General features: G+C 71.0%; 103 protein-coding genes, 5 tRNA genes, 3 pseudogenes and 1 riboswitch (2 of these 112 cut by a window edge). Of the genes and pseudogenes, 78 read left to right on the top strand and 33 right to left on the bottom strand.

Annotated elements, in window-relative coordinates; genetic code table 11:
- From ACIBBH_RS14515 to ACIBBH_RS14505, 3 genes are all read left to right on the top strand, one after another.
- Nucleotides 1-255: the 3' portion of a hypothetical protein gene (locus ACIBBH_RS14515; protein ID WP_399404567.1), read on the top strand. 1092 nt of this gene lie to the left of the window's left edge; only the last 255 of its 1347 coding nucleotides appear in the window; its start codon lies off the left edge, out of view; its stop codon occupies nt 253-255.
- Between the two features lie 371 nt (nt 256-626).
- Nucleotides 627-995 carry a hypothetical protein gene (locus ACIBBH_RS14510; protein WP_399404566.1) on the top strand — a complete coding sequence of 123 codons (369 nt, stop codon included), beginning with the start codon at nt 627-629 and terminating at the stop codon, nt 993-995.
- A 10-nt stretch (nt 996-1005) separates the two neighbouring features.
- Nucleotides 1006-1458: an ATP-binding protein gene (locus tag ACIBBH_RS14505; protein WP_399404565.1), complete on the top strand. Its 453-nt coding sequence runs from the start codon at nt 1006-1008 to the stop codon at nt 1456-1458.
- A 1586-nt stretch (nt 1459-3044) separates the two neighbouring features.
- Here the strand turns inward: ACIBBH_RS14505 and ACIBBH_RS14500 are convergent.
- Complete coding sequence (locus tag ACIBBH_RS14500) at nt 3045-3662, bottom strand: YceI family protein (RefSeq protein ID WP_399404564.1); 618 nt, start codon at nt 3660-3662, stop codon at nt 3045-3047.
- Between the two features lie 212 nt (nt 3663-3874).
- Between ACIBBH_RS14500 and ACIBBH_RS14495 the strand changes: the two genes are divergently transcribed.
- The 3 genes from ACIBBH_RS14495 to ACIBBH_RS14485 all read left to right on the top strand — a co-directional run bounded on the left by ACIBBH_RS14495 (nt 3875) and on the right by ACIBBH_RS14485 (nt 8228).
- Nucleotides 3875-6220: a polysaccharide lyase 8 family protein gene (locus tag ACIBBH_RS14495; protein ID WP_399404563.1), complete on the top strand. Its 2346-nt coding sequence runs from the start codon at nt 3875-3877 to the stop codon at nt 6218-6220.
- A gap of 154 nt (nt 6221-6374) precedes the next feature.
- On the top strand, nt 6375-7982 hold the full coding sequence (locus ACIBBH_RS14490) for an acyl-CoA carboxylase subunit beta (protein WP_399404562.1): 1608 nt from the start codon (nt 6375-6377) through the stop codon (nt 7980-7982).
- A 57-nt stretch (nt 7983-8039) separates the two neighbouring features.
- On the top strand, nt 8040-8228 hold the full coding sequence (locus ACIBBH_RS14485) for an acyl-CoA carboxylase subunit epsilon (RefSeq protein WP_399404561.1): 189 nt from the start codon (nt 8040-8042) through the stop codon (nt 8226-8228).
- A 251-nt stretch (nt 8229-8479) separates the two neighbouring features.
- On the opposite strand, the gene ACIBBH_RS14480 is transcribed toward ACIBBH_RS14485, so the two are convergent.
- The 8 genes from ACIBBH_RS14480 to ACIBBH_RS14445 form a co-directional block, all read right to left on the bottom strand.
- A complete protein-coding gene (locus ACIBBH_RS14480) occupies nt 8480-9061 on the bottom strand; it encodes an ATP/GTP-binding protein (RefSeq protein WP_029183992.1) in 582 nt (193 codons plus the stop codon).
- Nucleotides 9042-9611, bottom strand: a complete 570-nt coding sequence (locus ACIBBH_RS14475) for a DUF742 domain-containing protein (protein WP_399404560.1) — start codon at nt 9609-9611, stop codon at nt 9042-9044. Before ACIBBH_RS14475 ends, ACIBBH_RS14480 begins: the two co-directional genes overlap by 20 nt.
- Nucleotides 9612-9705: 94 nt before the next feature.
- Entirely contained in the window at nt 9706-10119 is a 414-nt protein-coding gene (locus ACIBBH_RS14470; RefSeq protein ID WP_004983065.1) for a roadblock/LC7 domain-containing protein, read from the bottom strand.
- A gap of 10 nt (nt 10120-10129) precedes the next feature.
- Entirely contained in the window at nt 10130-13390 is a 3261-nt protein-coding gene (locus tag ACIBBH_RS14465; protein WP_399404559.1) for a nitrate- and nitrite sensing domain-containing protein, read from the bottom strand.
- A 379-nt stretch (nt 13391-13769) separates the two neighbouring features.
- Complete coding sequence (locus tag ACIBBH_RS14460; RefSeq protein ID WP_030793795.1) at nt 13770-14345, bottom strand: ATP/GTP-binding protein; 576 nt, start codon at nt 14343-14345, stop codon at nt 13770-13772.
- On the bottom strand, nt 14326-14724 hold the full coding sequence (locus ACIBBH_RS14455; RefSeq protein WP_019058642.1) for a DUF742 domain-containing protein: 399 nt from the start codon (nt 14722-14724) through the stop codon (nt 14326-14328). The genes ACIBBH_RS14460 and ACIBBH_RS14455 overlap by 20 nt, the downstream gene beginning before the upstream one ends.
- Nucleotides 14725-14835: 111 nt before the next feature.
- The gene (locus ACIBBH_RS14450; RefSeq protein WP_058928156.1) at nt 14836-15249 is read right to left on the bottom strand and encodes a roadblock/LC7 domain-containing protein; all 414 of its coding nucleotides are present in this window, start codon (nt 15247-15249) and stop codon (nt 14836-14838) included.
- Nucleotides 15250-15258: 9 nt separating this feature from the next.
- The gene (locus ACIBBH_RS14445; RefSeq protein WP_399404558.1) at nt 15259-19092 is read right to left on the bottom strand and encodes a nitrate- and nitrite sensing domain-containing protein; all 3834 of its coding nucleotides are present in this window, start codon (nt 19090-19092) and stop codon (nt 15259-15261) included.
- A 563-nt stretch (nt 19093-19655) separates the two neighbouring features.
- Here ACIBBH_RS14445 and ACIBBH_RS14440 point away from each other — a divergent pair.
- The 9 genes from ACIBBH_RS14440 to ACIBBH_RS14400 all read left to right on the top strand — a co-directional run bounded on the left by ACIBBH_RS14440 (nt 19656) and on the right by ACIBBH_RS14400 (nt 23701).
- Nucleotides 19656-19844, top strand: a complete 189-nt coding sequence (locus tag ACIBBH_RS14440) for a hypothetical protein (protein WP_399404557.1) — start codon at nt 19656-19658, stop codon at nt 19842-19844.
- Nucleotides 19845-20010: 166 nt separating this feature from the next.
- Nucleotides 20011-20796 (top strand): fumarylacetoacetate hydrolase family protein, encoded by a 786-nt coding sequence (locus tag ACIBBH_RS14435; RefSeq protein ID WP_399404556.1) that lies wholly within the window; start codon nt 20011-20013, stop codon nt 20794-20796.
- Nucleotides 20789-22312, top strand: coding sequence for a glutamate--tRNA ligase (gene gltX, locus ACIBBH_RS14430; RefSeq protein ID WP_399404555.1), 1524 nt, complete (start codon nt 20789-20791; stop codon nt 22310-22312). The genes ACIBBH_RS14435 and gltX overlap by 8 nt, the downstream gene beginning before the upstream one ends.
- A 102-nt stretch (nt 22313-22414) precedes the next feature.
- On the top strand, nt 22415-23149 hold the full coding sequence (locus ACIBBH_RS14425) for an HAD family hydrolase (protein WP_399404554.1): 735 nt from the start codon (nt 22415-22417) through the stop codon (nt 23147-23149).
- Between the two features lie 91 nt (nt 23150-23240).
- Nucleotides 23241-23312, top strand: a tRNA-Gln gene (locus ACIBBH_RS14420).
- A gap of 21 nt (nt 23313-23333) precedes the next feature.
- Nucleotides 23334-23406, top strand: a tRNA-Glu gene (locus ACIBBH_RS14415).
- A gap of 29 nt (nt 23407-23435) precedes the next feature.
- A tRNA-Glu gene (locus ACIBBH_RS14410) sits at nt 23436-23508 on the top strand.
- Between the two features lie 20 nt (nt 23509-23528).
- Nucleotides 23529-23600: transfer RNA gene (locus ACIBBH_RS14405), tRNA-Gln, on the top strand.
- Between the two features lie 28 nt (nt 23601-23628).
- A tRNA-Glu gene (locus ACIBBH_RS14400) sits at nt 23629-23701 on the top strand.
- A gap of 43 nt (nt 23702-23744) precedes the next feature.
- On the opposite strand, the gene ACIBBH_RS14395 is transcribed toward ACIBBH_RS14400, so the two are convergent.
- Nucleotides 23745-24389 (bottom strand): MerR family transcriptional regulator, encoded by a 645-nt coding sequence (locus tag ACIBBH_RS14395; RefSeq protein WP_399404553.1) that lies wholly within the window; start codon nt 24387-24389, stop codon nt 23745-23747.
- An 84-nt stretch (nt 24390-24473) separates the two neighbouring features.
- On the opposite strand from ACIBBH_RS14395, the gene ACIBBH_RS14390 reads away from it, so the two are divergent.
- A complete protein-coding gene (locus tag ACIBBH_RS14390; RefSeq protein ID WP_399404552.1) occupies nt 24474-25022 on the top strand; it encodes a DUF4188 domain-containing protein in 549 nt (182 codons plus the stop codon).
- Between the two features lie 82 nt (nt 25023-25104).
- Here ACIBBH_RS14390 and ndgR read toward each other — a convergent pair whose 3' ends face one another.
- Entirely contained in the window at nt 25105-25821 is a 717-nt protein-coding gene (ndgR, locus tag ACIBBH_RS14385; RefSeq protein ID WP_399404551.1) for an IclR family transcriptional regulator NdgR, read from the bottom strand.
- 187 nt (nt 25822-26008) lie between these two features.
- Here ndgR and leuC point away from each other — a divergent pair, with 187 nt between their 5' ends.
- From leuC to ACIBBH_RS14365, 4 genes are all read left to right on the top strand, one after another.
- Nucleotides 26009-27439, top strand: coding sequence for a 3-isopropylmalate dehydratase large subunit (gene leuC, locus ACIBBH_RS14380; protein ID WP_399404550.1), 1431 nt, complete (start codon nt 26009-26011; stop codon nt 27437-27439).
- Nucleotides 27440-27445: 6 nt separating this feature from the next.
- Nucleotides 27446-28039, top strand: coding sequence for a 3-isopropylmalate dehydratase small subunit (leuD, locus tag ACIBBH_RS14375; protein ID WP_399404549.1), 594 nt, complete (start codon nt 27446-27448; stop codon nt 28037-28039).
- A 284-nt stretch (nt 28040-28323) separates the two neighbouring features.
- The gene (locus ACIBBH_RS14370) at nt 28324-28554 is read left to right on the top strand and encodes a hypothetical protein (RefSeq protein ID WP_399404548.1); all 231 of its coding nucleotides are present in this window, start codon (nt 28324-28326) and stop codon (nt 28552-28554) included.
- A gap of 138 nt (nt 28555-28692) precedes the next feature.
- Entirely contained in the window at nt 28693-29343 is a 651-nt protein-coding gene (locus ACIBBH_RS14365) for an HU family DNA-binding protein (RefSeq protein WP_399404547.1), read from the top strand.
- Nucleotides 29344-29419: 76 nt separating this feature from the next.
- On the opposite strand, the gene ACIBBH_RS14360 is transcribed toward ACIBBH_RS14365, so the two are convergent.
- On the bottom strand, nt 29420-29644 hold the full coding sequence (locus ACIBBH_RS14360) for a hypothetical protein (protein WP_399404546.1): 225 nt from the start codon (nt 29642-29644) through the stop codon (nt 29420-29422).
- Nucleotides 29645-29653: 9 nt separating this feature from the next.
- Nucleotides 29654-30292 carry a 2-phospho-L-lactate guanylyltransferase gene (cofC, locus tag ACIBBH_RS14355; RefSeq protein WP_399404545.1) on the bottom strand — a complete coding sequence of 213 codons (639 nt, stop codon included), beginning with the start codon at nt 30290-30292 and terminating at the stop codon, nt 29654-29656.
- 162 nt (nt 30293-30454) lie between these two features.
- Here cofC and ACIBBH_RS14350 point away from each other — a divergent pair, with 162 nt between their 5' ends.
- The 3 genes from ACIBBH_RS14350 to ACIBBH_RS14340 all read left to right on the top strand — a co-directional run bounded on the left by ACIBBH_RS14350 (nt 30455) and on the right by ACIBBH_RS14340 (nt 33454).
- Nucleotides 30455-31219 carry a lysophospholipid acyltransferase family protein gene (locus ACIBBH_RS14350; RefSeq protein WP_399404544.1) on the top strand — a complete coding sequence of 255 codons (765 nt, stop codon included), beginning with the start codon at nt 30455-30457 and terminating at the stop codon, nt 31217-31219.
- Complete coding sequence (locus tag ACIBBH_RS14345; RefSeq protein ID WP_399404543.1) at nt 31216-32226, top strand: NAD(P)H-dependent glycerol-3-phosphate dehydrogenase; 1011 nt, start codon at nt 31216-31218, stop codon at nt 32224-32226. The genes ACIBBH_RS14350 and ACIBBH_RS14345 overlap by 4 nt, the downstream gene beginning before the upstream one ends.
- Nucleotides 32227-32296: 70 nt before the next feature.
- Nucleotides 32297-33454, top strand: a complete 1158-nt coding sequence (locus ACIBBH_RS14340) for a D-alanine--D-alanine ligase family protein (protein ID WP_399404542.1) — start codon at nt 32297-32299, stop codon at nt 33452-33454.
- 17 nt (nt 33455-33471) lie between these two features.
- Here ACIBBH_RS14340 and ACIBBH_RS14335 read toward each other — a convergent pair whose 3' ends face one another.
- Both ACIBBH_RS14335 and ACIBBH_RS14330 read right to left on the bottom strand, forming a co-directional pair.
- A complete protein-coding gene (locus ACIBBH_RS14335) occupies nt 33472-33999 on the bottom strand; it encodes a DUF3515 domain-containing protein (RefSeq protein WP_399404541.1) in 528 nt (175 codons plus the stop codon).
- 20 nt (nt 34000-34019) lie between these two features.
- Nucleotides 34020-34253: an Lrp/AsnC family transcriptional regulator gene (locus ACIBBH_RS14330; RefSeq protein ID WP_003997603.1), complete on the bottom strand. Its 234-nt coding sequence runs from the start codon at nt 34251-34253 to the stop codon at nt 34020-34022.
- A 218-nt stretch (nt 34254-34471) separates the two neighbouring features.
- On the opposite strand from ACIBBH_RS14330, the gene ACIBBH_RS14325 reads away from it, so the two are divergent.
- Complete coding sequence (locus ACIBBH_RS14325) at nt 34472-35437, top strand: thiamine-phosphate kinase (RefSeq protein WP_399404540.1); 966 nt, start codon at nt 34472-34474, stop codon at nt 35435-35437.
- Nucleotides 35434-36219 (top strand): bifunctional hydroxymethylpyrimidine kinase/phosphomethylpyrimidine kinase, encoded by a 786-nt coding sequence (gene thiD, locus ACIBBH_RS14320; protein WP_399404539.1) that lies wholly within the window; start codon nt 35434-35436, stop codon nt 36217-36219. Before ACIBBH_RS14325 ends, thiD begins: the two co-directional genes overlap by 4 nt.
- An 88-nt stretch (nt 36220-36307) precedes the next feature.
- Here the strand turns inward: thiD and rpmB are convergent, their stop codons facing one another.
- Nucleotides 36308-36493 (bottom strand): 50S ribosomal protein L28, encoded by a 186-nt coding sequence (rpmB, locus tag ACIBBH_RS14315; protein WP_009190838.1) that lies wholly within the window; start codon nt 36491-36493, stop codon nt 36308-36310.
- A gap of 257 nt (nt 36494-36750) precedes the next feature.
- Between rpmB and ACIBBH_RS14310 the strand changes: the two genes are divergently transcribed.
- Entirely contained in the window at nt 36751-38448 is a 1698-nt protein-coding gene (locus ACIBBH_RS14310; protein WP_399404538.1) for a DAK2 domain-containing protein, read from the top strand.
- A 5-nt stretch (nt 38449-38453) separates the two neighbouring features.
- Here ACIBBH_RS14310 and ACIBBH_RS14305 read toward each other — a convergent pair whose 3' ends face one another.
- Nucleotides 38454-41393 (bottom strand): tetratricopeptide repeat protein, encoded by a 2940-nt coding sequence (locus ACIBBH_RS14305; protein ID WP_399404537.1) that lies wholly within the window; start codon nt 41391-41393, stop codon nt 38454-38456.
- Nucleotides 41390-43242, bottom strand: a pseudogene (locus ACIBBH_RS14300) (HSP90 family protein). The gene ACIBBH_RS14305 and the pseudogene ACIBBH_RS14300 overlap by 4 nt, the downstream one beginning before the upstream one ends.
- 166 nt (nt 43243-43408) lie before the next feature.
- Between ACIBBH_RS14300 and recG the strand changes: the two are divergent.
- From recG to mutM, 8 genes are all read left to right on the top strand, one after another.
- Complete coding sequence (gene recG / locus ACIBBH_RS14295; protein ID WP_399404536.1) at nt 43409-45628, top strand: ATP-dependent DNA helicase RecG; 2220 nt, start codon at nt 43409-43411, stop codon at nt 45626-45628.
- 46 nt (nt 45629-45674) lie between these two features.
- Nucleotides 45675-46262 carry a 16S rRNA (guanine(966)-N(2))-methyltransferase RsmD gene (gene rsmD, locus ACIBBH_RS14290; protein ID WP_399404535.1) on the top strand — a complete coding sequence of 196 codons (588 nt, stop codon included), beginning with the start codon at nt 45675-45677 and terminating at the stop codon, nt 46260-46262.
- A gap of 26 nt (nt 46263-46288) precedes the next feature.
- Entirely contained in the window at nt 46289-46768 is a 480-nt protein-coding gene (gene coaD / locus ACIBBH_RS14285; protein ID WP_399404664.1) for a pantetheine-phosphate adenylyltransferase, read from the top strand.
- 95 nt (nt 46769-46863) lie between these two features.
- Nucleotides 46864-47919 (top strand): ATP synthase F0 subunit B, encoded by a 1056-nt coding sequence (locus ACIBBH_RS14280; RefSeq protein ID WP_399404663.1) that lies wholly within the window; start codon nt 46864-46866, stop codon nt 47917-47919.
- Nucleotides 47920-48091: 172 nt separating this feature from the next.
- The gene (locus tag ACIBBH_RS14275; protein WP_399404534.1) at nt 48092-48736 is read left to right on the top strand and encodes a YceD family protein; all 645 of its coding nucleotides are present in this window, start codon (nt 48092-48094) and stop codon (nt 48734-48736) included.
- A gap of 2 nt (nt 48737-48738) precedes the next feature.
- The gene (gene rpmF, locus ACIBBH_RS14270; RefSeq protein ID WP_003951102.1) at nt 48739-48912 is read left to right on the top strand and encodes a 50S ribosomal protein L32; all 174 of its coding nucleotides are present in this window, start codon (nt 48739-48741) and stop codon (nt 48910-48912) included.
- A 7-nt stretch (nt 48913-48919) separates the two neighbouring features.
- Nucleotides 48920-49798 carry a ribonuclease III gene (rnc, locus tag ACIBBH_RS14265; protein WP_399404533.1) on the top strand — a complete coding sequence of 293 codons (879 nt, stop codon included), beginning with the start codon at nt 48920-48922 and terminating at the stop codon, nt 49796-49798.
- Between the two features lie 80 nt (nt 49799-49878).
- Nucleotides 49879-50739, top strand: a complete 861-nt coding sequence (gene mutM / locus ACIBBH_RS14260) for a bifunctional DNA-formamidopyrimidine glycosylase/DNA-(apurinic or apyrimidinic site) lyase (RefSeq protein WP_399404532.1) — start codon at nt 49879-49881, stop codon at nt 50737-50739.
- Here mutM and ACIBBH_RS14255 read toward each other — a convergent pair.
- Nucleotides 50712-51113, bottom strand: a complete 402-nt coding sequence (locus ACIBBH_RS14255; RefSeq protein WP_399404531.1) for a winged helix-turn-helix transcriptional regulator — start codon at nt 51111-51113, stop codon at nt 50712-50714. The two genes, mutM and ACIBBH_RS14255, sit on opposite strands and share 28 nt — an antisense overlap.
- Nucleotides 51114-51221: 108 nt before the next feature.
- Between ACIBBH_RS14255 and ACIBBH_RS14250 the strand changes: the two genes are divergently transcribed.
- Nucleotides 51222-51806 carry a flavodoxin family protein gene (locus ACIBBH_RS14250; RefSeq protein WP_399404530.1) on the top strand — a complete coding sequence of 195 codons (585 nt, stop codon included), beginning with the start codon at nt 51222-51224 and terminating at the stop codon, nt 51804-51806.
- 21 nt (nt 51807-51827) lie between these two features.
- Here ACIBBH_RS14250 and ACIBBH_RS14245 read toward each other — a convergent pair whose 3' ends face one another.
- Nucleotides 51828-52955 carry a CAP domain-containing protein gene (locus ACIBBH_RS14245; protein ID WP_399404529.1) on the bottom strand — a complete coding sequence of 376 codons (1128 nt, stop codon included), beginning with the start codon at nt 52953-52955 and terminating at the stop codon, nt 51828-51830.
- A 170-nt stretch (nt 52956-53125) separates the two neighbouring features.
- Between ACIBBH_RS14245 and ACIBBH_RS14240 the strand changes: the two genes are divergently transcribed.
- The 4 genes from ACIBBH_RS14240 (at nt 53126) to ACIBBH_RS14225 (ending at nt 60016) form a co-directional block, all read left to right on the top strand.
- Entirely contained in the window at nt 53126-53407 is a 282-nt protein-coding gene (locus tag ACIBBH_RS14240) for an acylphosphatase (protein WP_399404528.1), read from the top strand.
- Nucleotides 53408-53789: 382 nt separating this feature from the next.
- Nucleotides 53790-53993: a hypothetical protein gene (locus ACIBBH_RS14235; protein ID WP_055623302.1), complete on the top strand. Its 204-nt coding sequence runs from the start codon at nt 53790-53792 to the stop codon at nt 53991-53993.
- Nucleotides 53994-54235: 242 nt separating this feature from the next.
- Nucleotides 54236-58405: an AAA family ATPase gene (locus ACIBBH_RS14230; RefSeq protein ID WP_399404527.1), complete on the top strand. Its 4170-nt coding sequence runs from the start codon at nt 54236-54238 to the stop codon at nt 58403-58405.
- A 192-nt stretch (nt 58406-58597) separates the two neighbouring features.
- The gene (locus ACIBBH_RS14225; protein ID WP_399404526.1) at nt 58598-60016 is read left to right on the top strand and encodes a sugar porter family MFS transporter; all 1419 of its coding nucleotides are present in this window, start codon (nt 58598-58600) and stop codon (nt 60014-60016) included.
- 131 nt (nt 60017-60147) lie between these two features.
- Here ACIBBH_RS14225 and ACIBBH_RS14220 read toward each other — a convergent pair whose 3' ends face one another.
- Nucleotides 60148-61119, bottom strand: a complete 972-nt coding sequence (locus tag ACIBBH_RS14220; protein ID WP_399404525.1) for an LLM class flavin-dependent oxidoreductase — start codon at nt 61117-61119, stop codon at nt 60148-60150.
- Between the two features lie 104 nt (nt 61120-61223).
- On the opposite strand from ACIBBH_RS14220, the gene ACIBBH_RS14215 reads away from it, so the two are divergent.
- Complete coding sequence (locus tag ACIBBH_RS14215) at nt 61224-61433, top strand: hypothetical protein (protein WP_399404524.1); 210 nt, start codon at nt 61224-61226, stop codon at nt 61431-61433.
- A gap of 31 nt (nt 61434-61464) precedes the next feature.
- Entirely contained in the window at nt 61465-62667 is a 1203-nt protein-coding gene (gene ftsY / locus ACIBBH_RS14210) for a signal recognition particle-docking protein FtsY (protein ID WP_399404523.1), read from the top strand.
- A 72-nt stretch (nt 62668-62739) separates the two neighbouring features.
- Here the strand turns inward: ftsY and ACIBBH_RS14205 are convergent, their stop codons facing one another.
- Nucleotides 62740-63396: a bifunctional DNA primase/polymerase gene (locus ACIBBH_RS14205; RefSeq protein ID WP_399404522.1), complete on the bottom strand. Its 657-nt coding sequence runs from the start codon at nt 63394-63396 to the stop codon at nt 62740-62742.
- Between the two features lie 458 nt (nt 63397-63854).
- On the opposite strand from ACIBBH_RS14205, the gene ACIBBH_RS14200 reads away from it, so the two are divergent.
- From ACIBBH_RS14200 to ffh, 5 genes are all read left to right on the top strand, one after another.
- Nucleotides 63855-65333 (top strand): hypothetical protein, encoded by a 1479-nt coding sequence (locus ACIBBH_RS14200; RefSeq protein ID WP_399404521.1) that lies wholly within the window; start codon nt 63855-63857, stop codon nt 65331-65333.
- Between the two features lie 324 nt (nt 65334-65657).
- On the top strand, nt 65658-66998 hold the full coding sequence (locus ACIBBH_RS14195) for an ammonium transporter (protein ID WP_399404520.1): 1341 nt from the start codon (nt 65658-65660) through the stop codon (nt 66996-66998).
- A complete protein-coding gene (locus ACIBBH_RS14190; RefSeq protein WP_030990174.1) occupies nt 66995-67333 on the top strand; it encodes a P-II family nitrogen regulator in 339 nt (112 codons plus the stop codon). Before ACIBBH_RS14195 ends, ACIBBH_RS14190 begins: the two co-directional genes overlap by 4 nt.
- A gap of 35 nt (nt 67334-67368) precedes the next feature.
- Nucleotides 67369-69816, top strand: a complete 2448-nt coding sequence (locus ACIBBH_RS14185; protein ID WP_399404519.1) for a [protein-PII] uridylyltransferase — start codon at nt 67369-67371, stop codon at nt 69814-69816.
- A gap of 154 nt (nt 69817-69970) precedes the next feature.
- Complete coding sequence (ffh, locus tag ACIBBH_RS14180) at nt 69971-71521, top strand: signal recognition particle protein (RefSeq protein WP_399404518.1); 1551 nt, start codon at nt 69971-69973, stop codon at nt 71519-71521.
- A gap of 102 nt (nt 71522-71623) precedes the next feature.
- On the opposite strand, the gene ACIBBH_RS14175 is transcribed toward ffh, so the two are convergent.
- Nucleotides 71624-72457, bottom strand: coding sequence for a class I SAM-dependent methyltransferase (locus ACIBBH_RS14175; RefSeq protein ID WP_399404517.1), 834 nt, complete (start codon nt 72455-72457; stop codon nt 71624-71626).
- A 198-nt stretch (nt 72458-72655) separates the two neighbouring features.
- On the opposite strand from ACIBBH_RS14175, the pseudogene proS reads away from it, so the two are divergent.
- From proS to ACIBBH_RS14085, 18 genes and pseudogenes are all read left to right on the top strand, one after another.
- A pseudogene (gene proS, locus ACIBBH_RS14170) lies at nt 72656-74070 on the top strand (proline--tRNA ligase).
- A 260-nt stretch (nt 74071-74330) separates the two neighbouring features.
- A complete protein-coding gene (locus tag ACIBBH_RS14165) occupies nt 74331-74933 on the top strand; it encodes a hypothetical protein (protein WP_399404516.1) in 603 nt (200 codons plus the stop codon).
- Between the two features lie 281 nt (nt 74934-75214).
- Nucleotides 75215-75634 (top strand): 30S ribosomal protein S16, encoded by a 420-nt coding sequence (gene rpsP, locus ACIBBH_RS14160; protein ID WP_061925778.1) that lies wholly within the window; start codon nt 75215-75217, stop codon nt 75632-75634.
- A gap of 5 nt (nt 75635-75639) precedes the next feature.
- On the top strand, nt 75640-75879 hold the full coding sequence (locus tag ACIBBH_RS14155) for an RNA-binding protein (RefSeq protein WP_003973401.1): 240 nt from the start codon (nt 75640-75642) through the stop codon (nt 75877-75879).
- Between the two features lie 81 nt (nt 75880-75960).
- The gene (rimM, locus tag ACIBBH_RS14150; protein WP_399404515.1) at nt 75961-76512 is read left to right on the top strand and encodes a ribosome maturation factor RimM; all 552 of its coding nucleotides are present in this window, start codon (nt 75961-75963) and stop codon (nt 76510-76512) included.
- Nucleotides 76512-77345, top strand: a complete 834-nt coding sequence (trmD, locus tag ACIBBH_RS14145) for a tRNA (guanosine(37)-N1)-methyltransferase TrmD (protein WP_399404514.1) — start codon at nt 76512-76514, stop codon at nt 77343-77345. The genes rimM and trmD overlap by 1 nt, the downstream gene beginning before the upstream one ends.
- Before the next feature lie 134 nt (nt 77346-77479).
- Nucleotides 77480-77830 carry a 50S ribosomal protein L19 gene (rplS, locus tag ACIBBH_RS14140; RefSeq protein ID WP_061925786.1) on the top strand — a complete coding sequence of 117 codons (351 nt, stop codon included), beginning with the start codon at nt 77480-77482 and terminating at the stop codon, nt 77828-77830.
- 45 nt (nt 77831-77875) lie between these two features.
- A complete protein-coding gene (gene lepB, locus ACIBBH_RS14135) occupies nt 77876-78577 on the top strand; it encodes a signal peptidase I (protein ID WP_399404513.1) in 702 nt (233 codons plus the stop codon).
- Nucleotides 78570-79658, top strand: a complete 1089-nt coding sequence (gene lepB / locus ACIBBH_RS14130; RefSeq protein ID WP_399404512.1) for a signal peptidase I — start codon at nt 78570-78572, stop codon at nt 79656-79658. The genes lepB (ACIBBH_RS14135) and lepB (ACIBBH_RS14130) overlap by 8 nt, the downstream gene beginning before the upstream one ends.
- Entirely contained in the window at nt 79549-80517 is a 969-nt protein-coding gene (lepB, locus tag ACIBBH_RS14125; RefSeq protein WP_399404511.1) for a signal peptidase I, read from the top strand. Before lepB (ACIBBH_RS14130) ends, lepB (ACIBBH_RS14125) begins: the two co-directional genes overlap by 110 nt.
- A gap of 60 nt (nt 80518-80577) precedes the next feature.
- Complete coding sequence (gene lepB / locus ACIBBH_RS14120; RefSeq protein ID WP_399404510.1) at nt 80578-81360, top strand: signal peptidase I; 783 nt, start codon at nt 80578-80580, stop codon at nt 81358-81360.
- Complete coding sequence (locus ACIBBH_RS14115) at nt 81350-81874, top strand: NUDIX hydrolase (protein ID WP_399404509.1); 525 nt, start codon at nt 81350-81352, stop codon at nt 81872-81874. Before lepB (ACIBBH_RS14120) ends, ACIBBH_RS14115 begins: the two co-directional genes overlap by 11 nt.
- Before the next feature lie 56 nt (nt 81875-81930).
- Complete coding sequence (locus tag ACIBBH_RS14110) at nt 81931-82239, top strand: DUF2469 domain-containing protein (RefSeq protein WP_003965949.1); 309 nt, start codon at nt 81931-81933, stop codon at nt 82237-82239.
- 58 nt (nt 82240-82297) lie between these two features.
- A complete protein-coding gene (locus ACIBBH_RS14105) occupies nt 82298-82702 on the top strand; it encodes a YraN family protein (RefSeq protein ID WP_399404508.1) in 405 nt (134 codons plus the stop codon).
- A gap of 1 nt (nt 82703) precedes the next feature.
- A complete protein-coding gene (locus ACIBBH_RS14100; RefSeq protein WP_399404507.1) occupies nt 82704-84329 on the top strand; it encodes a YifB family Mg chelatase-like AAA ATPase in 1626 nt (541 codons plus the stop codon).
- Nucleotides 84326-85486: a DNA-processing protein DprA gene (dprA, locus tag ACIBBH_RS14095; RefSeq protein ID WP_399404506.1), complete on the top strand. Its 1161-nt coding sequence runs from the start codon at nt 84326-84328 to the stop codon at nt 85484-85486. The genes ACIBBH_RS14100 and dprA overlap by 4 nt, the downstream gene beginning before the upstream one ends.
- Nucleotides 85487-85808: 322 nt before the next feature.
- Entirely contained in the window at nt 85809-86651 is an 843-nt protein-coding gene (gene whiG / locus ACIBBH_RS14090) for an RNA polymerase sigma factor WhiG (RefSeq protein WP_399404505.1), read from the top strand.
- An 88-nt stretch (nt 86652-86739) separates the two neighbouring features.
- Nucleotides 86740-87297, top strand: a complete 558-nt coding sequence (locus tag ACIBBH_RS14085; protein WP_399404662.1) for a TetR/AcrR family transcriptional regulator — start codon at nt 86740-86742, stop codon at nt 87295-87297.
- Between the two features lie 105 nt (nt 87298-87402).
- Here ACIBBH_RS14085 and ACIBBH_RS14080 read toward each other — a convergent pair whose 3' ends face one another.
- The gene (locus tag ACIBBH_RS14080) at nt 87403-87972 is read right to left on the bottom strand and encodes a peptidoglycan DD-metalloendopeptidase family protein (RefSeq protein WP_399404504.1); all 570 of its coding nucleotides are present in this window, start codon (nt 87970-87972) and stop codon (nt 87403-87405) included.
- A gap of 283 nt (nt 87973-88255) precedes the next feature.
- Between ACIBBH_RS14080 and rpsB the strand changes: the two genes are divergently transcribed.
- The 6 genes from rpsB to ACIBBH_RS14050 all read left to right on the top strand — a co-directional run bounded on the left by rpsB (nt 88256) and on the right by ACIBBH_RS14050 (nt 93716).
- Complete coding sequence (gene rpsB / locus ACIBBH_RS14075) at nt 88256-89161, top strand: 30S ribosomal protein S2 (protein ID WP_399404503.1); 906 nt, start codon at nt 88256-88258, stop codon at nt 89159-89161.
- Between the two features lie 156 nt (nt 89162-89317).
- Complete coding sequence (tsf, locus tag ACIBBH_RS14070) at nt 89318-90154, top strand: translation elongation factor Ts (RefSeq protein WP_399404502.1); 837 nt, start codon at nt 89318-89320, stop codon at nt 90152-90154.
- A gap of 192 nt (nt 90155-90346) precedes the next feature.
- The gene (gene pyrH, locus ACIBBH_RS14065) at nt 90347-91105 is read left to right on the top strand and encodes a UMP kinase (protein WP_399404501.1); all 759 of its coding nucleotides are present in this window, start codon (nt 90347-90349) and stop codon (nt 91103-91105) included.
- A 140-nt stretch (nt 91106-91245) separates the two neighbouring features.
- Nucleotides 91246-91803, top strand: a complete 558-nt coding sequence (gene frr / locus ACIBBH_RS14060; protein ID WP_014675285.1) for a ribosome recycling factor — start codon at nt 91246-91248, stop codon at nt 91801-91803.
- On the top strand, nt 91803-92972 hold the full coding sequence (locus ACIBBH_RS14055; protein ID WP_399404500.1) for a phosphatidate cytidylyltransferase: 1170 nt from the start codon (nt 91803-91805) through the stop codon (nt 92970-92972). The genes frr and ACIBBH_RS14055 overlap by 1 nt, the downstream gene beginning before the upstream one ends.
- A 270-nt stretch (nt 92973-93242) precedes the next feature.
- The gene (locus ACIBBH_RS14050; protein WP_399404499.1) at nt 93243-93716 is read left to right on the top strand and encodes a hypothetical protein; all 474 of its coding nucleotides are present in this window, start codon (nt 93243-93245) and stop codon (nt 93714-93716) included.
- Between the two features lie 431 nt (nt 93717-94147).
- On the opposite strand, the gene ACIBBH_RS14045 is transcribed toward ACIBBH_RS14050, so the two are convergent.
- Nucleotides 94148-94333, bottom strand: coding sequence for a hypothetical protein (locus ACIBBH_RS14045; protein ID WP_399404498.1), 186 nt, complete (start codon nt 94331-94333; stop codon nt 94148-94150).
- A 207-nt stretch (nt 94334-94540) separates the two neighbouring features.
- On the opposite strand from ACIBBH_RS14045, the gene rlmN reads away from it, so the two are divergent.
- The 4 genes from rlmN to ACIBBH_RS14025 all read left to right on the top strand — a co-directional run bounded on the left by rlmN (nt 94541) and on the right by ACIBBH_RS14025 (nt 99640).
- Nucleotides 94541-95647 (top strand): 23S rRNA (adenine(2503)-C(2))-methyltransferase RlmN, encoded by a 1107-nt coding sequence (gene rlmN, locus ACIBBH_RS14040; RefSeq protein WP_399404497.1) that lies wholly within the window; start codon nt 94541-94543, stop codon nt 95645-95647.
- A gap of 42 nt (nt 95648-95689) precedes the next feature.
- Nucleotides 95690-95797: riboswitch (TPP riboswitch) on the top strand.
- Between the two features lie 80 nt (nt 95798-95877).
- Nucleotides 95878-96960 (top strand): thiamine ABC transporter substrate binding subunit, encoded by a 1083-nt coding sequence (locus ACIBBH_RS14035; protein ID WP_399404496.1) that lies wholly within the window; start codon nt 95878-95880, stop codon nt 96958-96960.
- 56 nt (nt 96961-97016) lie between these two features.
- Nucleotides 97017-98618: an ABC transporter permease gene (locus ACIBBH_RS14030; RefSeq protein WP_399404495.1), complete on the top strand. Its 1602-nt coding sequence runs from the start codon at nt 97017-97019 to the stop codon at nt 98616-98618.
- Nucleotides 98618-99640, top strand: coding sequence for an ABC transporter ATP-binding protein (locus tag ACIBBH_RS14025; RefSeq protein WP_399404494.1), 1023 nt, complete (start codon nt 98618-98620; stop codon nt 99638-99640). Before ACIBBH_RS14030 ends, ACIBBH_RS14025 begins: the two co-directional genes overlap by 1 nt.
- A 74-nt stretch (nt 99641-99714) precedes the next feature.
- On the opposite strand, the gene ACIBBH_RS14020 is transcribed toward ACIBBH_RS14025, so the two are convergent.
- From ACIBBH_RS14020 to ACIBBH_RS13990, 7 genes are all read right to left on the bottom strand, one after another.
- On the bottom strand, nt 99715-100422 hold the full coding sequence (locus ACIBBH_RS14020; protein WP_399404493.1) for an LAETG motif-containing sortase-dependent surface protein: 708 nt from the start codon (nt 100420-100422) through the stop codon (nt 99715-99717).
- Nucleotides 100423-100538: 116 nt separating this feature from the next.
- Nucleotides 100539-101663, bottom strand: coding sequence for an LOG family protein (locus ACIBBH_RS14015; RefSeq protein WP_399404492.1), 1125 nt, complete (start codon nt 101661-101663; stop codon nt 100539-100541).
- Between the two features lie 36 nt (nt 101664-101699).
- The gene (locus tag ACIBBH_RS14010) at nt 101700-102107 is read right to left on the bottom strand and encodes a VOC family protein (protein ID WP_399404491.1); all 408 of its coding nucleotides are present in this window, start codon (nt 102105-102107) and stop codon (nt 101700-101702) included.
- Between the two features lie 90 nt (nt 102108-102197).
- Nucleotides 102198-103613 carry a hypothetical protein gene (locus ACIBBH_RS14005; protein ID WP_399404490.1) on the bottom strand — a complete coding sequence of 472 codons (1416 nt, stop codon included), beginning with the start codon at nt 103611-103613 and terminating at the stop codon, nt 102198-102200.
- A complete protein-coding gene (locus tag ACIBBH_RS14000; RefSeq protein ID WP_399404489.1) occupies nt 103595-104335 on the bottom strand; it encodes an ABC transporter ATP-binding protein in 741 nt (246 codons plus the stop codon). The genes ACIBBH_RS14005 and ACIBBH_RS14000 overlap by 19 nt, the downstream gene beginning before the upstream one ends.
- 307 nt (nt 104336-104642) lie before the next feature.
- Nucleotides 104643-106025, bottom strand: coding sequence for an aspartate aminotransferase family protein (locus tag ACIBBH_RS13995; protein ID WP_399404488.1), 1383 nt, complete (start codon nt 106023-106025; stop codon nt 104643-104645).
- Nucleotides 106010-106525, bottom strand: a complete 516-nt coding sequence (locus ACIBBH_RS13990) for an Lrp/AsnC family transcriptional regulator (protein WP_399404487.1) — start codon at nt 106523-106525, stop codon at nt 106010-106012. The genes ACIBBH_RS13995 and ACIBBH_RS13990 overlap by 16 nt, the downstream gene beginning before the upstream one ends.
- Before the next feature lie 165 nt (nt 106526-106690).
- Here ACIBBH_RS13990 and ACIBBH_RS13985 point away from each other — a divergent pair, with 165 nt between their 5' ends.
- The 4 genes and pseudogenes from ACIBBH_RS13985 (at nt 106691) to ACIBBH_RS13970 (ending at nt 112875) form a co-directional block, all read left to right on the top strand.
- Entirely contained in the window at nt 106691-108130 is a 1440-nt protein-coding gene (locus ACIBBH_RS13985; RefSeq protein WP_399404486.1) for a gamma-aminobutyraldehyde dehydrogenase, read from the top strand.
- Between the two features lie 156 nt (nt 108131-108286).
- Nucleotides 108287-109475 (top strand): annotated as a pseudogene (locus ACIBBH_RS13980) (spermidine/putrescine ABC transporter substrate-binding protein).
- Between the two features lie 95 nt (nt 109476-109570).
- Nucleotides 109571-110662, top strand: coding sequence for a trypsin-like peptidase domain-containing protein (locus ACIBBH_RS13975; protein ID WP_399404485.1), 1092 nt, complete (start codon nt 109571-109573; stop codon nt 110660-110662).
- 446 nt (nt 110663-111108) lie between these two features.
- On the top strand, nt 111109-112875 hold the full coding sequence (locus ACIBBH_RS13970) for an aKG-HExxH-type peptide beta-hydroxylase (protein WP_399404484.1): 1767 nt from the start codon (nt 111109-111111) through the stop codon (nt 112873-112875).
- Between the two features lie 51 nt (nt 112876-112926).
- Here ACIBBH_RS13970 and fxsT read toward each other — a convergent pair whose 3' ends face one another.
- Nucleotides 112927-115343 carry the 3' portion of an FxSxx-COOH system tetratricopeptide repeat protein gene (gene fxsT, locus ACIBBH_RS13965; RefSeq protein ID WP_399404483.1) on the bottom strand. 1483 nt of this gene lie beyond the right edge of the window, so 2417 of the gene's 3900 nt are visible here — the last part of the coding sequence; the start codon falls outside the window, past its right edge — the gene reads right to left on this strand; the stop codon is at nt 112927-112929.

Raw genomic sequence — 115343 nt, 5'->3', positions numbered from 1 at the left:
TACGGCCCCTGGGCGGGCGGCTACTTCGGCGGCGGCATCCTGCCCGGCCTGCTCATCGGCACGCTCCTGGGAAGCGCGATGGCGGGCCCCGCGTACGCGGCGGACTACGGGTCCGGTTACGGGGACTTCGGCGGCGGATACGAGGGCGGTGACGTGTCGGGGCCGGACTTCGACACCGGGGACTTCGGGGGCGGGTTCGGCGACGGCGGGGGAGGGGACTTCGGCGGGGGCGGCGGGGACTTCGGGAGCTTCTGAGCAGCGGTCGGCGGCTGTCGGCGGCTGTCGGAGGAGGACCGGTCGCCGCTGTCCTCGGGTGGCTCGTACGGCAGACCGGCCAGCCGCTCCAGCAGCGCGCCCGCCAGTACGAGCACCCCGCGCTCGGTCTCGCTGAGGGACGCCAGCGCCCCGTCCAGCCAGGCATCGCACCGGCCCATGTCCCGCTCCAGGGCCCGCCGCCCCTCCACCGTGAGCGACAACACGGACTGCCGCCGGTCGAGGGTGCCCGCTTCCCGCACGATCAGTGCGTCCTCCTCCAGCTCGGCGAAAACCCGGGTGAGCGACTGCGGCCGCTGCCGCTCGGCCGCCGCGATCTGTGGCTGGAGGATGCCGCCGGACTCCACACCGACGTGCTGGTCCCCGCGGTCGCCCTGACTCTGACCCTGTTCTCCACCCAGCGCACCGCGGACACGCGCCGCAGGCTCACGGCGCTGCCCCTGCTGCCGGCGACGGCGGGCGTGGCGCCGCTGCTCGGCCGGCTCATCGCCACGCACTACGCCACCGGAGCGGCCGTCTACACGGCCGGGATCTCCCTGGCCATCTGGATCCGCCGCTACGGCCAAGCCGCCATGAAGGCGGGCACCCTGATAACCCTCCCCAGCAGCACCATGGGCCCGTCGAGGCAGGAGTGCGGCGTCCGGTCCATCGGCATAGATGATCTGCATGCTCATGTGGACGGCTCGGTGTACTCCAGGATCCACTGTAGTGACGGACAGTGACACTGGCCTCATGGACGCGGAACCCCAAAACCCCCACACCCGCGGGGCGTTCTACCGCCGGGACCGCAGATCGGTGCGCCTGGCGAGGGGCTTTGCGCGTACGACGCTGGCGGACTGGCGGATCACACCGTGCACGGACGACGTACTGCTCTGCGTAAGCGAGTTGGCGACCAACGCGCTCCTGCACCGTGTCCCACCCGGCCGTGACTTCACCCTCCGCCTGACCCTCCACCCCGACGGCACCCTAGGCATCGAAGTCCACGACAGCGGAGGCGGTGAGGTCCACGTCCCCGAGCCGTCCCCGGAGTCGGAACACGGCCGGGGTCTGGTGCTGGTGGCGGCGCTGTCGGACAAGCGGGGCGTGGGTGAACGGCACCCGGGCAAGATGGTGTGGGCGGAGTTCGAAAGTGACCGTGGGGCCGCCCGCTTCTCGTCGATTGTCGTGCTTGCGCGAGCCGAGTAAAGGGCGCTTCCGCTCCGCTGCGCTGCGCTCTCGCGTCGCCTTCGGCGATGGCCCTGCGGGCCACCCTTGACTCGGCTCGCTCCAGCACGGGGGAGAAGCGTGCGGGCGGCCCGGGGAGAGCGGGGGGCCGAGGTGGGCCTTCCCTTGGGTGGGCTGCGTCGCGGGCCGGGGTGTGGGGGCGCGGTCGCGTCTCGCCTGCACGCCGGGTGGGTTTGGCGGCGATCGGTGAGTGGGGGGTGGGGGTGGGGTGCGCGCTGGGTGGGTGGGGGTATGCCGGGCGGGCTTAGCGGCTGACGGCCGGTGGTGAGTGGTGAGCGAGTGGTGAGTGGGTGAGTGGGTGAGTGGGTGAGTGCGTGGGGCGGTGGGGGCGGGGGCGTCACGCCAGCCTCGCCTCACGACCCTCGCCAGTCACGGTCGGCGAGGAAGTTGGAGGATTTGGGCCAGGGGCGGGCGGCAAAGGGCAGGTCGGCGAGCTCGGGAGTGGCCCACATTCTCCAATTGCGGCCGCCAGCCCCACCACGCACCCTCCCGCCCGGCCCGATGACGGTGAGTGGAGAGTTCGTCCCGGCGGCCGGACGCAAAATCCCAGGCCACGGACGGCCGGGATGGGGCAAGCCTCCCACTCACCGTCATCGGGCCGGGTTTGCCCGGGATTGGCGCACCGGACCGCCCGTCCGTCGCGGAGGCGCCCCGAATGCAAGCCGCCGCCCCCACCTGGCGTCGGCCCCCGCCCGCTGCGCCCCGCCCGCCGGTCGTAAGCCGCTAAGCCGCCCCGGCGTGCCCCGTCCGCCGGACGCGCACCGCCACCGGCACCCCCCTTCACCGTTCGCCGCCATCCCGCCCGGCGTGCGGGCGAGGCGCGACGGCGCCCCGCCCGCCGTTCGTAAGCCCACCCCCCTTCACCGTTCGCCGCCATCCCGCCCGGCGTGCGGGCGAGACGCGACGGCGTCCCACCCGTCGGTCGTAAGCCGCTAAGCCGCCCCGGTGTTCCCCCACCCACGCAGCGCGCACCCCACCCCCACCCCCACTCACCGTTCACCGCCAAACCCGCCCGGCGTGCGGGCGAGGCGCGACCGCGCCCCACCCGCCGGCCGTAAGCCGCTAAGCCGTCCCGGCGTCCCCCCACCCACGCAGCGCGCACTCCACCCCCACCCCCACTCACCGATCGCCGCCAAACCCACCCGGCGTGCAGACGAGGCGCGACCGCGTCCCCGCACCCTGGCCGGGGACGCAGCCCACGGAAGGGGTGCCTGCCCCGGCCCCCGCTTTTCCTGGGCCGCTCGCTCGCTTCTTCCCCGTGCTGGAGCGGCCCGGGTCAAGGGTCGGCCGTAGGCCGATCGCCGAAGGCGACGCGGAGTGGAGCGAAGCGGAACGCAGCGCCCTTGAGGCGGGCCGTGGAAGCACGACAATGACCAGGAAGCGAGTGGCCCCCACGCCCACTTGGAACGCCGTCGAGGTCAGTGGGCCCAAGGCCGGGACCCGGAAGGGGTCCACCATTCGAGCCCCGGGCACCCCGGGTCAGGCTGGGAGGGCGGGCGCGTTCCGGGGGCGTGAGTTCTCGGCGGCGCGGTCGGCAGGCCGTACGCTCACGCGTTCTTGATCGCCGAGATGTCGAAGTTCAGCTTGATCTTGTCGGAGACGAGGACGCCGCCGGTCTCCAGCGCCGCGTTCCAGGTGAGGCCCCACTCGGAGCGCAGGATCTCGGCCGTGCCCTCGAAGCCGACGCGCTCGTTACCGAAGGGGTCCTTCGCGGCGCCGTTGAACTCGAGGTCGATGGTGAGCGGCTTGGTGACGCCGAGGATGGAGAGGTCGCCGGTGATGCGGTAGTCGTCGCCGCCGAGGGCCTCCGCCCTGGTGGAGCGGAAGGTCATCGTCGGGAACTCGTCGGTCTTGAAGAAGTCCGACGACTTCAGGTGGCCGTCGCGGTCGGCGTTGCCCGTGTCGATGCTGTCCATCTTGATGTCGATCGAGGCGGTTGAGCCGGCCGGGTCGGTGCCGTCCAGGTGCAGGGTGCCGGTGAAATCGAGGAACTTGCCCTTGACGTTGGTGACCATGGCGTGCCGGGCCACGAAGCCGATCGTGGTGTGGGCCGGGTCGATCGTGTAGTCGCCGGTCAGCGCGGCCGGCTCGGGGTTGACGGCGGCCGGCGTCGACGGGGTGGCGGTCTCGGCGTCGGCGGTGTTCTTGCGGCCGAAGATGCTCATGGCGTGCTCCTGCTCCCTGGGGACGGATCGGCGGTCATTCGCCGATGATGTTGAAGATTCAACTGATACCAAAACGACCGTAGACCTATTCCGTTCAAGGTTCAACTTCATCCGCCGGTCTGTCGCGCCCGCTACCGCACGCTCTCACCCGCTACCGGCGTCATCGCCCGCTTGCTTCCGTTGCCGCGGTGGAAGGAGTACACGCCAGGGGTATGCCCTCCACGCGCCGTACTTTCCTCACCGCCGCCGTGCTCGGCACGGCCCTCACCGCCACGACGGCCACCGGCACCGCCCGCGCCGCCGCCGGCGACCCCGCCCCCGACCCGTACGGCACTCTCCGCCACCGCTGGCTCGCCATCGCCCTCGGTACCGGCTACGACCCCACCGCCCAGCCCTACGCCTCCCGCCTCGCCCGGACCGGCGAACTCGCCCGCGCCTTACAAGCCGCCATGGCCCCGGCGCCCACCTCCCTCTGGCCGGGCTACCCCTTCGACCCGCCCTCCGGCATCACTCAGAGCTACAGCCGTCTGTGGACCATGACCCAGGCCTGCCTCCAGGACGGCACCGGCTCCACCGGCGACGCCACCCTCCTCGCGGACGTCCTGCGCGGCCTCGATCACCTCTCCGCCACCGTCTACAACCCCGCCACCACCCGCTACGGCAACTGGTGGGAATGGCAGATCGGGAGTCCCCGGCTCCTGACGGACATCACCGCCGCCCTGTACGACCACCTCGGCGATGCCCGGGTCAGCGCAGCCTGCGCCGCCGTCGACCACTTCATCCCCGACAGCATGCTCACCGACTACTCCGGCACCTCCACCGGCGCCAACCGCGTCGACCTGTGCCGCAGCGTCGCCCTGCGCGGCGTCCTCGGCCGGGCCGCCGACCGGATCGCGCTCGCCCGGGACGCCCTCTCGCCGGTCTTCCCCTACGTCACGAAAGGCGACGGGCTGTACACCGACGGCTCGTTCGTCCAGCACACCTGGGTCGCCTACTCCGGGACGTACGGTCAGGTCATGCTCGACGGACTCGGGCGGCTGTTCACCCTGCTCGCCGGATCGGAGTGGGAGGTCACCGACCCGGAGCGGCAGAACGTCCTCGACAGCGTCGAGCACGCCTACGCGCCCCTCATCCACGACGGGTTGGTCATGGACTGCGTCAACGGGCGTGCCATCAGCCGGGGCTACCTGAAGAGCGACGATCTGCATGTCATGCGCAGCGACCACTTCCACGGGCAGCAGCTCATCGCCGCCATGGCGCTGCTGGCGGGCGGCGCCGGGCAGGAGGAGCGGGAGCGGTGGCACGGCCGTATCAAGGGGTGGATCCAAAGGGACACTGTCACCCCCGTCCTGACGGCTCCTCAGTTAGGCGTCGCCGACCTCGCCCGGCTGCACGCCGTTGCCGATTCGCCCGTGGCTGCCGCGCCCGAGCCCACCGGCCACCACCTCTTCGCGGCCATGGACCGCGCCGTGCACCGCCGGCCCGGCTTCGTCGCCGCTCTGTCCATGTCCAGCGACCGCATCGCCTCGTACGAGTGCGGCAACGGCGAGAACCCGCGCGGCTGGCACACGGGCGCCGGGATGCTCTACTGGTGGGCCGCCGACCGGAGTGGCCGGTCCGATCAGTACACGGACTGGTTCTGGCCCACGGTGAACTGGTACCGGCTGCCCGGCACCACCGTCTCCACCAAGCCCCTCGCCGACCGGGCCGGCGGCGAGTGGGGCGCGCCCAAGCCGGACGTGCGCTGGGCCGGCGGGACGACGGACGGCGAGTACGCGGCGATCGGCCAGCACGTGAAGGGCCTGGACAGCACGCTCCAGGCCCGCAAGTCCTGGTACTGCGTCGCGGACGCGGTGATCTGCCTCGGTGCCGGCATCACCTGCGCCGACGGCGTCCCCGTCGAGACGATCGTGGACAACCGGAATCTGGGCGGGGGCGGCACGCAGACCTTCGTGCGGGGCCGGGGCTGGGCGCACCTCGAGGGTCACGGCGGCTGGATCCTGCCGTACGGCGACGGCGATCTGCGCACCCTCCGCGAGGACCGTACCGGCGCCTGGTCCGACATCAACGACGGCGGTACGACGGAGCGGCGCACCCGGCGCTGGCAGACCCTCTGGCTGGACCACGGCACCGACCCCGCGGACGCCGCCTACGTCTACGTCCTCCTCCCCGGTTCCTCCCGCTACCAGGTCGCAGCCCGCGCCGCCGACCGCAACTGGCTGTGGGTCCTTGCCAATGACGCCCGCCGGCAGGCGGTCGCCGTGCCCTCCCTCGGTCTGACCGCCGCCACCTTCTGGCAGGCCGCCACGGCCGGACCGCTGACCGCCTCCGCGGGTGCGAGCGTGCTGCTCCGGCGCCGGGGGCGGACGGCTAGGCTGTGTGTCAGCGAGCCGCCGCGCACCGGTGAGCCGCTGGAGATTGTCTGGGATCATCCGGTGCGCTCGGTGCTGCGGGCGGACGATTCGGTGGAGGTCCTTTCGGCGGGCCGCCGTTTGAGGGTCCGTGTCACTCCGGGGATGGCATGTGCCACGCACGAATGTGAAGTGGCTCTCCGGTGACGGCTTTGTGGCGTACCTACAACGCGCACGCCCTCTGAGCAGTCGGAACGGCTGCATCCCGTGGTGGTTCTGTTCACTGCTACCAGGAAAACGGGCCGGAGACTGTACGGAGTCGACGGCTCGCTTTCCTTGGTGTCCTTCGTAAGGTCACTACATGACCGTTTTGGAAGAGACGACGGGTGAGCCGACGGACGTGCCGAGCACCGAGCCGACGGACGCGCGCGGGCGGGTCGCCGAGCTGCACGAGATCCGTGCGCAGGCCGTGGCGGGCCCCAGCGAGAAGGCGACCGAGGCCCAGCACGCGAAGGGCAAGCTGACGGCCCGGGAGCGGATCGAGCTGCTTGTCGACCCGGGTTCCTTCCAGGAGGTCGAGCAGCTGCGCCGGCACCGGGCGACGGGGTTCGGGCTGGAGGCGAAGAAGCCGTACACCGACGGTGTCATCACCGGCTGGGGCACGGTCGAGGGCCGTACGGTCTTCGTCTACGCCCACGACTTCCGGATCTTCGGCGGTGCGCTGGGCGAGGCCCACGCCACGAAGATCCACAAGATCATGGACATGGCCATCGCGGCCGGCGCGCCGCTGGTGTCGCTCAACGACGGTGCGGGCGCCCGTATCCAGGAGGGCGTCTCGGCGCTCGCCGGGTACGGCGGCATCTTCCAGCGCAACACCAAGGCCTCCGGCGTCATCCCGCAGATCAGCGTCATGCTGGGCCCGTGTGCGGGGGGTGCGGCCTACTCGCCCGCCCTGACGGACTTCGTGTTCATGGTGCGGGACACCTCGCAGATGTTCATCACCGGCCCCGACGTGGTCAAGGCGGTGACGGGCGAGGAGATCACCCAGAACGGCCTGGGCGGCGCCGACGTCCACGCGGAGACCTCCGGCGTGTGCCACTTCGCATACGACGACGAGGAGACCTGCATCGCCGAGGTGCGCTATCTCCTCTCGCTGCTGCCCCAGAACAACCGCGAGAACCCGCCCCGGGCGGAGTCCACCGACCCGGTGGACCGCCGCTCGGACGTCCTGCTGGACCTGGTCCCGGCGGACGGCAACCGGCCGTACGACATGGTCAAGGTCATCGAGGAGATCGTCGACGACGGCGAGTACCTCGAGGTCCACGAGCGCTGGGCCCGCAACATCATCTGCGCGCTGGCCCGTCTGGACGGCCAGGTGGTCGGCATCATCGCCAACCAGCCGCAGGTGCTCGCGGGTGTCCTGGACATCGAGGCGAGTGAAAAAGCTGCGCGCTTTGTTCAGATGTGTGACGCTTTCAATGTCCCGATCGTCACCTTCCTGGACGTTCCGGGGTTCCTGCCCGGTGTCGACCAGGAGCACGGCGGGATCATCCGGCACGGCGCGAAGCTGCTGTACGCCTACTGCAACGCGACCGTGCCGAGGATCTCGCTGATCCTGCGCAAGGCGTACGGAGGTGCGTACATCGTCATGGACAGCCAGTCCATCGGTGCCGACCTGACGTTCGCCTGGCCGACGAACGAGATCGCCGTGATGGGTGCGGAAGGCGCGGCCAACGTGATCTTCCGACGGCAGATCGCGGACGCCGAGGACCCCGAGGCCATGCGGCAGAAGATGGTCAAGGAGTACAAGGCCGAGCTGATGCACCCGTACTACGCGGCCGAGCGCGGTCTGGTCGACGACGTCATCGACCCGGCCGAGACCCGCGAGGTGCTCATCAGGTCCCTGGCGATGCTGCACACCAAGCACGCCGACCTGCCGTCCCGCAAGCACGGCAACCCCCCGCAGTAACCCGGCGCAACCTCCGCGGTACCCCCGCGGAAACCTCTCTCACGGAGACTGACACCCATGGACAACGCTGAGATCCGCGTCGAGAAGGGCCACGCCGAGCCCGAGGAGGTCGCCGCCATCACGGCCGTCCTCCTGGCCCGTGCGGCGGCCGCCCCGTCGGACCCGACGCATCGCGCCCGCCCGAAGGCCGGCTGGCGCCGCCTGGAGCGCGAGCCCGGCTTCCGCGCCCCGCACAGCTGGCACTGAGCCCTTCAGCGTGGCCACGGCCCCGTCCTCCCTGCACGTGCACGGAGGGCGGGGCCGTGGTGTTGCGGTCCCGCAGCTGCAGGGGGATGTCCGGCGTCGCCACCCTGCCGGCCTGCCAGGACCTTCTCGCCCCGGCCGAGCTCCCCCACGACTCCTCGGCCCGCTCCGTATCTCTCCCGTACACGGCTTCGGCCCCTTTTCCTCTCACCAGGAGGAAAAGGGGCCGAAGCCGGTTGCCCGAAGCGGCGGCGCTACCGCAGGCGCGCCATCAGCGCGTGCTCCACGAGCGTGATGAGCGCCGACTTGGCGTCCGCCCGGTGGCGGGCGTCCGTCGTGATGATCGGGGTGTCCGGGCCGATCTGCAGGGCCTCGCGGACCTCGTCGGGGGAGTACGGCTGGTTGCCGTCGAAGCCGTTGAGGGCGATGACGAAGGGGAGACCCGAGTTCTCGAAGTAGTCGACCGCGGGGAAGCAGTCGGCGAGCCGGCGGGTGTCCACCAGGACGATCGCGCCGATGGCGCCGCGGACGAGGTCGTCCCACATGAACCAGAAGCGGTCCTGGCCCGGCGTACCGAAGAGGTACAGGATCAGGTCCTGGTCCAGGGTGATGCGGCCGAAGTCCATGGCGACCGTGGTGGTCGTCTTGTCTCCGGTGTGGGTGAGGTCGTCGATGCCTGCCGAAGCGGACGTCATGACGGCCTCTGTGCGCAGCGGGTTGATCTCCGAGACGGCGCCGACGAACGTGGTCTTGCCCACGCCGAAGCCGCCCGCCACCACGATCTTCGCGGAGGTGGTGGAGCGGGAAGGACCGCCGCTAGAGCTTGCGAAGTCCACTGAGCACCCTTTCGAGCAGTGTCACGTCTGGCTGGCCACCGGCGTTCTCGTCGCCGCCGGGCTGATGGATGGCGACCAGGCCCGCCTCCGCCAAGTCGGCGACGAGGATCCTGGCCACGCCGAGAGGGATTGTCAGGAGTGCCGAGATCTCGGCTACCGACTTGATCTCGCGGCAGAGGTTGCAGATCCGCTGATGCTCGGGCAGCTGGCCCTGCATCTGGTGCGGCTGCGCGGTGGTGTGCACCAGCGCCTCGATGGCGAGCTGGTACCGCGGGCGGGTCCGGCCGCCGGTCATGGCGTAGGGACGCACCAAGGGGTTGTTCGACGCCGTCGCGGGCGCCGGCTCGGGGCGGCGATGCGGCTGCACCGGCTGGATGCGCGGTGCCGGCGGCTGGTCGTACGGCGACGGGCCGGGGCCCTGCGGGGCGTACGGCTGCCGGTGGCTCGGGGCGGAGGGGAAGTTGTACCGGTTCGCCGAACCGTCGCCGTGCCCCTGATGGGGACCGTACGACCAGTTGCCCGAAGACGAACCGCCTGGGGGTGTTGCCACTTTCTCCTCCTCCGACTGCACCGGGCACCCATCCGTGTGGAGCCGCGTCCCGAAACCTTACGGCCCCGGGACGCGAAAACGCACCGTCTGACTATTAGTTGAGAAGGCTGCCCTGGAGTTCCGCACGCAGATCCGGGGTAAGGACCGTGCCCGCGCGGTCCACCAGGAGGGCCATCTCGTACCCAATGAGGCCGATGTCCGCCTCCGGGTGGGCCAGGACCGCGAGCGAGGAACCGTCGGAAATGGACATGATGAAGAGGAATCCCCGCTCCATCTCCACAACCGTCTGGTTCACACTGCCGCCCTCGAAGATACGGGAGGCGCCTGCCGTCAGAGACGTCAGACCGGAGGCGACGGCCGCGAGCTGGTCGGCGCGGTCGCGGGGGAAGCCTTCGGACATCGCCAGAAGGAGTCCGTCGGCGGAGACCACCACCGTGTGGGACACCCCCGGGGTGTTGTCCACGAAGTTGGTGATCAACCAGTTCAGGTTCTGTGCCGCCTGGCTCATCGGGCTCACACTAACGCTCCTGGTTGTAGGTGCTGTCAGGACCGAAGCCCTGGCCGTTCGTTTCACTGCCTGCGTTGCGTCCGCGCTGGACGCCTCGACGCAGGTTGCTCAACCTGCCCCGGACGTCCTCCGGAGCGCGGGAGACCTGTGGGCCTCCCTGAGGGGTGCTCTCGGCGGCGCCCTCGACCAGGTTGGCCTTGGGTACCCGCCGCGGCAGACCGGAGGAGGTGACCCCGCCTGCCTTGGGCTTCCGGAGCTGCGCGGCCTGCTGCCAGCGCTCGTCGTTCGCCGAACGCCAGTCACCGCTGCCGTTGCTCTCCGGTGCGGGAGCCGACGCTTCCCGGTTCACGTGCCGCGTACCGTTCGAGCCGTTCGAACCGCTCGCGGTGGATCCGCGGCGCGGCAGCCCGGCGTCGGTCAGTGCGTGGCCGGCGGTGGAGGTCGGTCCCGGACGGTCGAAGCCTACGCGGTCAGCCTCGGTCACGTCACCGGCCTGCGCGGATTCCGTTTCCGGAGCGTAATGGGACGGGTACCCGTTCTGGTAGCCGTCCTGCTGGGGCCAGTCGTCCTGGTAGGACGGCTCCTCGTAGGCCGGGTAGGAGTCGGACGCGGCGGTGTGCGCGGCCGGCTGCTCCTCCTGGACCGGCTCCGCATAGGTGGGCTCCGGGTAGCCGCCGCCCGACGAGAAGGCGTCGTTCTGCGGCAGGCCGCCGTTCGGCGCGTAGTACTGCTCCTCGTACGCGGGCTGCTGCTGCTCCTCGTACGCCGCCTGCGGCTGCTCCTGGTACGCCTGCGGCTGGTCGTAGGCCCCGGGCTGCTGCTGGTAGCCGGTACGGCCGCCGTCGTAGCCCTGGTTGTCGAACTCGTCGGCGTACGCGGGCCTCTCGGGAGCGTCCTGCCGGCCCTGGTTCTCCTGCGGGTCGTTGTTCTGGCCCTCCAGGGCCGCGCGGCGCTCCTCGCGCATCAGCGAGCGGCCGACCGGGTCCAGTTCCCGGATGTCGTCGGGGATGTCGGCGTAGCGGCTGTCGTCGAAGCCGAGTTCGGCCGCCGTGCGCATCGGCTGGAGCTGCGGCTGGTTGAAGCTCTCGCCCGGGAACTGCTGCTCCGGGATGATCTGGGAGACCGTGAACTCGTCGCGGTCCAGCGCCTGTTCGCCGCCCCCGCCGTGGGTGATCGCGTCCGGCAGCATGACCAGCGAGGTCGTTCCGGCCTGCTCGCCGGAGGGGCGCAGCTGGACGCGGATGCCGTGCCGGTCGGACAGCCGGCCGACCACGAACAGGCCCATGCGCTGGGAGATCGCGACGTCCACGGTCGGCGGGTTGGCCAGCTTGTGGTTGATGTCCGCGAAGTCCTCGGCGGTCAGGCCGATGCCCTTGTCGTGGATCTCGATCATGATGCGGCCGTCGGGGAGACGGGTCGCGGTGACGCGGACCTTGGTCTGCGGGGAGGAGAACGTGGTGGCGTTCTCCAGCAGCTCGGCGAGCAGGTGCACGAGGTCGGTGACCGCGCGGCCGTGGATCTCGGCCTCCGGGACGCCGGACAGCTCGATGCGCTCGTACTGCTCCACCTCGGAGGAGGCGGCGCGCAGCACGTCCACCAGGGGGACCGGCTGGTCCCAGCGGCGGCCGGGCTCCTCGCCCGCGAGGACCAGGAGGTTCTCGCCGTTGCGGCGCATTCGGGTGGCCAGGTGGTCCAGCTTGAAGAGGTTCTCCAGCTGGTCGGGGTCGGCCTCGTTGTTCTCCAGGTCGGTGATCAGGGTCAGCTGGCCCTCGATCAGCGACTGGTTGCGGCGCGAGAGGTTGGTGAAGATCGCGTTGATGTTGCCCCGCAGCAGGGCCTGCTCGGCGGCGAGCCGGACGGCCTCGCGGTGGACCTGGTCGAAGGCGCGGGCGACCTCGCCGATCTCGTCCGTGGAGTTGATCGGGATGGGCGCCACGCGGGTGTCGACGCGGCCGGGGTCGGTGCGGGAGAGCTGGTCGACCAGCATGGGCAGGCGCTGCTCGGCGATGCCGAAGGCGGCGTTGCGCAGCTGGCGCATCGCGCGGCTCATCTGGCGGGCCACCATGCCGGCCAGGATGAACGCGGCGAGCAGGGCGACCACGACCGCGGCACCGGTGGTGAACGCGGAAGTTTTGGCGTCGTCGGCGATGCCCGAGGCCTCGCTCACCGCCTTGTCGGCCAGGTCCGACTCGATCTGGCGGTAGGCGTCGAACTTGAGTGTGTTGACCGCCCACCAGTTCTTCGCGGTGATGCCCTTGGTCGCGAGCAGGTTGCGCTCGGCGGGGTCGGTGGACTTCAGCGTGGCGAGCGCGGAGATCATCTGGGTCGGGTTGGACGGCGGGGCCACGTACTGCGGGTCCTCGGCCTTCTGCTGCGCGACCAGCTTGGCGCCGTCGGTCTTGATCTGCTTCTCGGCGTCGGTCAGCTTCTGCGCGTCGGCCTCGGTGCCACCGCCGACGTACTCCTCGACGGCGATGCGCTCCAGGTAGGCGTACGAGGAGAGCGAGACGCGCTGGGTGGCCAGGTTGGGGTCGTCCGGGCCCGGCTTGATCAGCAGGTGCATGCCGATGGAGCGCTCGAGCGACAGCGCCGCCTTGGTCAGCGAGATGGCGTAGACGGTACGGCCGTAGGAGGTGATGTTGCCGGTGCCCAGGCCGAGCTCGTTGGCGAACTCCATCAGCGGGTGGGCGATCTTGACGTAACCCTCTTCGGTGTCCACGCCGGTCAGCTTGGCGGTGAACGCGTTCGTCCGCAGCGACTCGAGCTTGGGCTCGTCCGCGCGGAAGAGCTTCAGCCGGCGCTCCAGGCCGGCCTTGCCCGGCATGTTCTGCGCCGCCTGGTCGAAGGCGTCGGCGGCCTTGTCGGTCGCCGTGCGGGCCGCGGTGACGGTCGCCTTGTCCTTGGCGGTCTGGCCCTTGCCCTTCAGCAGGGGGGCGGCGGTGATGTCGCGCTCGTTGTAGAGGGCGTCGGCGTAGGTGAGGGCGGCGCGGACCAGGCGCGCGGTGTTCTCCGCGTCGCGGGCCTCCTGCCAGGTGTCGATCGAGCTCTTGACCTGGAAGCCGCCCATGATGAGGCCGACGACCACGGGTATGAGCAGGATCGCGTTCAGCCTGGTCGGCACCCGCCAGTTGCGCGGGGAGAGACGGCCGCCGCTCTTGGCGGGGGCGGCCGCCGGTTCCGTACCGGGCACAGGGGTGGGCGCCGCAGCGCGCGGCGGCGGGGTGAAGTTGCCCCGCGCCGACGGCTCGGGACCGTTCTTGCTTCGCCTCACTCGACCAACAACCTCTCGGCGGCGGGCACCTACGTCGTGCCGCAGTCTCTCAGAGCCCGGTGCGTCATCGACCACTGGTGAGTACGTCTTTGACTATTGGGCAGTTCAGGCATTCCAGCACGTGGGCCTGCGCACTTCCAAACAGCGGAAACCCCCGGTGACGCTCTTGTAAGCCCCAGATAAAACGGTCATAAAGAGCGAGCCCCGCCAAAAGGCGGGGCGTTTGTGAGCGCAGCGGCACCGATCGACCGCGACGCGTGGCGATACCACCGTATTCCTCTGCCGAAACGTTATGAACACCGGAGCCGACCGTGTCAAAGGCCACAGCCGGCTCCGATCTGTTCACGGCAACTGCCGTATTGCACTCCCGACTTGGGTGCTACCTCAGCCGTGCCATCAGGGCGTGCTCCACCAGCGTGATCAGCGCACTCTTGGCATCGGAGCGGTGCCGGGCGTCCGTCGTGATGATCGGGGTGTCCGGCCCGATCTGCAGCGCCTCTCGTACTTCCTCGGGCTGGTACGGCTGCTGACCGTCGAAGCCGTTCAGCGCGACGACGAAGGGGAGACCCGAGTTCTCGAAGTAGTCCACGGCCGGGAAGCAGTCGGCGAGCCGGCGGGTGTCCACCAGGACGACGGCACCGATGGCGCCGCGGACGAGGTCGTCCCACATGAACCAGAAGCGGTCCTGGCCCGGCGTACCGAAGAGGTACAGGATCAGGTCCTGGTCCAGGGTGATGCGGCCGAAGTCCATGGCGACCGTGGTGGTCGTCTTGTCCCCGGTGTGAGTGAGGTCGTCGATGCCTGCCGAAGCGGACGTCATGACGGCCTCTGTGCGCAGCGGGTTGATCTCCGAGACGGCGCCCACGAACGTGGTCTTGCCCACGCCGAAGCCACCCGCCACCACGATCTTCGCGGAGGTGGTCGCCCGGCCCCCGTCAGAGCTTGCGAAGTCCACTGAGCACCCTTTCGAGCAGCGTCACATCCGGTGCGCCGCCGTTGTTCTCGTCGCCGCCCGGCTGGTGGATGGCCACCAGACCGGCCTCGGCGAGGTCCGCGACGAGGATCCGGGCCACCCCCAGCGGCATGGCAAGGAGCGCCGACACCTCGGCGACCGACTTCACCTCGCGGCACAGGTGGCAGATCCGCTGGTGCTCCGGGAGCAGTCCCATGAGCGCTGCCGGGTCGGCCGTGGTGCTGATCAGTGCCTCGATGGCGAGCTGGTAGCGCGGCCGGGTCCGGCCACCGGTCATCGCGTACGGACGTACCAGCGGCTGGTCGCCCTCGTCCCCGTACGGCTCGGCGTACGGATCATGAGAGGCGGTGGGCGGGGTCATGAATCCTCCGGGCGGGACAGCAAGTCGGTCAGTCAAGCCGTCTGACGGGGCCGGTGGGGGGATTATGGCGGCCGGACGGTGATTTGGTGAGGTGGGTGGTACCGGAGCCGATCAGTGAAGCAAACTGCCCTGTAGTTCGGCGCGCAGGTCGGGCGTGAGCACCGCGCCCGCGCGATCGACGAGCAGCGCCATCTCGTAGCCGACGAGGCCGATGTCGCACTCGGGGTGGGCGAGGACCGCCAGGGACGAGCCGTCCGAGACGGACATCAGGAACAGGAACCCGCGCTCCATCTCCACGACCGTCTGCGCCACGGCGCCACCCTCGAAGATCCGGGAGGCCCCGGCCGTCAGAGAGGTGAGCCCGGACGCGACGGCCGCCAGCTGGTCGGCGCGGTCACGCGGAAATCCTTCGGACATCGCCAGAAGGAGACCGTCGGCGGACACGACGACGGTGTGGGACACCCCGGGGGTGTTGTCCACGAAGTTGGTGATCAACCAGTTTAGGTTCTGTGCCGCCTGGCTCATCGGGCTCAACTAACGCTCCTGCTGGTGAGTGGGGCTCGGGAAACTGCCGGTCTGGCCGTTGCCGGCCTGTCGACCCTGCGCGATGCCCCGACGGAGATTGGTCAGCCGGCCGCGTACGTCGTCAGGCGCACGCGAGACCTGCGGACCGGTTTGGTGCTGTTGCTGCTGAGCCGTGCCCGGGACGAGGTTCGCCCGGGGCACCCGGCGCGGCAGGCCGGATGTGGTGACGCCGCCCGCAGCCGGCTGCCGGACGCGTTCTGCCTGCCGGACGAGTTCGTCGTTCGGCGAGCTGCGCCAGGAGCTGGTGACGGGACGCTGTGGAGCCGCCGAGGCGGCGGGAGGGGAAGCCTGCGGCTGCTGGGGGGCGGGAGCCGGAGCGGAGCCGCTGCCCTGCTGCGGTTCCCGCTGGCCGCCCTGACCGCCCTGGCCGTGGAACCAGTTGGTCTCCAGGGTGTCGTACAGCGGTGTACGACCGTCCCCGGGGCCGCTGGCCGGTGGCAGGGCCTCGGGCTCCTGGCGGACCGGACGCTGCTGCCGCGGGCCCGGCGGACGCGGGGCGCCGAAGTCGGCGCCGTGGCCACCCGCCTGCGGCCGCTCGAACTGGCCGGTGTGGGAGCCGTTCTGGTGGTTGGGCAGGGAGTGCTGCCCGGTGGAGCCACCGTCGTGGTTCGGGGTGGGGAACTGGCCGGTGGAGTTGCCGTCGTAGCCCGGCGTGGTGAACTGACCGGTGGAACCGGCGTCGTACGCCTGCGGGGCGGCGAACTGACCCGTGCCGGAGCCGTCCTGCTGCCCGGCCGGGGTGCCGAAGACGTCGGGGCGGACGAACGGGCCCGTGCCCTGGCCGCCGCCCGCGCCGGGGCGGGAGTACTGGCCGGTGCTCTGCGGGTCGTCGCCGCCCGGCCGGGTGAACTGGCCCGTGGTCTGGGAGCCGTTCACACTGTTCAGGTCCGGGCGGGGGAACCCGCCCGTGACGGCCGGACCCTGCCGGTCGTCGAACTGCCCGATCGCCGGTATCTCCGCGGTCGCGCCGGGACCCTGCCGGTCGTCGACGCGCGGCATGCGCGCGGTCTGCGCCGGGTCCCGCTCGTCGTGGCCGCGCGGGGCGTCCAGCGAGGCGCGCGGCAGCGGCGGCTGGCCGGTGTCGTCGCTCCAACTGGGCGTGCGCTGCTGCGGGTTGCCGCCGGGCAGCTCGGCCCGCGGTCCGCCGCGCGGCGGCAGCTGGGGCTGGCGGCCCTGGTCGGAGGCGTTGTTGCCGCGCTGGGGCGGTACGGGGCCGCGGTTGCCGAAGGGGTCCTGCTGCTGTCCGCCCTGGCCGGCGGACTGCAGGCCTTGCGGGGCACCCGGGGCCTGACCGCCGAAGCCGCCCGCGCCGGTCGGCGCCGGCCGGCCCTGCTGCGGTCCGCGTGCTCCGCCGGGCGCACCGGGACGGCCGCCCTGGCCCGCGCCGGGCAGCGCCGCCCGCGGACCCTGACCGGCACCGACCTGGCTGCGTGAGCCGGGACCCGCGCCCGGGCGTCCGCCACCCGAAGGCGCACCGCCGCCGAAGGAACCGCTGCCGAGGGCGCCACCGGGTGCGCCGGCGCCGAGGGAACCGCCGTTGCCCCGCCGGGCCGCGGCCGCACCGGCGGCGGCCTGCGCGGCGGCCGGACCGCCCGCGGAGGGCGCACCGGGCTTGCCGGGAGCGGGCTTCTTGCCGCCCTGGGCGACGTCGACGGGGAGCATGACCAGTGCGGTCGTACCACCGGAGTCGGACGGGCGCAGCTGGATGCGGATGCCGTGCCGCTGGGACAGCCGGCCGACCACGAACAGACCCATGCGGCGGGAGACGGAGACGTCCACGGTGGGCGGCGAGGCCAGCCGCTCGTTGATCGCGGCGAGGTCCTCGGGGGAGAGGCCGATGCCGGTGTCGTGGATCTCGATCAGGACGCGGCCGTCGGGCAGCGCGTGACCGGTGACCTTGACCTTGGTCTGCGGCGAGGAGAACGAGGTCGCGTTCTCCAGCAGCTCGGCGAGCAGGTGCACGAGGTCGTTGACCACGCGGCCGGCCACTTCGGTGGTCGGCACGGAGGACAGCTCGATGCGCTCGTACTGTTCCACCTCGGACGCGGCGGCGCGCAGCACGTCGACCAGCGGGACCGGACGGGTCCAGCGGCGGCCGGGCTCCTCACCGGCGAGGACGAGGAGGTTCTCACCGTTACGGCGCATACGGGTCGCGAGGTGGTCCAGCTTGAACAGCGAGGACAGCTGGTCCGGGTCGGCCTCGCGGGACTCCAGTTCGGAGATCAGCGACAGCTGACGCTGGATGAGGCCCTGGGAGCGGCGCGAGAGGTTGGTGAACATCGCGTTGACGTTGCCCCGCAGCAGGGCCTGCTCGGCGGCGAGGCGGACCGCCTCGCGGTGCACGTCGTCGAAGGCCGCGGCCACCTGGCCGATCTCGTCCTTGGAGTGCACACCGACCGACTCCACGGACGTGTCGACGTCCTGCGGGTCGGACTCCGACAGCTGCTTGACCAGCTCGGGCAGGCGGTCCTGGGCGACCTTGGTGGCGGTCTCCTGCAGGCGGCGCAGGGAGCGGATCATGGAGCGGGCCACGACGAAGGCGCCGACCAGGGAGACGCCGAGCACCAGCAGGATCAGCGCACCGGAGATGATCGCCTCGCGCTCGGAGGCGGAGCGCAGCTCGCGCGCCTTCTGCTCCATGTCCTCGAGCAGCGTGTGCTCGATCTTCTTCATCTGCTCGATCTTGGTCGAGCTGTCGTCCACCCAGTCCCGGTAGGACCGCTTCTGCAGCTCGGCGAGTCCTTCGGTGCTGCTGAGGGCGCGGTTGGCGTAGGTGTCCGCCGACTCGATGGTCGGGTTGCCCTCGTCGATGGGCTTGAGGAGCTCCTCCGGGTTCCCGCCGGCGTAGATCTTCCGGAAGATGGAGAGCTCGGAGGTCTCGCTGTCCAGGGCGGACTGCGCGTACAGCCGGTCGTTCTCGGAGAGGCGACCGGTCGTCGCGTTGTTGTCGGGCAGGGCCGCGGCGATGACCGCACGCTGTACGGACGCGTACTCCTTGGCGGAGGAGAAGGCCGCCAGGGCGCGGGTGCGCGTGATCATCTCCGGGTTGCTGGACGCCTCCGCCATGTCCTGCGAGAGGCCGATCAGCTGCGTGATCAGGCGGTGGTAGGACTCGACGGTCTGCGTCGAGTTGTTCTTGGACTGGTAGGCGGCCTTGCGGATCTTCGCCAACTGGTCCAGCTGGCCGGCCAGGCCGACGAGGCTGTCGCGGACGCCCTGGAGCTGGCCCTTCTTGCTGGCCTCGTCGATTTCTTCGGAGGCGGTGTCGAAGTTCTCGACCGCGTGGTCGGTCTTGTCCCAGTAGCCCTTGACCGTGTAGTCGGACGACTTCAGGCCGTGCGCCAGCGGACCGGCGGACTGGTCGCGCTCCTCCTGGAGCGCGGCGGCCAGTTCGGTGGCCTGCTTGGTCATGTCCGTCAGCAGCTTCATGTTGTCGAGCTGCTGGATGTCGTCCATGGAGTCGCTGATGCGCAGCGCGCCCAGTGAGGTGGCCGCGACCACGGGCAGCGCGAGCAGCGACACCAGGCGCGTGGAGATGCGCCAGTTGCGCAGGGCCAGGCGCGAGCCGGGGCCGGACGGGCCCTTGGGGGGCTTGACCGCGGGAGCGGGGCTCGCGGGCCCCGAAGGTGGCGACGCGCCGGGGCGCCCGGGGCGCTCACCGCCGTCGCCGGACGGGGCCGGGCCCGGGTTCTGGGCGTGCTGGGGCGAGGAACCGCGGTCGGTCCCGCCGTGCGGCTCCGGCTCCGCCGAAGCACTGCCATCCCTCTTGAAACGTCCCTGCACTAGCGTCGCAACCTCTGGACCAGGCGCCCCTCCGCGCGAACGGAAGGACACGGTGTCGGCGTTGTGGGGAGCGCCCTGAAATACGCCCCCCTGGGTGGTCGTGAGTGACCGTCGCTGGCTCCCCCTGTCTCGCCGCCACTCGGCGCTGCGTCGCGCCCCTTGTGCGCCGGCTCGATCCTGCGGCGGTCCGTGGAATTCCAGCACAGTGCCGGATCTCCAACAAGGGCCGGAGCCGAGCTGTGACCTCCGTGACGGCACGTGAGTGCCGCATTACGAAGCGTGGACACGGTTCTTGGGTATAACGGACTTATCCCAGCGATTCGCCGAGATGCGGCCGGTGTCCCAGTCGCCATGATCAGGAGCGGAATGATGGCTTCAGGGAGGCAATGTCCGTTTCGCTGAGGTGGGTTGCGGGTCGGAATTGACCGGTTTGCCTTCGCGCTCGTGAGCAAACTCACACGGTGATCATGAGTACTTCACGACTTCGCCGGGGAATCGCGTGTTTAGCCTGGCGCTTTACAAATACGGCAACCGCGACAACACGAACAGGGCGTAGGACAACAGTGAAGACGACGATGATGTTCCGAAAGATAGCCAACCCGCGGCGCACGACTCTGGCGCACCTCGAGGACGCCGACGAACTGCAGACCCCGGAGCAGCCGGAGCACCCCGTCGACCTGCCGGCCCAGACCGCCAACCCCAGGCGCACCATCCTCACCGAGGTCCCGGTCGGGGCCTCCGTCGCGGAGTAGTACGCACACCGGCCGCCGGATGCTCACGGCGGCCGTACGAAGACCGGGCGCCCCTTCACCAGGGGCGCCCTTCGTCATACGCGAGGCCCCGAGCCTCTTCCGCGTTAGCCTGGAGCGTCAGACTCCAGCCGGCTCGGTCACTGAAGTTAAGGGGCTCAAGGATCCCGTGCGCATCGCCAGATTCTCCATCGACGGGAACGTCGCCTTCGGCGCGGTCGAGGGCGACAAGCAGGACGAACTCGTCCTGGACATCATCAAGGGCATCCCGTTCGCGGACTACGAGCTCTCCGGTACGAAGGTGCCGGTCGGGAAGGTCCGGCTGCTGCCGCCGGTGCTCCCCAACAAGGTCGTGGCCTTCGGCCGCAACTACGGCGAGCACGCCCGCGAACTCGGCAACGAGGTGCCCGACGCGCCGTTCGCCTTCTTCAAGCCCTCCACCTCGGTGATCGGCCCCGGCGACGAGATCCAGTACCCGCCCTTCTCCCAGGAGCTGCACCACGAGGCCGAGCTGGCCGTGGTGATCGGCCGCATGTGCCGCGAGGTGCCGCGCGAGCGCGTCCAGGACGTGATCTTCGGCTACACCTGCGCCAACGACGTCACCGCCCGCGACGTCCAGAAGCGGGAGAAGCAGTGGGCCCGGGCCAAGGGCTTCGACACCTCCTGCCCGCTCGGCCCCTGGGTGGAGACGGACCTGGACCTCGCCACCGCCTCCGACCTGACCGTCCAGCTCACGGTCAACGGCGAACAGCGCCAGCTCGGCAGGACGAGCGAGATGATCCACTCCATCGAGGATCTGATCGTCAACATCTCCGAGGCCATGACGCTGCTCCCGGGCGACGTGATCCTCACCGGAACCCCGGCGGGGGTCGGCCCCCTGAACGTCGGCGACGAGGTCGCCGTCACCATCGAAGGCATCGGCACTCTCACCAACAAGGTTGTCAAGCGTGGCTAGCGCACCCTCCCCCCAGCTCTCGGCTTCGCTCGAGCAGGGGGTACCCCCATCCCCCGTACGCGTCCGTTTCTGCCCCTCGCCCACCGGTAACCCCCATGTGGGCCTGGTCCGCACCGCTCTGTTCAACTGGGCGTTCGCCCGGCACCACCAGGGCACACTGGTCTTCCGCATCGAGGACACCGACGCCGCCCGCGACTCCGAGGAGTCCTACAACCAGCTGCTCGACTCGATGCGCTGGCTGGGCTTCGACTGGGACGAGGGCCCCGAGGTCGGCGGCCCGCACGCGCCGTACCGGCAGTCGCAGCGCATGGACGTGTACAAGGACGTCGCCCGGAGGCTGCTCGACGCCGGCCACGCCTACCACTGCTACTGCTCCCAGGAGGAACTGGACAGCCGCCGCGAGGCCGCCCGCGCGGCGGGGAAGCCGTCCGGTTACGACGGCCACTGCCGCGACCTGACCGCCGGGCAGGTCGAGGAGTACAAGGCCCAGGGCCGCACCCCGATCGTCCGCTTCCGCATGCCCGACGAGACGATCACCTTCACGGACCTGGTCCGCGGCGAGCTGACCTTCACCCCGGAGAACGTGCCGGACTACGGCATCGTCCGCGCGAACGGCGCCCCGCTGTACACGCTGGTCAACCCGGTCGACGACGCCCTGATGGAGATCACCCACGTGCTGCGCGGCGAGGACCTGCTGTCCTCCACCCCGCGCCAGATCGCCCTGTACAAGGCGCTGATCGAGCTGGGCATCGCCAAGGGCATCCCGGAGTTCGGTCATCTGCCGTACGTGATGGGCGAGGGCAACAAGAAGCTCTCCAAGCGCGACCCCCAGTCGTCCCTCAACCTCTACCGGGAGCGCGGCTTCCTCCCCGAGGGCCTGCTCAACTACCTCTCGCTGCTCGGCTGGTCGCTCTCGGCCGACCAGGACATCTTCACGACCGACGAGATGGTCGCGGCCTTCGACATCAAGGACGTGAACCCCAACCCGGCCCGCTTCGACCTGAAGAAGTGCGAGGCGATCAACGCCGACCACATCCGCCTGCTGGATGTGAAGGACTTCACGGAGCGCTGCCGCCCGTGGCTCCAGCCGCCGTTCGCCCCCTGGGCGCCGGAGGACTTCGACGAGGTGAAGTGGCAGGCGATCGCCCCGCACGCCCAGACCCGCCTCAAGGTCCTGTCGGAGATCACCGACAACGTCGACTTCCTCTTCCTGCCCGAGCCGGTCTTCGACGAGGCCAGCTGGACGAAGGCGATGAAGGAGGGCAGCGACGCCCTGCTCCGCACGGCCCGCGAGAAGCTTCAGGCGGCCGACTGGACCTCCGCCGAGGCCCTGAAGGAGGCGGTCCTGGCCGCCGGCGAGGCCCACGGCCTCAAGCTCGGCAAGGCCCAGGCCCCCGTCCGCGTGGCCGTCACCGGCCGCACGGTCGGCCTGCCGCTCTTCGAGTCCCTGGAGATCCTGGGCAAGGAGAAGACGCTGGGCCGCATCGACGCGGCGCTGGCGAAGCTGGCGGCGTAACGCACGCGCGCGTGAGGGGGCGGCAACCGGATCTCCGGTTGCCGCCCCCTCGTCCTGCCCATCTCCCGGACACGGCGGCCACCTGCGCGTTACCGTCGGCTCATGAGCATCCGCGCCGTGGTCTGGGACGTAGACGACACCCTCTTCGACTACACGACCGCGGACCGCGAGGGCATGCGCGCCCATCTGGCGGTGGAGGGACTGCTCGCCGGGTACGGAAGCCCGGAGGAGGCCCTCGTGCGGTGGCGGGAGGTCACCGATCAGCAGTGGGCGCGCTTCTCGGCGGGGGAGATCAGCTTCGAGGGCCAGCGCAGGGACCGCGTACGGGTCTTCCTGGGCCGGGAGCTGACCGACGCCGAGGCCGACGCCTGGTTCCAGCGATACGTCGCTCACTACGAGGCCGCCTGGGCGCTCTTCCCGGACGTGCTGCCCGCCCTGGACGCCCTGGCCGCCAGCCACCGGCACGCGGTGCTGTCCAACTCCAGCCTCACCGTCCAGGAGCGCAAGCTGCGCACCCTGGGCGTGTGGGACCGCTTCGAGGCCGTCCTGTGCGCCGCCGAGCTCGGTGTCTCCAAACCGGAGGCCCGGGCGTTCCTGGCGGCCTGCGAGGCGCTGGACCTGCCGCCGCACGAGGTGGCGTACGTCGGCGACCACCCCGAGATCGACGGGCGCGGTGCCGTGGAGGCGGGGTTGCTGTCCGTGTGGATCGACCGTGGCGGGGTGTACGTGGCGGCGGGGGAAGCGGGCGTCCCGCCCCACCGGATCGCCTCCCTCGCCGAACTCCCGGCGATCGTCCGTGTCGATACTCGTTTTGGAGCCCCGTCCACCTTCGGGTAATGTTCTTCCTGCGCCGAGGGAAGCGGGCCGGAAGGCCGGAAGCCCTCAGCGCAGTACTAGAACAAGATCCCCTCCGGGGCTTGCGTTCCAGTGGCCTATGGTGTAATTGGCAGCACGACTGATTCTGGTTCAGTTAGTCTTGGTTCGAGTCCAGGTAGGCCAGCTCGCAGAGCTCATCTGCAAAGCCCCCGTTGTGTAGCGGCCTAGCACGCTGCCCTCTCAAGGCAGTAGCGCCGGTTCGAATCCGGTCGGGGGTACGGATCCTGATCCTGTCGGGATCGCTAGAGCCCCCGTTGTGTAGCGGCCTAGCACGCCGCCCTCTCAAGGCGGTAGCGCCGGTTCGAATCCGGTCGGGGGTACAAACTGGTCTAAACCACATTGGTCTATGGTGTAATTGGCAGCACGACTGATTCTGGTTCAGTTAGTCTTGGTTCGAGTCCAGGTAGACCAGCTCGGATCTGCGGAAACGCAAGATCCTCGCCCCCGTTGTGTAGCGGCCTAGCACGCCGCCCTCTCAAGGCGGTAGCGCCGGTTCGAATCCGGTCGGGGGTACGCAGTTCGAAGGCCCTCCACTTCGGTGGAGGGCCTTCGCTGTTCACTCGAAGCCGTACCGTCGTGCCGACTCCTCCTCCTGCGCCAGCCGGTGCAGCGCCTGGAGCATCGGCTCGACGAGGATCGCGCCCAGCACCGCCGTCTCGACCTTCTCCGCCTCCGACGGGTGCGTCTCCACGAAATCCAGGTCCAGGACCGCCGCCTGGTGCATCAACCTGGCGTACGAGACGAGCAGTTCGGGGCTCCAGTCGTAGCCGAGCCGCCGGAACGTGGACACCGCCACCACCAGGGAGCGGTACGCGGGGGAGATGGTCACCAGCGCCTCGGCGTTCGACCAGCCCAGCGTCCGCAGCAGCTCGCCCACCGCGCGGTGCGCGGCCTGGACGTACTCGTCCTCCTCGTCCGGCTCCGGCGCCTGCGGCAGCGCCCACAGCGCCGCACCCAGGCGGATGGTCCGGCCCAGCGAGTCGTCGTCGATGTGGCCCAGCACCTCCCGGACCGTCGCCACCGGGACGCGACCCACCTGGATCATCGCGCGCACCAGGCGCAGCCGGCGCAGATGCTCCTCGTCGTACTCCGCGGTCGTCGCGTTGACCTGGCGGCCCGGGGCCAACAGTCCTTCGCGGAGGTAGTACTTGATCGTCGCGGTGGACACACCGCTGCGTCTGCTCAACTCGGCGAGCCGCATGTCTTGCGCCCCTTCTTGGATAACGGCACTATCCAAACACGGGCACTCGGATAGTGCCGCTCACCGATGAGGGGGAGGGACGTCATGCTCGGAAACCGGGTCAGCCCCGGTCGTACCACCGCGGCGGCCGAGGGCGACGTGGTGGTCCTGCTGATCGGCATGCGGGTCAACCGCTTCTGGGCGGTGCACCAGTGGCTGCCGGTGATGGCGGCGATGTTCCGCATGCTGCGCGAACTGGAGAAGGCTCCCGAGCGCGGTCTGCTCGGCCGCGTCCTGCTGACGGCGTCGCCACGGACGTACTACGTCGTCCAGTACTGGGAGTCCAAGGAGAAGCTCTACGCGTACGCGAGCGCGCCCGACGCCTTCCACCACCAGGTCTGGGCGCGGATCAACCGCATGGAGCGGGACGGGAAGGTGCGCGGGCACGTGGGGATCTGGCACGAGGCGTACGTCGTACCGGAGGGCTCGTACGAGGCCGTCTACGGCGACATGCCGGCGTTCGGGCTCGCGGCGGCGCACGGTCAGGTGCCGCTGGAGCGGCGGGGGCGGTACGCGAAGGACCGGTTTGCCCACCGGTCGGCCGGGGCCGCCGGGAAGCCCGAGGCGGCGGAGGTGCCGGAGAAGACCGCCTGACCGGGGGGATCGGGGGACCGGGGTGGGCCTGCCGCGGCGTTGAGGCGGGCCCGCCCCGGTGACGTACCGATCGTCCCGGGGTTCAGCCGGAGCGGCGCAGGGCCTCGGAGAGGCGCGCGGCGGCGTCGATGACCGCCTGGGCGTGCATGCGGCCGGGGTGACGGGTGAGGCGCTCGATGGGGCCGGAGACCGACACCGCGGCCACCACGCGGTTGGAGGGGCCGCGTACGGGCGCGGAGACGGACGCCACGCCCGGCTCGCGCTCGCCGATGGACTGGGCCCAGCCGCGCCGCCGTACACCCGACAGGGCCGTCGCCGTGAAGCGGGCGCCCTGCAGGCCGCGGTGCAGGCGCTCGGGCTCCTCCCAGGCCATCAGGATCTGCGCCGAGGAGCCGGCCTTCATGGTCAGCGTGGAGCCGACCGGGACGGTGTCCCGGAGCCCGGACAGGCGTTCCGCCGCCGCCACGCAGATGCGCATGTCACCCTGGCGCCGGTAGAGCTGCGCGCTCTCCCCGGTGACGTCCCTGAGGTGGGTGAGCACCGGGCCCGCCGTGGCCAGCAGACGGTCCTCGCCCGCCGCCGCGGCCAGCTCGGCCAGGCGCGGGCCGAGAATGAAACGGCCCTGCATGTCGCGCGCCACCAGGCGGTGGTGTTCCAGAGCCACGGCGAGCCGGTGGGCCGTGGGTCGTGCCAGTCCGGTGGCTCCGACCAGACCCGCGAGGGTGGCCGGACCGGACTCCAGAGCGCTCAGGACAAGGGCTGCCTTGTCCAGAACGCCGACGCCGCTACTGTTGTCCATGCAACGATACTCGCGTCTCACTCTGTGAAACGCAAGTTCAATTTTCCGTGGAACACGCCACCCTTGAACACACAACGGCCCGCAGACCACCGGGCCCGGCGGCGGACGCCCGTATCTGGGGCGCGGGCGCTGCATCCTCAAGATCTCTAGTTGGGTCGGCGCACCTTTGCCGGCCGGAGGGAAAGCGATGGGTAGGACACTCGCGGAGAAGGTCTGGGACGACCACGTCGTCCGGCGCGCCGAGGGCGAGCCCGACCTCCTCTACATCGATCTGCACCTGCTGCACGAGGTGACCAGCCCGCAGGCCTTCGACGGGCTGCGGCAGAACGGCCGCCGGGTGCGCCGCCTCGACCTCACCATCGCGACCGAGGACCACAACACCCCGACCCTCGACATCGACAAGCCCATCGCGGACCCGGTCTCCCGCGCCCAGCTGGAGACGCTGCGCAAGAACTGCGCCGACTTCGGGGTGCGCCTGCACCCGCTCGGCGACGTCGAGCAGGGCGTCGTCCACGTCGTGGGTCCGCAGCTGGGTCTGACCCAGCCGGGCACGACCGTCGTCTGCGGTGACTCGCACACCTCCACGCACGGCGCCTTCGGCGCGCTGGCGTTCGGCATCGGCACCTCCCAGGTGGAGCACGTGCTGGCCACCCAGACGCTGCCGCTGGCCCGCCCCAAGACCATGGCCATCACCGTCGAGGGCGAGCTGCCCGAGGGTGTCACCGCCAAGGACCTGATCCTGGCGATCATCGCGAAGATCGGTACGGGCGGCGGCCAGGGCTACATCCTGGAGTACCGCGGCTCCGCCATCGAGAAGCTCTCGATGGAGGCGCGGATGACCATCTGCAACATGTCGATCGAGGCCGGCGCCCGCGCGGGCATGATCGCCCCCGACGAGACCACCTTCGCGTACCTCAAGGGCCGCCCGCACGCCCCCGAGGGCGCCGACTGGGACGCGGCCGTCGAGTACTGGAAGACGCTGCGCACCGACGACGACGCGGTCTTCGACGCCGAGGTCGTCATCAACGCCGACGAGCTGTCCCCGTTCGTCACCTGGGGCACCAACCCCGGCCAGGGCGCGCCGCTTTCGGCGTCCGTCCCCGACCCGGCTTCGTACGAAGACGCTTCGGAGCGCCTGGCCGCCGAAAAGGCCCTGGAATACATGGGGTTGGCGGCTGGACAGCCGCTGCGCTCCATCAAGGTGGACACCGTCTTCGTAGGCTCCTGCACCAACGGCCGCATCGAGGACCTGCGCGCCGCCGCCGAGATCCTGAAGGACCGCAAAGTCGCCGACGGTGTACGGATGCTGGTCGTCCCGGGCTCCGCGCGCGTGGGTCTGCAGGCCGTCTCCGAGGGCCTGGACGTGGTCTTCAAGGAGGCCGGCGCCGAGTGGCGGCACGCGGGCTGCTCGATGTGTCTGGGCATGAACCCGGACCAGCTGGCCCCGGGTGAGCGCTCCGCGTCCACCTCCAACCGCAACTTCGAGGGCAGGCAGGGCAAGGGCGGCCGTACGCACCTGGTGTCGCCGCAGGTCGCGGCCGCCACGGCCGTCCTGGGCCACCTGGCCTCGCCGGCCGACCTGTCCGACGCCGACGTTCGTACGCCCGCTGGAGTCTGATCAGTCATGGAAGCATTCACCACGCACACCGGCCGGGCCGTCCCGCTGCGCCGCAGCAACGTCGACACCGACCAGATCATCCCTGCTCACTGGCTCAAGAAGGTCACGCGGGACGGGTTCGAGGACGGGCTGTTCGAGGCCTGGCGCAAGGACGAGTCCTTCATCCTCAACCGGCCCGAGCGGCAGGGCGCGACCGTCCTGATCGCCGGTCCCGACTTCGGCACCGGCTCCTCCCGGGAGCACGCCGTCTGGGCGCTGCAGAACTACGGCTTCAAGACCGTGATCTCCTCCCGCTTCGCCGACATCTTCCGCGGCAACTCGCTGAAGAACGGCCTGCTCACCGTGGTGCTGGAGCAGAAGGTCGTGGACGCGCTGTGGGAGCTCACGGAACAGGACCCGACTGCTGAGGTCACTGTTGACCTTGAGGCTCGTGAGGTTCGTGCGAACGGCATCACCGCCTCCTTCGAGCTGGACGAGAACTCCCGCTGGCGGCTGCTGAACGGGCTGGACGACATCTCCATCACGCTCCAGAACGAGGCCGACGTCGCCGCGTACGAGGCCAAGCGCCCGTCGTACAAGCCGCGGACGCTCCAGCTCTGACCCCGGCCCGCGCCCGGCCCGGTCCCCGGCCGGGCGGGGCGAGTTTCGGCCACCGCATCACCCCCTCTGTACCCCCGATCGCCACGATTGGGGGTACAGCCATGTCTGGACCCGAACGACCCCTCGCCCGACCGGTACGGCGCTCAACTTCCCACGTTACGAAGGTGGTTGCCTGGGTACGCGAGATGTGGGACCGCGGCTTCCGGATGGGCCCGGAAGGCTCTTTGGGGCGGTAGTTGCACCCTGGGCAGGCGACAACTCGCCCCAGATGGCACAATCTGTGCATGGAACACGACGGCCAACTCCAGCTCTATGCGGCGGTCGCGGACCAACTCAAGGAAGCGCACGCAAGGGTGCGCGCACTGCAAGTCCCGGAGGGCGTACGGATGGCGCTGACCCGGAAGCTGCTGGTCATTACGGCCGCGGCCAAGCACGATCTCGCCGACGCGGCAAGGCGGCTCGATCGGTTCACCGCGGACCTCGACGAGGGGCGCATCCCCGAAGAGGACCGCTGAACAAGATCCGAGCCGGCCGAGTCCGTTGCGGCACAAGGGTGATTAGCCCGTTTCGTGTTTGATTTGCGGTATATATCTGCCTAACGTGCGAAAAAGCTTGAACACTTTCGTTCTGGCGATGTCTCCGAAGGGGAAGACGTGAACAAGGCGCAGCTCGTAGAAGCGATTGCCGACAAGATGGGTGGCCGCCAGCAGGCCGCCGATGCTGTCGACGCGGTCCTGGACGCCATCGTCCGCGCGGTCGTCGGCGGAGACCGGGTCTCGGTCACCGGCTTCGGGTCCTTCGAGAAGGTGGACCGCCCCGCCCGCTACGCCCGCAACCCCCAGACGGGCGAGCGGGTTCGGGTCAAGAAGACCTCTGTGCCGCGCTTCCGTGCCGGTCAGGGCTTCAAGGACCTGGTGAGCGGCTCGAAGAAGCTCCCGCGCGGCGGCGAGGTCGCCGTCAAGAAGGCGCCGAAGGGCAGCCTCCAGGCCGGCGGCGCCGCCGCGACGGTCAAGAAGGCCGCCGCCAAGAAGACCACGGCCAAGAAGGCCGCGCCGACGGCGAAGAAGGCCGCGGCGAAGAAGACGACGGCCAAGAAGACCACGCCCACCGCCAAGAAGACCACGGCGAAGAAGTCGACCGCCAAGACCACCGCCGCGGCCGCCAAGAAGACCACGGGCACGAAGGCCGCCGCCAAGAAGACCACGGCCAAGAAGGCCCCCGCGAAGAAGGTCACGGCCAAGAAGGCCCCGGCCAAGAAGTCCTCCGCACGCAAGACCACCGCCAAGAAGGCCACCGCCCGCTGAGGCGCACGGGCACAGGGCACTCACGCGCCGGGCCGGACTCCCCTCGGAGCCCGGCCCGCGGCGCGTTTTCAGGCGTTCAGAAGGTCTGCAGCGTCACCAGCGTGATCCGGAGGCCCTCTCCGGTGCCCTCCGAGGGCTGAGCCACCGGCTCCGTCTCGATCCGCACCCGCTGCCCGGGCCGCAGCAGCCGCAGCCCGCCCGCGTCGAACGCCGAGGCGTCGAAAGCCACCGGGGTGCCGTCGTCGAGCAGCACCTGCCCGCTGCGGGTCTCGGGGTCGTACGTGTACGCGGTCGCCTGCATGCCAGCACCCTACTGCCCGGGGATCAGGAGCCGCGCGGTCACCGTCGCCGTGTGCGGCCCCACCCCGAGGGCCAGGGCCGCCCGCAGGTCCTCGCCGGTGTCCACGTCCTGGCGGACCGTATCCACCGCGTCCAGCAGGAGTTCCGAGGCGCCGGAGGCGCGGTGCCGGGCGCGGGAATCCAGGCCGAAAGCCGGGTGCAATTCATGGCCGGGGGCTGCGGCCAGCAGAGTGGTGCCGACCTCGGCCGCGTCGGGGAGAAATGCGCGGGGGAATTCCGCGGCCGCGGACAGGACGCGGGACAATTCCGGCGGGCGCAGGGCCGGCAGATCGGCGTTCAGGGCCGCGAGCGGGGTTTCCGGACGCGATGCCCGCACGGCTTCGGCCGCGTGCGTCAGAGCGGCGTTCAGGCCGCCGGCCGGTTCGTCGGGGACGATCCGGGCGCCCAGCGCCGCCAGCTCCCGGCCGGCCAGTGCGTCGTTGGTGACGACCGCCACATCCGCCACCGACGGACAGGCCAGCGCGGCCGCCACCGTGTCCTGGGCGAACGCGAGGGCCAGCCCCGGTCGCAGCCCGTCGGCGGCGGTGTCCGCCAGCCTGCTCTTGGCCCGCGCCAGGGGCTTGAGGGGTATGACCAAGGTCCACTGCACCGACGTACCGTCCCTTACTCGTCGCGCTCATTGTCACCCGGGCCTACCGGCAGCCCCGGTGGCGGGGCGTACGGTGTTCTCGACAGACCGGCGGCCGGGGGCGACACTTGTGCGGCCCCGGCCCTGGTGGCAGCCCTAGAGGCCCTAGAGGAAGGTGTCCGCGTGCCCCGCCGCAGAATCGGCTTCTGGTACCGCTTCGCCGCGGTGATCTGCAAACCGCCCCTGGTGGTTCTGGTCAAGCGGGACTGGCGAGGAATGGAGCACATTCCGGCCGAGGGCGGATTTATCACCGCGGTGAACCACAATTCCCACCTGGACCCCTTCGCGTACGCCCACTTTCAGTACAACACCGGACGGGTTCCGCGATTCCTGGCGAAGAGCGGCCTTTTCAAGAAGGGATTCGTCGGCGCCGCGATGCGCGGCACCGGACAGATCCCCGTCTACCGCGAGTCCACCGACGCGCTCAGCGCCTTCCGGGCCGCGATCGACGCCGTGGAGCGGGGCGAGTGCGTTGCCTTCTACCCCGAGGGCACCCTCACCCGCGACCCGAACGGCTGGCCCATGACCGCCAAGACCGGTGCCGCGCGCGTGGCGCTGCAGACCAAGTGCCCGGTCATCCCGGTCGCCCAGTGGGGCTGCAACGAACTGCTGCCGCCGTACGCCAGGAAGCCGCATCTCTTCCCGCGCAAGACCCACCGCGTGCTGGCCGGCCCCCCGGTGGACCTCTCGCGCTTCTACGGCAGGGAGATGACCGCTGACGTCCTGAAGGAGGCCACCGAGGTCATCATGGCGGCCATCACCCGCCAGCTGGAGGAGATCCGCGGCGAGAAGGCGCCCGAGACGCCCTACGACCCGCGCCGGGAGCGGATCGAACAGCGGCGCAGGACGCGAGCGCAGACCGGACGGGAAGAGGAGAGCGCCAAGTGAGCGAGTCGGTCAAGGCGGCGGTCTTCAGTGCCGGTTCGTGGGGCACGGCCTTCGGGATGGTGCTCGCCGACGCCGGCTGCGAGGTCACCCTGTGGGCCCGCCGGTCCGAGGTCGCGGACGCGATCAACTCCACCCGGACCAACCCCGACTATCTGGCCGGTGTGGAGCTGCCGGAGAACCTGCGGGCCACCACGGACGCGGCCGAGGCCCTCGCGGGCGCCGACTTCACGGTCCTGTCGGTGCCCTCCCAGACCCTGCGCGACAACCTCGCCGAGTGGACGCCGCTGCTCGCCCCCGGCACCGTCCTCGTCTCCCTCATGAAGGGCGTCGAACTCGGCTCCACGATGCGGATGAGCGAGGTCATCGAGGACGTCGCCAAGGTCGGCCGGGACCGGATCGCCGTGGTCACCGGGCCCAACCTGGCCCGGGAGATCGCCGCCCGCATGCCCGCGGCGGCCGTGGTCGCCTGCACCGACGAGGCGGTCGCCCAGCGGCTCCAGGCCCATTGCCACACGCCGTACTTCCGGCCGTACACCAACACCGATGTCGTCGGCTGCGAACTCGGCGGCGCGGTCAAGAACGTCATCGGGCTGGCGGTCGGCATCGCCGACGGCATGGGCCTGGGCGACAACGCCAAGGGCTCGCTCATCACGCGCGGGCTCGCCGAGACCACCCGGCTCGGCGTGGCCCTCGGCGCCGACCCGCTGACCTTCTCCGGCCTCGCGGGCCTGGGCGACCTGGTGGCCACCTGCTCCTCGCCGCTGTCCCGCAACCACACCTTCGGCACCAACCTCGGCAAGGGCATGACCCTGGACGAGACCATCGCCGTCACCAGGCAGACCGCCGAGGGCGTCAAGTCCTGCGAGTCGGTACTGGATCTGGCCCGCCGGTACGGCGTCGACATGCCCATCACCGAGATGGTCGTGGGCATCGTGCACGAAGGCAAGCCTCCGGTGGTGGCGTTGAAGGAGCTGATGTCGCGCAGCGCGAAGCCGGAACGACGCTGAGCGACGCCGTCCGTTCGGCCCGCGACGGACGCTGTCTCCGGGCCCTACCACCGGGTACCCTCATCGCGATATGAGCACCGAGAACCTCCCCCAGAGCCCTGAGCAGCCGTCCCGCAAGCCGCGCGTGGCCGTAGTGTTCGGCGGGCGCAGCTCCGAACACGGGATCTCCATGGTCACGGCGGGCGCCGTACTGAGCGCCATCGACCGGACGAAGTACGACGTCCTGCCGATCGGCATCACCAGGGAGGGCCGTTGGGTGCTCACCGCCGACGAGCCCGAGCGCATGGCCATCACCGAGCGGCGCACGCCCAGCGTCGAGGAGCTCGCGGAGCCGGGTGAGGGCGGCGTGGTGCTCCCCGTCGACCCGGCCAGCCGCGAGGTGGTCTACAGCGAGCCCGGCTCCGTGCCCAAGGCCCTCGGCGAGGTCGACGTGGTCTTCCCGGTACTGCACGGCCCGTACGGCGAGGACGGCACCCTCCAGGGCCTCCTGGAGCTCTCCGGCGTCCCGTACGTGGGGTCGGGCGTGCTCGCCTCGGCCGTCGGCCAGGACAAGGAGTACATGAAGCGGGTGTTCACCTCCTTCGGGCTCAAGGTGGGCCCGTACGTGGTGATCCGGCCGCGCGAGTGGCGGCAGGACGAGGCGGCCGCCCGCAAGAAGATCGTCGACTTCGCCGGCGAGCACGGCTGGCCGCTGTTCGTGAAGCCCGCGCGCGCGGGTTCGTCGATCGGCATCACCAAGGTCGACGACTTCTCCGGGCTCGACGAGGCCATCGCCGAGGCCCAGCGGCACGACCCGAAGATCCTCGTGGAGGCCGCGGTGCGCGGTCGCGAGATCGAGTGCGGGGTGCTGGAGTTCGAGGACGGGCCGCGTGCCTCCGTGCCCGCCGAGATCCCGCCGCCGGACGCGCACGCGTACTACGACTTCGAGGCGAAGTACATCGACTCCACGCCCGGCATCGTGCCCGCCCCCCTCACCGACGAGGAGACCGCCGAGGTGCGGCGGCTCGCGGTGGACGCCTTCGAGGCGGCCTCCTGCGAGGGCCTGGTCCGCGCGGACTTCTTCCTCACCGAGGACGGCGAGTTCGTGATCAACGAGATCAACACGATGCCCGGCTTCACGCCCATCTCGATGTACCCGCAGATGTGGCAGGCGACCGGGGTCTCCTACCCCGAGCTGGTGGACCGGCTGGTGCAGGCGGCGCTCGGGCGGTCGACCGGGCTGCGGTAGCCGGCTCTCCGGAGCGGTCAGGTGGTGGAGGCGATCCCCCTGGGGATCGCCTTCTTGATGGCGGCGGCCAGGTCGACGAGGACCGTCGCGCTGTCCTGCTCGGGCACCGGCTTGGGCAGGGTCACCTGCACGTACGCCGCACGCTTGGCCGTGGTGAACCGGTACGTCCCGTCGTCCTGCTTCTCCATCAGCCAGTCGACGCCGTTGACCCCGCCGCCGACCGCGTCCGGGTCGGTGCCCTGGGCCACCTCGGGGTCGACCATCTTGGGCGGCCGTTCGACACCGCAGCGCAGTATGATCGCCGGGCTTCCCCAGCCCGCCGTGAGGGCGGACCGGGGCTCGGGGTCGTTGCGGCTTCGGCCGTCCACCTTCCGCGGCAGCACCTTGTGCAGGTTCCGGCACAGCTTCGCCGTCTTCGCGTCGGGGCTGGGAACCGCCACGGTGGCGCTGTCGTCTGCTGATGAGCAGCCCGCGACGGTGATCAGCAGGGCGATGAGCGCGGGCAGGCCGGCGATGATGCCGTGCCGGTGACGGAAGATGTTCACCGGCCAAGGGTAGACGGGGGCTACAGATGCACGACCGGGCAGGTCAGGGTGCGGGTGATGCCGTCCACTTGCTGGACCTTCGCGACCACCATGCGGCCGAGGTCGTCGACGGTGTCGGCCTGGGCGCGCACGATGACGTCGTACGGTCCAGTCACGTCCTCGGCCTGGATGACTCCAGGGATCTTGCTGATCGTCTCGGCGACGGTCGACGCCTTGCCGACCTCCGTCTGGATCAGGATGTACGCCTGTACCACGGAACCTCCAGGGCGGCCACGAGGATCATGTGGGGAAAAGGAACGCCACGGTATCGCGTCGCCGGTCGCCGCGGGGAGACCCGCGGAGACCGTGACCCACGCGCCGGGGTACGGGCACGACAGGAGTTGGCGGTCACCACGACCGTAACGGGGGCCAGGATGACGCGCGAGCGGGTACGGACAGGCGTACGGCCAGGCACAGAAGGGGCTGAAGGGCAATGAAGGGCACTGTGGGTGAGCTAGGTGAGTTCGGGCTCATCCGGGAGCTCACCTCCCGTCTCACCACCACCCCGGCGGTCCGGGTCGGCCCCGGCGACGACGCCGCGGTGGTCGCCGCCCCCGACCGCAGGGTGGTCGCGAGCACCGACATCCTCCTGGAGGGGCGGCACTTCCGCCGCGACTGGTCCACGGCGTACGACGTGGGCCGCAAGGCGGCCGCGCAGAACCTCGCCGACATCGCCGCCATGGGCGCGGTGCCGACCGCGCTGCTGCTCGGCCTGGTCGTGCCCGCCGAACTCCCGGTCACCTGGCCGAGCGAGCTGATGGACGGGCTGCGCGACGAGTGCCAGGTGGCGGGGGCCTCCGTGGTCGGCGGTGACGTGGTGCGCGGCGACACGATCATGGTGTCGATCACCGCGCTCGGCGACCTGCGCAACCAGGAGCCGGTCACCCGGGCCGGCGCCCAGCCCGGCGACCTCGTCGCGGTGACCGGCTGGCTGGGCTGGTCCGCGGCCGGGTACGCGGTGCTCTCCCGCGGCTTCCGCTCGCCGCGCGCCTTCGTCGAGGCCCATCGGCGCCCCGAGCCGCCCTACCACGCCGGTCCGGCCGCCGCCGGGCTGGGCGCGACCGCCATGTGCGACGTCAGCGACGGCCTCATCGCCGACCTCGGGCACATCGCGGAGGCCAGCAAGGTCCGCATCGACATCCGCTCCGGTGCCATCGACATCCCGACCCAGATGAACGACATCGGTCAGGCCGTGGGCGTCGACCCGCTGCAGTGGGTGCTGACCGGGGGAGAGGACCACGCGATCGTGGCGACCTTCCCGCCGGACGTGAAGCTGCCGGCCCGCTGGAAGGTGATCGGCGAGGTGCTCAACCCCTCGGCGCTGCCCCAGGTCACGGTCGACGGGGCGCCGTGGACCAGCAAGGGCGGCTGGGACCACTTCGGGGACATCGAGTCATGATCCCCACGGTCCTCACGGTGGCGGGCTCCGACTCCGGCGGGGGCGCGGGTGTCCAGGCCGACCTGAAGACGATGCTGGCGCTCGGCGTGCACGGCATGAGCGTCATCACGGCGGTCACCGCGCAGAACTCGCTCGGCGTCCAGGGCGCCTGGGAGCTGCCGGTGGCGGCCGTGCGGGCCCAGTACCGCAGCGTGGTCGACGACATCGGCGTCCAGGCCGTGAAGACCGGGATGCTCGCCTCGGCGGAACTGGTCGAGGCGGTCGCCGAGTTGATCGCCGGGACGGACGCACCTGCGGTCGTGGACCCGGTGGGCGTCTCCAAGCACGGGGACCCGCTGCTGGCGGCCTCCGCGCTGGACTCCGTACGCGAGCGGCTGCTGCCGGCGGCGACGGTGGCTACTCCGAACCTGGACGAGGTGGCCCAACTGACGGGGGTGCGGGTCGAGTCCGAGGAGCAGCTGCGTCAGGCCGCGGCGGCCGTGCTGGGGTACGGGCCGCGGTGGGTGCTGATCAAGGGCGGGCATCTGTCCGGCGATGCCGTAGACCTGCTGACGGACGGTTCCGAGGAGCACTGGCTGCGGGCAGCCCGGCACGACAACCGGCACACGCACGGCACGGGGTGCACGCTGGCCTCGGGGATCGCGGCGGGGCTCGCCAAGGGGCGGTCGGTGCCGGAGGCGGTGGCCGAGGCGAAGGAGTACGTCACCGGGGCGATCGCGGCCGGGTTCGCGCTGGGGGCGGGGATCGGGCCCGTGGATCACGGGTGGCGGTTCAGGAACTGACCTACGGGGGTACGGCAAAAAGCCGGCCCACCCGAGGGCGGACCGGCTCAGTGCAGCGAACCGACAGTGGCGCGCGCTTGGCTGTGCGTCAGCGCGAGACCTTGCCGGCCTTGATGCACGAGGTGCAAGCGTTCACGCGCTTCGGCGTCCCGCCGACCACGGTACGCACACGCTGGATGTTCGGGTTCCAGCGGCGGGACGTACGGCGGTGCGAAAACGAGATGTTGTTGCCGAAGCCCGGCCCCTTGCCGCAGACGTCGCAGTTGGCAGCCACGGGTCACTCCAAAGACTTCAGATGCACTTACGGTTGATCCCGGCATGCCGGGATCGAGATCGTCAAACCTGAGATCCTGAGTGGCGCTGCCAGGGGAATGGCCCGATCGGATCGGGCAACCGGAGCAGCATACAACGGCTGCACCCGTGCAACGAAACTACCATGGCAGCTCAGGGGCCCGCTCCGGCCCTCTTCCGGCGGACACCGGTCCTGGGTCTACGCTGCGTCCCACGTCCAGCCAGCTCAGGGAGGCGCAGGTGGCGCAGGTGCCGCAGACATTCTTCGATGCTCTCGCGGTGCGCACCTGGTGCGGTCTCGCGCTGCGGGCGCTGGGGCGCTCGCGTGAGGAGATCGACGCGATCAACGTCTATCCGGTGGCGGACGGCGACACCGGCACGAACCTGTACCTGACCCTGGAATCGGCGGTGGCGGCGGTCGAGGCCGTGTTCGACGGCCACAAGGCGGGCTCCGGAGGGCCCCGGAAGGACTCCGGGGAGGCTTCCCCGGGGGCCGGGGTGCCGTCGCTGGCGGACGCCGTCCACGCGATGGCGCACGGGGCCCTGATAGGGGCCCGCGGCAACTCGGGGACGATCCTGGCGCAGCTGCTGCGCGGCATGGCGCAGGTGCTCGCGGCCGAGGGTGAGGCCTCTCACACCGACGGGCAGGGGCTGCGGCTCGCCCTGCGCCGGGCGGCCGACTCCGCCCGGCAGGCCGTGGCCCACCCCGTGGAGGGCACGGTCCTGTCCGTCGCCTCGGCCGCCGCCGCCGCCGCCAACGGTGTCGCGGGCGACTGCGGGACGGTCGCGCGGGCGGCCTACGAGGGGGCGCGTACGGCACTGGCGGCGACCCCGGGCCAGCTGGCCGTCCTGGCGCGGGCCGGGGTGGTCGACGCGGGCGGGCGGGGGCTGGTGGCGGTGCTGGCGGCGCTGGTGGAGACGTTCACCGGGGAGACACCGGCGGCGGCTTCGGAGGCGTACGCGCGCGTGGAGCCCGTTTTTGAGCCGGACGGGTGCGGCGAGGCTGCCGGGACAGGCGGGCCCGCCTACGAGGTGATCTACCTGCTGGAGGCCGAGGACACCGCCGTGGACCGGCTGCGCGAACGGCTCGACCGGCTCGGGGACTCCCTCGTCGTGGTCGGCGGGGACGGGCTGTGGAACGTCCATGTGCACGTCGACGACGCGGGCGCCGCCGTGGAGGCCGGCGTCGAGGCCGGGCGGCCGTACCGGATCCGGATCACCCACTTCGGGGCCGGGGACGTGCACACCGGCGCCGGGCGGCCGTCCCGGGAGCGGGCCCAGCGCGCCGTCGTGGCCGTCGTGCCCGGCGAGGGCCTGGCCGGGCTGTACGCCGAGGCCGGCGCGACCACCGTGCTGGCCCGCCCCGGCGAGCCGCCTGCCAGTGGGGAGATCGTCCAGGCGGTGCGGCGCGCCCACGCGCACGAGGTCGTGCTGCTGCCCAACGACGCGGAGCTGCGCCACACGGCGGCAGCGGCGGCCGAGCAGGTCCGCACCGAGGGCGTCCGCGTCGCCCTCATCCCGACCCGCTCGGCGGTCCAGGGCATCGCCGCGCTGGCGGTGCACGAGCCGGACCGCCGCTTCGACGAGGACGTCGTCCAGATGACCTCGGCGGCGGGCGCCACCCGCTACGCCGAGGTCGCCGTCGCCGAAGCCCAGTCCTGGACCACGGCCGGCATCTGCCAGGCCGGCGACGTGCTGGGCCTCATCGACGGCGACGTGGCGGTGATCGGCTCGGACGTCACCGCCACCGCCGAGACCGTCCTGGACCGCATGCTCCGGGCCGGCGGCGAACTGGTCACCCTCGTCCTCGGCGACGAGGCGCCGGAGACCGTCGCCGAGCATCTGCAGGCACGCGTGCGGGAGACGTACCTCGCCGTCGACACGGTGGTGTACCGGGGCGGGCGGCAGGGGGCGCTGCTGCTCATCGGGGTGGAGTAAGGGGCTCACGCCTCCGGGTCCGCCGGCAGCAGGTCCAGCAGCTGCTCCGCCTCCGCCCGCCGGGCCTGTACGGTCTCGTCCGCGCCGGCCGCGTCCTCGTACGCCTCGTGGGCCGCGTACGCCGCCAGCACCGCACGCGCGCGTGCCGCCGCGTCGGCGGGGCGGCTCAGGGCGGCCTCCAGCCGGCCCGCGGCCAGTTCGGCGCCGGTACGGCTGTGCAGGGCCCCCGCGCCCAGCGGAGCGAACACCGTGATCGCCCGCGCCAGCTGGGACAGCGCGTCCTCGAACGCGGCACGGGTCGCGGTGTCCTCGGCGTCCTCGGGTGCCGAGCGGGCCAGCAGGTCGCCGTACTGCCGGTGGGTGTGGCCGAGTTCGGCGGTGAGCCGCTTCCGGGCCTCCGGGTCGTCCGCCGCCGCCAGCGCCGCCGCGCACTCCCGGACCGCGTCCGCCATCAGCTCCCGCGCCCCGTCGAGCCCACCCTCGGTGCGCAGCGCCAGCCACGCGCGGGCGCGCAGACTGCGCACCAGGCCGTGGACGTTGCCCAGGGAGCGCCACAGGTCGCCCGCGCGCGCGTAGGCCTGGTCCGCGTCGGCGGGCAACCCGGCCTGCCCGAGGGACTCGGCGGCGAGGTGGGCGAGGGTGGCGTGGTCCTGCTGCTCGGGCCAGTGCCGGGCGATCTCGGCGGCCTGGAGGCGGTGCTCGGCGGCCGCCCGGTGCTCGCCCAGCTCGCTCAGGCAGTCTCCGAGCCACCACCGCGTCTGCACGATCGCGCCGTCGCCGTGCGTCTCGGCGGTCAGGTCGGGCAGCGCCGACTCCAGTACCTCGGCGGCCTCCGCGTACCGGCCCTGCCGCAGCAGGAAGCCGCCCAGCTGGTGGCGTGCCCAGGCACCGAGCGTGGTGCCCTCGCCGGCCTCGTCGGCCCAGTGCGCGGCCTGGAGGGAGTGCTCCGCCGCCTCCTGAGCGTCACCCCGGCCGCCGACCACCTCAGCGAGCTGGAGGTGCAGCTGCGCCTGCCCGGTCGCCTCCAGGTACGGCCCGCCGTGCTCCAGGGCCGCCCGCAGCGCCCGTTCGGCCTCCGCCATGTCGCCCTGCTCGTGGGCGAAGGCGGCCACCCGCACCTCGTACTCCACCGCGAACCACGGCAGGCCCGCCTCCACGAACTGCCGCGTGGCCCTGCGGAACAGCTTCGCGGCCGTCTCCACGTCCCCGGAGTGCTCCGCCAGCTCCGCCAGCATCGCCCGCGCCTCGGCGGCCCGGGACGCCAGCCGCACGTCGCCCCCGACGTGTCCGTCGACGAGCGCCAGCACCTCCCGCACCGCCCGCTCGGCGGCCTCACCCGCGTCCCGCGGGCCCTCGTGCGTCCGGCGCATCAGGATCCGCGCCCGGCTCATCAGCACGGACGCCACCTGCCGTACGCCGGTGGCGTCCTCGGCGTACAGGGCGAGGACCTTGTCGTACGGCTCGGCGACCGCCGCGACCGCCTCGTCGACGTGACCGGACAGGGCGCGTACGTAGGCCGCACGCGCGCGTGCCGCCAGCGCCTCGCCGGGATCGCCCGCCTCCGCGTACAGCTCGGCGGCCCGCTCGAACAGCCCGGCGCCCTCGGGGCCGTGGCCCATCGCCTCGTGGTCGGTGATCTCCGCGCGGTCCCGCGGGTCCAGCTCGACGCCCTCGGCGGCCCGTGCGACCGCCGCCCACGCCTGCAGGGCGTGCGGCTGGAGGGTGTCCGACAGCCGCCGCGCCTCGGCCAGCAGCGCGGGCAGCTCCGGCTCGTCCGCGGCCGCGGCCGGAGCGATCGCGGGGACCGGCCGGGCCAGGGGGGTCGGCGCGGCGGCCGTGCGCACGCCCAGCGGCAGCCGGTCCACCAGCGGGCGCTGTGCCATACGCGCGCGTGCCCGGTCACCGACGTACGAGGTCCCGTTGCGCCGGTCGAACCGCGCGGCCAGGTCGAGGGCCTCCGCGCGCGCGTGGGCGGCGAGTTCCCGCGCGGTCCACGCCCGCCCGGCCGGGCCCGGCACCCGCTGCTCGCCGAGACCCAGCTCGGTCAGCCGGTCCATGAGCAGGGCGACCACGGTCATGAAGTCCAGCCGGCTGCTCGGATCGCCGGTGTCCGTGAAGTACGCCGGCCGCTCCGCGAGCAGCTCCAGGCCGCGCGCCTCGTTGCCGGTCAGCGCGCAGAACTCCACGTGGTCCGCGTACGCGCCGCGCATGCTCTCCATCGGCCGCACCAGCCGGAAGCCGCGCAGATGGTGGGCGCGGGCCTCCGCCACGCGGCCCAGCCTGAGCAGCGGCGCCAGGGAGGAGGCGAGGACGCTGTGCGGCTCGTGGGCGCAGCTGTACTCGCCCTCCAGGACCGGCCGCCACAGTTCGAGGGCCTCCGCGTCCCGGCCCCGCTTGACCTGCCACGTCCCCTGCCCGTGCAGCTCGCAGGCGTGGCAGTCGGCCATCCGGTCCCGGTCGGCGGCCAGCCACGCCGAGTACGCCCGCTCGGCGCGCTCCAGGTCCCCGGTGTGCGTGGCGACGCTGAACTCGGCGCTGCGCACGGCCCGCTCGGAGTGTCCGGCCAGCCGATAGCGGTGCTGCATCTCGCCGAGCCACTTCTCGATGGAGGCGAGCGGGACGTGCGGCTGGTCCAGCATGCCGGCCGATACCCACTTGAAGACCCAGTGCAGCGAGTGCGCCTCGTATTCGTCGAAGTCCTCGGGCCGCTCGTCCCACATGCGCAGCAGCCGCGCGAACGGGACGAACATCTTGTCCTTCTCGGAGCTGTAGTTGTACACCTTCAGCTGGTGCCCGAGCGCCTCGATCACGGCGAGCGGGATGTCCAGCTTCTCCGCCTCGGCCAGCAGCTGCTCCGCGCGCGCGTTGCGGGCCGGGCCCTCCGGCTGTTCGGAGTTCTCCGCCATCGCCCGGCGAAGCGCGTCGAAGTCCGTGACCCCGGTCATCGGCGATCGTCCTCCCCGTGTGCGGATTCCCCGTGGGTTGCCCATTCCAGGAGGCCGATGAACGCCCGGTTGAGCAGCGCGGAGTCCGCGGGCCGCAGGGGGCGCTGCGCCATCAGCAGCGCCTGCCCGTACAGCGACTCGGTCGCGGTGCCGATCAGTTCCGGATCCTTCAGGGAACTGATCCGCCGGATCAGCGGGTTGAGGTGGTTGAGCACCAGACGCGCGCGCGGGGCGCTGCCGCGCAGCGAGCCGAGGATGCCCGCCCACAGGTCGTCGGCCTGCGCCTGAGCCTCCGCGCGGGCCTGCTCGTGGCGGGCCGCCCGGTCGTCCAGGTGCAGCGCGGGCACGGAGAGCGGGTGGAAGGCGCGCAGGACGACGTCACAGCCCAGCGGGTCGAGTTCGGCCCGCGCGGCGGCCAGGAATCCGGACAGGGCCAGCTCCTCCGCCGGGTCGACCGCGTCCAGGTGGGCGGTCACGGTGTCCGCGTCCAGCTCGGCGACGACCGTCCCCGGGCGCACCGACGGCAGCGCCTCGACCAGCTCGCTGTCGTAGGTGTAGCCGCCGTTGACCACGCCGACGCCCTGCGCGGAGGCGATCGGCGCGACCTGCCGGTACTCCTCGACCGTCCGCGTGAAGTGCACCACCGGGTGGCGCTGCGCGAACTCCTCCAGGGACAGCTGCCCGTCGGTCGTCTCGAAGGGGAGCCACGGCAGCATCGTGCGCAGCATCTCCTTGTCGTGCCGGGCGAGGGACTTCACGCCCAGGTGGTGCACGGACAGGAACGCGGCCAGCCGTTCCGGATCGCCCGCCGCCAGACCGGTCAGCCAGGACCGGATCCTTTCCCCCAGGGCTTCGCGTACGGCCGCGAGGGTCTCGTCCTCGTACAGCGACTCGCGCGAGGCCGTGGGCCTGAGGCTGTCGGTGTCCAGGACGCAGCGCACGAAGAACGCCCAGTCCGGCAGCAGCTGTTCGGCCCGCTCGGTCAGCAGCATGCCCTTCAGGTGCACGCGGTGGGTGGCGCGCTGGGCGGGGCTGACCGCCGACGGCAGCACGTACGCCACCCCGCGGATACCGGCCGGCGGCACGTCCAGCTCGATGGAGTCCAGCGGCGTGAAGCCGAAGGTGTCGTGGCAGTGCCGGGCCAGGGCCACCCGGCGGGTCGCGGGGGAGGGGTAGGGGCGGTCCCAGGGCGCGGGCAGGTCGGTGACCGCCTCGTCGCCCACCCGGACGTCGTACGGCAGCAGCGAGCCGAAGTCCCGCGCGAGGGCGAGGACGCGCTCGGGCGAGAGCCACTCCCCGGCGCCCGCCCGTGCGATCAGGTGCACGGTGGTGCCCGGTTCCGGCCGGGCTTCGTCGGGCAGCGTCCGCACGGTGTAGGAGCCGTCGTCGCTCGCCGTCCACTCCACGGGCGGCGCGTCGGGCGTACGGGCGCTGCGGCTGACCACCCGGATCCGCTCGGCGACCACGAAACAGGCCAGCAGGCCGATGCCGAACTGGCCCAGGAAGTCCGAGCGGGCCTCCTGCAGCCCCTCCGCGCGCTTGGAGCTGCGCCCGATGGTCGCCAGCAGGCTGTGCACGTCGGACTCGGTGAGTCCGACGCCGGTGTCCTCCACCCGCAGGGCGGCACCCCCTCGGGAGTCCGCGTACAGCCGTACCCGCGCCGGGGCGCCGGGCTGCTCGGCGTGCCGGGCGGTGATCGCGTCCACCGCGTTCTGCAGCAGCTCGCGCAGGTAGACCTTGGGGCTGGAGTAGAGGTGATGGGAGAGCAGGTCCACCAAACCGCGCAGGTCGACCTGGAAAGTAGAGGTGACTGGGATGCCTGGGATGACTGTGAGGTCTGGGAGTCCATCGTCGCAGCGCCGGTGGGGGGAGGAGCTTCGGCGCGGGGTCGGGCGGTCCCTTGGTGGGGCGGTGACCGCGGGGATGGCCGGAGCGCGCCATCCTAGGGCCCGAACAGCCCGCCTGACCAGGGGTTTCCCGGGACGTATACGGCATTGTCAGTGTCGTGGTGTGCAATGGATCTCGTGCCCGCACTGGAAGAACCACTGAAACAACCACTGAAGTCAGTGCTCGGCCCCGCCACCGCGAAGGTGATGGCCGAGCACCTCGGCCTGCACACCGTCGGCGACCTGCTGCACCACTACCCGCGCAGATACGAGGAGCGCGGGCAGCTCACCCACCTCGCCGACCTGCCCATGGACGAGCACGTCACGGTGGTCGCCCAAGTCGCCGACGCCCGCCTGCACACCTTCGCCTCGTCCAAGGCCCCGCGCGGCAAGGGCCAGCGCCTCGAAGTCACCATCACGGACGGCAGCGGCCGGCTCCAACTGGTCTTCTTCGGGCACGGCGTTCACAAGCCCCACAAGGAGCTGCTGCCGGGCACGCGCGCGATGTTCGCGGGCAAGGTCTCGGTCTTCAACCGGCGGCTCCAACTGGCCCATCCGGCCTACGAGTTGCTGACGGGGGACAGTGAGGGGAGCGTCGAGACCTGGGCCGGAGCCCTCATCCCCCTCTACCCGGCCACCGCCAGACTGGAGTCCTGGAAGATCGGCAAGGCCGTCCAGACGGTCCTGCCCCACGCGCAGGAGGCGCTCGACCCCCTCCCGGACTCCCTGCGCGAGGGCCGCGGCCTGGTCTCCCTCCCCGAGGCCCTCCTCAAGATCCACCGCCCGCACACCAAGGCCGACATCGCCGACGCCCGCGCCCGCCTCAAGTGGGACGAGGCCTTCGTTCTCCAGGTCGCCCTGGCCCGTCGCCGGTACGCCGACGCCCAGCTCCCGGCGGTCGCCCGCACACCGCTCCCCGACGGCCTCCTCACGGCCTTCGACGACCGCCTCCCCTTCACCCTCACCGAGGGCCAGCAGAAGGTTTCCCGGGACATCTTCGCCGACCTCGCCACCGAGCACCCCATGCACCGGCTGCTCCAGGGAGAGGTGGGCTCCGGCAAGACCCTGGTCGCCCTGCGCGCCATGCTCGCCGTCGTCGACTCCGGCGGCCAGGCCGCGATGCTCGCGCCCACCGAGGTGCTCGCCCAGCAGCACCACCGGTCGGTCACCGAGATGATGGGCGAGCTGGCCGAGGGAGGCATGCTGGGCGGCGCGGAGCACGCCACCAAGGTGGTGCTGCTCACCGGCTCGATGGGCGCCGCCGCCCGCCGCCAGGCGCTGCTCGACCTCGCCACCGGCGAGGCCGGGATCGTCATCGGCACGCACGCGCTGATCGAGGACAAGGTGCAGTTCCACGACCTCGGGCTGGTCGTGGTCGACGAACAGCACCGCTTCGGCGTCGAGCAGCGCGACGCCCTGCGCGGCAAGGGCAAACAACCGCCGCACCTGCTCGTGATGACCGCCACGCCGATCCCGCGCACGGTCGCCATGACCGTCTTCGGCGACCTGGAGACCTCCGTCCTCGACCAGCTCCCGGCCGGCCGCTCGCCGATCGCCAGCCATGTCGTCCCGGCCGCCGACAAACCCCACTTCCTGGCCCGCGCGTGGGAGAGGGTGCGCGAGGAGGTGGAGAACGGCCATCAGGCGTACGTGGTCTGCCCGCGCATCGGGGACGAGGAGGACGACCCCAAGAAGGCCGGCAAGAAGAGGTCCCCCGAGGACGAGGCCGAGAAGCGCCCCCCGCTCGCGGTCCTCGACGTGGCCGAACAGCTCACCAAAGGTCCCCTCCAGGGGCTCAGGGTCGAGGTTCTGCACGGCCGTATGCACCCCGACGACAAGGACGCGGTCATGCGCCGCTTCGCCGCCGGCGACAGTGACGTCCTGGTGGCCACGACCGTCATCGAGGTCGGCGTCAACGTCCCCAACGCCACGGCGATGGTGATCATGGACGCGGACCGGTTCGGCGTCTCCCAGCTCCACCAGCTGCGCGGCCGCGTCGGCCGTGGCTCGGCGCCCGGCCTGTGCCTGCTGGTCACCGAGATGCCCGAGGCGAGCGCCGCCCGCCAGCGGCTGAACGCCGTCGCCGCCACCCTCGACGGCTTCGAGCTCTCCCGTATCGACCTCGAACAGCGCCGCGAGGGCGACGTCCTCGGCCAGGCCCAGTCCGGCGCCCGCTCCAGCCTGCGGGTCCTCGCCGTCATCGACGACGAGGAGATCATCGCCGAGGCCCGCGCGGAGGCGGCGGCGGTCGTCGCGGCCGACCCGGACCTGGAACGGCTGCCGGCGCTGCGCACCGCCCTGGACGCCCTGCTGGACGAGGAGAGGGAGCAGTACCTGGAGAAGGGCTGACAGACTGGGAACGGCCACCGTCCGAGCACACCGACAAGGACCCGAGATGACCCGCGTGATCGCCGGCACGGCCGGCGGACGCCGCCTGGCCGTGCCGCCGGGAACAGGTACCCGCCCCACATCGGACCGCGCACGCGAGGGCCTCTTCTCCACCTGGCAGTCCCTCCTCAACGGCCCCCTGGACGGCGAACGGGTCCTCGACCTCTACGCCGGCTCGGGCGCCGTAGGCCTGGAGGCCCTGTCCCGTGGCGCGAGCCACACCCTCCTGGTCGAGGCCGACGCCCGCGCCGCGAAGACCGTCCGGGAGAACGCAAGGAACCTCGGCCTCCCCGGCGCCGAGGTCAGGGCAGGCAGAGCCGAGCAGATCATCCAGTCACCGGCGCCGGCGGCGCCGTACGACCTCGTCTTCCTGGACCCCCCGTACGCCGTCTCCGACGACGATCTTCGCGAGATTCTGCTCACACTCCGCACGCAGGGGTGGCTCGCGGAGGAAGCCCTCGTCACCGTGGAGCGCAGCACCAGAGGCGGCGCATTCCGCTGGCCGCACGGCTTCGAGGCGATCCGGTCCCGTCGCTACGGCGAGGGAACGTTTTGGTACGGTCGCGCCGCCTCTACGTGCGAAGACGCACGATGACCGGACCGGAGAGCGAGGGATCACTAGTGCGCCGCGCCGTTTGTCCGGGGTCGTACGACCCCGTCACCAATGGACACCTCGACATCATCGCCCGCGCTTCCAAGCTGTACGACGTGGTGCATGTCGTCGTGATGATCAACCAGGCCAAGAAGGGGCTCTTCACGGTCGAGGAGCGCCTCCGACTGCTCCGCGAGGTCACCGCCGAGTACGGCAACGTCGAAGTCGAGTCCTTCCACGGCCTCCTCGTCGACTTCTGCAAGCAGCGTGACATCCCGGCCATCGTCAAGGGCCTGCGCGCCGTCAGCGACTTCGACTACGAACTGCAGATGGCCCAGATGAACAACGGCCTGTCGGGCGTGGAGACGCTCTTCGTCCCGACCAACCCGACCTACAGCTTCCTCTCGTCCTCCCTGGTCAAGGAGGTCGCGGCGTGGGGCGGCGACGTCTCGCACCTGGTCCCGCCGGCCGTCCTCGACGCCCTCTCCCGGCGCCTCCGGAAGGACTGAGCGCCCGACGGCCCGTCACCCGGTGTCCGACCGGCACCCCAGGGCCGTACAGTCGTCCCGTCCGTCTCCAACAGCTGTAGAGAGTGGCGAGCCAGGTGGACGTCCAGAAGAAGCTCGACGAGATCGTCTCCGCGGTCTCCAGCGCCCGGTCCATGCCCATGTCGGCCTCGTGCGTGGTCAACCGCGCCGAGCTGCTCGCGATGCTCGAAGAGGTGCGCCAGGCCCTGCCCGGCTCCCTCGCGCAGGCCCAGGAGCTGATCGGCGACCGCGAGCAGATGGTCGAGCAGGCCCGTCTGGAGGCCGAGCGGATCATCGAGAGCGCGCACGCCGAGCGCGGCTCGCTGATCTCCGGCACGGAGGTCGCCCGCCGCTCCCAGGCGGAGGCCGACCGGATCCTGGCGGAGGCCCGCAAGGAGGCCGAGGAGATCCGCGCCGAGGCCGACGACTACGTCGACTCCAAGCTCGCCAACTTCGAGGTCGTCCTCACCAAGACCCTCGGCTCGGTCGGCCGCGGCCGCGAGAAGCTGCTGGGCACCGGCCCCGGCCTCGACGAGAACGGCTATGAGGACGAGGACGCCCCCGAGCGCAGCCACGACCCCGAGACCCTGCGCCGCGACGCGGACTCCTACGTGGACGCCAAGCTCGGCGCCTTCGAGGCCGTGCTCGCCAAGACGCTGGAGGCCGTCGGGCGCGGCCGCCAGAAGCTGCACGGCCGTATCGCCACCGACGACCTCGGCGCCCTCGCCGACGACTCCACCACCCGCCAGCACTCCAGCGACGCCGACTACCTCGCCGACCTCGCGGCCCTCGCCGAGCAGGACGCACAGGCCGAACAGCCCGCGCAGCCGCAGCCGCAGCAGCAGCCGCAGTACGAGCAGCAGCCGGCCTACGGCTACCAGCAGCAGCCCGGCGCGTACGGCGGATTCCCGCAACAGCACGGCTACGGCCAGCAGGAACCGTACGGCTACCAGCAGGCCGACCCGTACGCCTACCAGGGCTACGACCAGCAGCAGCCCGCCTACGACCCGCAGCAGGCCCAGCAGGCCCAGGACCCCCAGCAGGGCTACGCGCTCGACGAGACCAGCCTCTTCGACACCAGCATGATCAGCGCCGAGCAGCTGCGGGCGTACGAGCAGGAGCGCGGCCTGTAGTCCGGGCGAAGGCCGGGGGCGACCACCCGATTGGGCCGACAGCGAAAGGTCCAGTATCCTGGCTCTTCGGTCGCGCGTGCGCTTCGCTGACTGCGTATACGTCCGCGATCAAGGCTGCCCGGGGGACACCTCCAGGGCGGCGTCCCTCTGAGCTCGAAGATCGAAAGCAGGAATGGCCTCCAACGCGCGCCTCGACCACCGCAACCCCCTCGTGTTCGACACGCACGAGCTGGGGCGGCGTCCTGGTGCGCTGCAGCGCCTGACCCGCACGGTCGACGCCCCCAAGGACCTCGGTCTCCAGGAGGTCATCGGAGTGCCGGAGGGCGCCCCGGTGGAGCTCGAACTCCGGCTCGAGTCGGTCATGGAAGGTGTGCTCGTCACCGGCACCGCCCGTGCAACGGCCGAGGGGGAGTGCGTAAGGTGTCTGGAGCCGCTCGAGCTGGAGCTCGAAGCGGACTTCCAGGAGATGTTCTCGTACCCTGACGCCGATGACCGGGGCCGCCCCAAGGCGGAACCGGCCGACGACGCCGAGGAAGACGAGGACAGGCTCTTTCTCGAGGACGGCATGTTCGACCTCGAGCCAGTGCTGCGTGATGCGGTGGTGCTCGCACTGCCGATGCAGCCGGTGTGCCAGGAAGACTGTCCGGGCCTGTGCTCCGAGTGCGGAGCGCGGCTCGCGGACGACCCGGACCACCACCATGACGCCGTCGACATCCGTTGGGCGGCTTTGCAGGGACTCGCCGGCACCATGCAGGACGGCGAGAAGGACGAGATGAGCGGCGCCGAAGCGGGCGTCGACGAGAAGCAGGAGAAGTAGCCGTGGCTGTTCCGAAGCGGAAGATGTCGCGCAGCAACACGCGCCACCGCCGGTCGCAGTGGAAGGCTGCGGTCCCCACCCTGGTTGCGTGCGAGCGCTGCCACGAGCCCAAGCAGCAGCACATCGCGTGCCCGTCTTGCGGCACCTACAACAAGCGCCAGGTCCTCGAGGTCTGAGCGGCTGGTGAGAGGTGTGATGTCTGATCCGAAGGAAAGCAGTCCCCGTCAACGCGGGGGTCGTCCGGCGGACAACACGGCCTCGTCCCACACGCTTCTGGAAGGGCGGCTCGGCTACAAGGTCGAGTCCGCCCTTCTGGTGCGAGCGCTGACCCACCGTTCCTACGCGTACGAGAACGGCGGCCTGCCGACGAACGAGCGGCTGGAGTTCCTCGGTGACTCCGTCCTCGGCCTCGTCGTCACGGACACGCTGTACCGCACCCACCCCGACCTGCCCGAGGGCCAGCTGGCCAAGCTGCGGGCCGCGGTGGTGAACTCGCGTGCGCTCGCGGAGGTGGGCCGCGGTCTCGACCTGGGTTCCTTCATCCGGCTGGGCCGCGGTGAAGAGGGCACGGGCGGCCGGGACAAGGCGTCCATCCTCGCCGACACCCTGGAAGCGGTGATCGGCGCGGTCTATCTCGACCAGGGCCTCGACTCGGCGTCCGAGCTGGTGCACCGGCTCTTCGACCCGCTGATCGAGAAGTCCTCCAACCTCGGAGCCGGCCTGGACTGGAAGACCAGTCTCCAGGAGCTCACCGCGACCGAGGGGCTCGGCGTGCCCGAGTACCTGGTGACGGAGACCGGCCCCGACCACGAGAAGACCTTCACTGCTGCCGCCCGCGTCGGAGGCGTCTCGTACGGCACCGGCACCGGCCGCAGCAAGAAGGAGGCGGAGCAGCAGGCCGCGGAATCCGCGTGGCGGTCCATCCGGGCCGCGGCGGACGAGCGCGCCAAGGCGACGGCCAACGCCGTCGACATCGACGCGGGCGCCGTCGGCATCGACGCGGGCGCCGTCGGCATCGACGCCGGCGCCGGCGGCCGCGACGAGGCGTCCGCTTCCGCCTGACAAACAGCAGGATCCGAGCGCCCGCCCCTGTTCCGGGGGCCGGGCGCTCGGCTCATCCACCGGTTTCCACGGGGGTCCCCATGCCCGAGTTGCCCGAGGTCGAGGTCGTCCGGCGCGGCCTGGAGCGGTGGGTCGCCCACCGCGCCGTCGCCGACGCCGAGGTGCTGCACCCCCGTGCCGTGCGCCGTCATGTGGCCGGTGCCGACGACTTCGTGCACCGCCTCAAGGGGCACCGGGTCGGCGTCCCCAGCCGCCGCGGCAAGTATCTGTGGCTGCCTCTGGAGGACACCCGGCAGGCGGTGCTGGCGCACCTCGGGATGAGCGGGCAGCTGCTGGTCCAGCCGGAGACAGCGCCGGACGAGAAACACCTCAGGATCCGCGTCCGCTTCGCCGACGGCCTTGGCACCGAGCTCCGCTTCGTCGACCAGCGCACCTTCGGCGGCCTGTCGCTGCACGACACCACCCCCGAGGGCCTGCCGGACGTGATCGCGCACATCGCCCGCGACCCCCTCGACCCGCTGTTCGACGACGAGGACTTCCACCGGGCGCTGCGCAGGAAGCGGACCACCGTCAAACGGGCCCTGCTGGACCAGTCGCTGATCAGCGGCGTCGGCAACATCTACGCGGACGAGGCCCTGTGGCGCGCCCGCCTGCACTACGAGCGCCCCACCGGCACCTTCACCCGCCCGCGCACCGCTGAACTCCTCGGTCACATCCGGGACGTGATGAACGCGGCCCTCGCCGTGGGCGGCACCAGCTTCGACAGCCTCTACGTCAACGTCAACGGCGAGTCGGGCTACTTCGACCGCTCCCTGGACGCGTACGGCCGGGAGGGCCTGCCCTGCCGGCGCTGCGCGACGCCCATGCGCCGCCGTCCCTGGATGAACCGCTCCAGCTACTTCTGCCCGAAGTGTCAGCGGGCGCCGCGCGTGCCGTCGTAACGCTCGCGGGCCGCCAGGACGTCGTCCATCCGGCCCTCCACACAGTGGATGAGTTCCAGCAGACGGCTCGCCACTTCGCGGCCCAGGGGAGTCAGTTCGTAGTCCACGCGCGGCGGGTTCGTCGGCTGGGCCTCGCGGTGCACCAGGCCGTCGCGCTCCAGCGCCTGCAGCGTCTGGGACAGCATCTTCTCGCTCACGCCGTCGACGCGACGGCGCAGTTCGTTGAAGCGCAGCGAGCCCTCGTACAGGGCGCCGAGGGTGAGCGAGCCCCAGCGGCCCGTGACGTGCTCCAGGGTGCCGCGCGAGGGACAGGCCTTGGCGAACACGTTGTACGGGAGGTCCTGCTCCTCCGTGCTCTCCTGCGTAACGGTCATGGCCCGAGCGTACTCGAAGGCGGCGCTAACCGACAGGTTGCACTAACTTGAGGTTAGTGCTTTCCTTTCGTTGCTACTGATGAACAGCCCATTCGAGGAGTACCGCTCGTGACCACCCCTGTCGTCTCCATCGCCTACCACTCCGGCTACGGCCACACCGCCGTCCTCGCCGAGGCCGTCCGCGCCGGTGCCGCCGACGCCGGCGCCGAGGTGCACCTGATCAAGGTCGACGAGATCACCGAGGAGCAGTGGGCGCTGCTCGACGCCTCGGACGCGATCGTCTTCGGCTCGCCCACCTACATGGGCACCGCGTCCGGCGCCTTCCACGTGTTCGCCGAGGCCACCTCGCAGCGCTGGGCCACGCAGGCCTGGAGGGACAAGCTGGCCGCCGGCTTCACCAACTCCGGCTCCAAGAGCGGCGACAAGCTGCACACCCTGCAGTTCTTCCAGATCCTCGCCGCCCAGCTCGGCATGCACTGGGTCAACCTCGGCCTGCTGCCCGGCTGGAACAGCTCCGCCGCCTCCGAGCACGACCTCAACCGCCTCGGCGTCTTCCTGGGCGCGGCGGCCCAGACCAACGTCGACGCGGGTCCCGAGGCCGTGCACAAGGCCGACGCGGCGACGGCGGAGCACCTGGGGCGCCGGGTGGCGGAGACGGCGCGGGACCTCGCCCGCGGGCGCGCGGCGGCGTGACGGGCCGTACGCCCGGGACGTCTAGTAACCGAAGTCCTGTGTCCACCAAGGTCCACCGGACCCGTAGTGCACACCGACCCCCAGGGTCTTGAAATCGCAGTTCAGGATGTTGGCCCGGTGGCCCGGGCTGTTCATCCAGGCCTCCATCACCGCGGCAGCGTCCGCCTGGCCGCGGGCTATGTTCTCGCCGCCGAGGTTCCTGATGCCGGCCTTCGCGGCCCGGTCCCACGGGGTGGCCCCGCTCGGGTCGGTGTGGTCGAAGAAGTCCCGCGCGGCCATGTCCGCGCTGAAGGACTTGGCCAGCTTGGTCAGCGAGCTGTTCGCCGACAGGGCGCTGCAGCCGACCTTGGCCCGCTCCTCGTTGACCAGCTTCAGTATCTCTGCCTCGGCGGCGGCCTCCGCCGACACCGTCACCGGCGCGGAGGTCTTCGGCGGCGCCTTGGTGGCCGTGCGGCTGGGGGTGGTCCTCGGCCGGGACGGGGTGGCCTTCGCCTTCGGCTTCTTCGAGTGCGTCTTCGTCGGCGTGGGCGACGCGGAGGGGGATGGGGAGGCGGAGGCGGAGGCCGAGGCGGACGGGCTCGACGGTGAGGCCGAGCGGTCGGTGTCGCGGCTGGTCGAGGAATCGCCGACCCGGCCGCTCTCGGCGCTGCCGGAGGTGCCGCCCTGCTCGGTCGCCGAGTTGCTGGGCGAGCCCGCGGCCTGCACCTCGTCACCGCCGCTGCTGGTGCCGCCGCCGAGCCGGTAGTTGTCCAGCCCGGGCACCGCGCCCGTGGCCACCGCGACCGTGCCGAGGGCGACCGCGGCGGACACCCCGAGCAGGCCCGTGCGCACCGGCGTCACGGCCTTCTTCTTCCGGCGGCGCCCTCCGGACGTCCCGCCCGACGGCGTGAACCCGCCGTCCGGGAAAGCGGTCGTGCCGGTGGTCCGGCCGTACTCGTCGTCCGTCGCGTACAGGTACGCCTCGGCCTTGTTGTAGGCGTCGGCGTACGCCTCCGGGTTCAGGTAGGGCGCGATGCCCATCGTGGGCCGGTCGCCCGCGTAGGAGTCCTGCGGGTCGTGGCCGCCCGTGTACGAACCGTGCGTTTCCGTGTCCCCAGCGGCGCGGCCCGTGGCGGCGCGGCCGGCGGCGGAGCGTCGGTGGCGTCCCATGTCCTGGCCTTCCTCGTCCCTCGCGGTCGACCCCGCTCATACGATCTCGCGGGGCAACCTGAATCACTCGATCGAGTGAGTTTCATATGAGATTCATTGGGTGGGGACGGTACCGCATGGCGCTCGGGGACGAAGTGTCCCGGGAGACATTGGCCGGTTAGGTTGCACCCATGAGCGAGGATGTGCGGCTGGTCGCCTGGGTGCGTGGATACGTACAGGGCGTGGGTTTTCGCTGGTTCACGCGGGCCAAGGCCCTCGAGATCGGCGGCCTGAGTGGTTTTGCTCTCAATCTGGCGGACGGTCGGGTCCAGGTGGTCGCCGAGGGTCCGCGCGAGGCGTGCGAGGGGCTGCTGAAGTGGCTCCAGGGTGGCGACACGCCCGGGCGCGTGGAGGGCGTCACGGAGATGTGGGACACACCCCGCGGCGGCTACGACGGCTTCGCCATCCGCTGAGCCGGTTCCGTAAAGTCCCGCAGGCCGCAGCGGCGGGACATGCCAGGGGCACCTGCCCCGAGCAGAAATGACCTGGTGGTTGCCAAGAACCGCTTGCCGTGGCAGGCTCCGCACGTAAGGATGATCGCCACGCCCTGAGGGTCCCGCAGGAGTCGCAGCGCCGCCGCTTTCCGGCAGCGCGCCGCCGGGTTGCCCGCCAATCCGGGGCGTGATCGTGTTGACCGTCAAACTTTTTGGTGAGACGCTGAAAGCCCCGCGCACCTTGGCTGTTTGGCATGTAGCGATAGCAGAGCAACACTCGAGTGTGCCAAGCACCCCAGGTGCGAATCCCTCACGACCCACACCGCTTCGGTCGGTCACTCAGTGTGGAGGACCATCCATCATGGCAAAGGCGCTTCTCGGTTACGTCGGCGGCTCCGACCCGCGACTCCTCGCCGAGATGCGACGGCTCCAGCAGCGCGTACAGGACCTGGAATCCGAGCTCGTACGGATCCAGGCCGAGAACGAAGCGCTGACGGCTGCCGCTTCTCACGACAGGATCATGGAGAGCATCGACGCACACCAGGCGGAGCCTGCGCTCACCTGATCGCTGCATCGCTCCACGACAGCACACGCAGTGGTTGGGCTGCCCGTAACAACCGCTAAGTTGTCAGACAACTGAAACCAGTTGTCAGAGTTGCAAGGGACGCTTCGGCGTCCCTTCTTTCTTGCCCCGCGCATCCTTTCACTCTCTTTAACGTCTGATGTGCCCTGCATGTTCATGCGCGAAACCGCGCGGTTGCCGGTGTTCATGGAGTGAGATAGCGGCGGAAGGTAGAGTCCGGCGGCGTGCACCTCAAGGCCCTGACCCTCCGCGGCTTCAAGTCGTTCGCCTCGGCGACCACGCTCCGGTTCGAACCGGGGATCACGTGCGTCGTCGGTCCGAACGGCTCGGGCAAGTCCAATGTGGTGGACGCGCTCAGCTGGGTCATGGGCGAGCAAGGCGCCAAATCGCTGCGCGGCGGGAAGATGGAGGACGTCATCTTCGCCGGCACCACCGGGCGCCCGCCGCTCGGCCGCGCCGAGGTGTCGCTGACCATCGACAACTCCGACGGCGCCCTGCCCATCGAGTACGCCGAGGTCACCATCACGCGGATCATGTTCCGCAACGGCGGCAGCGAATACCAGATCAACGGCGACACCTGCCGCCTGCTGGACATCCAGGAACTCCTCTCCGACTCCGGCATCGGCCGCGAGATGCACGTCATCGTCGGCCAGGGTCAGCTCGACTCCGTCCTGCACGCCGACCCCATGGGACGCCGGGCCTTCATCGAGGAGGCCGCGGGCGTCCTCAAGCACCGCAAGCGCAAGGAGAAGGCGCTCAGGAAGCTGGACGCGATGCAGGCCAACCTCGCGCGCGTGCAGGACCTGACGGACGAACTGCGCCGCCAGCTCAAACCACTGGGCCGCCAGGCGGCGGTGGCGAGAAGGGCCGCCGTGATCCAGGCGGACCTGCGCGACGCCCGCCTGCGTCTGCTCGCCGACGACCTCGTACGGCTGCGGGAGGCGCTGCAGGCCGAGATCGCCGACGAGGCCGCGCTGAAGGAGCGCAAGGAGGCCGCCGAGCAGGAGCTGAAGAAGGCGCTGCAGCGGGAGGCCCTGCTCGAGGACGAGGTCCGGCAGCTCACGCCGCGTCTCCAGCGCGCCCAGCAGACCTGGTACGAACTCTCCCAGCTCGCCGAGCGGGTGCGCGGCACGATCTCGCTGGCCGACGCCCGGGTGAAGAGCGCCACCTCCGCGCCCCCCGAGGAGCGGCGCGGCCGGGATCCCGAGGACATGGAGCGCGAGGCCGCCCGGATCCGTGAGCAGGAGGCCGAGCTGGAGGCGGCCCTGGAGGCGGCCCAGCGCGCCCTCGACGACACCGTCGCCCACCGGGCCGAGCTGGAGCGCGAACTCGCCGTCGAGGAACGCCGCCTGAAGGACGTCGCCCGCGCCATCGCCGACCGCCGCGAGGGCCTGGCCCGGCTCAGCGGCCAGGTCAACGCGGCCCGCTCGCGCGCCGCCTCCGCCCAGGCCGAGATCGACCGCCTGGCCGCCGCGCGGGACGAGGCCCGGGAACGGGCGGTCCGCGCGCAGGAGGAGTACGAGACGCTCAAGGCCGAGGTGGACGGCCTCGACGCCGGGGACGTGGAGCTGGCCGAGCAGCACGAGGCGGCCAAGCGGCGGCTGACAGAGGCGGAGACCACCCTGTCCGCCGCCCGCGAGGCGGTCACCGCGGCGGAACGCAAACGCGCCGCGACCCAGGCCCGCCACGAGGCGCTGGCGCTGGGCCTGCGCCGGAAGGACGGCACCGGGGCGCTGCTGGGCGCGAAGGACCGGCTCACGGGTCTGCTGGGCCCGGCGGCGGAACTGCTGACGGTGACGCCCGGGTACGAGGTCCCGCTGGCCGCCGCCTTCGGCACCGCCGCCGACGCCCTCGCCGTCACGACCCCGTCCGCCGCCGCCGACGCGATCCGCCTCCTGCGCAAACAGGACGCGGGGCGCGCGGCACTGCTGCTGGCGGGGGCGCCGGAGGACCCCGCGGCAGGCGACGGCCGGGACCTCGGTTCCGCACCGGGCGCGTCGCGCGCCCTCCCGGGCCAGGTGGACGCTGCGGCGGGACCACCGGGGGATCTCACGGCTCCTGGTGAGTGGAGCACTCGGACCGGGGGAGCCGTGTCCTCGGGCGGGGCGGGTGCCCTGCCGGGGCAGGGGGCTGCGGCGGCGGGAGTGCCGGACGACGCCGCGGCCGGCGGTGAGGAGAGGACACCTGCCGGGGCTGCCGCATCGCCGGGCGGGCTCCATGTTCTTCCGGGCCAGGCGGCTGCTGCGGCAGGATTGCCGGATTCGGCGGTCCCGGGTGAGGGGAACGCCCGTACCTGCGGTGCCGTATCACCGGCCGCGTCCCATGAGTCCGTGAGCCAGGCGGCTGCTGCGGCCGGAGCACCGGTGGATCCCGCCGCCCACGGTGACCGGACCGCCCGTGTCGACGGAGCCGTGTCGCCGGAGGAGGCGCGTGTTCTTCCCAGGCAGGGGAGCGGGCCGGTGGGCGTCACGCCCGGCGCCTCCCCGGCGGACGCCGGCACCGCGCGGCCCTCGGCCGTCGGTGCCCTGATCGACCCGGGTCCGGACGGGCTGCGCACCCGCCCCGGCAGTGCGGGGGAGTCACTACCCGCCGGACCTCCCCTCGCCGCCGACCTCGTCGGTGGCCCCGCCGAGCTCATGCCCGCCGTACGCCGGCTGCTGCGGGGGATCGCCGTCGTGGGCACGCTGGAGGACGCCGAGGATCTGGTCCGGGCCCGTCCCGACCTCACCGCCGTGACCGCCGAAGGCGATCTGCTGGGCGCGCACTTCGCGCAGGGCGGGTCCGCCGGTGCGCCGAGTCTCATCGAGGTGCAGGCCTCCGTCGACGAGGCGGCCGCCGAGCTGGAGGAGCTGGCGGTGCGCTGCGAGGAACTGGCCGACGCGCAGCACGAGGCGGCGGAGCGGCGCAAAGAGTGTGCCGCGCTGGTGGAGGAGCTGGGCGAGCGGCGCCGGGCCGCCGACCGGGAGAAGTCGGCCGTGGCCCAGCAGCTCGGACGCCTCGCCGGCCAGGCGCGCGGCGCCGCGGGAGAGGCCGAGCGGTCCACCGCGGCGGCGGCCCGGGCGCAGGAGGCGCTGGACAAGGCCGTACAGGAGGCGGAGGAACTCGCCGAACGGCTCGCCGTCGCCGAGGAGATGCCGGTGGAGGAGGAACCCGACACCTCCGCGCGGGACCGGCTCGCCGCCGACGGCGCCAACGCCCGCCAGACCGAGATGGAGGCCCGGCTCCAGGTCCGTACGCACGAGGAGCGCGTCAAGGGGCTGGCCGGCCGCGCCGACTCGCTCGACCGGGCCGCCCGCGCGGAACGCGAGGCACGCGCGCGTGCCGAGCAGCGGCGGGCCCGGCTGCGGCACGAGGCCGCCGTGGCGGAAGCCGTCGCCTCCGGCGCCCGCCAGCTGCTCGCCCACGTCGAGGTGTCCCTGGCCCGCGCCGAGCGGGAACGTGCCGCCGCCGAGGCCGCCAAGGCCCGCCGCGAGCAGGACCTCACGGCTGCCCGGAACGAGGGACGCGAACTCAAGGCCGAACTCGACAAGTTGACGGATTCGGTGCACCGCGGGGAGGTACTCGGAGCCGAGAAACGGCTGCGGATCGAGCAGCTGGAGACCAAGGCGCTGGAGGAACTCGGTGTCGAACCGGCGGGACTCGTGGCCGAGTACGGTCCGCACCAGCCGGTGCCGCCCTCGCCCCCCGCCGAGGGCGAGCGGCTGCCTGACGACCCGGAGCACCCCCGCAACCAGCCGAGGCCCTTCGTGCGCGCCGAGCAGGAGAAGCGGCTCAAGGCCGCCGAGCGGGCCTACCAGCAGCTCGGCAAGGTCAACCCGCTGGCGCTGGAGGAGTTCGCGGCCCTGGAGGAGCGGCACAAGTTCCTCAGCGAGCAGCTGGAGGACCTGAAGAAGACCCGCGGCGACCTGCTCCAGGTGGTCAAGGAGGTCGACGAGCGCGTCGAGCAGGTCTTCACGGAGGCCTACCGGGACACCGCCCGGGAGTTCGAGGGCGTCTTCGGCCGGCTGTTCCCGGGTGGTGAGGGGCGCCTGGTCCTGACCGACCCCGACAACATGCTCACCACGGGCGTGGACGTCGAGGCGCGTCCGCCGGGCAAGAAGGTCAAGCGGCTGAGCCTGCTCTCCGGCGGCGAGCGGTCGCTGACCGCCGTAGCGCTGCTGGTGTCCATCTTCAAGGCGCGCCCCAGTCCGTTCTACGTGATGGACGAGGTCGAGGCAGCCCTCGACGACACCAACCTCCAGCGGCTGATCCGGATCATGCAGGAGCTGCAGGAGGCCTCGCAGCTGATCGTGATCACGCACCAGAAGCGCACGATGGAGGTCGCCGACGCGCTGTACGGCGTCTCCATGCAGGGTGACGGTGTGTCGAAGGTCATCTCTCAGCGGCTTCGGTGACGCTCAGCCCACGCCGCCTTCAAGAAGTGAACACAATCTACTCTCGCGTATCCCCAAGTTCACAGCGGCTCACCTATTGACTTCGAAACTTGAAGGAATAGTCTCGGCAGCGTTGTTTTTACCTTCAGTTCTCACCTGTAAGGGCTGACCCCCACGTCGGCAGCGCTGCCGACGGCCCGAGGAGTTGTACACGTGACCAGCACAGCGCAGGCACCCCAGTCAGGAGCCGGGACGGCTCACCCCGAACATCTCGGGCACGTCATCTTCATCGCGGCGGCGGCCGCGATGGGCGGCTTCCTGTTCGGCTACGACAGTTCCGTGATCAACGGCGCCGTCGAGGCCGTCCGGGACCGCTACGACGTCGGCTCCGCGGCCCTGGCCCAGGTCATCGCCATCGCCCTGATCGGCTGCGCCGTCGGTGCCGCGACCGCCGGCCGCATAGCCGACCGCATCGGCCGCATCCGGTGCATGCAGATCGCCGCCGTGCTGTTCACGGTCAGCGCCGTCGGCTCGGCACTGCCCTTCGCGCTGTGGGACCTCGCTTTCTGGCGCGTCGTCGGCGGCTTCGCCATCGGCATGGCCTCCGTCATCGGCCCCGCCTACATCGCCGAGGTCGCCCCGCCCGCCTACCGCGGCCGCCTCGGCTCCTTCCAGCAGGCCGCGATCGTCGTCGGCATCGCCATCTCCCAGCTGGTCAACTGGGGCCTGCTCAACGCCGCCGGCGGCGACCAGCGCGGCACGCTGATGGGCCTGGAGGCCTGGCAGGTCATGCTCGGCGTCATGGTCGTCCCCGCCGTCCTGTACGGCCTGCTCTCCTTCGCGATCCCCGAGTCCCCGCGCTTCCTGATCTCCGTCGGCAAGCACGACCGGGCCCGCGAGATCCTCTCCGAGGTCGAGGGCCAGGACCTCGACCTGGACGCCCGCGTCGCCGAGATCGAGCACGCCATGAACCGCGAGGAGAAGTCGAGCTTCCGTGACCTGCTCGGCGGCGGCTTCTTCTTCAAGCCGATCGTCTGGGTCGGCATCGGCCTGTCGGTCTTCCAGCAGTTCGTCGGCATCAACGTCGCGTTCTACTACTCCTCGACGCTGTGGCAGTCGGTCGGCGTCGACCCGACGGACTCGTTCTTCTACTCCTTCACGACGTCGATCATCAACATCGCCGGCACCGTGATCGCGATGATCTTCGTGGACCGCGTCGGCCGCAGGCCGCTCGCGATCATCGGCTCGGTCGGCATGGTCATCGGCCTCGCACTGGAGGCCTGGGCCTTCTCGTACGACCTCGTCGACGGCAAGCTGCCGGCCGCCCAGGGCTGGACCGCCCTGATCGCCGCCCACGTCTTCGTCCTCTTCTTCGCCCTGTCCTGGGGAGTGGTCGTATGGGTCATGCTCGGCGAGATGTTCCCGAACAAGATCCGCGCCGCCGCCCTGGGCGTGGCCGCCTCCGCGCAGTGGATCGCCAACTGGGCCATCACCGCGAGCTTCCCGTCGCTGTCCGACTGGAACCTCTCCGTGACCTACGTGATCTACACGGTCTTCGCCGCACTCTCCATCCCGTTCGTCCTGAAGTTCGTCACGGAGACGAAGGGCAAGGCGCTGGAGGAGATGGGCTGACCCGCCCCCGCGAACCCGGGGAGAAGGGCCAAGTCCCCGCTGCCCCTCTCCCCGTACCTCCGCCGCCCGCGGCCCGGCCACTGCCCGGACCGGGGGCGGCGGTGTCATACGCGGCCGGATGTCCGCGCAGGTCAGCCGCCCAGCGCCGGAAGCACCCGCTCCGCGAACAACCGCAGGCTGCGCCACCCCTCCGCCACCGGCATCCCGCCCGCGAGCGGATGCAGCACGAGGTTGTCGAGCCCCTGCGCCGCGCACTCGTCCGGAGTGAGGATCCGGTACACGCCCTCCGCGCGCAGCTCCTCCACCGTCGTGGCCGCCGACCGCACCGCCGAGCGGATGTCCCCGGACTGCCAGGAGGCGTACGTCCGCGCCTCGTGCAGGAAGTGCTCGCCGTACTCGGCCCAGGTGCGGTCCGGGTCCTCCGCGACGTGCAGCAACGGCGTGTCGGCCGCGGGCATCATCGTCCAGCCCTCGGTGCCGTACTCGACGAGCCTCTCCTTGTAGTACGCCTCCAGCTCGGGCAGGTGCGCGCTCGGGAAGAACGGCAGGCCGAGCCGGGCGGCCCGGCGGGCGGCGGCCTTGGAGGAGCCGCCGACCAGGAGCAGGGGGTGCGGGTCGGTGTACGGGCGCGGGGTGATCCGTACCGTACGGCCCCGGTACTCGAACTCCTCGCCGGTCCAGGCCTTGAGCAGGGTTTCCAGCAGCTTGTCCTGGAGCCGGCCCCGCCGCTTCCACTCCACGTCGAACAGGGCGTACTCCTCGGGCCGGTACCCGATCCCGGCCACCGTCACCAGCCGGCCGCCGCTGAGCAGGTCCAGTACGGCGATCTCCTCCGCCAACCGCAGCGGGTCGTGCAGCGGGCCGATGATCGCGGAGACCGTGACCGCGATCCGGCGGGTCGCCCCGAACACCGCGCCCGCGAACGCGAAGGGCGACGGCAGCCAGTTGTTCGCGGCTCCGTGGTGCTCCTCGGTCTGCACGGTGGTGATGCCCCGCTCGTCGGCGTACGCGGCCATCTCCAGGGCCGCCCGGTAGCGGGCGCTGAGGGAGGCGGGGGAGGCGCCGGGTTCGACGAGGTTGAAGCGTACGACCGTGACGGGCACGGGGGTCCCCCTTCACCGGGTGGGTGGGGCCGGGTGCGGGGACCGTAGCTGACGGATCGTCATATTGCTATGGCCCTGACACGGGCCGGTCGCAGGCTCGGCCCATGACCGCGCCCGGACCCACCGACCCGGAGGCGGAAACCGCCCGGGGCCGCATCGCGCTCTGGCCCGACCGGGAGGACCTGCTCTGGCCCGCCCGCCACTGCTGCTGCCCCGGGGACGCGCCAGAGGAGGTGCGGGACCGCTGCGGTCGCCTGCGTTTCCGGGCGAGTGCCGCCCTGCACAAGGCGCACCGGGGCGCTCCGCCCGGCTGAGCCCGGGGCAGGGATGGATACTGGTCCCGTTATGGAAACCATCATCCTTGCTGTAGTCATCGCCGTGGTCCTGCTCGGCGCGCTCGGTGGGCTCGTCGTCGGCAGTCGGCGCAGGAAGCAGCTGCCCCCGCCGCCCCCCAGCACGCCCGACATCACCGCGCCCCCGGCCGAGCCGCACGTCGGCGACGAGGCCGAGACGCCGCGCGACGAACCGCGCAGGACCATCGAGGAGGTGGACCTCCCCGACGGCTCGGCCCCGGTCGCCGTGGAGGAGCCCCCTGCCGCAGAGGCTCCCGCGATCGAGATCCCGGAGCCCACCGCCGGCCGCCTCGTGCGCCTGCGCGCCCGCCTCTCGCGCTCGCAGAACGCCCTCGGCAAGGGCCTGCTGACCCTGCTCTCCCGCGAGCACCTCGACGACGAGACCTGGGAGGAGATCGAGGACACACTGCTCACCGCCGACGTCGGTGTGCAGCCCACGCAGGAGTTGGTCGAGCGGCTGCGCGAGCGCGTCAAGGTGCTCGGCACGCGCACCCCCCAGGAGCTGCGCGGGCTGCTGCGCGAAGAGCTGCTCAATCTGCTCGGCACCGACTTCGACCGCACGGTGAAGACCGAGCCCGAGGACCGCAAGCCCGGCATCGTGATGGTCGTCGGCGTCAACGGCACCGGCAAGACCACCACCACCGGCAAGCTCGCCCGGGTCCTGGTGGCCGACGGGCGCACCGTCGTCCTCGGCGCCGCCGACACCTTCCGGGCCGCCGCCGCCGACCAGCTGCAGACCTGGGGCGAGCGCGTGGGCGCCTACACCGTGCGCGGGCCCGAGGGCGGTGACCCCGCCTCCGTCGCCTTCGACGCGGTCAAGGAGGGCAAGGAGATGGGGGTCGACGTGGTCCTCATCGACACCGCCGGACGCCTGCACACCAAGACCGGCCTCATGGACGAGCTCGGCAAGGTCAAGCGGGTCGTGGAGAAGCACGCCCCGCTCGACGAGGTGCTGCTCGTCCTCGACGCCACCACCGGCCAGAACGGGCTCGTCCAGGCCCGCGTCTTCGCCGAGGTCGTCGACATCACCGGCATCGTGCTGACCAAGCTGGACGGCACGGCGAAGGGCGGCATCGTGGTCGCGGTCCAGCGCGAGCTGGGCGTACCGGTCAAGCTGGTCGGCCTCGGCGAGGGCGCGGACGACCTGGCGCCGTTCGAGCCGGAGGCGTTCGTAGACGCCCTTATCGGAGAGTGACCAGCTCCCACATCCGGGAGACGCGAAGAAGCGCCCGCCCCCAGCCGGGGCCGGGCGCTTCGCCGTGTGCCGCTAGGCCCGCGACCGGTGCGCCGCATACGCCAGCGTCCCCAGCACCAGCCGGGCCGCCGGAGGCTTCGTCACCGAGTCCAGGGCGGGCGGGCGCAGCCAGCGGACCGGCCCCAGGCCGCCTCGGTCGGAGGGCGGCGCGGTGATGTACGCACCGGGGCCGAGACCGCGCAGGTCGAGGGCGGCGGGGGCGTCCCAGCCCATGCGGTAGAGCAGGGCGGGGAGCTCGGCGGCGGCGCCCGGTGCGACGAGGAAGTGGGCGCGGCCGTCGGGGGTCGCGGTGACCGGGCCGAGGGGGAGGCCCATGCGCTCCAGGCGGACCAGGGCGCGGCGGCCGGCCGGCTCGGCGACCTCGATCACGTCGAACGCCCGCCCGACCGGCAGCATCACGGCCGCACCCGGGAACTCGGCCCAGGCCTTGGTCACCTCGTCCAGCGTGGCCCCGGCGGAGACCTGCGGCGCGAACTCCAGGGGATGCGCGCCCGGCGCGGGGCAGTCGGCGCGGCCACAGGAGCAGGCGCCCGCCGAGGCCCGCGCGCCCGGCACCACGTCCCAGCCCCACAGCCCGGTGAACTCGGCGACGGTGGTGCACTCCGACGAGCGGCCGCGCCGACGCGCGCCGGAGCGGATCTCGCGAATGCCGCCGATCGTGAAATCCATGCCCCCTCCAACGGGTCCAGCGCGCCGGTGGTTACGCGGCGGAACGAGACGGATGCGCAACGTGACCCAAGGGTCTTCGTCTTCCCCTCTTTCCGCGGGGTGTGGACGGCGCCCTGAAGCGCCCAGGGTTGTACGCCCGGCCGGTGCGCGCCCCCGAGTGCACCGCTTCACCCACTTCCGGCCGTCCCATGTCAAGTGAATCGCGCCCGGCCGACCGTGAGTTCATTCGAAGGGGTGGCGAATGGTGGCGTTTCCGGGATCGCCATGGCTGCGGCCGTGATCGTAGGGTTACGGTGTGTGCACGAGTCCTGGGGACACATGCACTCGTGGGTATGCCGGAGGCAAGTCGGCTTCACGTTCGAAGGGTGAGAACCGGCGGACGGGAGCCTTGTTCACCGGCATTCTGATAGGGCTTGGCGCACTCGGCGACAAGTGGTCTCAGGGATGGGGGCGTTCCAGTGGGCGGCAGCGGCGGTAGCGGTACGAACGCTGACAAGCGCCCCAACGAGCTACTCGGCTCGTGGTTCGTGCGCAGCGGCTGGTCCAAGGGTGAGCTCGCCCGCCAAGTCAACCGCTGGGCACGCCAATTGGGTGCCAACCACATCTCCACGGACACCTCCCGGGTGCGCCGCTGGCTGGACGGGGAGAACCCGCGCGAGCCGATCCCCAGGATCCTCTCCGAGCTGTTCTCCGAGCGGTTCGGCTGCGTCGTCTCCGTGGAGGACCTCGGTCTGCGCGCCGCCCGCCAGTCACCCTCCGCATCCGGTGTGGACCTGCCCTGGACGGGTCCGCAGACGGTGGCCCTGCTCAGCGAGTTCTCGCGCAGCGACCTGATGCTGGCGCGGCGCGGCTTCCTCGGGACCTCGCTGGCCCTGTCCGCCGGCCCGTCCCTCATCGAGCCGATGCAGCGCTGGCTCGTCCCGTCGCCGTCCGTCCCGGACCCGCGTCGGCCCGAGCCCGTCGCCGAGTCCCGCCGCCCCGGCCGCCTGTCCAAGCCCGAGCTGGACCTGCTGGAGACCACCACGGTGATGTTCCGCCAGTGGGACGCCCAGTGCGGCGGAGGCCTGCGCCGCAAGGCGGTCGTCGGCCAGCTGCACGAGGTCACCGACCTCCTTCAGGAGCCACAGCCCGAGGCGGCCACCCGCAAGCTCTTCCAGGTCGCCGCCGAGCTCGCCGAACTGGCCGGCTGGATGAGCTACGACGTCGGGCTCCAGGCCACCGCGCAGAAGTACTTCGTCCTCGCCCTGCACGCCGCCAAGGAGGCCGGCGACAAGCCGCTCGGCTCGTACATCCTCTCCAGCATGAGCCGCCAGATGATCCACCTCGGCCGGCCCGACGACGCCCTGGAACTGGTCCACCTCGCGCAGTACGGCAGCCGGGACTGCGCGAGCCCGCGCACCCAGTCCATGCTGTATGCGATGGAGGCCCGTGCCTACGCCAACATGGGCCAGCCCGGCAAGTGCAAGCGGGCGGTGCGGATGGCCGAGGACACCTTCGCCGAGGCCGACGAGTGGGACGACCCGGACCCCGACTGGATCCGTTTCTTCTCCGAGGCCGAGCTGTACGCGGAGAACTCCCACTCCTACCGGGACCTCGCCTACATCGCGGGCCGCAGCCCCACCTACGCCTCCCTGGCCGAACCCCTGATGCGGCGGGCCGTGGAGCTCTTCGCCGAGGACACCGAGCACCAGCGGTCGTACGCACTGAACCTCATCGGCATGGCCACCGTGCACCTGCTGCAGCGCGAGCCCGAACAGGGCGCGGTCATGGCTTCGCAGGCCATGCGGGTCGCCAAGAGGGTCCGCTCCGAGCGGGTGAACACTCGTATCCGAAAGACCGTCGACACCGCCGTCCGCGACTTCGGCGACCTCACCGAGGTCGTCGACCTCGCCGACCAGCTCGTCATCGAGCTCCCGGAGACCGCCGAAGCGGTCTGAACCCGCAAGCCCCGGCCGCGGCCGGCCCTCCCGAACTGCCCGACTCGGCTCCCCCATGCCAGGTCATCGGAAGGCCGCCCGCGGCCGGTTTATTACCTCCCGGGAAGGTTGCGCCACGATAACGATCCCGCAGCCGGACATCTCGCACTTCACCCAGGCGTAACACACAGGGCGTCTTCGTCACCCCGGCGAAACAACGAGGGGCTTCCACCGAAACCGCGCTGCGCCAATCTCATGGCGCATAACCGGCCTGCCCCTCACTGACCGGACCGCTCGCTCAGGCTTCGCCCGCACGGGGCCGTACCAATCGACGAGGAGACGCCGATGGCACCAGCCATCACGCTTGCCGCGGAGGCACCCAAGCTGTCCTCCGCGAACACAGGCTTCATGCTCATCTGTTCCGCCCTGGTGTTGCTCATGACACCGGGCCTCGCCTTCTTCTACGGAGGCATGGTCCGCGTCAAGAGCACCCTGAACATGCTGATGATGAGTTTCATCAGCATCGGGATCGTCACCATCCTGTGGGTTCTCTACGGTTTCTCCCTCGCCTTCGGCACGGGCTCCAGCCTCCTCGGCTGGAACAAGGACTGGCTGGGCCTCAGCAACATCGGGCTGACGGAGCTCTGGGACGGCTACACCATCCCGATCTTCGTCTTCATGGTCTTCCAGCTGATGTTCGCGGTCATCACGCCGGCCCTGATAAGCGGTGCGCTCGCGGACCGCGTCAAGTTCTCGGCGTGGTCGCTCTTCGTCGCGCTGTGGCTCACGGTCGTCTACGTGCCGGTCGCCCACTGGGTCTGGGGTGCCGACGGCTGGGCCTACAAGCTCGGTGTGATCGACTTCGCCGGTGGTACGGCGGTCCACATCAACGCCGGTGCCGGTGCCCTCGGCGTGATCCTGGTCATCGGCAAGCGCGTCGGCTTCAAGCGGGACCCGATGCGCCCGCACAGCCTCCCGCTGGTCATGCTCGGTGCCGGTCTGCTGTGGTTCGGCTGGTTCGGCTTCAACGCCGGCTCGTGGCTCGGCAACGACGACGGCGTCGGCGCGCTGATGTTCGTCAACACGCAGGTCGCGACCGCCGCCGCCATGCTGGCCTGGCTCGCCTACGAGAAGATCCGCCACGGTGCGTTCACCACGCTGGGCGCCGCCTCCGGCGCGGTCGCCGGTCTGGTCGCCATCACCCCGTCCGGTGGCGCGGTCTCCCCGCTCGGCGCGATCGCCGTCGGCGCGATCGCCGGTGTCGCCTGCGCCGCGGCCGTCGGCCTGAAGTTCAGGTTCGGCTACGACGACTCGCTCGACGTCGTCGGTGTCCACATGGTCGGCGGCATCATCGGCTCCCTGTTGGTCGGCTTCTTCGCCACCGGTAAGGGCCAGTCCGCCGCGACCGGTGTCTTCTACGGCGACCACAAGTTCGACCAGCTGTGGAAGCAGTGCGCCGGTGTCTTCGCGGTGCTCGCCTACTCCCTGATCGTCTCCGCGATCCTCGCCTTCCTCCTCGACAAGACCATCGGGATGCGGGTCAGCGAGGACGAGGAGGTCTCCGGCATCGACCAGGCCGAGCACGCCGAAACCGCATACGACTTCAGCGGCGCCGGCGGTGGCGTCGTCGGGACCGTCGCCGCTCCGGCACTGGCCGGGACGCAGACCAAGAAGGTGGACGCATGAAGCTCATCACCGCCGTCGTCAAGCCCCACCGGCTCGACGAGATCAAGGAGGCCCTCCAGGCCTTCGGCGTCCACGGACTGACGGTCACCGAGGCGAGCGGCTACGGTCGTCAGCGGGGACACACCGAGGTCTACCGCGGTGCCGAGTACACCGTCGACCTGGTCCCCAAGATCCGCATCGAGGTGCTGGCCGAGGACGACGACGCCGAACAGCTGATCGAGGTCATCGTCAAGGCCGCCCGCACCGGCAAGATCGGTGACGGCAAGGTCTGGTCCCTGCCGGTCGAGACGGCCGTACGGGTCCGCACCGGTGAGCGCGGCCCGGACGCGCTGTAGAACAGAACCATCTGAATACAGGCAGGAGCTGCTGGGTGACGGGTACGGATGTTCGGAAAGAAGCGGATGACTCGGGACCCAGCGGCTACGCGGCGGCCCGGCTGCGCCTCCTCGGTGAGGGGGCGCAGTCCGGGCCGCCGCGCCGTGCCGCCCTCGCCGAACTGACGGACGACTGGCTGTCGGGGCTGTTCACCGCGGCGGCCGACGGGCTCCGGGGTGTCTCCCTGGTCGCCGTCGGCGGCTACGGGCGCGGTGAACTGTCCCCCCGCAGCGACCTCGACCTGCTCCTGCTGCACGACGGCGGTGACGCCAAGGCGGTCGCCGCCCTCGCCGACCGCATCTGGTATCCGGTCTGGGACCTCGGTCTCGCCCTCGACCATTCCGTGCGCACCCCGGCCGAGGCCCGCAAGACCGCCGGCGAGGACCTCAAGGTCCAGCTCGGCCTCCTCGACGCCCGCCATCTCGCCGGCGACCTCGGCCTGACGGCCGGGCTGCGTACGGCGGTGCTCGCCGACTGGCGCAACCAGGCGCCGAAACGTCTCCCCGAACTCCAGGAGCTGTGCGCCGAGCGCGCCGAGCGCCAGGGCGAGCTGCAGTACCTGCTGGAACCCGACCTCAAGGAGGCGAGGGGCGGCCTGCGCGACGCCACCGCCCTGCGCGCGGTCGCCGCCTCCTGGCTGGCCGACGCCCCGCGCGAGGGCCTCGCGGACGCCCGTCGGCGTCTGCTCGACGTCCGCGACGCCCTGCACCTGACGACGGGCCGGGCCACCGACCGGCTGGCTCTGCAGGAACAGGACCAGGTCGCCGCCGAGCTCGGCCTGCTCGACGCCGACACGCTGCTGCGGCAGGTGTACGAGGCGGCGCGCGTGATCTCGTACGCCAGCGATGTCACCTGGCGTGAAGTGGGGCGCGTACTGCGGTCGCGTGCCGTGCGGCCGAGGCTGCGCGCCATGCTCGGCGGCGGCAAGCCCGTCAGCGAGCGGTCTCCGCTGGCCGAGGGGGTCGTGGAGCAGGACGGCGAGGTGGTGCTCGCCCGCGCCGCGCGCCCTGAACGCGACCCTGTGCTCCCGCTGCGCGCCGCGGCCGCCGCCGCGCAGGCCGGCCTCCCGCTCTCCCTGCACGCCGTACGGCGTATGGCGGCCCACGTGCGCCCCCTGCCCACGCCCTGGCCCGCCGAGGCTCGCGAGCAGCTCGTGACCCTCCTCGGCTCCGGCCGCCCCACGGTGGAGGTCTGGGAGGCACTGGAGGCGGAGGGTCTGATCACCGGGCTCCTGCCCGACTGGGAGCGGGTCCGCTGCCGCCCGCAGCGCAACGCCGTCCACATCTGGACCGTCGACCGGCACCTGATCGAAACAGCCGTCCGCGCCTCCGAGCTGACCCGCCGCGTCAGCCGCCCCGACCTGCTCCTCGTCGCCGCGCTGCTGCACGACATCGGCAAGGGCTGGCCCGGCGACCACTCCATGGCCGGCGAGATCATCGCCAAGGACGTCGCGGCACGCATCGGCTTCGACCGCGCGGACGTCGCCGTCCTGTCCACGCTCGTACGCCACCACCTCCTTCTCATCGAGACCGCCACCCGGCGCGACCTGGAGGACCCGGCCACCGTCCGCTCGGTCGCCGAGGCGGTCGGTACCCAGAGCACGCTGGAGCTGCTGCACGCGCTGACGGAGGCGGACGCGCTGGCCACCGGGCCCGCCGCCTGGTCGTCCTGGCGCGGCTCTCTGGTGGCCGACCTGGTCAAGCGGGTCTCCGCCGTCCTCGCCGGTGACGCTCCCGAGGAGCCCGAGGCCGCCGCGCCCACCGCCGAGCAGGAGCGGCTCGCCGTCGAGGCCTTCCGCACCGGCGGGCCGGTCCTGGCGCTGCGCGCCCAGACCGAGCCGCCCGCCGAGGAACCCTCGGGCGAACCCGAGCCCCTCGGCGTGGAGCTGGTCATCGCCGTCCCCGACCAGCCGGGCGTCCTGCCCGCCGTCGCCGGCGTCCTCGCCATGCACCGCCTGACCGTCCGCACGGCGGAGCTGCGCGCCCTGGACCTGCCCGACGGCTTCGGCGAGGGCTCGGTCCTGCTCCTGGACTGGCGGGTCGCCGCGGAGTACGGCTCCCTGCCGCAGGCCGCCCGCCTGCGCGCCGACCTCGTACGCGCCCTGGACGGCACACTGGACATCGCGGCCCGTCTGGCGGAGCGGGACGCGGCCTACCCGCGCCGCCGCGGCTGGGTGGCCCCGCCCCCACGGGTCACGGTCGCCCCGGCCGCCTCCCACCACGCCACGGTGATCGAGGTCCGCGCCCAGGACGCGCCCGGGCTGCTGTTCCGGATCGGGGCGGCGCTGGAGAAGGCGGGAGTGCTGGTGCGCAGCATGCACGTCAGCACTTTGGGCTCGAACGCGGTCGACGCCTTCTACGTCACGACTGGTACGGCTGCCCCCTTGCCGGGGGAGGAGGCGGCTTCGGTCGCGCGGGCGTTGGAGGAGACGCTGAGGGCGTGACCTGAGCAAGCTGCCGGGGATGTGGTGCTCCCCGGCCGACACGGAGTTTCCGTCCCCGCCCGCCGAACACAGCGGGCGGGGACGATTTGCTTGCGCGGCCGGATACCCTGGAGGGCAGCCCAAACTGTCGCCGACTCCAAGGACCGACGCCGCCGTGTTCGATACTCTCTCCGACCGCCTCAGCGCGACTTTCAAAAACCTCCGCGGCAAAGGCAGGCTGAGCGAGGCGGACATCGACGCGACGGCGCGCGAGATCCGCATCGCGCTCCTCGAAGCGGATGTGGCCCTCCCCGTCGTGCGGACGTTCATCAAGAACGTCAAGGAGCGCGCGCTCGGCGCCGAGGTCTCCCGGGCGCTCAACCCCGCCCAGCAGGTGCTGAAGATCGTCAACGACGAGCTCGTCACCATCCTCGGCGGCGAGACGCGGCGCCTGCGCTTCGCCAAGCAGCCCCCCACCGTGATCATGCTCGCCGGTCTCCAGGGTGCCGGTAAGACCACCCTCGCCGGCAAGCTCGGCCGGTGGCTCAAGGAGCAGGGGCACTCCCCGCTGCTGGTCGCCGCCGACCTCCAGCGGCCGAACGCCGTGAACCAGCTGAGCGTGGTCGCCGAGCGCGCCGGGGTCGCCGTGTACGCCCCGGAGCCGGGCAACGGCGTCGGAGACCCGGTCAAGGTCGCCAAGGACTCCATCGAGCACGCCAAGCAGAAGGTCCACGACATCGTGATCGTGGACACCGCCGGCCGCCTGGGCATCGACCAGGAGATGATGCAGCAGGCGGCGGACATCAGGGACGTGGTCTCGCCCGACGAGATCCTCTTCGTCGTCGACGCCATGATCGGTCAGGACGCCGTCAACACCGCGGAGGCGTTCCGCGACGGCGTCGGCTTCGACGGTGTCGTGCTGTCCAAGCTCGACGGTGACGCCCGCGGTGGTGCGGCCCTGTCGATCGCCTCGGTCACCGGCAAGCCGATCATGTTCGCGTCGAACGGCGAGAAGCTCGAGGACTTCGACGCCTTCCACCCGGACCGGATGGCCTCCCGCATCCTCGACATGGGTGACCTGCTCACCCTGATCGAGCAGGCGGAGAAGACGTTCAGCCAGGAAGAGGCCGAGAAGATGGCCTCCAAGCTGGCGTCCAAGAAGGGCCAGGACTTCACCCTGGACGACTTCCTGGCCCAGATGGAGCAGGTCAGGAAGATGGGCTCCATCTCGAAGCTGCTCGGCATGCTTCCCGGCATGGGCCAGATCAAGGACCAGATCAACAACCTCGACGAGCGGGAAGTCGACCGGATCGGCGCGATCATCAAGTCGATGACCCCGGGCGAGCGCCAGGACCCGACGATCATCAACGGCTCCCGCCGCGCCCGCATCGCCAAGGGTTCCGGTGTCGAGGTCAGCGCGGTGAAGGGCCTGGTCGAGCGGTTCTTCGAGGCCCGCAAGATGATGTCCCGCATGGCCCAGGGCGGCGGCATGCCCGGCATGCCGGGGATCCCGGGCATGGGCGGCGGCCCCGGCCGCAACAAGAAGCAGCCGAAGAAGGCCAAGGGCAAGCAGCGCTCCGGCAACCCGATGAAGCGCAAGCAGCAGGAGCTGGAGGCGGCCCAGCGCCGCGAGGCGGCCGCCCAGGGCGGCAACGCCTTCGGCCTGCCGCAGCAGGGCGGTCAGGACTTCGAACTGCCGGACGACTTCAAGAAGTTCATGGGCTGACGTGGGCTGACGTCCACGAAGTTCGCTGCGGGGGGTTTCCGGCCAATCCGCTGATCCCGGCCGAGGACGGGGGCCCGCCCGGGCCCCGTCCCCCGGCTCTGTCTAAGGAATGCGCGCGATCAGGTAGCGGAACACGTTCGGCATCCACACCGTGCCGTCCTGCCGCCGGTACGGGTGCAGTGCCTCCGTCAGTTCCTTGTCGACCCGCTCCTGGTCCGTCGCGGCGATCGCCCCGTCGAACAGGCCGGTCGACATGAGCCCGCGCGTGGCGCTGTCCAGATCGGCGTAGCCGAAGGGGCAGGCGACCCGGCCGGAGCCGTCCGGTTTCAGTCCGGCCCGCTGGGCGAACTCCTCGAGGTCGTCGCGCAGGGCGGGGCGCCACCTGGCCGGCCGGGTGGCAGCCCGCAGCACCGTCGTCGTGGCGCAGCGCTCCGGCGGACCCCAGCCGGCCAGCACCACGGGCGTCCCGCGCTCGGCGAGCGGGGCCGCGGCGGCGAGGAGTTCGCCGAGGTCCTCGCAGTCGCCCGCCAGGGACCCGACGGGGTCTAAGGCGGTGACCAGGGTGTAGGCCGGGGTGTCCGCGTCGGCCGCGTCGCGGAGTGAGCCGGCGACGATCCGGGTGCGGGCACGCGCGCGCGTGGTCCAGCCGTCCGGCTGCAGCCGTTGCCGCGCGAGGGCGAGTCGTTCGGGTGAGGAGTCGACACCGGCGACCGCGGCCCCTCTGGAGACCGCCATCAGCAGGGCGAGTCCGGAGCCGCAGCCGAGGCCCAGCAGCCGTGTGCCGGGGCCCACTTCAAGTCGCTCGTAGACGGCCTCGTAGAGCGGGACCAGCATCCGCTCCTGAATCTCGGACCAGTCACGCGCGCGTGCGCACAGGTTCACGCGGGGAGGCGACCCCACGGGAGACAGGTGTTGCCGCACGAGCGTAGGTGTCATAGGTAAGCGCCCCAATCCGCAGAGAGTTGCCGCTGTGCCCCGTTGCGTGGCCCCCGTGAGTGCGCTCGCACTTTCCACGTATGTCAGGTAACTCCGGGCTCGCGGCGGCGTCCAGTGGTCGAGGGGCCCTCCTTGTGCCTTCCCTGCGCCTGTGGCGAGAATTCACATGCCCGCAATGTGAGCCCGTACCATCTCGCCATGGCCAGGGCACCCGTTCTCACGCCTCGGGCGGACGACTTCCCGCGCTGGTACCAGGATCTGATCAACAAGGCCGAACTGGCCGACAACGGGCCGGTGCGCGGCACCATGGTCATCCGACCGTACGGGTACGGGCTGTGGGAGCGGATGCAGGCGGAGATGGACGCCCGCATCAAGGAGACGGGCACCCAGAACGCGTACTTCCCGCTGCTGATCCCGCAGTCGTACCTCACGCGCGAGGCCGACCACGTCGAGGGGTTCGCGCCCGAGCTCGCGGTGGTCACGCACGGCGGCGGCAAGGAGCTGGAGGAGCCGGCGGTGGTCCGGCCGACCTCCGAGACCATCATCAACGAGTACTTCTCCAAGTGGGTGCAGAGCTACCGCGACCTGCCCCTGCTGATCAACCAGTGGGCGAACGTGGTGCGTTGGGAGCTCAGGCCCCGGCTGTTCCTGCGGACGTCGGAGTTCCTGTGGCAGGAGGGCCACACCGCGCACGCCACGTACGAGGAGGCGCGCGACTTCGCCGCGCACATCCAGCGGAACGTCTACGGGGACTTCCTGACGAACATCCTCGCGATGGACTTCGTCTCCGGCCGCAAGACCGTCAAGGAGCGGTTCGCGGGCGCCATCAACACCCTCACTCTCGAGAGCATGATGGGCGACGGCAAGGCCTGCAGATGGTCACCAGCCATGAGCTGGGCCAGAACTTCGCCAAGGCGTTCAACACGCGGTACCTGTCCAAGGACGGCTCCCAGGAGTACGTCTGGCAGACCTCCTGGGGCTCGACCACCCGCATGATCGGCGCTCTGGTGATGACCCATGGCGACGACAACGGCCTCAGGGTCCCGCCGCGCCTGGCGCAGGTCCAGGTCGTCGTCCTCGCGATCAAGGGGGACGAGGCGGTTCTGGCCAAGGTCCGCGAGATCGGCGGCCGGCTGAAGGCGGCCGGCCTGCGCGTCCAGGTCGACGACCGCACCGACACCCTCTTCGGCCGCCGCGCCGTCGACTGGGAGCTCAAGGGCGTGCCCGTGCGCGTCGAGGTCGGCCCCCGTGACCTGGAGAACGGCACCGCGATGCTGGCCCGGCGCATCCCTGGGGGCAAGGAGCCGATGGCGATCGACACGCTCGCGGACGTGCTTCCCGCGCTGCTGGAGGAGGACCAGGCGCTGCTGCTGCGGCAGTCCCGCGAGCGCCGCGAGTCCCGCACCTGTGACGTGTCGTCGATCGAGCATGCCGTCGAGGCGGTGGGCGCGGGCCACTGGGCCCGCGTCCCGTGGGCGGTCCTCGGCGATGAGGGCGAGGCCAAGCTGGCCGACCACGCGGTGACCGTACGGTGTCTGGTCGCCGAGGACGGGTCGGTGCCGGACGACGAGGACGCGCCGGGTAACGTCGCGGTCGTCGCGCGCGCTTACTAAGTAGCGCCCCTGCGGCGGGAGAGCGACCGAAACGCCTCTTGTACATCTGCCGACCGCAGCCGCCCCGGCGCGTGGACCAGCTCTACGCGCCGGGCCGTACGTTGAACTACGTACCGGCTTGGTACGAGGTGTGAGGCTTCTCCGCAGATCAGCGCACCCGCCCTCGTCAGGACGCATCAGCGGCAACTGACGGGTACGTGCAAATTATTTGGGATGGCCCGGAATCGGAACACAGCGGCACCCAGGCTCGTTGTCATTACGTGAGCACGACACAGACACCACCTGTTCTCGCCGCAGAGCTGGCGCAGGCGTGGGCCGACATTCAGCGGTACCACCCCGAGCTGCCTGACCTTGCCGCGCCAGAGTCCCTGATCGGAGAGTCGTCGTCCGCCTGCGGTCACGAGCTCTCCTTCGAGCGACTGCTCCACGAAGCAGTCCATGGCATCGCCGCCGCGCGCGGAGTCCGCGACACCTCCCGCGCGGGGCGCTACCACAACCGCCGATTCCTCGCGATCGCCGAGGAGCTGGGCCTGGACCACCCCGACGAGCCGCACCCCAGCAGCGGCTTCTCGCTGGTCACGCTCAACCCCGAGGCGAAGCGGCGCTACCGGCCGACCATCGAGCGCCTCCAGCGGGCCCTGAAGGCCCACACGGCGGCCACGTCCTCCGACACGTCCCGGACCTTCCGCGGCCCCGCCGCCCGCCACGGCTCCTCCGGCGGCGGCGTCCGCGTCAAGGCGGTCTGCGACTGCGGCCGCAACGTCCGGGTGGTGCCGTCGGTCCTGGCCCAGGCGCCGATCGTGTGCGGCGGCTGCGGGAAGCCGTTCCGGATCCCGGAGATCGTGGGGGCGGCGGCGAGCTGAGGTCACGGCTGCTCGTGGCAGCCGTGACCCGGCCCCCGCCGGGCGAGCACCCGACGTTCTCACCTCCGCGCCGGGTGCCCCTCAGGCATGCCCGGGCCCGCACTCCCCACCCTCGGCCAGAAGCGACCCGCCGGGTATGGCACAATGGCTAGCTGTACTCGACAGCCGCACAGGACCCCTCTCTCCTCCGGCTGACGCGTCCATCGGGCACTCGGGTACCGCAACCCCACGCGGCCATCTCGCCGTGCCCAACCACGTCAAATCCAGGAGAACCCACTCCCGTGGCAGTCAAGATCAAGCTGAAGCGTCTGGGCAAGATCCGTTCGCCTCACTACCGCATCGTCGTCGCCGACTCCCGTACCCGCCGTGACGGCCGGGCCATCGAAGAGATCGGCAAGTACCACCCGACCTACAACCCGTCGGTCATCGAGGTGGACGCCGAGCGTGTGGCGTACTGGCTCGGTGTCGGCGCCCAGCCGACCGAGCCCGTGCTCGCCATCCTGAAGAAGACCGGCGACTGGCAGAAGTTCAAGGGCGAGCCCGCCCCGGCGCCGCTGCTCGTCGCCGAGCCGAAGGCCACGCGCCCGTCGTTCGAGGCTCTCGGCGGTGACGACGAGGGCAAGGGTGAGGCGATCACCCAGAAGAAGAAGGCTGAGAAGAAGGACGAGGCCGCGGCTGAGTCCGAGTCGACCGAGGCCTGAGCAGCATGCTCGAAGAGGCGCTTGAGCACCTCGTGAAGGGCATCGTCGACAACCCTGACGATGTGCAGGTCGCCTCGCGCAACCTGCGCCGCGGGCGCGTGCTCGAGGTCCGGGTCCACCCGGACGACCTCGGCAAGGTGATCGGCCGCAACGGCCGCACCGCGCGCGCCCTGCGCACCGTCGTGGGCGCCATCGGCGGCCGCGGCGTCCGCGTCGACCTCGTCGACGTGGACCACGTCCGCTGACGTTTCGCAGCACCGGCTCGGGCCGGGGAGGGCCACTGGGCCGTCCCCGGCCCGCAGTCGTATGACAGGAGATCAAGCACAGTGCAGCTGGTAGTCGCACGGATCGGCCGCGCCCACGGCATCAAGGGCGAGGTCACCGTCGAGGTCCGTACCGACGAGCCGGAACTGAGGCTCGCGCCCGGTGCCGTACTGACCACGGACCCCGCCTCCGCAGGTCCGCTCACCATCGCCACCGGCCGGGTGCACAGCGGCCGGCTCCTCCTGCGTTTCGAGGGCGTCGCCGACCGCAACGCCGCCGAGGCGCTGCGCAACACCCTCCTGATCGCCGAGGTCGACCCCGACGAGCTCCCCGAGGAGGAGGACGAGTACTACGACCACCAGCTCATCGACCTCGACGTGGTGACCGAGGACGGTACGGAGGTCGGCCGGATCACCGAGATCTCGCACCTGCCCACGCAGGACCTGTTCATCGTGGAACGCCCGGACGGGACCGAGGTCATGATCCCGTTCGTCGAGGAGATCGTCACCGAGATCGACCTGGAGGAGCAGAAGGCGGTCATCGCCCCGCCCCCCGGCCTGATCGACGACCGCGCCGAGATCGCGTCCCCAAGGGACTCCGGGGATGAGGCCTGATGCGCCTCGACGTCGTCACGATCTTCCCCGAGTACCTGGAACCGCTGAACGTCTCCCTCGTCGGCAAGGCACGCGCGCGTGGACAGCTGAACGTGCACGTGCACGACCTGCGCGGGTGGACGTACGACCGCCACAACACGGTCGACGACACGCCGTACGGCGGTGGCCCCGGCATGGTCATGAAGACGGAGCCCTGGGGCGACGCCCTCGACTCCGTCCTCGCCGACGGCTACGAGACGGGTTCTCACGCGCCCGTGCTGATCGTGCCCACCCCCAGCGGCCGCCCCTTCACCCAGGAGCTGGCCGTCGAACTGTCCGAGCGCCCCTGGCTGATCTTCACGCCGGCCCGGTACGAGGGCATCGACCGCCGGGTCATCGACGAGTACGCCACCCGGATACCCGTCTACGAGGTCTCCATCGGCGACTACGTCCTGGCCGGCGGCGAGGCGGCCGTCCTCGTCATCACGGAGGCCGTGGCGCGGCTGCTGCCCGGTGTCCTCGGGAACGCCGAGTCCCACCGGGACGACTCCTTCGCGCCCGGCGCGATGGCGAGCCTCCTGGAGGGCCCCGTCTACACCAAGCCGCCCCTATGGCGCGGCCGGGACATCCCGGAGGTGCTGCTCAGCGGCCATCACGGCAAGATCGCCCGCTGGCGCCGGGACGAGGCCCTGCGGCGTACGACGGCCAACCGGCCCGACCTCATCGAGCGCTGCGACCCCAAGGCGTTCGACAAGAAGGACCGCGAGATGCTGTCCATCCTGGGCTGGGCGCCGGATCCGCAGGGCGAACCGTACGGCCGATTTTGGCGCAGGACACAGGGCGTGGAAGAATAGACCGCTGTTGTGCGTCCGTCCGGCGTGCGCCCCTGCCACAGGGGGAAACGACGCCCGCCCCGACCCGCACGGCAGTCCTCCTGGAAACCTAGTTCCGTTGATGACCTGTGGCATCAGCGAAGAAAGCAGACGAAATGTCTCACCTGCTCGACACCGTCGACTCCGCGTCGCTGCGCAGCGACATCCCGGCCTTCCGTCCGGGTGACACCGTCAACGTCCACGTGCGCGTCATCGAGGGCAACCGCTCCCGTGTGCAGCAGTTCAAGGGCGTTGTGATCCGCCGCCAGGGTTCCGGTGTCCGCGAGACCTTCACGGTCCGCAAGGTCTCCTTCTCCGTCGGCGTCGAGCGCACCTTCCCGGTGCACACCCCGATCGTGGAGAAGATCGAGCTCGTCACCCGCGGTGACGTGCGCCGCGCCAAGCTGTACTACCTGCGTGAGCTGCGCGGCAAGGCCGCGAAGATCAAGGAGAAGCGCGAGAGCTGAGCGCTTCTCGGCAGTCACATCGGGGCCGGATAGCATCGGGCCCCGATGGACACCGAAGCACAGCCGACGACGGACCGCGACCGCTCCTCCCACCCCGACACCCCGGGTACGGAGGGACGGTCGCGTTTCGCGTTGGTGTCGCGGATCACCGACTGGCTGCCGGGCGGGCGGATCACCCTGACCCTGTTCGTCTGCCTGGTGTTTCTGCTTCTCCTCAACACGTTCGTGGTGCAACCGTTCCAGATTCCGAGCGGATCCATGGAACAGGGATTGAGGATCGGGGACCGCGTTCTCGTAAACAAGTTGGCGTACCGTTTCGGTGACCAGCCACGGCGTGGCGACGTGGTTGTGTTCGACGGCGCCGGGTATTTCGGGGACGCCGACTACGTCAAGCGCGTTGTGGGCGTGGCCGGAGACCACGTGGTCTGCTGCGACAAGGAGGGGAGGATCGAAGTGAACGGCCGGTCGGTCGACGAGACGGCGTTCCTCTACCCCGGGGACAGTCCGTCCGCCGTGCCCTTCGATGTCGTCGTGCCCGCCGGCAGGCTCTTCGTCCTCGGCGACCACCGCAGCGACTCCAGCGACTCCCGCGACCACCTGGGCTCGCCGGGCGGCGGCATGATTCCCGTCGGCGACGTGATCGGGCGGGCCGACTGGATCGTGTGGCCGTACGCCCACCTCACGCACCTGCGCCGCCCCGCCTCCTACGCGCGCGTGCCCGCCGCCGCGGAGGGCGCCCATGGGTAACCGTGGCAAGCCGCGCGGTGTGCCCAGCACCGCCGCCGACAACCTGCTGCCCACCGGCTCCCGCCGCACCTCCGGCCCGTCGGGCGGACGCACCCGCGCGGAGCGGCGCAAGCTCCAGCGCAAGGTCAAGCGCAAGCGCAGGCGCAGCGCGGTGCGGGAGGTCCCCCTCCTGGTCGGCGTGGCCGTCCTGATAGCGCTCGTGCTGAAGACCTTCCTCGTCCAGGCGTTCGTGATTCCGTCGGGCTCCATGGAGGAGACGATCCGGATCGGCGACCGCGTCCTGGTCGACAAGTTCACCCCGTGGTTCGGCTCCGAGCCGCAGCGCGGGGACGTCGTCGTGTTCCACGATCCGGGCGGCTGGCTGGCCGACGAGCAGACCGCCAAGAAGAACGACCCGGTGGGGGTCAAGCAGGTCAAGGAAGGCCTCCAGTTCATCGGCCTGCTGCCCTCCGACAACGAGAAGGACCTCATCAAGCGGGTCATCGGGGTCGGCGGAGACCACGTCAAGTGCTGCGACGCGCAGGGACGGGTGACCGTCAACGGCGTTCCCCTGACCGAAGGGGACTACCTGTACCCGGGCAACGCCCCGTCGCTCACGCCGTTCGACGTCACCGTCCCCGAGGGGCGGCTGTGGGTGATGGGTGACCACCGGGCCAACTCCGCGGACTCCCGCGCCCACCAGAACACCGGTTACGGCGGCACGGTCTCCGTGGACTCGGTGGTCGGACGCGCCATGGTCATCGGCTGGCCGCTGGGCCACTGGACCACCCTCAAAGAACCGCAAACCTTTTCTTCGGTGACCGACGCGGCGTCCACGACGACCTCGTCTCCCCAGCTGTCGCATAGGGTTGTTTCCGAGGATCCGAACGGAACGATCCAACTCCCGAGCCCTGCGGAACTTCCGCTCGTTATGGGAGTGGTGGGCCTGCACCGCGTAGGGCGCAGGCGGCGGCACAGAGTAAGGAGTTGGCGTGGGGGATGTGGCGGTTGGCGCACGGTCCGGACACGACGGCGAGGAGCACCGCGGACGCCCCGTGGACGCGACCCCTGGCGCGGACGACGCCGTGACCTCCGGGAATGACTCCGCGGCGGTCGAGGGTTACGGTACGGGACCGGGCGAGCGGCAGCCCCCGGGCGAGGACCAGGGCCCGGGCGAGTCGAGGCCGGCTCCGAAGAAACCCCGCTCCTTCTGGAAGGAGCTGCCGATCCTGGTCGGCATCGCGCTCGTACTGGCCCTGCTGATCAAGACGTTCCTGGTGCAGGCGTTCTCGATCCCGTCCGACTCGATGCAGAACACCCTGCAGGAGGGGGACCGGGTCCTCGTCGACAAGCTCACCCCGTGGTTCGGCTCCGAGCCCGAGCGCGGCGAGGTCATCGTCTTCCACGACCCCAGCAAGTGGCTGGCCGGCGAGCCGACGCCCGAACCGAACGCGGTGCAGAAGGTCCTCAGCTGGATCGGCCTGATGCCGTCGGCGGAGGAGAAGGACCTCATCAAGCGCGTGATCGGGGTCGGCGGTGACACGATCCGGTGCAAGGGGACCGGTCCGCTGACGGTCAACGGCAAGGCGCTGAACGAGCCGTACGTCTACCCCGGGAACACGCCCTGCACGGACGACGACCAGGGCGGCCAGTTCAAGGTCAAGGTGCCCGAGGGATACGTCTGGGTCATGGGCGACCACCGCCAGAACTCGCGTGACTCCCGCTACAACCAGGACGACAAGTACCACGGCATGGTCCCGGTCGACGACGTCGTCGGGCGCGCCGTCGTGAAGGCCTGGCCGATCAACCGCTGGGGCACCCTGCCGGTCCCCGACACCTTCGACCAGCCGGGCCTCGACGAGAAGTCCTCCTCCGCCGCGTCCCTCTCGGTGGCCCCGCAGGGCATCGCCCTGACGGCCGTGCTGCCGATGGCCGTGTGGCGGCGCAGGCGCAGCGGCTGACCAAGGCCGGGAGAAAGAGGGGCTGCCTCCTGTCGGTACCGCCCGGTAGGGTGCGGACCCATGGGCGGCGAGAGCACGACACGTACGGCCCCGCGCAGCGGCGGGGGCACAGACGCGGCGCAGGTGGGAAGCCGGCTCGGACAGCGGCTGTCCGGGCTGGCCGTGGCGCTGGGCCTGCTGCTGTTCCTCGGAGGATTCGCGTGGGGAGCGGTGGTCTACCGGCCGTACACCGTGCCCACCAGCTCGATGTCGCCGACGATCGACGCGGGCGACCGGGTGCTGGCCCAGCGCGTCGACGGCGGCGAGGTACGCCGCGGTGACGTCGTCGTCTTCCGGGACAAGAGCTGGGTGACGAACGCGAACGTCGTCAAGCGCGTGGTCGCGGTCGGCGGTGACACTGTCTCCTGCTGCACCAACGGCAGGCTGACCGTCAACGGCAAGCAGATCGACGAGCCGTACCTGCCCAAGGGCAGCCTGGCCGAGACCAAGAAGATCCCGACGGTGACCGTGCCCAAGGGCCGGCTGTTCGTCCTCGGTGACGAGCGCCAGGGCTCCCTGGACTCCACCGCCCACCTCACCGACGCCGCCAGCGGCACGGTCGCCCGCACCGCCGTGAGCGCCCGCGTCGACGCCGTCGTCTGGCCCATGAACGGCATGCTGAAGCGCCCGACCGGCTTCGAGACCCTGGGTGGCCTTTCCCGGCCCGGGCCGCTGCGCACGATCGTCCTGCTGATCGGGGGCGGTGCCGTCCTCATCCTGGGCGGCGGCGCCTACGGCCCGATCGCCAGGCGACTGGGCGGCAACCGCTCCCGCGCCCGTACGGAGCCCGTCGGTGCCCGCTGACGCCACGCAGGCGGGCGCGGACGCATTCGCGGGCGGGCTGCGCAAGGTCGCCCGGGTGGTCCTCCTCGATCCCGACGACCGCATCCTGCTCCTGCACGGCCACGAACCGGACGACCCGGCCGACGACTGGTGGTTCACCCCCGGCGGCGGGCTGGAGGGGGACGAGACGCGCGAAGAGGCCGCATTGCGGGAACTCGCCGAGGAGACCGGCATCACCGAGGTCGAAATCGGCCCGGTGCTGTGGCGGCGCAGGTGTTCGTTCCCGTTCGCCGGCCGCCGCTGGGACCAGGACGAGTGGTACTACCTGGCCCGCACGACCCGGACCGCGACCCGGGCGGCGGCCCTCACCGAGCTGGAGCGGCGCAGCGTCGCCGGAGCGCGCTGGTGGACGTGTCGGGAACTGACCCGGGCACATGAGACGGTGTATCCGACCAGACTCGCCGAGCTCCTTGGCAGGCTGCTCGACGAAGGTCCCCCGGCCACGCCCGTGACCCTTGACACGGAAATCGTCTAGGGGCCCGCGGGACTGGCGCACAATGGTGGGATCGCACGGCTGAAGGGGAACATGCCATGAGCGCCGAGGACCTCGAGAAGTACGAGACCGAGATGGAGCTGAAGCTCTACCGGGAGTACCGCGATGTCGTCGGTCTGTTCAAATACGTGATCGAGACCGAACGGCGCTTCTACCTCACCAACGACTACGAGATGCAGGTGCACTCGGTCCAGGGTGAGGTGTTCTTCGAGGTGTCCATGGCGGACGCCTGGGTCTGGGACATGTACCGGCCCGCCCGCTTCGTGAAGCAGGTACGCGTGCTCACGTTCAAGGACGTGAACATCGAGGAGCTGAACAAGAGCGACCTGGAGCTCCCGGGCGGGTGACGGAGTTGTCCACAACCGGTGAGTAGTCCACCAAGATCAACTTCTTGGGGCCGGATGCGTGACGGTTGGCGCCGGAGGTGGTGCCGACATGAACACACGCAACGCACAACGCAGTGCGATGGGCAAGTACGGCGAGGACCTGGCCGCGCGGCGGCTGGGCGACGCCGGGATGACGGTCCTGGAGCGCAACTGGCGCTGCGGCAGGACGGGTGAGATCGACATCGTGGCCCGGGACGGCGACGTCCTGGTGGTCTGCGAGGTCAAGACCCGCCGGGCGGGCTGCTTCGAGCATCCCATGGCCGGGGTCACACCGACCAAGGCGGAGCGTCTGCGCGGCCTGGCGCAGCGCTGGGCCCAGGAACACGGAGGCGCCCCGCCGGGCGGCGTCCGCATCGACCTGATCGGCGTCCTGCTCCCCGTCCGCGGCGCCCCCGTGGTCGAGCACGCGCGAGGGGTGGCCTGACATGGGCTTCGCGCGTACGTGCTCCGTGGCGCTGGTGGGCGTCGAGGGCGTGGTGGTCGAGGTCCAGGCCGACCTGGAGCCGGGCGTCGCCGCGTTCACCCTGGTGGGCCTGCCCGACAAGAGCCTGACGGAGAGCCGGGACCGGGTGCGGGCGGCGGTCGTGAACTCGGGCGGCGAGTGGCCGCAGAAGAAACTCACCGTGGGCCTCAGCCCGGCCTCGGTGCCGAAGGCCGGCAGCGGCTTCGACCTGGCGGTCGCCTGCGCGGTGCTCGGCGCCGCCGAGCGGATCGACCCGAGGGTCCTCGCCGACATCGTCATGATCGGGGAACTGGGACTGGACGGCCGGGTCCGTCCCGTCCGGGGCATCCTGCCGGCCGTGCTGGCCGCGGCCGACGCCGGCTACGAGCAGGTGGTCGTACCGGAGTGCGCCGCCGCCGAGGCGTCCCTGGTGCCCGGTGTCTCCGTGCTCGGGATCCGCAGCCTGCGGCAGCTGATCGCCGTCCTGACGGACGAGCCCGTACCCGACGAGGAACCCGACGACCTGGGGCGCCCGGACCCCCTCCTGGCCGGTCTGCGCGTGCCCGGAACGGGAGCGGCCACGGGCGTGCACAGCATGGGCGCCGCGCAGCACGAGCAGGCTCACGACCTCGCCGACGTCGTCGGCCAGGTCTCGGCACGCACGGCGGTGGAGGTGGCCGCCGCGGGCGGGCACCACCTTTTCCTCGAAGGACCGCCAGGCGCGGGCAAGACCATGCTCGCCGAGCGGCTGCCCGCCGTCCTGCCCCGGCTCTGCCGCCAGGACTCCCTGGAGGTGACGGCCGTCCACTCGGTGGCCGGGCTCCTGCCGCCCGGCAGGCCCCTCATCGACGTCGCCCCGTACTGCGCCCCGCACCACTCGGCCACCATGCAGTCCCTCGTCGGCGGCGGCCCCGGCGTCGCGCGGCCCGGAGCCGTCTCCCTCGCCCACCGGGGAGTGCTCTTCCTGGACGAGGCGCCGGAGTTCCATGGCCAGACCCTCGACGCCCTGCGGCAGCCACTGGAGTCGGGGCACGTCGTGATCGCGCGCAGCGCGGGCGTGGTGCGGTTCCCGGCCAGGTTCCTGATGGTGCTCGCGGCCAACCCGTGCCCCTGCGGACGCTTCTCGCAGCGCGACACGCTGTGCGAGTGCCCGCCCTCGGCGATCCGCCGCTACCAGTCCCGGCTCTCCGGCCCGCTCCTCGACCGGGTCGACCTGCGCGTCGGGGTCGACCCCGTCACCCGCGCCGAGCTCACCGAGCCCGGCGCACGGGGCGAGTGCACCGCGACGGTCGCCGACCGGGTCCGGGCGGCCAGGGAGCGGGCCGCAGCACGCCTGGCCGGAACCCCGTGGCGGACCAACAGCGAGGTCCCGGGGAGGGAACTGCGCAGCCGCTGGCACGCGGCGAGCGGTGCGATGGACGAGGCGGAGCGGAACCTGGAGCGGGGCGTGCTGACCGCCCGGGGCATCGACCGCGTGCTGCGCGTCGCCTGGACGGTGGCGGATCTCGTCGGTCACGACCGGCCCGGTGCCACCGACGTCGCCCTCGCCCTGCAGCTGCGCACCGGCGTCCCACGGGGCGTGTCGATGGCCATCGGGGCGCTGACGTGACCGCAGCCGAGGACCCGTACGGCGAGCGCCTGTGCCGGGCCTTCCTCACCCGGGTCCTCGAACCCGGCGACGAGACCGGCGGCCGCTGGATGCGGGAGCACGGGGTGCCGGAGGTGGCCCGGCGGCTGCGGGAGGGAGGTGAGCCGCTGCCGGGGGTGAGCGGGACGCGCTGGGCCGGGCTGCGGGCGCGGGCCGGGCGGGCCGAGCCGGAGCGGGACCTGGACGTCGCGCGGGCGGCCGGGGTGCGGTTCGTGTGCCCCGGGGACACCGAGTGGCCGGCCCAGCTCGACGACCTCGGGGACGCCCGGCCCCTGGGACTGTGGGTGCGCGGCCGGCCCAGCCTGCGGATGTGGGCGCTCAGATCGGTCGCCGTCGTGGGCGCCCGGGCCTGCACCGAGTACGGCGCCCATACGGCGGCCGCGCTCTCCGCCGGGCTCGCCGAGCGCGGCTGGGTGGTGGTCTCGGGCGGCGCCTACGGCATCGACGGCGCCGCCCACCGGGGCGCGCTCGGCGCGGGCGGGGCCACCGTCGCCGTCCTGGCCTGCGGCGTCGACCGGCCCTACCCGCGCGGACACACCCAGCTGATCACCAGGATCGCGGACCAGGGCCTCGTGATCGGGGAGCTGCCGCCCGGTGACCATCCGACGCCGAGCAGGTTCATCCTCCGCAACCGGGTCATCGCCGCGCTGACCAGGGGCACCGTGGTCGTCGAGGCGGCCTACCGCAGCGGCTCCCTGGTCACGGCGCGGGCGGCGCAGCGGCTGGGGCGGTTCACCATGGGCGTGCCCGGGCCCGTCACCAGCGCCCTCTCGGCGGGCGTGCACGAACTGCTGCGCGAGGAGGGGGTCCTCGTCACCGACGCCGCCGACGTCGTCGAGCTGGTCGGCGACATCGGCGAGCTGGCCCCGGCCAGGCGTGGCCCGGTGCTCCCGCGCGACCTGCTGGAAGCCGACGCGCGACGGGTCCTGGCAGCCCTCCCCGCGCACCGGCCGGCGCCGCCCGGGGAGATCGCGTGCGGCGCGCAGACCACCCAGGACGAGGCGATCGCCAGACTGTACGAACTCCGAGCACTTGGTTACGTCGAACGACACGGCGATGGCTGGAAGTTGACACGCCAGGCGGTGATCCCGGTCGGGGACGGCCGGACGCGATGCTGACCGAGCGTGTTCGGCCGTCCGGGGGAATCCTCGACACGCTTGGGTTTTCCCGGAGTTGGCACGCCCGGTCGGTCACGCAGGGCGACGCGCGGGGCCCGCCGGGTCGCGTCGCGGGTGGCTTCCCCGCAGGGGTGAGGCTCGCTGTTCGCACACCGCGACTCCTCAGTCACGCTACGCTCACGAGGACCCCGACACGAACCGCGGCAACTCCACACCAGACCGACAGCTCACCCAGGCACACCTCTTCGGCCCACTCCTTCTCAGTTCACGGCACTTCACGGCACTTCACGGCACTTCACGGCAGAACGGCACAAGGCGACGAATGCCCCAGCACACCTCCGGGTCCGACCGGGCGGCGATCCCCCCAGCCGCCCGCGACGGTGGCAGCGTGCGGCCGCCCGCTCCCTCGACGCTCGACGAGCTGTGGCGGTCCTACAAGGCGACGGGGGACGAGCGGCTGCGGGAGCAGCTGATCCTGCACTACTCGCCGCTGGTGAAATACGTGGCGGGACGGGTGAGCGTCGGTCTGCCGCCCAACGTGGAGCAGGCCGACTTCGTGTCCTCGGGGGTCTTCGGGCTCATCGACGCGATCGAGAAGTTCGACATCGACCGGGAGATCAAGTTCGAGACGTACGCGATCACCCGGATCCGTGGCGCCATGATCGACGAGCTCCGGGCGCTGGACTGGATCCCCCGGTCGGTGCGGCAGAAGGCACGGAACGTCGAGCGGGCGTACGCCACGCTGGAGGCGCGGCTCAGACGTACCCCCTCGGAGGCCGAGGTGGCCGCCGAGCTGGGCATCGAGGTGGAGGAACTCCACGCCGTCTTCAGCCAGTTGTCGCTGGCCAACGTGGTGGCACTGGAGGAGATGCTGCACGCCGGCGGCGAGGGCGGCGAACGGCTGAGCCTGATGGACACCCTGGAGGACACCGCCGCGGACAATCCGGTGGAGGTGGCCGAGGACCGGGAGCTCAGGCGGTTCCTGGCGCGGGCGATCAACACACTGCCGGAGCGGGAGAAGACCGTGGTGACGCTCTACTACTACGAAGGCCTCACGCTCGCCGAGATCGGCAACGTGCTCGGGGTCACCGAGAGCCGGGTCAGCCAGATCCACACCAAGTCGGTGCTGCAGCTGCGGGCGAAGCTGGCGAGTTTCGGACGCTGACGGAGTGACGGCGGGGGAGTGAAGATGCTCCCGTCCGCGGGGGCTCGTCCGTAAAGTGGTTGACGTGCCAAGGATTCGAGCGGCCTCCGTGGCCGAGCACCGGTCGATGCAGCGAGCCGCCCTGCTGGACGCGGCACGGTCCCTGCTGTCCGAGGGCGGGACGGAGGCGCTGACCTTCCCGGCCCTCGCCGAGCGGACGGGTCTCGCACGGTCGTCCGTGTACGAGTACTTCCGGTCGCGGGCCGCGGTGGTCGAGGAGCTGTGCGAGGTCGACTTCCCGGTGTGGGCGGCGGAAGTGTCGGCGGCGATGGACCGCGCGGACACACCCGAGGGCAAGGTCGAGGCGTATGTGCGGCAGCAGCTGGCCCTGGTCGGGGACCGGCGGCACCGGGCCGTCGTCGCGATCTCGGCGAGTGAGCTGGACGCGGGGACCCGGGAGAAGATCCGTGCCGCGCACGGGGGGCTCGTCGCGATGATCGTCGAGGCGCTCGGGGAGCTGGGGCACCAGCAGCCCCGGCTGGCGGCGATGCTGCTCCAGGGGGTGGTGGATGCGGCGGTTCGGCGTATTGAGCTGGGTGCCGCCGAGGATCCTGCGGCGATCACCGATGCCGCGGTGAGCATGGCGCTGCGAGGTGTCCAGGGCTGATGCCCGCCGGCGGGCCCCAGCCGAGGTGTCCAGGGCTGATGCCCGCCGGCGGGCCCCAGGCCCTCAAGGCACCGGGGGAGGCACGACTGCCCGCAGGCAAGCGGCTCACGAAGGCAGCGGTACGCCCAGCACCGGAAGCAGTCTCGACGGGCCCCTGTGCAGGAGCCACGGTGGCAGGAGCGACAGCGGGTCCAGGTACGTCTCCCCTCTGAGCAGGCCCCAGTGGAGGCACCCGCCCCCGCAGTGCCCGCCCGTGGCCTGCGTCCTGCCCACCACCTCGCCCGCCTCCACCTCCTCCCCCTTCCTCACGGAGGGCGTCACCGGTTCGTACGTCGTTCGAAGGTCAGTGCCCTTCAGGTCCACGGACACCACCCCTCTGCCCGCCACCCGCCCCGCGAAGGAGACCCGGCCGGCCGCCACCGCCCGTACCGGAGTCCCGGGGGCCGCTGCCAGGTCCACGCCCCGGTGGCCGCGGCCGTAGACCGTCGCCGGGGGCTCCCAGCCCCGTACCACCGCAGGGCGTGTGCCCACCGGCCAGGTGCGGCCGATCGGCGGGACGGGTGTCTGCGGGGTCGGCGGAGGAGGGGCGTCCGCCCAGGCGAGGGAGGCCAGAACGGTCACCGCCACTCCCACCAGTATCCCCAGCCACACAGCCGTGCATCGTTTCGCTCGCATGCGGCAACCGTCCCGCACCCCCGCCGATCACGGCCGACATCTGTGGACAACTCCCGGGTTGTGGACAGCCACGTCACCCGGTGCCTCGCCGGTCCCGTACACTTCTTGTGGCGATCCGGGTCACCGGGTCGACTTCGCACGCCCCGATACGAGGCGCGGCCGGCGACGGTCCGTTCGTATCAGCGCCCCTCGGTCCTCATGTGGCAACGGCGCATCGCGGGCGTCAGGCGCGGGAGCCGTCCGGCATCCGCGGCACAACCGAGAAATTCAAGGAGATACGGCCATGGCCGTCGTCACGATGCGGGAGCTGCTGGAGAGCGGCGTCCACTTCGGTCACCAGACCCGCCGTTGGAACCCGAAGATGAAGCGCTTCATCTTCACCGAGCGCAACGGCATCTACATCATCGACCTGCTCCAGTCGCTGTCGTACATCGACCGCGCCTACGAGTTCGTCAAGGAGACCGTCGCCCACGGCGGCACGGTCATGTTCGTCGGCACGAAGAAGCAGGCGCAGGAGGCCATCGCCGAGCAGGCCACCCGCGTCGGCATGCCCTACGTCAACCAGCGCTGGCTGGGCGGCATGCTCACCAACTTCTCGACCGTCTACAAGCGTCTGCAGCGCCTGAAGGAGCTCGAGCAGATCGACTTCGAGGACGTGGCCGCCTCCGGCCTCACCAAGAAGGAGCTCCTGGTCCTCTCGCGTGAGAAGGCCAAGCTGGAGAAGACCCTCGGTGGTATCCGCGAGATGTCCAAGGTGCCCAGCGCCGTCTGGATCGTGGACACCAAGAAGGAGCACATCGCGGTCGGCGAGGCCCGCAAGCTCAACATCCCGGTCGTCGCCATCCTCGACACCAACTGCGACCCCGACGAGGTCGACTACAAGATCCCGGGCAACGACGACGCGATCCGCTCCGTCACCCTGCTCACCCGCGTGATCGCCGACGCCGTCGCCGAGGGCCTCATCGCCCGCTCCGGCGTCGCGACCGAGGGCAAGGGTGAGAAGGCCGCGGGCGAGCCGCTCGCCGAGTGGGAGCGCGACCTGCTCGAGGGTGAGAAGAAGGCGGACGAGGCTGAGAAGCCGGCCGCGGCCGCTGCCGAGGCGCCCGCCGCCGAGGCTCCCGCTGCCGAGGCTCCGGCTGCCGAGGCTCCCGCTGCCGAGGCTCCGGCCGCCGAGGGCGAGCAGGCCTGACCGTCCCGTCAGCGTTGACGGCGGGAGCGGTGACATGAAGTCCGTTCCCGCCGTTCACCCGTAGGTCAGCGGCGCGTCGGCGGCCCCCGGCTCACTGGGGGCGGTAGACCCCGTAGATCTTCGATCTTCCAGACTTCGAGAAAGATTCACAGACTCATGGCGAACTACACCGCCGCCGACGTCAAGAAGCTCCGTGAGCTCACCGGCGCCGGCATGATGGACTGCAAGAAGGCGCTGGACGAGGCCGAGGGCAACGTCGAGAAGGCCGTCGAGGCGCTGCGCATCAAGGGCCAGAAGGGCGTCGCCAAGCGCGAGGGCCGCTCCGCCGAGAACGGCGCCGTGGTCTCCATCATCGCCGACGACAACTCCTCCGGCGTCCTGGTCGAGCTGAAGTGCGAGACGGACTTCGTCGCCAAGGGTGACAAGTTCCAGGCCGTGGCCAACACCATCGCCGAGCACGTCGCCAAGACCTCCCCGGCCGACCTCGAGGCCCTGCTCGCCTCCGAGATCGAGCCCGGCAAGACCGTCCAGGCGTTCGTCGACGAGGCCAACGCCAACCTCGGCGAGAAGATCGTCCTGGACCGCTTCGCGCAGTTCTCCGACGGTTACGTCACCGCCTACATGCACCGCACGATGCCCGACCTGCCCCCGCAGATCGGTGTCCTCGTCGAGCTGGACAAGCCGAACGCCGAGGTCGCAAAGGGCGTCGCCCAGCACATCGCCGCCTTCGCGCCGAAGTACCTCTCCAAGGAGGACGTCCCGGCCGAGGTCGTCGAGTCCGAGCGCCGCATCGCCGAGGAGACCACCCGCGCCGAGGGCAAGCCCGAGGCCGCGATCGCCAAGATCGTCGAGGGTCGCCTGAACGGGTTCTTCAAGGACGCCACGCTGCTCGGCCAGCCGTACGCGCTGGACAACAAGAAGGCGGTCCAGAAGGTTCTGGACGAGGCCGGTGTCACCCTGAAGCGCTTCACGCGCATCAAGGTCGGCATCTGAGTCCGTACCGCGATCGGCGGGCGACCCCGATAGGGTCGACAGCAGTCGTCCGCGTACGCCGCCACAACCGGGCACGTGGCGGACGACAGCAGATCTGACGAGGAGGCCATTGCCGCGCATGGGAGCGAGAAGCGACCCCAACCGGCAGTGGCCTTCTTCGCATGTGCACCACGTAACAGAGGCGGGATCCCCATGACCACCAAGGCCCAGAAGAGCGACGACGGCAAAGTACGCGGCCGGTTTCTGCTGAAGCTGTCCGGAGAGGCCTTCGCCGGTGGCGGGGGCCTGGGCGTCGACCCCGACGTGGTGCACAAGATCGCCCGCGAGATCGCGGCCGTCGTGCGCGACGGCGCCGAGATCGCGGTCGTCATCGGCGGCGGCAACTTCTTCCGCGGCGCCGAACTCCAGCAGCGCGGCATGGACCGCGCCCGCTCGGACTACATGGGCATGCTCGGCACCGTGATGAACTGCCTCGCCCTCCAGGACTTCCTGGAGAAGGAAGGCATCGACAGCCGGGTCCAGACCGCCATCACCATGGGCCAGGTCGCCGAGCCGTACATCCCGCTGCGCGCCGTGCGCCACCTGGAGAAGGGCCGCGTGGTCATCTTCGGCGCCGGTATGGGCATGCCGTACTTCTCCACCGACACCACCGCCGCCCAGCGTGCCCTGGAGATCGACGCCGAGGCGCTGCTCATGGGCAAGAACGGCGTGGACGGGGTCTACGACTCCGACCCGAAGACCAACCCGGACGCCGTCAAGTTCGACTCCCTCGGCTACGGCGAGGTCATCACCCGCGACCTGAAGGTCGCCGACGCCACCGCGATCACCCTGTGCCGCGACAACAAGCTGCCGATCCTCGTGTTCGAGCTTCTGGCCGAGGGGAATATCGCGCGAGCCGTCAAGGGTGAGAAGATCGGCACGCTTGTGGGTGACCAGGGCGGCCGGGACTGACCGGACGGCCCCCGGACCCCGACCGGGGGATGGACAATGTCCTGCCGGTCGGGAACCGTGCAGGAAGAAGACGCGACGCAGCCGGCCGCCGCCGACAAGGAACCGCAGCCGGGCCTACTCAAGACACGCAGGAGCAAGTGGTGATCGAAGAGACCCTCCTCGAGGCCGAGGAGAAGATGGAGAAGGCCGTCGTGGTCGCCAAGGAGGACTTCGCCGCGATCCGCACCGGCCGTGCGCACCCGGCGATGTTCAACAAGATCGTGGCCGACTACTACGGCGCGCCGACGCCGATCAACCAGCTGGCTTCGTTCTCCGTGCCGGAGCCGCGCATGGCGGTCGTGACCCCGTTCGACAAGAGCGCGCTGCGCAACATCGAGCAGGCGATCCGCGACTCAGACCTGGGCGTCAACCCGAGCAACGACGGCAACATCATCCGCGTGGTGTTCCCCGAGCTCACCGAGGAGCGCCGCCGCGAGTACATCAAGGTCGCCAAGGGCAAGGGCGAGGACGCCAAGGTGTCCATCCGCTCCGTCCGCCGCAAGGCCAAGGACGCCATCGACAAGCTGATCAAGGACGGCGAGGTCGGCGAGGACGAGGGCCGCCGTGCGGAGAAGGAACTCGACGACACCACCGCCAAGTACGTCGCGCAGGTGGACGAGCTCCTCAAGCACAAGGAAGCGGAGCTGCTCGAGGTCTGATGAACGACTCTTCCTGGGGCGCTCCGCCACAAGCCGGGTCACAGGCCGGTTACTGGGGGCCCACCGACCAGGGACCTGTCCAGGGGGCTGCCCCGGCGGGTCCCGCGTACGATGCGCCTGAGGCGCAGCACACTCGCCCCATGCCCATCGTGCCCGACGTTCCCGCGTACGGCGGAGACCAGGATGACGACCGGGGGGCTGCTCGGCCGAGCGGCCCCTTGTTCCGCGACGAGACACCGCAGGACCGGTCCCCCGGGCCGTATGACATGCCGCAGACGTCGCCCCACGGGGCGGCGCCGCAGAATCCGGAGCCCATGCCCGACGCACCCCAGCCGGCGCCCGCGCCGCAGAAGAAGAGTGCGGGCCGGGACCTGAGCGCGGCCATAGGGGTCGGCGTCGGGCTCGGTGTGGTGATCGTCGCGTCCCTGTTCGTCGTCAAGGCCGTGTTCGTCGGCGTCATAGCGGTCGCCGTCGTCGTGGGCCTGTGGGAGCTGACCAGTCGGCTGCAGGAGCGCAAGGACATCAAGGCGCCCCTGGTCCCGCTGGCGCTCGGCGGTGCGGCGATGGTCGTCTCCGGGTACGTCCGGGGTGCCGAGGGCGCCTGGGTGGCGATGGCGCTGACCGCGCTGGCGACGCTGGTCTGGCGGATGACCGAACCGCCGGAGGGCTACCTCAAGGACGTCACGGCCGGCGTCTTCGCGGCCTTCTACGTCCCCTTCCTGGCCACGTTCGTCGCCATGATGCTCACCGCCGACGACGGCCCGTGGCGCGTCCTGACCTTCCTCCTGCTGACGGTGGTCAGCGACACCGGCGCGTACGCCGTCGGCTGGCGCTTCGGCAAGCACAAGCTCGCCCCGCGCATCAGCCCCGGCAAGACCCGCGAGGGACTGCTCGGCGCGGTGCTGTTCGCCATGGCCGCGGGCGCGCTGTGCATGCAGTTCCTGATCGACGACGGCAGCTGGTGGCAGGGCCTCCTGCTCGGCCTCGCGGTCGCCGCCAGCGCCACGCTCGGCGACCTCGGTGAGTCCATGATCAAGCGGGACCTGGGCATCAAGGACATGGGCACGCTGCTCCCGGGCCACGGCGGCATCATGGACCGGCTGGACTCGCTGCTGCCCACGGCTCCGGTGGTGTGGCTGCTGATGGTGATCTTCGTGGGATCCAGCTGACGACCACGCTGACGATTCCGCCCGGGCATCCCGAAACCACCCCTTGCGACCATATGATCACCGCGCCGTGATCCGTGTCCGGGAGGGGTGGGCGCATGTGGAGGCGTAGGCGTGCTGAACGCGAGCAGGAGGCGGTCGAGGCGCTCGCGGGGAGCCTGAGGTCCACGATCGAGTCCGCCGACGAGGCGCATCAGGGATTCCTGGAGATGCCGGGAGCAACTGGCGCGGGAATTCGCGGAGATCGCCGTACTCCTCGGCCACCGCGACGGGATGCCCGTCGACGCGATCCGCGGACAGACCGACGTGGCCGAGCGGATCCGCACGGACGTCGACGGGACGTCCCAGCAGTACGCCGAGACCCGGGCGCTGCTCGTCGGCAAGGACGAGAACGACCTCGACGAGATCATGCCGGTGCTCGAGGAACTCGTGGCTCAGGCCCAGGGCATGGCGGAGATCGGGGAGTCGTTCGCCGGCCTCAGCGAGTCGATGACGGACCTGCGGGAGAAGCCCCAACGCCTGCGCCAGGACCTGGTCCCCCTGCGCGAGCGGGTCCACGCCGCCTTCCATGCCGCCCAGGACGAGCTGACCGCGGCCGACGGCGCACCCGGCTGGTTCGGCTGGCAGGCGGACCTCGCCGGCCTCGGCGACCGGCTCACCGCCCTCGACGAGGGCCGGGTCGTCCCGACCCGGAGCGCAAGGTCACCGACCACTACTGCGAACTGGAGCGCGACACTGGTCACCTGACACCGCCCGCACGGCAGCTGGCTCGTGATCGACCTGATAAGGATGAGGCCAGACCTCAAAGCCTGCATCCACCAGGGGTGCCGTCCCAATCCGATGGACGGCACCCTGTCGGGCCTCGATCATGAAGCCTCCACCGACCAGGTCGGCTAACCTCGCTCATCGTGCCGCCTGTCTTTGAACGGCGTTTCCATGCCCCTGTAGGAATAGAGGATCGGCTGCAGGCTCGCCGGGCGAAGGGATGGGGGAGCGTGCCCCTCCCGTGCCCGTTCGAGCGGGAAATCACGGGGAACACCGGGCGACCACGGTACGGGGACATGCCGACGGCCCCCGACCGATCCACCAGGTCAGGGCCGTTCGCTCAGGCGGTGGGTGTGGGATTTGAACCCACGGTGGCTCGCGCCACGACGGTTTTCAAGATCGCGTCCATTGGGTCACGAGTAGAAGTTCGCCCAGTACTCCTCGTGACTCTTGGTGAAGTCAGCCGGACGTTCCCGTCGCAGCACCTCGTAGCGTGCGACGTAGGCGTCGAGGGCTTCATGCAGAGAGCAGCCGAGGTGATCACGTAGCGTCTTCAGCCCGAGGATGATCCGCCCTGCGACGATTGCGACGTCGGCCACGCCTGCATCCGTCTCGCTATCGCCAGGACCCATAGCGTGATCACACCCCACCTCCGCAGCCAGGTCAAGGCGTTGTCCCGCGCCCTCTCCGGGCCGTCTCCGGGCCGTCCGAGGTGAATCAGTGGCGACGGACGACGACCGCCGGCGACAGGTGTCCGGACCGGCAGCCGCAGGTCACCGAAGTCGATCTGCGACACTGGTACCACCATGCCCAAGCCCGGAGAACTCACTTTCGTCGCCCCCCGCGGAGCCAAGACGCCCCCGCGGCACCTCGCCGACCTCACGCCCGCCGAGCGCAAGGAAGCCGTCGCCGCGGCCGGTGAGAAGCCGTTTCGCGCCAAGCAGCTCTCGCAGCACTACTTCGCGCGGTACGCGCACGAACCGGAGCAGTGGACCGACATCCCCGCCGGTTCGCGGGCCAAGCTGCGGGAGGCGCTGTTCCCGGAGCTGATGACGGTCGTGCGGCATCTGTCGACCGACGAGGGGACCACCCGCAAGACGCTGTGGCGGTTGTTCGACGGGACGCTCGTCGAGTCGGTGCTGATGCGGTATCCGGACCGGGTGACGATGTGCATCAGCTCGCAGGCGGGGTGCGGGATGAACTGCCCGTTCTGCGCGACCGGGCAGGCCGGTCTGGACCGGAACCTGTCCACCGCGGAGATCGTGCACCAGATCGTGGACGGCATGCGGGCCCTGCGGGACGGCGAGGTCCCCGGCGGGCCGGCGCGGCTGTCCAACATCGTCTTCATGGGCATGGGCGAGCCCCTCGCCAACTACAAGCGGGTCGTCGGCGCCATCCGCGCCCTGACCGACCCGGAGCCGGACGGGCTCGGGTTGTCGCAGCGCGGGATCACCGTGTCCACCGTCGGGCTCGTCCCGGCGATCCACCGGTTCGCCGACGAGGGCTTCAAGTGCCGCCTCGCCATCTCGCTGCACGCGCCCGACGACGAGCTGCGCGACACCCTGGTGCCGGTGAACACGCGCTGGAAGGTGCGCGAGGTGCTGGACGCCGGGTTCGAGTACACCGCGAGGTCCGGCCGGCGGCTGTCCATCGAGTACGCGCTGATCCGGGACATCAACGACCAGGCCTGGCGCGGCGACCGGCTCGGGCGGCTGCTCAAGGGAAGGCCCGTGCACGTCAACCTCATCCCGCTGAACCCGACGCCGGGGTCGAAGTGGACCGCCTCCCGGCCGGAGGACGAGAAGGCCTTCGTCGAGGCGATCGCCGCCCACGGCGTGCCCGTCACCATCCGGGACACCCGCGGGCAGGAGATCGACGGAGCCTGTGGTCAGCTGGCGGCCACCGAGCGGTAGTCTGAGCCCGTCAGTACAACTTCATACAAGCCATGCATCTGCACATTCCGACAGGGGAGCGCCACAGCGCTGAGAGTGCGGCACCAAGGCCGCAGACCCTCTGAACCTCGCCCAGGTCATTCTGGGTAGGAAGTTCGGTCATCACTCGAGCTGTTGCGCCCTGCCCGGGATTCCGCGAAAGGTCTCCCGGGCAGGGCCGCGTCTCTTCCTGGTCATCCCAGGAGGAATCTGTGAACAACAAGACGTTCGTGGCCGCGGCGATCACGCTCGGCCTGGTCACGCTGTCCGCGTGCGGGTCGACCCACGCGAAGGACTCGACGGACTCGGCGGACTCCAAGACCGTCACCCTTGTCAGCCACGACTCGTGGGCCGTCTCGAAGAACGTGCTCAAGGACTTCGAGAAGTCCTCCGGCTACACGGTCAAGGTCCTCAAGGACGGCGACGCCGGCCAGGCCGTCAACAAGGCCATTCTGACCAAGGACAACCCGCAGGGCGACGTCTTCTTCGGCGTCGACAACACCCTGCTGTCCCGCGCCCTCGACAACGGGTTGTTCCAGTCGTACGAGGCCAAGGGCCTGGACACGGTCGGCGCCGCGTACCGGCTCGACAAGAGCGGGCACCGGGTCACCCCGGTCGACTACGGCGACATCTGCGTCAACTACGACAAGGCGTACTTCAGCAAGCACAGGCTGAACCCGCCGCAGTCCTTCGACGACCTGGTCAAGCCGGAGTACAAGAACCTCCTCGTCACCGAGAACGCCTCCACCTCCTCGCCCGGCCTGGGCTTCCTGCTCGGCACCGCGGCGAAGTACGGCGACGGCAGCTGGCAGGACTACTGGAAGAAGCTGAAGGCCAACGGAGTGAAGGTCGTCGACGGCTGGGAGCAGGCGTACGACGAGGAGTTCTCCGGGTCGGCCGGCGGCAAGAAGGCCAAGGGCGACCGCCCGCTCGTCGTGTCGTACGCCTCCTCGCCGCCCGCCGAGGTCGTCTTCGCCGACCCGAAGCCGAGCACGGCGCCCACCGGGGTCGCGTACGGCACCTGCTTCCGGCAGATCGAGTTCGCCGGGCTGCTGAGCAACGCGGGGAACACCAAGGGCGGCAAGGCGTTCATCGACTTCCTCGTCTCCAAGGAGTTCCAGGAGGACATGCCGCTCAACATGTTCGTCTACCCGGTGGTCCAGGGCGCGAAGGTGCCCGCCGAGTTCACCGAGTACGGGCCGGCCGCCAAGGACCCCGAGACCATGGCCCCCGACAGGATCGCCGCCAATCGTGATCAGTGGGTCAAGTCGTGGACGTCGCTCGTACTGAAGTAGCCCCCCGCAAGGGCGGTACGAGAAGCCGTACGGGAAACGCGGCGCGGCTCGCCCTGATGGCCGGGCCCGTCGCGTTCTTCGCCGTCTTCTTCGCCTACCCCGTCGCCGCGATCGTGGCCCGGGGACTGAAGGCCGGCGGCGCCTGGCGGTTCGGGCGGGTCTGGGACGTGCTCGCCCAGTCCGACATCCGGCATGTCCTGTGGTTCACCACCTGGCAGGCCCTCGCCTCCACCGCGCTCACCCTGCTCGTCGCGCTGCCCGGCGCGTACGTCTTCGCCCGCCTCGACTTCCCCGGCAAGCAGGTCCTGAGGGCGGTGGTCACGGTGCCCTTCGTACTGCCCACGGTCGTCGTCGGCACGGCGTTCCTGGCGCTGGTGGGGCGCGGCGGGCTGCTCGACGAGCTGTGGGGCGTACGGCTGGACACCACCGTGTGGGCGATCCTGCTCGCGCACGTCTTCTTCAACTACGCGGTCGTCGTACGGACGGTGGGCGGGCTGTGGGGGCAGCTCGACCCGCGCCAGGAGGAGGCCGCGCGGATGCTCGGCGCCTCGCCGGCGAGAGCCTGGTGCAGGGTCACGCTCCCGGCGCTCGCGCCCGCCGTGGCCGCCGCGGCGCTGATGGTCTTCCTGTTCACCTTCACCTCCTTCGGTGTGGTGCAGATCCTCGGCGGTCCCACCTTCGCCACGCTCGAGGTCGAGATATACCGGCAGACCTCCGAGATCTTCGACCTGTCCACGGCGGCCGTCCTCACACTGGTGCAGTTCGCCGCGGTCGGCGCGATCCTCGCCGTGCACGCCTGGACGGTACGGCACCGGGAGACGGCCCTGCGGCTGGTGGACGCCTCCGTGACCGCGCGCCGGCCGCGCGGGGCGGGGCAGTGGGCGCTGCTGGCCGGTGTCCTCGCCACCGTCGCCGTCCTGCTCGTGCTGCCGCTCGCCGTGCTGGTGCGGCGGTCGCTGGACGCGCCGGGCTTCGGCTACTACCGGGCGCTGACCAGCGAGGAAGGCGGCATGTTCCTGGTGGCGCCGATCCAGGCGATCACCAACTCCCTGCAGTACGCCGTCGCCGCCACCGCCATCGCCGTCACCGTCGGCGCTCTCGCCGCCGCGGCGCTCGCCCGCCGGGACGCGGGCCGGATCGTGCGCGGGTTCGACGCGCTGCTGATGCTGCCGCTGGGGGTGTCCGCGGTGACCGTCGGCTTCGGATTCCTGATCGCGCTCGACGAGCCGCCGCTGGACCTCAGGCAGTCCTGGATCCTGATCCCGCTCGCGCAGGCGCTGGTCGGCGCCCCCTTCGTCGTACGGACCATGCTGCCGGTGCTGCGGGCCGTGGACGGGCGGCTGAGGGAGGCGGCGGCCGTGCTCGGGGCGTCGCCGTGGCGGGTGTGGCGGGAGGTCGACCTGCCGCTGGTGCGGCGGGCGCTGCTGATCGCGGCCGGGTTCGCCTTCGCGGTGTCGCTCGGGGAGTTCGGGGCGACCGTGTTCATCGCGCGGCCCGACAACCCGACGCTGCCGGTCGCCGTCGCCCGGCTCCTCGGCCGGCCCGGCGACCTCAACTACGGCCAGGCGATGGCCCTTTCCACGATTCTGATGGTGGTGTGCGCGGCGGCGCTGCTCGTTCTCGAGCGCCTGCGCGTCGACCGGACCGGGGAGTTCTGATGCTGCTGAGCCTTCAGGGCGCGACCGTGCGCTTCGGCGGACGGGCGGTGCTCGACGCCGTCGACCTGGAGGTCGCCGAGCACGAGGTCGTGTGCGTGCTCGGGCCCAGCGGCAGCGGCAAGTCGACGCTGCTGAGGGTGGTGGCCGGGCTGCAACCCCTGGATGGCGGGCGGGTGTTGCTCGAAGGACGCGACCAGCGGGGCGTGCCCGCGCACCGGCGCGGGGTGGGGCTGATGTTCCAGGACCACCAGCTCTTCCCGCAACGGGACGTGCGCGGCAACGTGGCCTTCGGGCTGCGGATGCACGGGGCGTCCAGGGGGCGACAGGACGCCCGGGTACGGGAGTTGCTGGACCTGGTCGGTCTGCCGGGCGCCGCCCGCCGGGCTGTTGCCGCGCTGTCCGGCGGTGAGCAGCAGCGCGTCGCCCTGGCCCGGGCCCTCGCGCCCCGGCCCCGGCTGCTGATGCTGGACGAGCCGCTCGGGCAGCTCGACCGCTCGCTGCGGGAGCGGCTGGTGGTCGAACTGCGGGAGCTGTTCGGCCGTTTGGGGACCACCGTGCTCGCCGTGACGCACGACCAGGGCGAGGCCTTCGCGCTGGCCGACCGGGTGGTGGTGATGCGGGACGGGCGGATCGCCCAGTCGGGGACGCCTCTGGAGGTCTGGCAGCGGCCGGCCGACGAGTTCGTGGCCCGCTTCCTCGGCTTCGACAACGTGGTCGGGGCGACGGTCGCCGATGCGGCGGCGGACACGCCGTGGGGCAAGCTGCCGGTGCCCGAGGAAGCGCCGCAGGGGACGCGCACGCTGCTCGTCCGGCCCGCCGGCGTCCGGCTCGTCCCGGCCGACGAGGGCCTGCGCTGCAGGGTGACCGCCCGCACCTTCAGGGGCACCCATGTCGCCGTCCACCTCCAGCCCGAGGACGCCCCACGCCTGGAAGCGGCCTGCGCGCTCAGGGAGGCGCCGGAGGTCGGCGGCGAGGTCGGCGTGGAGTTCGACGCGGCCGAGATCGTCGTACTCGGCGAGTAGCCGCCTTGCCTGAACGGCCGTGGCCCGCCCCCGGGATACCGGAGCGGGCCACGGCGGCGTACGCAAGTGAGGCGTCAACGACCGCTGTTCGCCCCGCGGCGGCGCATGCCGTAGAACACGGCGCCACCACCGACGACGACCAGGGCGGCCGCGATGCCGACGATCAGACCGGTGTTGGAGTTCGCACCGGTCTCGGCGAGGTTCGAGTCACCGGCCGCCGGGGACGGCGCGTTGCTCGAGGTGTCCGCCGGGGCGGTGCTGGTGCTCTCCGGGGCCGAGGGGGCCGGGGTCGCGGACTCGGCCGGGGCCGAGGCGGTCTCCGACGGCGACGGGGTCTGCGTGGCGGTGGGCGTCGGGACCGGGGTCGCGGACTCCTCGGTCTTGCAGGCCGTCGACGGGGTGGTCAGGTTGGGCGTGATGTCCTTGTCGACCTGGTTGCCGGCCTTGACGTGCACGCGGTACGTCGCGTTCGGCTTCCAGTCCTCCGCGAAGGTGACCGTGGTGCCTTCGCGGGATCCCTTGATGTTCTGCGGCTTGCCGACCCGCTTGGCGTCGGCACCGTTGTTCTCCAGGAACACGGTGATGACGGCCGGGGTGCCGGAGGCGTCCTTGTCGGTGACGACGATGACGCCCTTGCTGCCGTCACACGTGGCTTCGGCGGAGAACTCACTGATGTCGCAGGCGAGCGCGGTGCCCGCGACACCCAGCGTCAGTGCGGCGGAAGCGGAGGCGACACCCAGGACGCGCAGGGAACGGCGTGCACTGCGGCGAGTTTTGGACACGTTTGTCCTTTACAAGAGCTGAGCTGCGGGGGGTTCAGGAGGCTCACAGGTTTATAAGCGTTCCATAAGAAGTGTCAATGCATATCAGGCCCACGCGTGTTGGCTTTGCCCGCTTATTAACCGGCGAGACGTTTCAGCGCCTCCGGAGCCTGCTCGATCCGGTCAACCAGGGCTATTCGGGACTCCATCGGCCGTTCCCGGGCGAGCGCCCGCAACAGCGGCCACACCGGCAGCCGTTCCGTCCAGTGCGCCCGGTCCACGAGCACCATCGGCGTGGGCTCACCCCGCGACTCGTAGTAGTTCGGGGTCGCGTTGTCGAAGACCTCCTGTACGGTCCCGGCGGCGCCCGGCAGGAAGACCACGCCCGCGGTGGAGCGGGCCAGCAGGCCGTCCTCGCGGGTGGCGTTGGCGAAGTACTTGGCGATGTGCGCGGCGAAGGCGTTCGGCGGCTCGTGACCGTAGAACCAGGTCGGGATGCCCACCGATGCGCCGCCGCCCGGCCAGCGGTCGCGCACCTCGAAGGCGGCGCGGGCCCAGTCCGTGACGGACGGCCGGAACGAGGGTGCCTTGGCGAGCAGGAGCAGCGACTCCTCCAGCATGGCGTCGTCGAACGGGGCCGCGTACGCACCGAGGTTGGCCGCCTCCATGGCCCCCGGCCCGCCACCGGTGGCCACCGTGAACCCGGCGCGCGCCAGCTCGCGGCCCAGGCGTGCGGCACCGGCGTACGCGTCCGTGCCGCGCGCCATCGCGTGGCCGCCCATGACGCCCACCACCCGTGCGCCGGCGAGGAGTTCGTCGAGCGCGTCGGAGACGGCGTCGTCGTGGACGGCGCGCAGCATGGACGAGAAGACGTCTCCGTCGGCCTTGGTCCGCTGGAACCAGGCGTACGCCCGGGCGTCCGGTGTCGCCTCGTACCCCTCGTCGAGCGACTCGAACAGCTCCTCGGGGGTGTAGACGAAGCCCCGGTACGGGTCGAAGGGCAGTCCAGGGACGGGCGGGAAGACCAGCGCTCCCGCGGCGCGCACGCGGGCGGCGGCCTCGGGGTCCATCGGGCAGCCGAGGAAGACGGCGTCCGAGGTGTCGAGGGACAGCAGCGCACTTGTACGACCCGTCAGGTCGACGGCCTGTACGCGGAACCGGGCGAGCGTGCCGTGCTCGGCGACGACCTCGTCGAACTCGGCGAGCGACTCGATCTCACGGTCGTGGGCGGCGCGGTGGGGCTGGGCGGGTGTCGGATGCACCCGCCCATGCTGACACAGGCGTTCACCCGAACGGGCTCATCCCTGGATCGCCGCCGGGTCCATCCACATGATCTCCCAGGTGTGGCCGTCGAGGTCGTCGAAGGCGCGGCCGTACATGAAACCGTGGTCCTGGGTCCTGCCGGTGTCCGTGCCGCCGGCCGCGGTCGCCCGGTCCACCAGCTCGTCGACCTTCTCGCGGCTCTCGGCGCTCAGACAGACCAGCACCTCGCTGGTCTTCGCGGCGTCGGCGATCTCCTTGTCGGTGAAGGTCGCGTAGAACGGCTTGGTGAGCAGCATCGCCACGATGGTGTCGCTGATCACGACGGAGGCCGCGTTCTCGTCGCTGAACTGCGGGTTGATCGTGTAGCCCAGCTCCGTGAAGAACTTCTTCGAGGCGTCGAGGTCGTTCACGGGCAGGTTCACGAAGATCATCTGCTGGTACATGCCGGTCTCCCGTCGGGTGCGGTGCGTTGCGTTGTTACGGGGGATAGACCGGTGGCCGCCGGAGAACTCATCGGCGGCCGGAGATTTTTTTCAGCGGCCCAGGGGGAGCGCGGCGAGGTCGGCGACCACCAGGGTGAGCGGGCCGAACAGGACGAGCAGGGCGCCCGCGCGCAGGGCCGCCGCGCCGCGCAGCACCGCGGCCGGGGCGCCCAGGCGGAGCAGCGCGGCTGTGGTGTCGGCGCGGGACTGTCTGGCCTCCGCGGCCGCCGTGAGGAGGGTGGCCACCGTGCAGCCGGCGACCAGGAGGGCGCCGAGGGTGGTCAGCGGGCCGAAGGACGGGGCGCCGCCGTCGTACGGCGCCGTCATCGCGTACCCGCCCGACGCGACCGCGCAGACCACTCCGAGGGGGCGGCCGATGCGGGTGGCTTCCGCCATCAGGACGCGGCCGGCGAGGAGCCTGAGCGCGCCGGGGCGGGCCGTCTGCAGCAGGCGGCCGCAGAGGTGGGTGAGGCCGGGGGCGGCGAGGATCAGGCCCAGGGCGGTGAGGGTCCAGCCGGCGAGTACACCCGCGGGGCCCTCCGGGAGGGTGGCGGGGGCGGAAGGGCCGGCGTAGGACTCCACGGCGAGGCCCCCGGCCAGCACCGCGATACCCCAGGGGAGGCCGGCCGGGGCGTTGTGCGGGTCGGTGAGAGCATCGGCGCAGTGGGCGTCCGGGGTCGGTGCCTCGGCGTTGGTCACCTGGTCCGGCGTTCGCCGGGTGCCGTCCGCTGGAGCCGGGGCGGGGGTCGCGCGGCCCGGCGCTGACGGGGTGCCGCCCTTCTGTGGGACGCGCGCCGCCCCAGCGGCACGACTGGCCGCGGGCTGCGGCGACACGCCGAACCGCACGTGTGCGCCGAACCGGCCGTACGCCCCGAAGGTCTCCCGTGCCCCCGCCCTCCCGTACGCCCCGAAGCGCCCGTACGCACGAGGCGCACCGGGGTTCGAGGGGCGGATGTCCCGGGGCCGCAGGACCAGGGCCGCCGCCGTCGTGGCGGTGGTCGGGACCACGGCCAGGAGGGTGAGGGTGGCCGGGACGGGGAGGGGCTGGTCCGCGGCGAGGAAGCCGGCGGCGGCGCCGTCGAAGGGCAGGCCCGTGAGGTCGCCCCGCAGGTGGAGGAAGACGAGCAGCGCCACCATCGAGCCGACCGTGCAGGACAGGGCCGTCGTCAGGGCCGAGACGGCCATCAGGCGGGCCGGACCCAGGCCCAGCGCGGAGAGACCCGGGCGGGGTTTCGTGCCGGGGTCCGTGCGGGCGACGGCCACCGCGAGGTGGACCGTGGCCGCCAGCGGGATCACGCACCGGGCCAGGCGCAGCAGGAGGGAGGCGGGCGGGGCCTCCGGGTGGCCCAGCGCGTAGCCGAGGGTGCACAGCAGGAGGAAGCCCGTGCCCGCCGCGGCCGTCGCCACCAGGAGACGGCGCAGCTGGACGGCGGGGTGGGCCAGGCGGGTCAGGCGGAGAGCGAGCACGCGGCCCGGCCTTCCGCCTCGGGGGCCTCGGGAAGGTGCACGGTGTTGACGCGCCGCCCGTCCAGCAGCGCCACCGTACGGTCGGCGAGGGCCGCGGTCTCCGCGTCGTGGGTGGCCAGCACCACGGTGATCCCGTGCGAACGTGCCGCCGTCGTCAGCGTGCGCAGGACATGGGCGCGGTCCGCGCGGTGCAGCGGAGCGGTCGGCTCGTCGGCGAAGAGGACCGTCGGTGCGGGGGCCAGGGCCCGGGCGATCGAGACGCGCTGGCGTTCGGCCTGCACCAGCTCGTGCGGGCGCTTGCGGGACTTGTCGCCGACGTCGAGGCGCTCCAGCCACTCCAGGGCGGCCACCTTGGCCCGGCGGCGGCTGGTGCCGCGCAGCATCAGGGGAAGGGCGGTGTTCTCCCAGACGGTCAGCTCGGGGACCAGCGCCGGTGCCGGGTCGATCCAGCCGAAGCGGTCCCGGCGCAGGCGTTCGCGGCGGAGGGGGCCCATGGTGTGCACGGGCGCGCTGTTGAACCAGACCTCCCCGTGCTGCGCCGGCACCAGGCCGGACAGACAGCGCAGCAGGGTCGTCTTGCCGCTGCCGCGCGGCCCGCTGACGGCGAGGATCTCGCCCTCCCGGACACCGAGCGAGACGCCGGCCAGCGCCGGCGAGCCGTCGGGGTGCCGGAAGTGCAGGGAGCGTGCCCAGAGCACGTCGTTGTCCGGCGGAGCCTCCATGGGCGTACACCTCGGTTCTGATCCGTAATTCCCGTGCCAGGACCTGTCCGGCCGAGCATGCCGCAGACCTGGGGTCCAGCTGCACGCACCGGACAGGACCTGGTCCCTCGTGCGGGGGAACGAAGGCAGGGCCGATCGGTCACTCGGCACGCTAGGCAGTGCACCGGGGGAGGCCGGACAGCACACGGCCCCGGGCCGCCCTTTCTCACTCGAATGGGCGGCCCGGGGCCCGGAACTGACCACAGCGTCAGCTGATCACAGCCACCGGTCACAGCCACCGGTCACGGTTACTGGTCACGGTTACTGATCACAGCTTCGTCCACGCCTCCGTCAGCGTCGCGCGCAGGATCCGCTCGATCTCGTCGAAGGTCTCCTGGTCGGAGATCAGCGGCGGGGCGAGCTGGACGACCGGGTCGCCGCGGTCGTCGGCACGGCAGTACAGGCCGTTGTCGAAGAGGGCCTTGGAGAGGAAGCCGTACAGGACGCGCTCGGTCTCCTCCTCGTTGAAGGACTCCTTGGTGTTCTTGTCCTTCACCAGCTCGATGCCGTAGAAGAAGCCGTTGCCGCGGATGTCGCCGACGATCGGCAGGTCGTGCAGCTTCTGGAGGGTGGACAGGAACGCGGACTCGTTGTCGAGCACGTGCTGGTTGAGGTTCTCGCGCTCGAAGAGGTCCAGGTTGGCCAGGCCCACCGCGGCCGACACCGGGTGGCCGCCGAAGGTGTAGCCGTGCAGGAAGGTGTTGTCGCCGTGGTAGAACGGCTCGGCGAGCCTGTCTGATATGACGCACGCGCCGATCGGGGAGTAGCCCGAGGTCATGCCCTTGGCACAGGTGATCATGTCCGGGACGTAGCCGAACTTGTCGCAGGCGAACATCGTGCCGAGCCGGCCGAAGGCGCAGATGACCTCGTCCGACACCAGCAGCACGTCGTACTTGTCGCAGATCTCGCGGACCCGCTGGAAGTAGCCGGGCGGGGGCGGGAAGCAGCCGCCGGCGTTCTGCACGGGCTCCAGGAAGACCGCGGCGACCGTCTCCGGGCCCTCGAAGAGGATCTGCTGCTCGATCTGGTCGGCGGCCCAGCGGCCGAAGGCCTCCGGGTCGTCACCGAAGAGCGGGGCGCGGTAGATGTTGGTGTTCGGGACCTTGTGCGCGCCCGGGACGAGCGGCTCGAAGGGGGCCTTCAGGCCCGGCAGGCCGGTGATCGACAGGGCGCCCTGGGGGGTGCCGTGGTAGGCGACCGCGCGGGAGATCACCTTGTACTTGGTGGGCTTGCCGGTCAGCTTGAAGTACTGCTTGGCGAGCTTCCAGGCGGTCTCGACCGCCTCGCCGCCGCCGGTGGTGAAGAAGACCTTGTTCAGGTCGCCCGGCGCGTAGTCGGCGAGACGTTCCGCCAGCTCCACCGCCTTGGGGTGCGCGTACGACCACACCGGGAAGAACGCCAGCTCCTGCGCCTGCTTGAAGGCGGTCTCGGCCAGCTCCGTGCGGCCGTGGCCGGCCTGGACCACGAACAGACCCGCGAGACCGTCGAGGTAGCGCTTGCCCTTGTCGTCGTAGATGTAGGTGCCCTCGCCGCGCACGATCGTCGGCACGGGCGAGTTCTCGTACGAGGACATGCGGGTGAAGTGCATCCACAGGTGGTCGTACGCGGTTCGGCTGAGGTCCTTCTGGCTCACGGTTATCGGGTTCCCCACATGTAGGTCTGCTTCTTGAGCTTGAGGTAGACGAAGCTCTCGGTGGAGCGCACGCCGGGCAGGGCCCGGATGCGTTTGTTGATGACGTCCAGCAGGTGGTCGTCGTCCTCGCAGACGATCTCGGCGAGGATGTCGAACGAGCCCGCGGTCATCACCACGTACTCGACTTCCGACATGTCAGTCAGCGCGTCCGCGATCGACTCGACGTCGCCCTCGACGTTGATCCCGACCATCGCCTGCCGGCGGAAGCCCACGGTGAGCGGGTCCGTGACGGCGACGATCTGCATCACACCCTGGTCGAGCAGCTTCTGGACGCGCTGGCGCACGGCCGCCTCGGACAGGCCCACGGCCTTGCCGATCGCGGCGTACGGCCGGCGGCCGTCCTCCTGGAGCTGCTCGATGATGGCGAGGGAGACGGCATCCAGCTGGGGACGGCCGTTCCTGGACTCGCGGGAGTCCCTCTGGTCTGCGCTTCGACTGGCCACGGCCTCACTGTGCACGACGTCTCGACAGTTCCGCAAGGCCAGATCGATGAAATTCGTTGTTTACATCGCCGAAGCCTGCGGATTCCGCACCGAAGGCGCGATCGGGGGTGTTGAAAACGTCGGCTCTCGGATTAGTGTGGGTGTCTCAGTGAATGGACACCCGAACTTGGAGGGCCGGCAGTGAGCACCGAGCTGCGTCGTCTGCGCAACTACATCGACGGTGAGTTCCGGGACGCCGCCGACGGACGGACCACCCAGGTGGTCAACCCCGCGACGGGCGAGGCGTACGCGACCGCGCCGCTGTCCGGGCAGGCGGACGTGGACGCCGCCATGGCCGCGGCCGCCGCGGCCTTCCCGGGCTGGCGGGACACGACCCCGGCCGAGCGCCAGAAGGCCCTTCTGAAGATCGCGGACGCGTTCGAGGAGCGCGCCGAGGAGCTCATCGCGGCCGAGGTGGAGAACACGGGCAAGCCGGTCGGGCTGACCCGCTCCGAGGAGATCCCGCCGATGATCGACCAGATCCGCTTCTTCGCGGGCGCGGCGCGGATGCTGGAGGGCCGGTCGGCGGGTGAGTACATGGAGGGGATGACCTCGATCATCCGCCGTGAGCCGGTCGGCGTCTGTGCCCAGGTGGCCCCCTGGAACTACCCGATGATGATGGCGGTGTGGAAGTTCGCCCCCGCGATCGCGGCGGGCAACACGGTCGTCCTGAAGCCGTCGGACACGACCCCCGCGTCCACCGTCCTGATCGCCGACATCCTCGGCTCGATCCTGCCCAAGGGCGTCTTCAACGTCATCTGCGGCGACCGCGAGACCGGCCGCCTGATGGTCGAGCACCCGGTCCCGGCGATGGCCTCCATCACCGGCTCGGTGCGCGCGGGCATGTCGGTCGCCGAGTCCGCCGCCAAGGACCTCAAGCGGGTCCACCTGGAGCTGGGCGGCAAGGCGCCGGTCGTCGTCTTCGAGGACACCGACATCGCCAAGGCCGTCGAGGACATCTCGGTCGCGGGCTTCTTCAACGCGGGCCAGGACTGTACGGCCGCCACCCGCGTCCTGGTCCACGAGTCGATCCACGACGAGTTCGTGGCCGCGCTGGCCAAGACGGCGGCGGAGACGAAGACGGGCCGGCCGGACGACGAGGACGTCCTGTACGGCCCCCTGAACAACCCGAACCAGCTGAAGCAGGTGAGCGGCTTCATCGAGCGCCTGCCCGCCCACGCCAAGGTCGAGGCCGGCGGCCACCAGGTCGGCGACAAGGGCTACTTCTACGCCCCGACCGTCGTCTCCGGCCTGAAGCAGGACGACGAGATCGTCCAGAAGGAGGTCTTCGGCCCGGTCATCACCGTCCAGTCCTTCTCCGACGAGGAACAGGCCGTGGAGTGGGCCAACGGCGTCGAGTACGCCCTCGCCTCCTCGGTGTGGACCAAGGACCACGGCCGCGCCATGCGCATGTCCAAGAAGCTCGACTTCGGCTGCGTGTGGATCAACACCCACATCCCGCTGGTCGCCGAGATGCCCCACGGCGGCTTCAAGAAGTCCGGCTACGGCAAGGACCTGTCGGCGTACGGCTTCGACGACTACACGCGGATCAAGCACGTGATGACGTCGCTGGACGGCTGACGCACGAGCTCGCGGCCCCGGACGGAGGACAGCCCGTCCGGGGCCGCGGTGTTCCCCGCGGACGCGCCCGCCGATCGACAGAGCGTCGGGTCGTACCGGGCCCGGTCGACGCACCGTCGATTGTCCGTGCGCAGGCGGGGACGGCATGCTGCCGGAGTGCCCCGAACTCCTTACCGGATACCCGAGTTGACCGCCGCTCCCTGGTGCGCGCCCTCGGCGGCACCGCCGTGCTCGGCGCCCTCGCGGGCTGCGGTGTGCCCGCCGCGTACGTCGAGCCGGGCGACCGCGCGGCCGACGACCTGTCCGCCACCGACAGGCGGCTGACCTTGGCGACCTGGCCGCTGTACATCGACACCGACGACGACCCCAACAGGCGGCCCACGCTGCGGGCGTTCGAGAAGCGCACGGGCATCTCCGTCGACTATGTCGAGGAGATCAACGACAACGACGAGTTCTTCGGCAAGATCAGCCCCGTGCTGATGAACCATCAGTCCACCGACCGTGACCTGATCGTCGTCAGTGACTGGATGTGCGTGCGGTTCGTGCGCCTGGGCTGGGTCCAGGAGATGGACCGCGCCCGGCGGCCGAACGTGACGAAGCACCTCGACCCGCTGCTGCGCTCGCCCGCCTTCGACCCCGGCCGCAGGTTCACGGTGCCGTGGCAGTCGGGCATCACCGGCATCGCGTACAACCACCGCAGGCTGGGCCGCGAGATCCGGCACGTGAAGGACCTGTGGGCCGGCGACCTCAAGGGCCGGGTGACCCTCCTCTCCGGACTGGACGAGGCGTTCGCGCTGCTGATGCAGGGCAACGGCGTGGACGTCACCCGGTGGACGGCGGACGACTTCCACACCGTCTGCGACCAGGTGGAGAAGGAGGTCCACCGGGGCCGGATACGCCGCTTCGCCGGCAACGACTACACCAAGGACCTGGCCAGCGGCGACGTCCTGGCCTGCCAGGCCTACTCCGGCGACGTCATCCAGCTCCAGGCGGACAACCCCGACATCCGCTTCGTCGTCCCCGAGGAGGGCGCCGAACTCTGGTCGGACTCCCTGATGATCCCGACCGGGCCCGCCACAAGGCCAACGCCGAACGGCTCGTCGACCACTACTACGACCCCGAGGTCGCCGCCGAACTCGCCGCCTGGGTCAACTACGTCTGCCCGGTCCCCGCGGCCAGGGAGGTCCTGGCCGCCTCCAAGGACAAGGACACGGCCGCCCTGGCCGACAACCCCCTGATCTTTCCCGACGCACGCATGCGCAAGCGGCTCGCGATCGCGCGGGACATCACGTCCACGGAGCGGGTGGAGTTCGCGAAGCGGTGGAACGGGATCGTGGGGCTGTAGGGGCCGGGGCCGGTTCCCTTGGCTCAGACAGACCGGTGGTCACCCGAAACCCGGCGCGGCATTTACGCGGCCGCGTCATGGGGTAGATCCCCCGTGTGAGTGAACGGCACGGCGGGGTGCGGGGGTTGGAGATCGCCCGAGTCGCAGAGGTGATCGTGGGGCGCCCCGGTGGCGTGCCGGGCCGGCGGGGTTCCGGTTACCGCGTCGGCGACCGGTACGTGCTCACCGCCGCCCACCTGGTCGAGCCGCCCTTGACCACACTTGTGGTCCGCTTCGAAGCCGACCGTCCCAGCGAGTGGGCCACCGCCGCCCACGTGGTCCTCCGCTCCGGCCGCGCCGACCTTGCCCTGCTGGAGGTGGCCGACCGCCCCTGCGAGGCCCCGCCGGTCCATCACACGCCCCGTTACGCGGTTCTCCCGGAGGCGGACGTCACTCTGCCCGTCACCGCTGTCGGCTTTCCCCGCTTCAAACTGCGCGAGGACCTCGGATCGGGTCCTGTTGCGGGGGGCATACACGTCCGGTACCGCGACTCCTGCCACGTCGACGGCACGGTGTCCGTCCTCTCCAACCGGCGGGAGGGAACCTTGGAGGTGGCCGTCCCGCCTCCGGCCGATGTGGTCGAAGCGGAGCGCTCGCCGTGGGAGGGCATGTCCGGCGCCGCTCTCTGGTCCGACGGCGCGGTTATCGGCCTGATCACCGCCCACCACCGCTCCGACGGCCTGGGACGGCTCGCGGCGGTACGGGTGCAGCGCTGGTACGAGGTGCTGCTCCCTGCAGAGCTCGAACTGCTCCAGGCCTGCGCGGGCCTTCCGGAACGGCCAGGACCGGTCCGCTCCCCTGACGGCGCGGCAGTGCCGTCACCGCCCTCCCCGTCCCTCGCATCGCTGCCGCACACCCTGACGATGAGCGATCTGAAGGACCTGGTGGACGCGCTGACGGCCCTGCCGGCGCTGCGCCGGCCGAACGGCCTCGACACGGTCCTGGAAAGCGTCGACCCCCGGGTGGCCGCCCATCGGCCCCGCGACGACCGGCTGCGCTACGACGTGTACGGAGTGCTGCGCACCTGCCTGCGCTACCCCGGCGCCCTCGACAGGTTCATGGAAGCGCTGCGGGAGTGGGAGGAGGACTCGGAGGAACTGCGCAGAGTCGACCACGTGGCAGCTGAACTGGCGATGCGGCACCGCTGACTTGACGGCAACTGGCCGGTACGCAGGGTTTCGGGCCACCTCCGCCTGGGCCATCATTAGAGAGGAACGACGGCGCGGACAAGCATGCAGGGGGAGGGGACTTGGCAGCCGTGGAGCGGGCGACGCCGGCCTTTGAGTCGGGACTCATTGACCTCTCAGGAGTGTCACTTCAGGCGCTGCGTTCTCTGGACGGCCCCGCCTTGTCCGAGTCGCTCGAGCGGTTGCTGGAGGATGTCGACGATCCCCATGCCCTCACGGTGGCCGGCGTCAATCCAGGGGGCGGGGGCGGAAGCACTGAGAAGTAGGGCAGCAACCGTGGTGCGGGGAGAATGCCGGTGCGCTCGGTGAGCAGCACACCTGATGATCGATCCGCTTTTCACAGTATTTCGGCCGCCGGCCTCCACCGGCTCCTCCGGGGGGACGGCGACAGTGCTGTCATCGTCCAGTTGCTCGGCGCTGAGCGCAGTCGCCGGCTGCTGCTTCTGCGGGCCCTCTATGACCGGAGCATCCGTGTCGCCTCCGGCTCCGGGGACTTCCCGGTCTCCCTCCACGACGCCTGGGAGTCGCTCGAGCGTGCGCAGGCCAAGGCGCCCGGAGTGGTCGAACAAGTCCTGTTGGCCCCGGGGACCGGAACATGGGTGTCCGCCGCTCTCCGGCGCCTGCGGGGCACGCTCCACAGCGACGTCCCGCTCTGGGCGACGCTGGGGCACTTGGCCTCTCTGGCCGCCGCCGCGGCCGCCGCGGCGCGCATCGAGTTCATCCTGAGGGTCCCGGCGTGCGAAGGGACAGTGTCCCTTCCTGGACTGGGATTCGCGGCTCTTCCGGCACAGAAGGACTGGACGACTGCCCGCGTCGCCGGAGACCAGTGGAGCGTGCGGATCACCTGTGGCGGCGGCGAGGTCGTCGTAGGACCCGACTGGGAGCGGCAGGTACCGGGCTGGCGGCCCACGCGCCGGATGACGCTGGGACAGGGCGCCGCCGCCGGGTCCGTGGCCCTCGAGGAACACGACCCCTATCGCACCTTCTCCGGACCCACCGCCCCACGAGTCCTCTCGGAGTCCGAGGCGCGATCCTGGCAGTCCTCACTTGCCGAGGCATGGAACATATTGCTGCGTGACGCACCGGCCCATACGGACGCCATGCGGCGAGGCCTGATGTCCATTACTCCCCTGCCCGGAGGAGAAAGGTTTCGGCCGTACAGCAGTTCCTCCGCGGAGGCCTTCGGAGGGATCAACGCCTCTCTGCCCGACGAGGGTTCCGAGCTGGCCGCGACCCTGGTGCATGAATTCCAGCACGTCAAACTCGGCGCGCTGACGCACTTGTCGCCGCTGGTGCGACGGGCCGAGAAGACACACGAGCGCCCGGAGTTGTTTCACGCGCCGTGGCGGGACGACCCACGGCCATTGGAGGGCGTTTTACAGGGGATTTATGCCTTCTTGGGAGTGGCCCGGTTCTGGCGCGCCAACCGTCGTGCCGCCAACGCGGCGCACGCGCCGTTGGCGCACTTCGAGTTCGCCCTGTGGAGGGAGGCCGTGTGGTCGACGCTCCACCGGGTCCGGGGCCATGAACGGCTGACGCCCTTGGGGCGCCTGCTCCTGGAATCGCTGCTGCAGAGCTGTGCCGGATGGCTCGGCGACGATGTCCCCGACGCGGAGTTGCGGCTGGCCCGTGAAGCGGCGGCCAGTCACCGTGCCCGGTGGCGCGAGCACCATCTGCGGCCGTCGCCGGACCTGGTGGACGAGGCGGTGCGTGCGTGGCGACGGGGAGAAGCGTGTCCCCCCTTGGCTCACGCCGCGTCGTCGTTGGTGCCGGACAGCGATGCCCGCTTTCTTGACACGGCGGCGGTCCTGGCCAGACATCGCCTCACCGACCCGGACGGCTCCTGGCGGGATCCCGCCGCCACCGGCGACCGGGTGCGCGGAGCCGGTCCGGTCGACGTCCTCCTGGCCCGTGGGGAGCGGTCCGCCGCCCGAGGGGAGTTAGCGGAGCAGCTGCTGTACGGGGACCCCGCGGTGGGCTCGTGGGCAGCGCTGGGCCGGGCCCTGGCCGACAGTCCCGAACACCGGGCGGCGTGCCGGTTTCTGATTCGGTCACCGGAGTGGGCCCGCGCCATACGGGAGACTCTGCACGAGGAGCACGGACAGCGGCCCGATCCGCTGGCCCTGGCCGCATGGCTGGGTGTCGCCACGAACCGGCCGGGGCCGTCCGGCTGAGGGGCTGCCCGCACACCGGCGGGCAGCCCTTCGGCGTCCTGGCGCCGGCTTTCACAACGGCATGGGGTCGATGTCGCAGTTCAGGCGTGTGCCGTTCAGGAAGGCCGCTGTCGCCGGGTGGGGCGTGGCCTCCTCCTCACCGCCACGCTGGGTGTCCAGTACGCGGCGCATGCGCTCCTCGGTGTCGAGCCGCAGCGCCGCGGCCTCGCTCTCCAGCCCCACGGACATCAGATCCAACGACAGGTTCCCGGCGCAGGCCAGGGTGGTCGGGTGGTCGGGGCCGAAGGTCTCCCGGCAGCGGGTCAGCGTGTCGCGCCCCTTGTCCTTCGCGGCCTCGTGCTCCCCGAGCGCCGCCAGGTCGCTGGCCAGGTTCACGGCGGCCACCAGGGTGAAGGGGTGGTCGGCTCCGAGGCATTCGGACAGCGCGACGAGCGCCGCGTCGTCCAGACGGCGGGCCTCCTCCGGCTTGCCGAGCAGCCGTTCGGACACCGCGAGACCGACGTCGGCGGACAGGGCGTAGGGGTGCTGTGCGTGGAAGACCTTGCGATAACCGGCGCAGGCCTGGGCCCCGCGCGCCCGTGCCGCGTCCAGGTCGCCGTTCTGGCGGAGGGCGATGGCGAGGGGCAGGGCGGTGGCCAGGGACTGGGGGTGGGTGTCCCCGTAACGCCGGGTGAAGGCTTCGTGGGACTGGATGGCCAGTTCCAGCGCGCGGGGGTGCAGGCCGGCCTTCCGGCACGCGATGCCCAGTTCGCGTCCGGTGCTGATGGTGGCGGGATTGTCGTTCCCGAAGACGTCCCGGAAAGCCTCCAGGGCGGCTTCCTGGAGCCGGAGCGCACCGACGTAGTCCCCGGACTCGCGCACGTCGATGGCGATCGAGTTCTCCGTGATGAGACTGCGCTGGTCATCGCGTCCGAACAGGCGCAGTTTCAGATGCCAGGTCTGCCGGTCGAGTTCCAGGGCTTCCCGGAAGGCACCGGTGAGACGGAGGCTGACGCCCAGGTTGTGCGCCATGTTCAGGCTGGCCGGGTCGTCGTCGCCGAAGGCCCGGCGTGCCCGCTCGTAGACGACCCTGTCCAGTTCGGCCCCGTCGGGGAAGCGGCCTTGGGCGCGGCGTACGGCGGCCTCCATCTGGATCGTGTCCAGAGCCTCCTCGCTTTCGGGTGAGGAGACGCGCTCGAAGGCGACCCTGACACGCTCCACCAGGGCGGAGGCGTCGCTGTACCGGCCGACCATCAAGTAGACGAAAACCAGCCACTGGCCCATGAGGAGCGTCTTCACGTCCTCCTCGCCGAAGACGTCCACCCAGGTGTTCCAGGCTGTCTCCGAGAAGTCCAGGCAGACTTCGTGATCTCCCCAGTAGTACAGGTACTTGGCGATGTTCATCACCAGCTGACGCACCCAGGGCTGGTCGGAGGTGATGGCATCAGAGGCGATGACGTGCGTGTACAGCTCCGCGTAGCGAGGCCAGCTCTCCGGGTTGGTGGGTGTCCGCGGATCGGCGGACGCCATCAGGGCGTGGGCGCCTTCGCGCATGCGGTTCTGCTCCTCTGGGCTCATTCGGTTGATCAGCACGTGCTGGACCAACCGGTGCATCTCAATGGAGTTCGTGCGATGGTCGATTCGGGCGAGTGAGTAGCGGTTGATCTCCCGTATCGCGCGCGCGAGCTTCATCGGGTCGTTCAGAGCCGCATCCAGCTCGGGAAAACCGGTGTTGTATCCCGGGCCGGAGAGGATTTGCCTGGAGATCGGGTCGGGGGCGAAGTACGAGCACAGCTGCAACAGCCGCAGGGCGCTCGGACTGCGCGTCTCCAGGTGGTCGAGCGAGACGTTCCACGCGGCGGCCACCGGCAGCTGGTAGTCCGGCGGCGGAGCCGTCTCGAGGAGTTCGTTCTGCTTGCTCTCGAAGAGCCGCAGGTACTCGGAGGCGGGCATACCGGTCTCCGCCCGCCAGGCGGCCGCCTGCACCAGGGCCAGCGGCAGGTCACCCAATGCCTCGGCGAGTGCCTCGGCCTCGTCGTCCGCGAGCTCGGGTCCTGAGCCGCGCAGCAGTTCCTTGCTCTCCTCGCGGGTGAACACGTCCACTTCGAGCGAGCCGCCCACGAGCCCCCAGCGGCGGTTCCGGGACGTGACCAGAATGGTGCCCGTGCCGCCGGTCGGGAAGTACGGGCGTACCTGTTCGGGGCTGTCCGCGTTGTCGAAGATCAGCAGCCACCTGGAGTACGGGCGTCCCTCGCGCAGCGCCTCGCGGACCGCCGGGCCGGCGATGTTGGCCTCGGACGTGGTCACCAGCCCCAGCCGCTTGGCCAGTTCCACCAGCGACTGGCCGATCTGACCCGGCCGTTCCGAGGGGATCCACCACACGATGTCGTACTCCGACTGGTGCCGGTAGGCGTACTCGATGGCCAGTTGCGTCTTGCCGACGCCGCCCATGCCGTGGATCGCCTCGGGCAGAACCGTCGTCGTGCCCT

The sequence above is a fragment of the Streptomyces sp. NPDC051636 genome, from assembly GCF_044453765.1.
Classification (GTDB): Bacteria; Actinomycetota; Actinomycetes; order Streptomycetales; family Streptomycetaceae; genus Streptomyces.
This window is presented reverse-complemented; position numbering and strand designations above follow the sequence as displayed.

Coding starts and splice junctions, on each gene's coding strand:
- ACIBBH_RS14505 (WP_399404565.1), top strand. CDS start 1,006: ATGGACGCGGAACCCCAAAACCCCCACACCCGCGGGGCGTTCTACCGC.
- ACIBBH_RS14500 (WP_399404564.1), bottom strand. CDS start 3,662: ATGAGCATCTTCGGCCGCAAGAACACCGCCGACGCCGAGACCGCCACC.
- ACIBBH_RS14495 (WP_399404563.1), top strand. CDS start 3,875: ATGCCCTCCACGCGCCGTACTTTCCTCACCGCCGCCGTGCTCGGCACG.
- ACIBBH_RS14490 (WP_399404562.1), top strand. CDS start 6,375: ATGACCGTTTTGGAAGAGACGACGGGTGAGCCGACGGACGTGCCGAGC.
- ACIBBH_RS14485 (WP_399404561.1), top strand. CDS start 8,040: ATGGACAACGCTGAGATCCGCGTCGAGAAGGGCCACGCCGAGCCCGAG.
- ACIBBH_RS14470 (WP_004983065.1), bottom strand. CDS start 10,119: ATGAGCCAGGCGGCACAGAACCTGAACTGGTTGATCACCAACTTCGTG.
- ACIBBH_RS14455 (WP_019058642.1), bottom strand. CDS start 14,724: ATGACCCCGCCCACCGCCTCTCATGATCCGTACGCCGAGCCGTACGGG.
- ACIBBH_RS14450 (WP_058928156.1), bottom strand. CDS start 15,249: ATGAGCCAGGCGGCACAGAACCTAAACTGGTTGATCACCAACTTCGTG.
- ACIBBH_RS14425 (WP_399404554.1), top strand. CDS start 22,415: ATGAGCATCCGCGCCGTGGTCTGGGACGTAGACGACACCCTCTTCGAC.
- ACIBBH_RS14395 (WP_399404553.1), bottom strand. CDS start 24,389: ATGCGGCTCGCCGAGTTGAGCAGACGCAGCGGTGTGTCCACCGCGACG.
- ACIBBH_RS14390 (WP_399404552.1), top strand. CDS start 24,474: ATGCTCGGAAACCGGGTCAGCCCCGGTCGTACCACCGCGGCGGCCGAG.
- ndgR (WP_399404551.1), bottom strand. CDS start 25,821: ATGGACAACAGTAGCGGCGTCGGCGTTCTGGACAAGGCAGCCCTTGTC.
- leuC (WP_399404550.1), top strand. CDS start 26,009: ATGGGTAGGACACTCGCGGAGAAGGTCTGGGACGACCACGTCGTCCGG.
- leuD (WP_399404549.1), top strand. CDS start 27,446: ATGGAAGCATTCACCACGCACACCGGCCGGGCCGTCCCGCTGCGCCGC.
- ACIBBH_RS14370 (WP_399404548.1), top strand. CDS start 28,324: ATGGAACACGACGGCCAACTCCAGCTCTATGCGGCGGTCGCGGACCAA.
- ACIBBH_RS14360 (WP_399404546.1), bottom strand. CDS start 29,644: ATGCAGGCGACCGCGTACACGTACGACCCCGAGACCCGCAGCGGGCAG.
- ACIBBH_RS14340 (WP_399404542.1), top strand. CDS start 32,297: ATGAGCACCGAGAACCTCCCCCAGAGCCCTGAGCAGCCGTCCCGCAAG.
- ACIBBH_RS14325 (WP_399404540.1), top strand. CDS start 34,472: ATGAAGGGCACTGTGGGTGAGCTAGGTGAGTTCGGGCTCATCCGGGAG.
- thiD (WP_399404539.1), top strand. CDS start 35,434: ATGATCCCCACGGTCCTCACGGTGGCGGGCTCCGACTCCGGCGGGGGC.
- ACIBBH_RS14305 (WP_399404537.1), bottom strand. CDS start 41,393: ATGACCGGGGTCACGGACTTCGACGCGCTTCGCCGGGCGATGGCGGAG.
- recG (WP_399404536.1), top strand. CDS start 43,409: ATGGATCTCGTGCCCGCACTGGAAGAACCACTGAAACAACCACTGAAG.
- rsmD (WP_399404535.1), top strand. CDS start 45,675: ATGACCCGCGTGATCGCCGGCACGGCCGGCGGACGCCGCCTGGCCGTG.
- ACIBBH_RS14275 (WP_399404534.1), top strand. CDS start 48,092: ATGGCCTCCAACGCGCGCCTCGACCACCGCAACCCCCTCGTGTTCGAC.
- mutM (WP_399404532.1), top strand. CDS start 49,879: ATGCCCGAGTTGCCCGAGGTCGAGGTCGTCCGGCGCGGCCTGGAGCGG.
- ACIBBH_RS14255 (WP_399404531.1), bottom strand. CDS start 51,113: ATGACCGTTACGCAGGAGAGCACGGAGGAGCAGGACCTCCCGTACAAC.
- ACIBBH_RS14245 (WP_399404529.1), bottom strand. CDS start 52,955: ATGGGACGCCACCGACGCTCCGCCGCCGGCCGCGCCGCCACGGGCCGC.
- ACIBBH_RS14240 (WP_399404528.1), top strand. CDS start 53,126: ATGAGCGAGGATGTGCGGCTGGTCGCCTGGGTGCGTGGATACGTACAG.
- ACIBBH_RS14235 (WP_055623302.1), top strand. CDS start 53,790: ATGGCAAAGGCGCTTCTCGGTTACGTCGGCGGCTCCGACCCGCGACTC.
- ACIBBH_RS14215 (WP_399404524.1), top strand. CDS start 61,224: ATGACCGCGCCCGGACCCACCGACCCGGAGGCGGAAACCGCCCGGGGC.
- ftsY (WP_399404523.1), top strand. CDS start 61,465: ATGGAAACCATCATCCTTGCTGTAGTCATCGCCGTGGTCCTGCTCGGC.
- ACIBBH_RS14205 (WP_399404522.1), bottom strand. CDS start 63,396: ATGGATTTCACGATCGGCGGCATTCGCGAGATCCGCTCCGGCGCGCGT.
- ACIBBH_RS14195 (WP_399404520.1), top strand. CDS start 65,658: ATGGCACCAGCCATCACGCTTGCCGCGGAGGCACCCAAGCTGTCCTCC.
- ACIBBH_RS14190 (WP_030990174.1), top strand. CDS start 66,995: ATGAAGCTCATCACCGCCGTCGTCAAGCCCCACCGGCTCGACGAGATC.
- ACIBBH_RS14175 (WP_399404517.1), bottom strand. CDS start 72,457: ATGACACCTACGCTCGTGCGGCAACACCTGTCTCCCGTGGGGTCGCCT.
- ACIBBH_RS14155 (WP_003973401.1), top strand. CDS start 75,640: ATGCTCGAAGAGGCGCTTGAGCACCTCGTGAAGGGCATCGTCGACAAC.
- trmD (WP_399404514.1), top strand. CDS start 76,512: ATGCGCCTCGACGTCGTCACGATCTTCCCCGAGTACCTGGAACCGCTG.
- rplS (WP_061925786.1), top strand. CDS start 77,480: ATGTCTCACCTGCTCGACACCGTCGACTCCGCGTCGCTGCGCAGCGAC.
- lepB (WP_399404513.1), top strand. CDS start 77,876: ATGGACACCGAAGCACAGCCGACGACGGACCGCGACCGCTCCTCCCAC.
- lepB (WP_399404512.1), top strand. CDS start 78,570: ATGGGTAACCGTGGCAAGCCGCGCGGTGTGCCCAGCACCGCCGCCGAC.
- lepB (WP_399404510.1), top strand. CDS start 80,578: ATGGGCGGCGAGAGCACGACACGTACGGCCCCGCGCAGCGGCGGGGGC.
- ACIBBH_RS14110 (WP_003965949.1), top strand. CDS start 81,931: ATGAGCGCCGAGGACCTCGAGAAGTACGAGACCGAGATGGAGCTGAAG.
- ACIBBH_RS14100 (WP_399404507.1), top strand. CDS start 82,704: ATGGGCTTCGCGCGTACGTGCTCCGTGGCGCTGGTGGGCGTCGAGGGC.
- whiG (WP_399404505.1), top strand. CDS start 85,809: ATGCCCCAGCACACCTCCGGGTCCGACCGGGCGGCGATCCCCCCAGCC.
- ACIBBH_RS14080 (WP_399404504.1), bottom strand. CDS start 87,972: ATGCGAGCGAAACGATGCACGGCTGTGTGGCTGGGGATACTGGTGGGA.
- rpsB (WP_399404503.1), top strand. CDS start 88,256: ATGGCCGTCGTCACGATGCGGGAGCTGCTGGAGAGCGGCGTCCACTTC.
- tsf (WP_399404502.1), top strand. CDS start 89,318: ATGGCGAACTACACCGCCGCCGACGTCAAGAAGCTCCGTGAGCTCACC.
- pyrH (WP_399404501.1), top strand. CDS start 90,347: ATGACCACCAAGGCCCAGAAGAGCGACGACGGCAAAGTACGCGGCCGG.
- ACIBBH_RS14055 (WP_399404500.1), top strand. CDS start 91,803: ATGAACGACTCTTCCTGGGGCGCTCCGCCACAAGCCGGGTCACAGGCC.
- ACIBBH_RS14050 (WP_399404499.1), top strand. CDS start 93,243: ATGCCCGTCGACGCGATCCGCGGACAGACCGACGTGGCCGAGCGGATC.
- rlmN (WP_399404497.1), top strand. CDS start 94,541: ATGCCCAAGCCCGGAGAACTCACTTTCGTCGCCCCCCGCGGAGCCAAG.
- ACIBBH_RS14030 (WP_399404495.1), top strand. CDS start 97,017: ATGGCCGGGCCCGTCGCGTTCTTCGCCGTCTTCTTCGCCTACCCCGTC.
- ACIBBH_RS14025 (WP_399404494.1), top strand. CDS start 98,618: ATGCTGCTGAGCCTTCAGGGCGCGACCGTGCGCTTCGGCGGACGGGCG.
- ACIBBH_RS14010 (WP_399404491.1), bottom strand. CDS start 102,107: ATGTACCAGCAGATGATCTTCGTGAACCTGCCCGTGAACGACCTCGAC.
- ACIBBH_RS14000 (WP_399404489.1), bottom strand. CDS start 104,335: ATGGAGGCTCCGCCGGACAACGACGTGCTCTGGGCACGCTCCCTGCAC.